A 115,343-nucleotide genomic window follows, 5' to 3' on the forward strand; every position below is an offset into this window, starting at 1 on the left:
AGATGATAGCAATAGACGCCGCGGATTCTTTTCAGTGAACGCCCTGTGGAAAAACAAAATAGCCGTTTTAATTGGAGATTACTTATTATCCAAAGGCTTGTTATTATCTATTGATAATAATGATTTTGATTTACTTAAAATTATTTCTATCGCCGTTCGTGAAATGAGTGAAGGCGAATTGCTTCAAATTGAAAAGGCTCGAAAATTAGATATTACTGAAGACGTTTATTATGAAATTATCCGTCAAAAAACGGCAACACTCATTGCGGCATGTTGTAGTTTGGGCGCGGCTTCTGTAAAACCAGAATCGGTTCACGTAGAATCGATGCGCAAATTTGGTGAACTTATAGGAATGGCATTTCAAATTAAAGATGACTTGTTTGATTATGGCAATACGCAAATAGGAAAGCCGACCGGCATTGATATTAAAGAGCAGAAAATGACCTTGCCTTTAATTCATGTGCTCAACAATGTATCCAAGAGTGATAAAAATTGGCTCATTAATTCGATTAAAAATCATAATAAAGACTCGAAACGTGTTAAGGAAGTGATTAGTTTTGTAAAGGATAATGGTGGACTTGATTATGCCGTTGAAAAAATGAAATACTTTCAAGCGGAAGCCCTTATTATTCTTAAAACCTACCCAGAATCAGCATATAAAAATTCACTTGAACTTATGGTGAATTATGTGATTGATAGGAAAAAATAAGGGATCCTTCTCAAATATACGATTTGTAATTTGTTGCTTTTGCTCATCTTCGTTCCTGAATGATATTCATCCTCTTGTTGTTTTAATCAAAATTCCCACAACCAATTAGACTTTTTTAAAATGTCAATTTGACATATTTGTAATGCTAAATCTGTCAAATTGTTCGTTTTTAAGCGCTAAAATTTATAGTTTTTGTGTGCTTGGATACGATTTCTATTTTCATTCCATTTTGGCATTTTGTTTGTTTATTTAGTGTTGAAATCAACAAGGTTTCAAATTTGAAATAATGTTTAATTTAAAATTTTGTAATTATGAGCAATTTAGTAAATGTTCCTAAAAGCGGAAGTTTAGCAAACACTAATTCGAATGCAAACTCCCCACACTTGTCTACTTGGTTAGATGATATTTTCAATAGAGATCTCCCATCAATATTTACATCCAATTTTAATACAGGGATTACCTTACCAAAGGTTAATATTGAGGAAACTGCGGATGACTTTAAAGTATATGTGGCCGTACCAGGCCTTAAAAAATCAGATTTCCAAATAGATCTTGATAATCAATTACTGTCTGTCTCGACACAAAATCAGGAAGAAAATGAACACAATGAAAGAAACTATACTCGTAGAGAGTTTGGTTACTCCTCGTTTAAAAGAACCTTCAATTTACCTGAAATTGTGAACAGTGATGAGATTGATGCCAAGTATGAAGATGGTATTTTAAGTATTCACTTACCAAAAAAAGAAGAGGCAAAGCAAAAACCTGCTAGAAGCATCAAAATTTCATAATTGGTTTCCTTGGATTTTTAAAAATAATTTGAGATAGGGAAGGGGTTGCATTGCAGCCCCTCTTTATCATCGACTCTTTATTACTTAAAGAAGGTAATGTATAACCAAAATATATTAAACCGATGAAAACACATGTCTTATTATTTTTGATGGTTGCTTTATTGGGTAACAGTTGTAACGGTCAAAAAAATGATTATAAAAAAAATGAAAACAAAAAACAACAAGAAGTTGTTGTTGAAGTACCAAAAGGGACTTGGAGGGTAGATAAGGAATTTGATGAAAGCGGAAATTTAATCAGATATGATAGTATCTATTCGTGGTCATCAGATGATAAATTACAGAATTTTTCATCTTTTGATAGAGATAGTCTATTACAATCCTTCAAATCTAAATTCTTTTCAGAATTTTCAGATTTTGAAAGCCAAGGATTTGAAGATGTTTTTGCTGAAGATTCACTGTTTAGTAAACAGTTCTTTAACGATGATTTTTTTGGAAGCGATTTTGGCAAGGAATTTATGGATCTTGACAAAATAAGACAGCAAATGATGGAAAGACAGAAGCGGTTTTTAGAAAAATATCAAACTGAATTTATTAAGCCAGAAGAATAAGGGAACTACTGCTGTTGTTGTTGTTGTTGTACCAGTTCTAAATTAAGGCGGTAGCTATTGTCAATCGATTTTTCGGTACTTACCGGAAAAACAAGACCATCATTACTGTTTTTCTTTGTACTTACTTTTACCATAACAAAAAGCTCATCATCCACGTCTCCTTTAAAGACACCTTTAACTGGTGCACAATCGGCATAATGTCGTCCTACAGCTAATTTGACATGATGGTCACTGGCAATAGCATTATTTGTAGGGTCAATACCTATCCACCCGTAAAAAGGGATATAAGCTTCAATCCATGCATGGGTTGCACCTTCACCACGTGTATTGGCATCGTTTGGGCAAATATAGCCACTTACATACCGCGCTGGAATACCCAGCATTCTCACCATTTGAAGCAGAATATTAGCAAAATCCTGACAGACGCCCGCTTTTAATTTCCAAACATCATCCAGTTTAGAATCCACCGTGGTGATGCCTTGGCTGTACGTGAATTTTTTATATATGTACTCGCAAAATTCGAGCACTATTTTAAAGGGTGTTAAACGGGTTAAATCATGGTTGGCTATAAATTCAAAAATGGCCTCGGTACCATCAAAAGATTTGTATTTTAAAAAATTAATAAATTCAATATTATTTTTTAAGGTTTTTAAAGCCTCCCACTGCTCATCAACAGCAACGGTGTCTTGAGGGAACAATTTTTCAGTAGTTAAAACTTCAATTTCAGATGTAATGGATAAATGATTATGAGGTTCAATATTCATAAAAGACCCTACAGTATTTCCATAAAAATCTGTGTAAGTTTCGATTTTAGGATTATTGCTAACTGTAATTTTTTGATTAATGACCTTTTGATGATCATCAACTATAGGGTACAACATAATTTGATTAGCGCCATCAATAACGAAGTTACTATAGCTGTATTTTGTTAAGTGCTTTATATAATATGTTGGCATTTTGAATCTTAATTAGCGTGTGAAAAGTAAACCGTATTGATACTTAAAGAAATACTTTTTATGTCTTCTTTAATCTCTTTAATAAAATTGTCAAGACCTTGTTGGTTGATACTGTCAATAGTAGTGTATTTTATAGTGCTTTCTAGCTTTCCAAGTAAAAATTCTAGATTATTTTTTTCAAGTTCATCATTTTCTATTAATAAATTTATGTGCCTATTGAGCTTATTCACACAGTAATAAATGGATCTTGGAAACAACTTATCTTGAAACACCATAGTAATGACATGATCTTCTTGAAAGGTGGATTTATGTTTTTTTAAATATAGTTGATACCCGCCAATTGATAATAAGAGGTTTTTCCAATAGAAACTTTGTTCTAAACTATCTGAAGTCTTTGAGATCTCGGTAAGTTTTAAGGCTGTGAAATCTGTAATTTGTATAACACGTTCTAAGTATTTTCCAACATTCATAAAATAATAAGACGCCCCGCGTTCTTGGGTGATATCCATATTACCATAATACAATAAATGAAACGACTTAAGGCGATCTAAAAAGACAATAGGGTCTTCTTCTTTTAAGTTTTTGGACAACTCTTTATCGGTTAAAAAGAGAAAATAATTATTTATGCATAACCATAATTCTCGCGAAATATGTTCTTGTACACTTCGGGCATTTTCTCTTGCCTTAGTCACAATATTTAATATGGAATTAGAATTATCTGGATTGAATACCATATAGTCAATACATTCGATAGGATCTTCCGTTGTAAATGTACTTTCTTTAGTGGTATAGTTTTTAATAATTGGCGTCCAAGAAAACAGCTCAGGAGAATCTTGGTTGGCAGAGAAATTCACCTTAAGCAAGCTTACTATACCATTTCCGCGTTCCATATATCTATTCAACCAAATAAGATTATTTGCGACTCTACTTAACATATTTTATTTTTTTATTGGATTACCCAAGTGTCTTTACTACCGCCACCTTGAGAACTATTTACAACTAACGATCCCTTTTTAAGTGCAACTCTTGTTAGGCCACCTGGTGTAATATCAATGCCATCACTTCCAGAGAGAGCAAAAGGTCTTAAATCGATACACCTTGGCGATAACTGCCCGTCTATGCAACACGGGGCCGTAGATAATTTTAAAATAGGCTGTGCTATAAAAGAATTCGGGTTTTTATTAACGGTGTTCATGTAGTCCACAATCTCGTCATCTGTGGCTTGATGTCCCATTAACATACCATAGCCGCCACTACCATCAACTTTTTTAAGAACCATGGTTCTAATATTTTTTTCGACATAATTATATTCATCAGGTTGACCCATTTGGTAGGTTTCAATATTTTTCAAGATGGGTTCTTCATTTAAATAATATTTAATCATATCGGGCACATAGATATAAATAGCTTTATCATCAGCAATTCCTGTACCTGGTGCATTTACTATATTTACATTACCTTTTCGGTAGGCTGTCATAATACCAGCAACACCAAGCGTGCTTTCAGCTTTAAATTCCAACGGATCCAAATATTCGTCATCCACACGTCTGTAAATAATATCCACACGTTTTAACCCATTCGTTGTTTTCATATATACTATATGATCCTTAACCACTAAATCCCGTCCTTCAACCAACTCGATACCCATAAGTCTTGCCAATGTGGTATGCTCATAATAAGCCGAATTATAGATGCCTGGAGTGAGCAACACAATGTTGGGATGGCTTACATCCGAAAGTTCTTGAAGCTTTTTATAAAGTAGATTTGGATAATTTGATACCGAACGAATATTATTTTTAGGCAAAATACCTGGAAATATGCGCTTTGAAATTTCTCTATTTTCAAGCATATAACTCACCCCAGATGGCGTTCTTAAATTATCTTCAAGAACATAAAACTCACCATCATTATTCCTAATTAAATCAACGCCAGCAATGTGTACATAAATATCGTGGGGTACTTGTACGCCTTTCATTTCACGTAGAAAATTGGGACATGAATAAATTAAATCGGCAGAAATAATGCCATCTTTAATAATAAATTGGTCATGATAAATATCCTTAATAAACAGATTAAGAACTTTTATACGTTGTTTAATACCGCGGTCGATTTTATCCCATTCCAAAGCCGTAATAATTCTAGGAACGATATCAAAAGGGAATATTTTCTCAATACCCTCATTATCATTGTAGACCGTAAATGTCACGCCCTGACTCATAAACAATTGTTTTGAGAGTTCTTCTTTTTTAAATATTACTTCAGAAGACGTATTTCTTAAGTAGTTGTTGATTAATTCATATTGAGAGCGTAATTTTGTTTGATTGCTATACATTTCATCCCAAGTATCTGGAAGTCTATCGTAGCTAGAAAACAGATAGTCATTATTCATAGAAACGGCTTTCTCTAAATATACCAAGATTTTAAAAATTATTCAATGAAATTGATTTTTATTTAATTATTATTTTAGATTTTAAGGATATATTTAAAAATAATTTCTAATATGAATCGAAATAATAAATTAAATTATTATGTGTTTGAAATTTTTATTAAATAAATTTTTAGTCTCAGGCAACCATTTGTACAAAATTCACGTCTTTATAAATAGAAGCACACCAAGTAATGTTTAATATCATGAAAAGTGATGTTTAATTATTTTTTAATTTGTAAAGGCAGAAAATCAAAGCATAGCCATAGTTATGGTTTTATTTTTAAACGCGTAGAAATTAAAAAAGAAAAAATTGAACTCATAATATTAAATTTTACTTGGTGTTAAAAATGAAGCCACTTTTGAAAGTCATTCAACTCCATAAAAACGAAGCGACGCTAATTAAGCGAGCGATTAGAAATAATCGAGAGGCACAGCATGTATTATTTGAAATACATGCACCCAAAATGTTGAGTGTTTGTAGGTTTTACATTAAGGATTTGCAAAAAGCAGAGGAAGCCATGTTGAATGGGTTTTTTAAAGTTTTTTCAAATTTAAAACAATTCAAGAATGCTGGTAGTTTTGAAGGTTGGATACGGCGTATTATGGTACGGGAATCCATTTCATATTTAAGACAATTAAAGCCTATTGAGTTTATTGAAGATGAAAATATGTCTCAAAATGATTATTCCAATGGTATAGGAGACGATATTGGTGTTGACGACATTCAGCAACTTATAGATAAGCTACCAGAAGGGTATAGAATGGTTTTTATAATGTATGCCGTTGAAGGCTATAAACATCATGAAATTGCGACGATGCTTGAAATATCCGAAGGTACTTCAAAATCACAGTTATATAAGGCCCGTCAAGTATTACAAAAACAAGTAAAAGAACTAAATAAAACAGCAAGTTATGGCACCCATTAAATTTGAAGAACATATTAAAGACCAGCTTGAAAAACGCAGTTTGCAACCAACAACCGACGCTTGGGACAAATTATCTGAACGCTTGGAGCATCAAGAAAAGACCCAAAATAAAAAGCCATATTGGTGGCTGGGTTTAGCGGCGAGTGTAGTAGGCGCTCTGTTCGTGGTGTCACAATTTATTAACCAAAAGGAAGCACAAGAAGATACACCAAAAGTAGTGGTCAGCCCTCAAATTATTTCTTCAGATGTTGTTGCTGAAAATGAGAAAGAAACGGTTGATAAAACTTTAAATGAATCAAAAGCATCTCAACCCAATGATAAAATATTAAAAAATTCGATTTCAGAAAAGACAACACCGCTAGCCAAAGTGGAGGTTGTGAACGAAACAAATAGAAGGGCAGAGACGTCTATTAATAAATCACTGGACTTGTTGCCAAAGCCGTTAAATCTGGAATCACAGAAAATCAAGGGTCTTGTAGCTCAAGTACAAATTTTGGAAACAAATAATATTGCGGTGACAGATGAAGCCATTGAAGCACTACTGCGGGAAGCTGAGGCCGATATAAAACGGAATAGGCTATTAACTAAATCTGAAAGTATTGTGGACGCCAATGCGTTATTGCAGGATGTCGAAGACGATTTGGAACGATCATTTAGAAGTAAAGTTTTTGAAGCCATAAAGGCTAGTTATAAATCGGTAAAAACAGCAGTGGCACAACGGAACGATTAGTTGTTATTCATACAAAAACAGAAATCTCATCATCAATAATCATTAACAAATGCCCATTATGGGACAAAAAACGAACAGTTATGCAAACAATTACTAAGTATGTGGCTCTTGTAGCGCTCTTATTCCATGTGCAGCTCATCAGTGCGCAAGACTCTATTCCAACGGGTAATAACCAGGAAAAAATAGAAAATTTAAAGAAGTTAAAAGATGACATAAAAGCACAAGAGCGTGACTTTTTAAAAATTGAAGTTGAAGCCATTAATCTAAGGTTAGATACCGGAGAAATTACAAATGACCAAGCTGATGCTTTAAAGAAGCAATTGGCAGAAAAGCGCGTGCTTAATATTGAAAACAGACTAACTATTATTGATAACAAAATTTCACTTTTAGAACGTAATGAAGAAGGTTATAGAGCGAATGATGACGAAGATATTTCGCAATTAGGCTTTAGCATTGGTGGGGAAGAAGGCGATAATTTTGCAGGGATACGCATAAAGTCCAAAAATGAACCCAGAAAGTATGACCGAAGAACCTCAAGCGATTTGGTACTCGCTTTTGGTTTGAATAATGCGATAATTGAAGGTGAAAACTTAGATGATTCACCGTATAAGTTTGGCGGATCTCGGTTTTTTGAAATAGGTTGGGCATGGAAAACACGCGTATTTAAAAACTCCAATTTTCTTCGATTTAAATACGGCTACTCGCTCCAAATAAACGGATTAAAGCCTACTGATAATAGTTATTTTGTCCAACAGGGAGACCAAACGGTATTAGAGGAATTCCCAGTAAATCTTAAAAAGTCCAAATTGTCTATAACAAATTTAGTGTTTCCCGTACATTTTGAATTTGGACCTTCTAAAAAAATAGAAAAAGACACGTATTTCAGGTATTCTACCCACAACAAATTTAAATTTGGTATTGGGGGCTATGGCGGTTTTAACATTGGAACACGCCAAAAATTAAAATATGAATTAGATGGTGAGCGTGTTAAGGATAAACAAAAACGTGGTTTTAACACCACAAATTTAGTTTACGGATTAAGTACTTATTTAGCTTTTGGTGACACAGCACTATACGTAAAGTATGATTTATCCCCTATTTTTAAAGATCAGTTAGTAGACCAGAATAATATTTCGGTTGGCGTACGTTTTGATTTAGATTAATTTCCATCAAAATTAAAGCAGACCTCTATATTAGGGGGCTTTTCTTTTTACAAAGAATTTAAATGAGTTCCATTTTTAATATGAATTGTTTATAGTATTTTTACCTAGCATTTTTAGTAAAGGCAGAAACCTGTTTTTGCAAAATTATTCCAATTTAAAAAAGTTCAACGCAGGCTAAAACAATCACCAATTTGATAGCACCATCATCTATAGATCAAGTATTTGAAACCGCCCGTGTAGAGGAGGTTATTGGCGATTTTGTTCAGTTGAAAAAAGCTGGCAGCAATTTTAAGGGGCTGAGTCCGTTTAGCGACGAGCGTTCCCCTAGTTTTATGGTCTCGCCCGTAAAACAAATATGGAAAGATTTTAGTAGTGGTAAAGGCGGTAATGTGGTGGCCTTTTTAATGGAACACGAACATTTTACATATCCGGAAGCCATTAAGTATTTGGCAAAAAAGTACAATATAGAAATTGAAGAAACAGAGCAGTCCAACGAGCAAAAGGAGCAGGCCAATGAACGTGAAAGTTTATATTTGGTTAGCGAATTTGCCAACAGCTATTTTAAGAAGATTTTACATAAAACAGATCAAGGAAAATCTATCGGATTAAGCTATTTTAAAGAACGTGGGTTTACTGAAGAAATCATTAAGCAATTCGATTTAGGCTATTCACTAAACGATTGGCAAGCTTTTACAGATGAAGCCTTAAAAAAGGGATATAATATTGATTACCTCCAAAAAACAGGACTCACCATAGTTAAGGAAGATAAACGTTTTGATCGTTTTAAAGGACGTGTTATGTTCCCTATTAAAAGTATGAGTGGTCGCGTGTTAGGTTTTGGTGGCAGGATTTTAATCAATGATAAAAAAGCCGCTAAATATGTCAATTCTCCTGAAAGCGATATTTATCATAAAAGCAAAGTGTTGTATGGTATTTACCACGCAAAACAAAGTATTGCCAAAGAAGATAATTGCTATTTAGTAGAAGGCTACACCGATGTGATTCAGTTTCACCAAACGGGGATAAAAAATGTGGTATCCTCTTCTGGAACCGCGTTAACTTCTGAACAAATTAGGCTAATAAATAGATTAACAAAAAATATCACCGTACTTTTTGACGGTGATGCCGCAGGGATGCGGGCCTCGTTACGCGGTATCGATTTGATTTTGGAACAAGGCATGAATGTAAAGGTTTGTAGCTTTCCAGAAGGCGAAGACCCAGATAGTTTTGCAAAACAAAACACCCTTGAGGAGTTAGCATTGTATTTAGATGAGAATGCCAAGGATTTTATACAATTTAAGGCCTCTGTTTTGTTTGAAGATTCTAAAAACGATCCTATAAGAAAGGCAGAAACGGTCCGTGATATTGTCAACAGTATCGCCAAGATCCCCGATCAAATAAAGAAGGAAATCTATATTCAGGAATGTTCAAAAATAATGGACATTAGTGAAGAAGTCTTATTTAGTACCTTGGCTCAAATCAATAAAAAAGAGTTTCAAGAAGAGAATAAAACCTATCAAAAGGAAAAAAAGGCCTTTGATGTGATTAGGCACGAACAGCCTGTTGCAAAGGTGGATGTTCAATATGTATTAGAGCGAAAAATTATTGAGATCTTATTACTTTATGGTAATAAAACAGAGGATTTTGAAGATTTAATGATGAAGGAAAATGACAAGGGTGAACTCGTTTTAGAACCAGTTATTCATAGTTCAAAAGTATTCGAAAAGGTCTTCTTGGATTTGCAAGATGACGAAATGCAGTTTTCTAATGATCATTTCAAAACCTTATATTATGCCATTATTGAAGCTTTAAACCAAAATCCAGATTTTGAGTTAAAGACATTCATAAATACAGTAGATTCAGAAATGGGTTCTGAAATAACCACCATATTAATGGAAGATGAACGCTATAATCTTGACGATTGGGAGCGCATGAACATTTTTCCTAAAGCAAAAAACAGTAGTATTGCCCAACTAGTTAGCGAAACCGTTTTGAGTTTGAGATGCTATTTAATAGACCAAAAAGTCAAAGAATTTCAGCAAGAGACATTACAAAACATAAGTGACACGAATAGAAATGTACTTGAAGAAGTAAAAGACTATTCGGGTCTAAAAATGCTTTTATCTAGAAAACTTAACCGCGTGTTATGATGATTCGTTAAGCTTAGCTTGATTGACCAAATCAATCAAATTGCTAACTTTTAGTTTTCGCATCAAACGCGCTTTGTATGTACTAACCGTTTTCTCGTTGATATTTAGTTCTTTAGAGATTTCTTTATTCTTTCTTCCAATAGTTAGAAGTTTTAAAACCTCAGATTCACGAGTCGACAGTTTTTTGTAAAACGATCCAGACTTATTTGTTCTGGTACCAAACGCAACCTGTTGAGTAAGTTCGTTACTCAAATAAATACCACCATCTGCCACTCTTAAGATAGCTTCTGTAATGGTAATAATATTTACAGATTTTGATAAGTATCCTGATGCACCCGCCTTAATGGTATTAATAGCGTAAACCTCTTCGGGTTGTGCGCTAAAAATAAGCGATTTAATGTCTGGGTAATCGGACTTCAAATAACGTAAAACGGTAAGCCCATTAAGTTTGGGAAAATCGGTTTCCATTAGAATGACATCCACAGAATTTTTCTTAATGAATTCTAAGATGGCTTCGCCATCATCTACACTTCCAACTACTTCAATATCAGAAGTTGCTGAAAAAAGAACTTCAAGTCCTTTTCTGACAATCGGATGATTATCTGCTATTAATAATTTTATCATAATCGTTATTAGCCGTTTTATTTATAACCGATTTAGAAGTGGTTATATTAGAGAGATTTAGCTATTGGTGTAAATGTAATAATTAAATCATTATTCTGCAAAACTTATAACAAGTTATTAGGAATATCACAAATGGGGATAGGTAGCATTTTATGCTTATTTGTAGTATTAAAGCGTTTGTATATTTTAAAAACATCAGCATTCCTCCCTGAAAAAGAATCTATTGTTTTTCCATCCTCATCCATTTTCATGGCCCATTCCAACTCTGGATATGAGGCTCCAATTTGGTCTTCATCACTTCTAGTATCTCCAAAAAGCCCATCACTAGGGGCTGCTTCCATAATAGATTCAGGAACCTCCAGGAACTTTCCCAATTCATAAACTTCAGATTTTAGTAAATCGGCAATAGGACTTAAATCTACGCCACCATCACCGTATTTGGTGTAAAAACCAACACCAAAATCTTCAACTTTATTTCCTGTGCCAGCGACTAATAACTTATAAAGTCCAGCATAGTAATATAGTGTTGTCATACGTAAGCGGGCTCGGGTATTAGCCAATGCCATATCTACAGTGGCTTGATCACCATCAAAAAACACCTCATTCTTAAAAGTCTCAAAAACGGGTGTTAAGTCGGTTCTGGTATCACTAACATTAGGGAAACGCAGCAGCAATTGCGCAATATGCTCATGTGCTCTGGTAACATGACTTTCTGCTTGATGTATAGGCATTTCAATACATAAAACATCCAAACCTGTTCTGGCACATAATGTTGAGGTTACTGCAGAATCTATACCTCCTGAGACACCGACCACAAAGCCATTAACTCCCGCATTCAAAGCATAATCTTTTAACCAGTTAACAATATAATCTACCACTTTTTCTGTTTGCATATACGATGAATTTTAAAGTAAGAATAGTACCTTTGCAAACAAAAATAAAGGAAACACCCAATTAATAAAAATTTATGTCGTTTAAGTTTATATGAAAAATTTAATATTGTTTTTGGCTATCATTCTAATGACCATGTCCTGCAAAGATGAAGGGCAATTGGAAGCCGATATTGCCGGCATTAATACAAATATTGAGGTAGAGCGATTCGATGTATTATTCGGAAAAGCAACCCCAAACGATTTACCAAAGTTGAAACAAGCCTATCCGTTTATGTTTTCTGAAAAATATACAGATTCATTTTGGGTTGGTAAAATGAAGGATACTTTACAGGTTCAGCTTCATGAAGCAGTGAGCAAAACGTTTCCTTCTTTTGATACTACCGAGGCTGAAATAGAATCCTTATTTAATCATCTTAAATATTATTTTCCTGAGTTTAGAACGCCACGAGTTATAACGGCAACATCATCTGTTGATTATAGGAATAAGATAATAGTAACAGATACAATTGTGTTGATTTCTATTGATACCTATTTGGGAAGTGAGCACGAATTTTATGAAGGTATTCAGAAATTCATAAGAGCTACTATGAACAAAGAACAGATTGTTGTGGATTTAGCTTCAGAATATGCAAAGAAGTACATTTATCAAAAGCAAAATAAAACCTTACTTGACGAAATGATATATTTCGGAAAAGAGCTTTATTTTAAAGACTTGATGCTTCCTTTTAAAACCGAAGCAGAACGGATAGGTTATACAGCAGACGAGTTAATTTGGGCACTGTCTAACGAAAGTTATATTTGGAGTTATTTTGTTGAACGTGAAATGCTATTCAGTACAGACTCAAAATTACCAGAACGATTTATAAACCCAGCACCGTTTACTAAATTTTATTTAGAAGATATCGATAGTGATTCTCCCGGGCGCCTTGGTCAATATATAGGATGGCAAATAGTTAGGGCGTATATGAATCAGAATGACGTGTTGTTAAAAGAGATGCTCATAAAAAGTCCCAAAGAAATATTTAATAATTCAAAGTTTAAACCACGTAAATAATGTCAAATCCACATACATCAAAAATAGAGCTTACAGTTGAATTGGATGATAACAAGGTGCCAGAAACATTACATTGGACCGCACAAGATGGCGGTATCACAAATGAAGAAGCTAAAGCCATGATGCTTTCTGTTTGGGATGCAAAATCGCAAGAAACCCTGCGCATTGATTTGTGGACAAAAGATATGCCAGTTGATGAAATGAAAGTCTTTTTTCATCAAACTTTGGTGGCTATGAGCGATACATTTAATCGCGCTACACAAGACGAAAAAATGACCGCAACCATGAAAGATTTTTGTGATTATTTCGCAGATAAATTAGAGTTGAAAAAGTAGAAAAGCTACCACTCATTAATTTTGTTCGAATCTAACTTTACAAAAATAAAGAGTAAAATAGTAAATCCCCATAGTCCTGAACCGCCATAACTAAAGAATGGAAGCGGGATGCCTACTGTTGGAATGAGTCCCATGACCATACCAATATTGATTAGGAAATGCAAGAATAAAATGGACGCTACGGAATAGCCGTAAACGCGACTGAATTGTGATTTTTGCGATTCTGCCAGATGCAGTACACGAATTAAAAGCAAAACAAAAACGATGACCACAACTGCGCTACCTAGAAATCCCCATTCTTCTCCAACCGTACTAAATATATAATCGGTGTGCTGCTCAGGTACAAATTTACCTGTAGTACGGGTTCCTTCCATAAAACCTTTGCCAGTGATGCCACCGGAACCGATTGCCTTTTCAGATTCATTTAAATTATAGGCCGTAGTTTTCTTTATAAATTCTAGTTTTTCAGGATCTTTCTCTAATCGTAACCATAAACTAATACGGTCTTTCTGATGGGGTTGTAAAACACTTTCATAAAAGAATTTTATACCAAAGGCAATAGCAATAGCAGCCATAAATACAACTACAGACCGAAGTAAAGGTGCTTTTTTTTTATTAAAAAACCGATAACCAAAAATAAGTAGAAAAGCTACAATTACAGAAATCATAACATCATACTTTAAAGCGCTCACGGCTATAATTATCAGTAAGATGACTGTGTTTAAATAACTTTGCGGAAGCCCTTCCCTGTACAGTACAAAAAAGAAGGATGCATAAACGATAGTGCTCCCGGCATCGTTTTGCAAAAGAATTAAAATTGCAGGTATGATAATTATAATAAATGTTTTTATCTGATCTTTAAAGTTCTTAATGTTGGTATTTAAATCGCTTATGTATTTCGCTACTGCAAGTGCTGTGGCAGCCTTGGCAAACTCACTTGGTTGGAATGTCATACCGCCAATGGCGTACCATGACGTGGCGCCATTTACATTTTTACCAAATATAAATAACCCAACTAAGGACAGCATAGAGATTATATAAATGACGCTTGAAAACCGTTCATAAAACTTAGTGTCAATGGATAGTATAACGACGATTAGCCCAAAGGTTAACAATATAAAAATGAGTTGCTTGCCGTAAGGTTCAGAGAGATTAAAATAGTTGATATCTCCGCCAGAATAGGATGCCGACATGATATTTAGCCAACCAAAGCCAACTAATAATAAAAAAAGAAAAATGGTAATCCAGTCGAATTTAAAATGTTTGTCAGTTTCTCTTAGCATTAATAATTGATTCTAAAAGGTTCTCCAGAATAAGGTTTTGCGTATTCTTCTTCCAAACTTTTCTCCATAACTAACTTTTCCATATACTTTAAGGATACCTCTCCTTTAATGTATTTTTCAATCATCAAACTGGTAATCCTACCTGCCCAACGTGCACCATAATACCCGTTTTCAACAAAAACGGCAATGGCTATCTTAGGATTGTCCTTTGGAGCAAAAGCTATAAATATAGAATGATCTGTAAGTTGCGTTCTCACACTGTCAATTTTAGTAAAATTTTCAGCCGTACCAGTTTTTCCACAAATTTCTATTCCAGGAACTTGTAAAAAATGAGCCGTTCCTTTGTTATAAACATCATAAAGGCCTTGGACTACTGGTTCAAAATGTTGTTTGTCTATGCTGGTATATTTAGGTGTTGTATATTTTAAATCTAGTTTTTGGTTTTCAATAGTTTTAATAATATGGGGTGTATAGTAATGTCCTCGATTTGCGATAGCCGCGGTCATATTTGCCAATTGAATTGGGGTCACAAGAACTTCACCTTGGCCAATAGCATTGGAGATTATGGTGGTTGCCCCCCATCTAAAATCTGGATACCATTTGTTATAATAATCGCCATCTGGGATATTGCCTTTTTTTCCAATAGGCAAATCATAACCTAAAAAATCACCTAGACCGAAACTTTTAATATGATCGCTCCATGTATTCATGGCGGTATAGGCGTCTCCATCTTTATCAATAGTTTTCCTAAAGGCGTTTGCAAAATAGGAGTTACATGATTTTGCAATCCCCAAGTTTAAATTACGCTTTCCGCCACCGCAGTGGCAACCCATCGGTTTTCTTCCTCCATAATGATAGGCTCCTGTACAAAAAACGGTTGTGTTAGGTGTAATGGCATTTTCTTGAAGGGCTGTTAAAGCAATTAAGGCTTTAAAAGGTGACCCAGGTTCATGCATTCTCAAAAGACCTCTATCAATAAGTGGTGTGCTAATGGTGTCAGTATAAAGTTTTGTATAGTTTTTAGATCGCTTTCTGCCCACCAGTAAATTAGGATTGTATGTGGGTGCGGATACTAATGTTAAAATTTCACCCGTAGCTGGTTCTATGGCAACAATTCCACCGCGTTTATTTTGCATTAAAAGTTCACCATAGGCCTGTAATTCTGCATCAATGGTAATAGTAATATCTTTTCCTTGAACTGGAATGGTATCAAACTTTCCGTCTTTATAGGGCCCAATATTTCTATTGAATCTATCTTTTTGTATAAATTTAATGCCTTTAGTGCCTCTCAATTCCTTTTCGTAAGAGAGTTCTACCCCTTGTTTTCCGATAAGATCTCCTCTTTTATAATAGGCATTTTTATCAACCGTGGCTTGATTAACTTCGGCAATAAAACCTAAAACATTTGCACCAATTGAAGTTTGGTATTCCCTTAAAGAACGTTTCTGGATATAAAACCCTTCGAACTTCCGCATTTTTTCCTGAAGCACAGCATAATCTTCCTTAGAAAGATGCGATACAAAAACGGAGGGTAATCGCGGAGAATAATGTCTGGCTTTATTATATTGTTTTAAGAACTGTTCTTTGTCAATATGCAACAGGGAGCAAAACTCTAAAGTGTCTAGGGCTTTGACTTCACGAGGAATGACCATGACATCATAGGAAGGTTGGTTTGCTACTAGAAGCTCACCATTTCTGTCATAAACAAAGCCGCGCTTCGGGTAATCATATACTTTTCTAATAGCATTGTCTTCAAACAAACTCTGGGTGTTTGGAGAATAGACTTGCAAGTAAAATAGTCTTGATAAAAACAAAAGACCAACAAGAATAATAGTTATGAAAAGTAAAAATTGTCTCATCGTTTTTTCTTACTAAAAATAGTAGTTAGTAGTATACAAAGTAAAATAGTGAATATACCTGAAAATAACGTTTTTTGTAACACTAAAATTATCCTAGACATATTAAAAATTTCTAAAGAAAATAGGACAAGATGATGCAATAGGGTTAATATGGTGAAATAGGTCAGTTTAGATCCGAATTCTAAATTATGGAACTTTACGGTCTGGTTTTCATATTGAACTCCAAATGCAAATCTAAGAATAACAGGTCTTGCGTAAGCTATACTAACGGATGCGGCGGCGTGCATCCCTCCAGAATCCTGAAACATATCAATAGCTAATCCTAATAAAAAACTCAAGATCAGAAACGTTGAACGGTCATTCTTGATGGGAAAAAGAATGATAAAAAGGATGTAAATATATGGGTTGATATAACCCAAAAAGTTAATATGGTTGAATATGAGTACTTGAAAAAGCAGTAGAAAAAAAAATCGAATGGTATGTATAGAGATAATGTTATTCATTCAATAAAGTATTTATCTCTGGACTATTTTTGTTTTCAATAATTTGAATGTGCTCCAAATTAGTCATATCATTAAAAAGCTTTAAATTAATGGTGTAGTAATTTTCGGCTTCACCTAAATTAAAATTAGCCACAGTACCTACTGGAATACCTTTAGGAAATATGGAAGATCGGCCAGAAGTAACAATAGTATCTCCAGTTTTTAGGGGTGCTATTTTAGGAATATCTGTTAATTGTGCATATGCCGTACTGTTGCCATCCCATGTGAGCGTACCAAAATGGTTTGTTTTTTGTAACTGTGCACTAATCTTACTGGTTGTATTTAAAACAGAAATTACCGTTGCGTAATTATTACTTACGTTATTGATAATACCAACAATGCCTTTGCTGGTAATAACACCAAAATCTTCATTTATACTATCATGACGCCCTTTGTTTATAAGTAAAATATTGGCTGAGGCACTGTAACTATTCCTAATAATTTTAGCAGTGCTAAACTGATAATTTTCGCCATAGGAAGCTGTATCGATATAAGTAGAATCTTGGTCACGTCCAGAATTATATACGATGGCCTTTAAGCGCTTGTTTTCTTCGGAAAGCATCTCGTTTTGAGATTTTAAACTAAAATATGATGTAAAACCATTTAAGGAATTGTAAATGCCACCACTTAAAAAATTAGCCGAATTGATAAATTTACTTTTATGGTAGGAATGCGACTGAATGGTAAAAAAAACACCCAAAGAAAATAGCAACAAGAACAACAAAAAAGATTTGTTTCTTATTATGAAATTAATAATCTGTTGCATGAGTTATGGGACTGTTTAGTCTTTGTTACTTAATCAATACACTCTTGTATTTAGGTAGGTTTTTAAGTGTAATTCCTGTACCTCTAACAACGGCTCTTAATGGGTCTTCTGCAATATAAACCGGCAAGTCTGTTTTTTGGGATAATCGTTTATCCAGTCCGCGTAACATAGACCCACCACCTGCTAAATAAATACCGGTATTATAGATATCGGCAGCTAATTCTGGAGGCGTTTGTGAAAGCGTTTCCATAACCGCATCTTCAATACGAAGAATCGATTTATCTAATGCCTTTGCTATTTCTCTATATGAGATTTGAACTTGTTTTGGTTTTCCTGTTAGTAAATCACGCCCTTGAACACTCATGTCTTCTGGAGGTAATTCTAAATCTTCAGTAGCAGCACCAATTTGGATTTTTATCTTTTCAGCAGTACGTTCACCAACATATAAATTGTGTTGGGTACGCATGTAATAAACAATATCGTTAGTAAATACGTCTCCCGCAATTTTAACAGATTTATCACAGACAATGCCACCAAGCGCAATGACTGCAATTTCAGTTGTACCACCACCTATATCCACGACCATGTTTCCTTTGGGTTGCATAATATCTACACCAATACCAATGGCCGCAGCCATAGGTTCATGTATTAAGTACACTTCTTTACCATTAACACGTTCTGCACTTTCCTTAACAGCACGCATCTCCACCTCTGTAATCCCTGAAGGAATACAAATGACCATGCGTAAAGCTGGTGTAAAAAACTTCTTTTTTAATGCGGGAATGTTTCTAATGAACATACTTATCATCTGCTCTGAAGCATCGAAATCTGCAATAACACCGTCCTTTAACGGGCGAATGGTTTTGATGTTCTCATGGGTTTTTCCTTGCATTAAACTGGCTTCTTGACCAACGGCAATAATTTTGCCAGAGACCCTATCTCTAGCAACTATAGAAGGCGCATCAACAACGACCTTGTCATTGTGAATAATAAGCGTATTGGCAGTACCTAAATCTATTGCAATATCTTCTGTCAGGAAGTCAAAAAATCCCATATGTAATTTGTGGTTTTATAGGTTCAAAAAAAGTAATCTTGTAAATGTAATAAAAGTTGATAAATATCTATGTCCTTTGGTCGAAATTCGGATAAATTCTGAATTGATCTAAGGTCAATAATCGTTTAATGTTTAAAATGACGTGTTCCAGTCATAACCATGCTCAAGTTATTGGCATTGCAAAAATCAATACTAAGCTGATCTTTAATAGAGCCACCCGGTTGAATGACTGCCGAAATTCCTGCATTTTTTGCAATTTCAACACAGTCTGGGAACGGAAAAAAAGCATCACTTGCCATAACTGCTCCTTCTAAATCAAATGTAAAGGATTGTGCTTTATGGATGGCTTGATTTAAAGCATCAACACGACTGGTTTGTCCTGTTCCGCTAGCGCATAATTGTTTGTTTTTTGCTAAAACGATGGTGTTCGATTTGGTGTGCTTGCAAATTTTTGAAGCAAAGATTAAGTCATCTAACTCATTTTGTGTTGGTTTATTGTTTGTTACATGTTTTAAACCTTTAGCCGTATCTGTAATAGTATTTCTGTCTTGTACTAAAACACCATTTAAACAACTTCTTATATTGGTTTTAGGCATTTCAACGTCATGAATTTCAAGTAAAATTCTGTTCTTTTTGCCTTTTAAAACTTCTAAAGCTTCGGCAGCAAATGAAGGTGCAATAACCACTTCACAGAATAATTTATGAATCTCTTCAGCGGTATCTAAATCAATTTCTTTGTTGCTAATTAAAACCCCGCCAAAAGCTGAAACAGGGTCGCCTGCTAGGGCATCAACATAGGCTTGATGAAGCGAGTCACGTTGTGCTAAACCACAGGCGTTATTATGTTTTAAAATAGCAAAAGTAGGCGCGTCATTTTTAAATTCTAACATGAGGTTTACCGCAGCATCAACATCTAAAAGGTTATTGTAACTTAATTCCTTTCCATGAAGTTTTGTAAAGAGTTTATCGAAATTTCCGAAGAAAAATCCTTTTTGGTGAGGGTTTTCGCCATACCGTAAAACCTTTCCATTAGTCTCGCTAATCTTTAATACAGCTTCATCATGATTTTGATTAAAGTAATTAAAAATAGCTGTGTCATAATGTGAAGATACGTTAAAAGCTTTTCCAGCAAAACGTTTTCTGTCTTCTTCAGAAATACTTCCGTTGTTTTCAGAAATAAGCTCTAAAAATTCAGCGTAATCATCAACTGAGGACACACAAATCACATCAGCATAATTTTTAGCAGCAGCACGAATTAACGATATACCACCAATATCTATTTTTTCAATAATATCTTGTTCACTAGCACCAGAAGCTACCGTTTTTTCAAAGGGGTATAAATCTACAATAACCACGTCAATTTGTGGAATGTCATAAGATTCTAACTCGGCTACATCACCAGCATGATTTTGTCTATTTAAAATGCCACCAAATACTTTAGGGTGCAGTGTTTTTACACGGCCACCTAAAATAGACGGATAGGAGGTCACATCTTCAACAGGGACAACATTGATACCTAAATCATTAATGAATTTTTGAGTTCCGCCTGTAGAATAAATGGTCACTCCTTGTTCATTTAATTTTTGTACAATAGGTTCTAAACCGTTTTTGCTAAAAACCGAAATTAAAGCCGATTTAATTGTTTTTTGGTTGCTCATGTTGTCGTGTTGTTTGTTTAATTTTTAAAAGCCTGAATACTGATTCTAATACAAGGTGGTTTTATGAGTGCAAAAGTAATTATTTAATGCAAAAGGAGTTATAGGGATACTGGAAAAAAAGACTCTTTTTTCAACTAAAAAGGGAAGTTGTTAACAACTATAAAATTTCGGCAACTTTCTGACAAACAAACTCTAAAAACCGTTCGTCTTTTTCTGAGAAAGGGTGAGGCGTATTGGAGTCGATATCTATTTGACCTATGTTTTCTCCGTCAATAAAAATTGGAATTACAATTTCTGCTTTTACGGTAATACTACAGGCAATATAATTATCTTGAGCAGAAACATCTGGCACCACAAAATTCTCATTACTTAGTGCGACTTGCCCACAAATGCCTTTTCCAAAAGGAATGATGGTATGATCTGTAGGTTCCCCAACGTAAGGCCCTAATTTGAGTTCATTTTTATCGCCATTTTTAAAATAAAAACCTACCCAGTTGTAATAGGGGATATTTGATTCGAGTAATTCACAAATTTCTAACAAACGCGCATCTACAGATTTACTATTTTTCATAATGCTGTTTACTTGAGTTCTTAGGGGTTCAAAAGTCATAACTTAAAAAGTTTTGGCAAAAGTATTTAAAAAGGTGTAATTTCGATATTCAGTTTTATAAAATTTAACTTAATAAGTTTAGAGCTTACTGTTGAAAACACTTTTATTAAAATATAAGTCTGTTATAAAGTTTATTCTTACTTTTTTGTTGGTGTATATGGTGTTGACCATTCTATACAATCTGTATTTAGATGCATCAGACGGGTCGATATACTATCCAGACTATTTTACGCATTTGGTGGCTATTCAAACGGAGTCCTTGTTGAATTCCTTTGGATACCATGCCGTACTCATTCCGCATCCAGATGAGCCCTCAATGAAGCTTATTTTAAACGGCACCTATCTGGCGCGAATTATTGAAGGTTGCAATGGCGTGAGCATCATCATTCTATTTCTATCTTTTATAGTGGCATTTTCAGGGGCATTTAAAACAACCTTGTTTTACATCCTTTCCGGAAGTGTGTTAATTTATGCTGTTAATTTGTTGCGAATTGTAATTTTAACCATAGGTTTATATCATTATCCAGAACATGCCAACCTGTTACACAATGTTATTTTTCCTGGGATTATTTATGGAATGGTGTTTTTGTTATGGATATTTTGGGTCAATCGTTTTTCTAAATTGAATAAAAAGAATGCATAAAACCACCACATACATAGGCGTCTTTTTGTTGTTCATTTTGCTGATCCTTATTCGGTTTTTCGAAAATGAGTTATTCTACGATCCGTATTTGATATTCTTCCAAAATGACTATCTATATATAGATAGTCCACGACGGGAAGTTTTTAAGGTCACTGCGTTTACTACGCTTCGGTATGCGATGAACACCATTATTTCATTGGGTATATTATATCTATTCTTTAAGGATAAAAGTGTTATCAAATTTTCAGCAATCATCTATAGTGTTGCTTTTGCTGTGTTAATTTTACTGTATCTGTATTTTGTAAGCAACCCCAAACAAGAACAATATTATTTGTTTTTTAATATGAGGCGTTTTCTCATTCAGCCTATTATTTTAATACTTTTATTACCCGCATTTTATTATCATAAACTTAAAAACTAGGTGTTAATCACTTAATAAAAGAGGAATTGACCAATCAAGTTGATTAACTTAATGTTACTTAAAAAATGGAATTTAGAGTCTTAATCATTATTTATATTGGACTTTTTGTAATGCGCTATAATATTTATGATTGATAACAGCTACTTCAAGAACTTCCCAGAGCTAGAAAGTGAACGACTTCTTCTTAGACAGTTCGTATTGTCTGATGCTTCAGAGGTGCAATTAATTCGTTCTAATGAAAAAGTTATGTCTTATATGGACACGGATAGACATATGACCGTTCAGGATTCTGAAAAATTTATAGGTGACTTTGCATTTTTTAAAATAGATAATAAAAATTCAAGAGCAGAAATAGGTTATACTTTAATGCCAGAATTTTGGGGAAAGGGATTAATGAGAGAAGCCATGAATCTAATATTCAATTTTGGATTTAATCGTTTAAACCTCCATAGTTTAGAAGCTAATATAAACCCTGAAAATGAAAGTTCTAGAAGCATATTGAAGAAATTCGGATTTGTAAAGGAAGCTTATTTTAGAGAAAATTATTTTTATAATGGTGTGTACTTAGACAGTGAAATCTACTCTTTACTTAAAACGGATTTCAATACCAATAATATTAAAGAGTAAAGCATTTTAGTTTGAACTTATTTTTGAACTCATCATGGCTTTTTTCAATTGACTAAAAAATTGCTCTTTTGAACCTGTTTTTGTCTTTTTTTCCTTCCGTAGCTCAGCTATGTAACTCAAAAAAGCCTTCAAACTAATTCAAAATAACTAATTTTCGCTACAATCAAAAAAGTCAAGATGAGTTCTTTATAAAAAAACGCCTCAATGTAAATTGAAGCGTTTTTAAATATTTATCAATGGTGGATTCGACATTACATCATCCCTGGCATACCGCCGCCGCCCATTGGAGGCATGGCAGGGGCATCTTCCTTAATATCAATTAAAGCACATTCCGTAGTTAGAATCATACCAGCTACAGAAGCAGCGTTTTCCAACGCAATACGTGTTACTTTTTTAGGGTCTATAATACCAGCCTTCAACAAATCTACATAAGTTTCAGACTTTGCATCGTAACCAAAAGTGCCTTTGCCTTCCATGATTTTTGATACTACTACACTACCTTCGCCACCTGCGTTTTCAACAATAATTCGCAATGGCGCTTCGATAGCACGTGCTACAATCTGGATACCTGTTACTTCATCAAGATTTTCGGTAGTAATTTTTTCTAACACCGATTTTGCCCGAAGGAAAGCAACACCTCCACCAGCAACAATGCCTTCTTCTACAGCTGCTCTTGTTGCATGTAAGGCATCATCAACACGATCTTTTTTCTCTTTCATCTCCACTTCACTTGCAGCTCCTACATAAAGTACAGCAACACCGCCAGCTAATTTTGCTAAACGCTCTTGAAGTTTCTCTTTGTCGTAATCAGAAGTTGTAGTTTCAATTTGAGATTTTATCTGATTTACTCTTGCTTTAATATCTTTAGCATTTCCAGCACCATTTACAATAGTTGTATTGTCTTTATCTACAGTTACTGTTTCAGCAGTTCCTAGCATAGTTAAGTCTGCATTTTCAAGAGTAAATCCTCTTTCTTCGGAAATTACAGTTCCACCAGTTAAAATAGCAATATCTTCTAACATCGCTTTACGTCTGTCTCCAAAACCAGGTGCTTTTACCGCAGCAATTTTAAGTCCACCACGTAATTTATTAACAACTAAAGTTGCTAATGCTTGACCATCTACATCTTCAGCAATAATTAATAATGGACGTCCAGATTGTGCTACCGGTTCTAATATGGGAAGGATTTCCTGTAAGTTAGAAATCTTTTTATCAAATAATAAAATGTACGGATTTTCTAAATCGGCAATCATTTTATCAGCATCTGTTACAAAGTAAGGTGATAAATACCCTCTGTCAAACTGCATACCTTCAACAACATCTACGTATGTTTCCATACCTTTTGCTTCTTCAACGGTGATGACGCCTTCTTTTCCAACTTTGCCAAAAGCGGTTGCTATTAACTCACCAATAGTATCATCATTATTCGCAGAAATGGAAGCGACTTGTTTTATTTTTTCAGAAGAATTACCAACTTTTTGAGATTGCTTATCTAAATCTTTAACAATAGCTTGAACTGCCTTGTCAATACCACGTTTTAAATCCATAGGATTGGCTCCAGCAGCAACATTTTTTAAGCCCTCTTTAACGATGGCTTGCGCTAAAACCGTAGCAGTAGTCGTACCGTCACCAGCTAAATCATTTGTTTTAGACGCTACTTCTTTTACCATTTGGGCACCCATGTTTTCGAGTGGGTTATCCAATTCAATTTCTTTAGCAACAGTTACACCATCTTTTGTTACTTGTGGTGCACCAAAACTTTTGCTAATTATTACGTTTCTGCCTTTTGGTCCTAAGGTTACTTTTACTGCATTTGCTAATGCATCCACGCCACGTTTTAAACCGTCACGTGCTTCAATATCAAATTTTATATCTTTTGCCATTTTTTGTGTTTTTAAGCTTTTAGCCTTTAGCAGTTTGCTGTTAGCTAAAAGAATCAATTATTATTTAGTTTATATTGTGTTTTTAGCTAAAGGCTGACAGCCAAAAGCATTACCCTATTTATATAATAGCTAGTATGTCGCTTTCACGCATGATTAAATAATCCTTACCTTCTAGTTTAAGCTCTGTACCTGCATATTTTCCGTATAAAACAGAATCACCTACTTTAACAGTAATAGGTTCGTCTTTCGTGCCTTTTCCAGCAGCTACAACTTTTCCTTTTTGTGGTTTTTCTTTAGCGTTGTCTGGAATGATAATTCCTGAAGCTGTCTTGGTTTCGGCAGCAGAAGGTTCAATCACAACTCTATCCGATAATGGTTTAATGTTTAAGCTCATTTTCTATTTTATTTTTAAATTAATTAAGTTAAATGTAACGCCTATGGAGTGTTCTAAAAGTGTGCCAATAGCGATTAACTGACAAACTTACAGAAACAAAAAATGCCGACGGTTAAGTTGGCATTTTTAATATATTTTAAAATGTGTGATTTTAGTTTCCTAAAGAGTCATTTGGTGTAGCAGTCCCTGCATCCTTTGTGGCCGGAGCGGTAGGAACAACTGGTAATGGTTGCGTTGTTGTTGCATCTGGATCTAAAGCTTTAGAATCTGCATTCTCTCCGCCTCTGTTAATGGTTAGATTAGAAGCCAAAATTAACACCAATAATACGGTTGCTAATGTCCACGTGCTTTTATCTAAAAAATCGGTCGTTTTTTTAACGCCACCTAATTGCTGGGTACCACCACCACCGAAAGAAGAAGACAATCCGCCTCCCTTAGGGTTTTGTACCATAACTACTACTATTAATAGAAATGCTACGACAACGATTAGTGCTAAAAATATTGTAAACGTACTCATTATTCTTTATTATTTTGTTCTTGTAATTGTTCTACTGCCTTAATTTGGTTTGCAAAGAAACTACTTTTTTCTGGATATTTCAAACTTAAAACCTTATAAGATTGAATGGCCTTTTTGTAGTTTTTCTGTTCCACATAAATACGCGCCAAAGTTTCTGTCATGAGAGACTCTGGTTGTATCATTTGTGCTTTGGCAAGATTGCCTTTTGTTATTGGTGCTTTTCTTGGTTCTATTTTTGGGTTTTTTGCAATAAAGTCTTCAATCAACTGGAATTTTTTTGCTTTATCTGAACGCTCCGAGATATGTTCTTCTGAAGGTTTAACGATTTTTTCTGTAGGGCGTTCTATCGGTTTAAAGCGTGTTAATTTGAGCCATTCGTTAAAAGAGTGTACTTCTCTTTTGTCAAATTGAAGCGGTTTTCCCAATTGGAGGACATCTGCTTCTGAAGGTTCTTGTGTTTTGGTATCTTTAGTTACCGTCTCAATAATTTCAGATGGGTCTAGACTAAAAGGAGTCAATTTGTTAGGGCGTTCTTCTTTGGGTTGAAATAAAGCAGGATCTAAAATACCGCTAGTGTCATTTATATGTTGCCTTAGCGCATCATCTATAGTCACGCTTTTATTAACAGAAATATCTTCAATAGCAACATCAAAATCTTTCAGATGTTCGGTGTTTTGCTTTATGAATTTTGAAATTTCATTTTGAACGAACGCATCCGACGTGATGAAGTCAAATAAAATACTACGGTCTGAAGTATAGGATGCGGTTATTTTTAATTCGTTGTTATAATTTAGGCTGCCTTGATTTTTAAGACCTTTAAGATATAGCGCCCGTGCCGATTGAAAATATGGAAAGTCATCAATAACCGATTTTATAGCATTCGTTTGCGCATCTGTGATAGTCTGCGGATTTTGAAGAATGTGTATAAAATCAGTTTGGTTCATAGTTACCATTTAGCTAATGTCGCGTTGAAGATGTCTTGTGTGATACGTTCAAAAATCTCTTCGTGTGCGGTGTCTTTTTGTCCGCCAATTAATTGAGCGCTTCCAGGATAGTCATAAAAAAAGGAGAAGGATTGATCTAGATCATCTTCTACATTTGTTCTATTAAAAAACCTCACTTTCACACCAATGGTTAGCCTATTCTGTGCCGCTGTGTTTTGAGACGTTGCGGTGGTTGGTGAAATTCTATATTCGGTAATCTCACCTTCGTAAACCAAGTCGCCATTAGAAGTGACCAGTGTTAAATTGGTTTGATTTTGAAGTAGATCTTCAAGGGCTAATTTAAAATCACGTTCTAAACCAGGTTCTACCAACAGTGCGTTATTTTCAAACCGATTCACTTGAAACGTTTCGGTGCCAGCAGGAATGGAAGCTCCAGTAAAAGAATAGGCCCCACATCCTAATATGGTAATTAGGGTTGATGTTATAATTAGGTATTTATATATCTTCATTTTATGACAATTCGTATTAACAAAACTTAAAATTACAAATCATATTGTTTAATCTTTCTGTACAATGTGCGTTCACTAATACCAAGTTCTGCTGCTGCTAATTTACGTTTTCCGCTATGACGCTCAAGCGATTTTTTTATTAATTCTAATTCTTTGTCGTGTAATGACAAAGTTTCTTCCTCCTCAATTTCTTCAGCAAAATGATATTTATCTTGAATATTATTAGTGCCATTGTCTTTACTATAATCATGATCTGAAAGTGCTAAAAATTCAGCTTCAGAATCTACGGCCTCTTCAAATTCAGTATCATCAGTGTCATTAGTGCCGTATATTTTTTCAATAAGCCCTTCGTGTTCTTTTTCAACCTCTCCCAAATCACCTTTTTTCATGAGTTCCATGGTGAGTTTTTTGAGATCGTTCAAATCACTTTTCATATCAAAAAGTACTTTATACAATATCTCACGCTCACTGCTAAAATCACTTTCAGATTTAGAGTCTTTTATTACCGCAGGCAAATTGGTGCCTGATGTTGGTAAATAGCCTTTTAAAGTTTCTGCCGAAATTATTCGATTTTGCTCTAATACCGATACTTGTTCTGCGATATTTCTTAACTGACGTATATTACCGCTCCAACGATGACGTAATAGAACCTGAATAGCGGGCTCTGTTAATTTTACGGTTGGCATTTTATATTTTAGTGCAAAATCACTGGCAAACTTTCTAAACAATAAATGAATATCTTCTTGCCGTTCTCTTAAGGGTGGCAGATGGATATCTACGGTACTCAACCTGTAATACAAATCTTCTCTAAAGCGTTCTTTCTTTATAGATTCGTACATATTGGCATTGGTAGCCGCTACAATACGCACATCTGTTTTTTGAACTTTACTTGAGCCTACTTTGATGAATTCGCCATTTTCTAATACGCGCAATAAACGTACTTGTGTAGTTAAGGGCAATTCTCCAACTTCATCTAAAAAAATAGTACCACCGTCCGCTACCTCAAAATACCCTTGTCTGGTTTGGGTAGCACCGGTAAATGCTCCTTTTTCATGACCAAAAAGCTCACTGTCTATAGTGCCTTCTGGGATGGCGCCACAGTTTACAGCAATATACTTATTGTGTTTTCTATGTGATAATTGATGGATTATCTTCGGAATGCTTTCCTTCCCCACGCCACTTTCGCCAGTAACCAAAACCGAAATATCTGTTGGTGCCACTTGAATGGCTTTTTCTATGGCTCGGTTTAGTGTTGGCGTGTTACCAATAATTCCAAAGCGTTGTTTTATATGTTGAACGGATTCCATGTTGTGTTATTAATTATTTTCAGATAGACTAATTGCTTCACCTATTAGGGTGGCGCTTGTGCAATTTGTTACACGTACTTGAACAAATTCTCCGATGTTATAATCTTCTTTAGGAAAAACAGCCACAATATTTTGGGCGGTTCTACCAGACCATTGTGCATCAGATTTTTTTGATTCTTTTTCAATCAGCACTTCTACGATGGTGTCTAAATATTCTTTGGTTCTAATTTCGCTGTGTATTCGTTGTAAATCGACTATCTCCTGTAATCTTCTTTTTTTAACTTCTTCAGAAACATCATCGTTCATATTGCGGCCTGCCATGGTTCCTGGGCGTTCTGAATAAGTAAACATATATCCAAAATTATACTTCACATATTCCATCAGGGACATGGTGTCATGGTGATCTGCTTCAGTTTCAGTTGGAAACCCAACAATCATATCTTGACTAATAGCACAATTGGGAATGATACGGCGGATGTTATCTATCAATGCCATGTATTCTTCACGTGTGTGCAATCTATTCATTTCTTTTAGAATTCGATTGCTGCCACTTTGCACGGGTAAATGAATATGATTGCAAATGTTATTAAACTTAGCCATGGTTTCAATAACGTCTAAGGTTAAATCCTGCGGATTAGAGGTTGAAAACCGAATGCGCATTTTGGGCTGTGCTTTGGCGCACATGGCCAGCAAATTAGAAAAATTAACTGATGTGGCTTTTTGTATGTTACTTGCTTTAACAAAGTCTTTTTTAAGACCACCACCGTACCACAAGTAGCTGTCAACATTCTGGCCCAAAAGTGTAATTTCTTTAAACCCGCGATTCCACAAATCATTTACTTCCTCAATAATACTTTGAGGGTCTCTACTGCGTTCGCGCCCTCGTGTAAACGGCACCACGCAAAAGGTGCACATATTATCGCAACCCCGCGTAATGGAAACAAATGCCGTGACGCCATTGGTGTTTAAGCGCACAGGAGCAATGTCACCGTAAGTTTCGTCCTTTGAAAGCATGACATTAATAGCGTCTCTGCCTTCATCAACTTCAGCTAGTAAATTGGGCAAATCTTTATAGGCATCAGGACCAACGACTAGATCTACAATTTTTTCTTCTTCTAGAAATTTTGTTTTTAGGCGCTCTGCCATACAGCCTAAAACACCAACCTTCATTTTTGGGTTGCTATCGCGCTTAACAGCATTGTATTTTTCCAAGCGTTTTCTAACCGTTTGTTCTGCCTTATCCCGAATAGAGCAGGTGTTTACCAAAACCAAATCGGCATCTTCTAAGTTTTTAGTGGTGTTATAACCTTCATTGGCCAATATGGATGCGACTATTTCGCTGTCGCTAAAATTCATAGCACAACCATAGCTTTCTATAAAAAGCTTCCTGTTATTGTCTTTTTTATTTTCGAGAGTAAGTGTTTCTCCTTGCTTGTTTTCGTCTATAATTTTCTCCATATCTACTCATAATTGATGGTAACTAAAAATTCTATCTACCCATCAATAAGCAAGTGCAAAGATACAATTAATTTGTGTTTTTGTGACAAAGTGGCAGTTAAATTTAATGCTTAATATGCGCAACCAAAATGCGTTTTAAGTATCTAATAATAAACTAAGATTTTAAAAGATGAAGCCAATTAAAAAATTTTTCTTCGTAGTTTCTGTATTATTTTGCTTTATGAATATGCAGTGTGAGGATGATGATATAAATATAGATTCAAATAATTTATTAATAGGCAATTGGATAGACCCAATCTATGATGGTGAACAAACTAGCTTTAGGAGAGCAACAACACTTCCTGATGAAGATTACGGAATTTTATTCAAGGAAAACAGAGATTTTGTCGAGCGTTCTTCAGGCTGGTGTGGAACGCCGCCCTTAATTTTTTCTGATTATAATGGAAAATGGCAGTTAGATAATACACTTATAACACTATCTAAAGAGCAATTTCCTAGTAACTATGCTTGGCGTATCGTCTCACTTACCGAAAACGAATTAGTTGTAAAAAGGGAGTTAACGGAACAGGAACAGGATCATCGAGAATTAATGATTTTGTTTAATGAATTTCAAGAGCTTGCAAGTCGTTTTTCTTGCACCAACGCTAGTGACTGGGCTTTTACTGCTTATGGCTCTAAAGCTTGTGGAGGCCCGCAAGGATATATTGCGTATTCAACACATATAGATACAGCAATTTTTTTACAAAAAGTTGATGCGTATACTCAAGCAGAAAATGAATATAATGTTAAATGGGGAATTGTTTCTACGTGTGACATTCAAAATCCACCCAAAAGCATTGCATGTCAAAATGGATTTCCGATTCTAAAGTACTAATTTTAAAGGTGACTTATAAAGTAACTACATATAACCTCTAACTAAAACATTTTTTACATATGAAATTTAAATATCTTTTTTTGTCCTTAGTTTTTATAATGGCTTTGTCTTGTGATAAAAATGACGATTCCAATTATGAATTTGTTCAAGTGGCCGTCCCACAATTGATGAGTAAAACGACTTTTAGGAATTCAGTAGAGGTTACAGTACCCACAAACATTGAAAAAGCCGGCAAAATATACGCTTATAAAAATTATATTTTTGTAAGTGATGTCAATAAGGGTGTGCATATTATTGATAACACGAATCCTAAATTACCAAATGCTATTAAGTTCATTAAGATTCCCGGTAATGAAGACATTTCTATTAAAGACAATTTTTTATATGCAGATAGTGCTACAGATTTGTTGGTTTTTGATATTTCGGATATCAATTCGGTGTCTTTAGTACAGCGGTTAGAAGATGTGTTTAATATTTATAATTTCAATATCCCTATTGAAGCAGAATATGTTGATTATGATAAAATTAATTTTGAAACCGATATTGTTTTAGGTTGGACGCTAACTACAGAAAGACGTGAAAAAATGGATGAACGTTTCATGGATATTGCTTTAAACAATTCAAATGAGTCTGCTATGGGAATTGGGGGCTCTTTGGCGCGTTTTCAAATAGTAGACAACTATTTGTATACCGTAGGAAACTATCAAATGGGGATATTTAATATTCAGAATTTAGCTGAACCCCTACTTGAAAACACGCAATATGCGGGTTGGAATATAGAAACGATGTTTCAGGCAGATGATTATTTATATCTAGGAAGTACCAATGGTATGTATATTTATGATTTGGTCAATCCATCGTTGCCAGAATATGTTTCAGAATTTACCCACTGGGAAGGCTGTGACCCTGTAGTTGTAGATGGAAATTATGCGTATGTCACTTTGCGTGGTGGTAATGCTTGCGGACAATTAGAAAGCGTACTTGAAATTATAGATATTACCGATAAAACAAATCCAACATTAGCAAAAAGATACAATCTTGATAATCCTTATGGATTAGGTGTTAAAGATAATATGCTTTTTATTTGTGATGGTACTTCTGGTTTAAAAATCTTTGATAGAATGACTCCATTTGACTTAAAACTTATGCAACAATTTAAAAACATACAAGCAAAAGATGTGATTCCGTTAGAAAATACTTTGCTCATGATAGGGGAAAACACTTTATATCAATACAGTTATGTGAATAATGGAATAGCTCTTATAAGTACTTATTTATTGAAATAATATAGCAAAACTGTATAACAAAAAATCCTGCATTTATGCAGGATTTTTTGTTTAACCCGTTTTATGTATTAGAACGTCATGATGAATCTTCCAGATACAATAAAATATAACATTTTCTAAGTTTTAGCATAGTACCGCGGCATAAAAAAATAACAAAATATGGGCGAATTTCAGCCATTTTTTAGGAAATAGAAAAAGTTAAGATGAGCTCTTAATTAAAAAAAATTATCTTTAATCTCTTTAATATTACAATTAACAACCAAACCATCGCAAAATGAATACCATAAACAGACTGTTAGAAAAGATTGAAAGTGCCAAAGATTTAGATTTTGGAACCATTTTAAATGAGTGTATAGAGTTATTTAAAAAAACATGGCTACAAGGTTTTCTCTTGCAAGTGTTCACGGTAATAGTGATGTTGCCCTTAATCATTGTGGTTTATATTCCTTTTGTAGGGCTTATTATTGCACAACAAGAGAGTGGTTACGGAAATACAGAGGCGTTTGATAATTTTTTTGCAGGAATGTCCGTGCTTTATATCTTGCTTGTTATTGTAGGCGTTTTTGTATTAGGCTCTATATCATTGGCCTTGCATGCTGGCTTTTATAGAATTATGAAAAAGGTTGATTTTAATGAAGACGTGACGACTAACGATTTTTTCTATTTTATAAAAGGTCAATATTTAAGCAAGGCTTTACTCTTGTTATTGGTTACTATCTTAATTTCCATCCCCGCCGTATTATTATGTTATGTTCCTGTGCTTTATGTCATGGTGCCTTTTTCTTATTTTACAGTGATTTTTGCATTTAACCCAGAATTAAGTGTCGGTGAAATTGTGAAGGCAGGTTTTAAAATAGGAAATAAAAAATGGTTAATTTCATTTGGGTTAATCATTTTAACATCTTTAATGGCACAAATTGTTGGCTTCCTGCTTTGTGGTATAGGCATGTTACTTACTGCTGCCTTTGTTTACCATCCCACCTATTTAATTTATAAACATGTGGTTGGTTTTAAAGAGAATAGTAATGATTACATTGTTGAAGCGCCAATAGAATAAATTGCTTAATTTGATTTATAAGAACCCGCATGTTTTTATTAATATGCGGGTTTTATTAGGCATCAATATAACAGATAATCTGTAAAATTAGGCAGATAAACTTTTTTTCATATACATTTGTAGCTTCAAAAAATCAAGTATGGCAAAGAATTTAGTGATTGTTGAGTCACCTGCAAAAGCGAAAACTATTGAAAAGTTTTTAGGAAAGGATTTTAAAGTAGAATCTAGTTTTGGACATATCTCAGATTTACCTTCAAAGGAATTAGGGGTAGATGTAGAAGGTGATTTTCAGCCAACCTATGAAGTTTCAAAAGATAAAAAAGCAGTTGTAAAAAAGCTTAAGGATCTGGCTAAAAAGGCAGACTGGGTTTGGTTAGCAAGTGATGAAGATAGAGAAGGAGAGGCTATTGCGTGGCATTTGGCTGAGACTTTAAAACTTGATAAGGACAAAACAAAACGTATTGTTTTTCACGAAATCACAAAAACGGCCATTCAAAAAGCGATTGATAATCCAAGAGGGATTGATTACGACCTGGTAGATGCACAACAGGCACGTCGTGTCCTGGATAGAATTGTGGGTTACGAGTTGTCCCCAGTACTTTGGCGAAAAGTGAAAGGTGGTCTATCGGCAGGAAGAGTGCAATCGGTTTCTGTAAGGTTGATTGTTGAAAAGGAAAGAGATATTCAAGAGTTTACCCCTGTGGCGTCCTATAGAATAGATGCTGAGTTTTCCAACGAAGATGGGCAAACATTTAAAGCGAAACTTCCAAAGAATTTTTCAACTAAGGAAGAGGCCAAAAAATTCTTAGAAAAGAATGCTCCAGCAGATTTCAAGGTTTCAGATTTACAAAAGAAACCAGCTAAAAAATCACCTGCAGCGCCCTTTACAACATCCACATTACAACAAGAAGCATCCCGAAAGTTATATTTTTCAGTAAGTAAAACCATGAATATGGCGCAGCGCCTATACGAAGCTGGTTTAATAACTTATATGAGAACAGATAGTGTCAATTTATCTGATGAGGCCAGAAAAGGTGCAGAGGCAGAAATTAAAGATGCTTTCGGATCGAAATATAGTAAACCAAGAAATTACAAAGGGAAATCTAAAGGCGCACAAGAAGCGCATGAGGCCATCCGTCCTACAAATTTTACGACCCATTCTGTAAATATAGATCGAGATCAAGCGCGTTTGTATGATTTAATTTGGAAACGGTCGATTGCCTCCCAAATGAGTGAAGCGGAGTTGGAACGTACCAATGTTAAAATTGAGGCGTCAACACATAAGGAAACATTTACTGCCAACGGGGAAGTCATCACTTTTGATGGGTTTTTAAAAGTGTATTTAGAAGGTACGGATGATGAAGATGTTGAGCAAGAAGGGATGTTGCCAGCAATGAGAACTAACGAAGTTCTTCTTAATAATTACATCACCGCGACTGAGCGTTACACGAGACCGCCAGCGCGCTACACGGAAGCATCTCTCGTTAAAAAGTTGGAAGAATTAGGTATTGGACGTCCTTCTACTTACGCGCCAACTATTTCTACTATACAAAATAGAAATTATGTAGAAAAAGGCACTGTTGATGGGGTTGAGCGTGACTATGCACAACTCACTTTGAAAAACGGGAAGGTGAATGATAAAATGTTATCTGAAAAAGTAGGTTCAGATAAGGGAAAATTGGTGCCCACTGATATTGGGATGATTGTTACAGACTTTTTAGTCAATCATTTTGAAACCATTTTAGATTATAATTTTACAGCGAAAGTAGAGGCTGATTTTGATGAGATAGCAGAAGGAAAGGAAGATTGGAGAAAAATGATGAAATCGTTTTATAAAGACTTTCATCCAATCGTTGAAGACGTAAAGGAAAATGCCGATAGAGAATCTGGAGAGCGCATTTTAGGAAAAGATCCAAAAACGGGAAAACAAGTCAGTGTCCGTTTAGGTAAATTTGGTCCCATGGTGCAAATTGGTACTGTGGATGATGAGGAAAAACCTCAATTTGCTAGCTTGAGTCCAGATCAGCAATTAAATACCATTACGTACGATGAAGCCATGGATCTGTTTCAACTTCCGAAAAATTTAGGAACTTTTGAAGATAAAGACGTAGAGGTGAACAATGGTCGTTTTGGACCTTACGTTAAATTTGGCGATGCTTTTGTATCATTACCAAGAGGCACCGATCCTTTAAGTGTGGAGTTGGACGATGCGATTGTTTTAATTAAAGAGAAACAAAAAGCAGATGCCCCAATATATATGTATCAAGATTTACCAGTCCAAAAAGGTAAGGGCCGTTTTGGGCCATTTATTAAATGGAACAATATGTTCATTAACGTGAACAAAAAATATGACTGGGATAACTTATCTGATGAAGATATTGTTGAATTGATTGAGACCAAGATCCAAAAGGAAATAGACAAGGTGATCCATAACTGGGAAAATGAAGGTATTCGGGTTGAAAAAGCCCGTTGGGGCAGACATAATGTGCTTAAAGGAAAGATAAAAGTAGAATTGCCCAAAACAGTTGATGTTTCCGATATGACTTTAGAAGAGGCCAAAGCTTTAATTGAAGCTAAAGCACCAAAGAAAAAAGCCGCCAAGAAAAAGGTTACCAAAAAGAAAGCGACCACAAAAAAGAAGTAACCTGAATAACAATAAGTTAACGATTTCGTGAAATAGAAATAGTCAAATTATTAATATGATTACGATACGTCATAATTTTTATGTTAACCTTATATAAAATTTCATTTATTCTATTGATATTTGCGTAAAATATAAAACCAAGAAAATAGAAAAATAAGCATTCCCTCAATGAACTTTAATTTTCTTTCACCAGTTTCAGATTTGATATTGGCTCATAATCAATTACTTCCATTGCAAGCACTGGGGAGAAAACTCCGCATTCATTCTGCGCAAAACGGAATTCCAGATTTAGATGATGTTCAGGTGGCCATTCTTGGGGTAATAGAAAACCGAAATGATGTTAATTATATTGGAGAAAAGTTTCAATTAAATGAGATTAGAAAATCATTTTATAGTCTTTATCCAGGAAGTTGGAATACCACTGTAGCAGATTTAGGAGATATAAATAGCGGAGAGAGTGTTGAAGATACTTACTTTGCCTTAAAAACAACCATCTCAATTTTATTAAAAAAGCATATCATTCCTGTAATTTTGGGTGGCAGTCAAGATTTAACCTATGCCAATTATAGAGCGTATGACGATGTTATCCCCATGGTTAATATTGTGAATGTGGATTGCAAGTTCGATTTAGGAGATTCCGCCAAGCCTATAAAGAACAATAGTTTCGTAGGGAAAATCATTTTAGACCAACCTTATAACCTATTCAACTATGCCACTATAGGGTATCAAACGTATTTTAATTCGCAGGAAGAAATCGATTTAATGGACAGTTTGTATTTTGAATCCTATAGACTTGGTCAAGTATCCAAAGACATTACTATTGTTGAGCCCGTAATTAGGGATGCCAATCTTGTGAGTATTGATTTAAGTGCTGTAAGAAGTTCAGAATTAAGTTTAAATCAGAAATATTCACCTAATGGCTTAAATGGAAAAGAAATTTGTGCCGTTTCACGCTATGCAGGTATAAGTAACAAGGTGACCTCTTTTGGAATATATGAATATAAGCCTTCAAAAGATGATGAAATTACATCGATGTTAGTATCGCAAATGCTGTGGTATTTTATAGAAGGTGTTAATTATAGGGTGCAGGATGATGATTTTAGCGATGACAGATACTATCAAAAATTCATCACTTTGGTTGATTCTCAAGAATTAATCTTTTATAAAAGTAATAAAACGGGACGATGGTGGATTGAAATCCCTTTTTTAAAAGAAGTCAATAATAAATTGAAGAGACATACGTTATTACCTTGCATGCATCAAGATTATCTGGATGCTTGTAATAATAAGCTGCCAGAGCGCTGGTATAAAGCGTTTCAAAAGAATAGCATATAGTAGTAATAAACGGACAAATATGTGAATTTCATCGATGAAATGTGAATTTTTCACGATGAAATGTAGATTTTTTGTTCAAATAGTTGTTTTTTTAAAAATATATAAATATGTTTACGCTCTCGAAATTGAAGCTTAAATAATTAACCTCGAGTTTTCTATGGATATGAAGAAGTTTATATTATTAACCGCAGTAGTAGCATTACTGGCAAGTTGTAGCTCAAGTGATAAGGGCGAGCTAGTAGGTGTTAAAGGAAAAAAATGGCATCCAGAAAAGCCATATGGTATGGAACTTATACCAGGAGGGGCTTTTATAATGGGAAAAGCCGATGACGATTTAGCAGGCATCCATGATGCTCCTGCAAAAACGGTGACCGTGAGAGCGTTCTATATGGATGCGACCGAAATTACCAATAGTGAGTATCGTCAATTTATAAATTGGGTAAGAGATTCCATAGTACGAACTAAACTTGCTATACTAGCAGATGAAGTTGGTAAAATACCTGAAGATGGTGGTATTGGTGAATTCGCATTTAAGGATGCCGATACAGCTAATATGAGTGTTTACGAAAAATACATGTTCGAAAACTATACGGGATTAGGTCCAACAGGATATGAAGGCAGAAAATTAAATAAGGATATTGATTTAATTTTTGATATTAATGATTACCCAGATGAATGGTATACCGAGGTTATGGATACCATGTATTTACCTTTAGAAGAGTCATATAATGGTCAACGCACTTGGGATGTTAAAAAATTCCAATTTCAGTATACCTATATGGACATTCAAAAAGCTGCTAAAAACAGAGATTTACAACGAAAGGATGTAATTATAAAAGAGCAGGTAGAAATCTATCCAGATACAACTGCTTGGATCAGGGATTTTGCGTATTCTTATAATGAGCCTATGCACAATGATTATTTTTGGCATGATGCGTATGGAGACTATCCAGTAGTAGGTGTTACTTGGAAGCAAGCTAAAGCATTCTGCCAATGGAGAACGCTATATAAAAATTCACATCAAAAGTCTAGAGGTGCTCAAATGGTAAATTCATTTAGATTACCATCTGAAGCAGAATGGGAGTATGCAGCTCGTGGAGGTTTGCAAGCCGCAACCTATCCATGGGGTGGTCCTTACACTAAAAGTGATAGAGGCTGTTTTATGGCAAACTTTAAACCTGTAAGAGGGGATTATGCAGCAGATCAAGCATTATATACCGTTGAAGCAAAATCGTATGAGCCTAATGATTATAATCTTTATAATATGGCTGGTAATGTTTCAGAATGGGTAAATGCATCGTACGACCCATCGTCTTACGAATATATTTCAACTGTAAATCCAAGTGTAAATGACAACAATAACCAACGTAAAGTAGTTAGAGGTGGTTCTTGGAAAGATGTGGCTTATTATTTACAAGTAAGTTCAAGAGATTATGAGTATGCTGATTCAGCAAGAAGTTATATAGGATTCAGAACAGTGCAAGATTACATGGGGACACAAGGTACTAACGGCGCTGGAAATTAAATAGAACAAATCAAATCGAAATTAAAATTAACACTATTAATTAACCTACTTAAGTATTCGTACTTAACATTAAAAATCGAAAATTATGGCAAAGTCAAAAGCGAGTAAAAAGTTTATGAATATGGCTTACGGATTAGGAGCATCCATTGTAATTATTGGCGCACTATTCAAAATTATTCACTTTGAAATTGGACCTTTAACAGGTAACGTGATGTTAACTATTGGTCTTGTAACCGAAGCAATTATTTTTGCATTATCTGCATTCGAGCCCGTTGATGACGAGTTGGATTGGGCATTAGTTTATCCAGAATTAGCTGATGGAGCATCTGGTAAAAAAGAAAAAGAGAATCCTCAAGGCATATTATCTAAGAAGTTAGACGAAATGTTAAAAGACGCTAAAATTGATGGCGAACTAATGGCAAGTTTAGGCGATAGTATCAAAAACTTTGAAGGTGCCGCAAAAAATATGTCTTCTACAGTAGATTCAATTGAAGCTACTAAGAAGTACGGTGAAGAATTATCATTGGCCGCAGCACAAATGGAATCATTGAACAGCTTGTATAAAGTACAATTAGAAAGTGTAAACAAACAAGCCACCATTAATGAGGAATCTATTGAAAACGCAGCTAAATTAAAAGAGCAAATGCAATCTTTAGCATCTAATTTATCATCATTAAATGGTGTGTATGGCGGTATGCTTTCTGCAATGAACAAAAACTAATTAGGGGTTAATCCCAATTTAATATTAACTAAAAACCTAATTAGAAATGGCAGGAGGAAATTTATCACCACGACAGAAAATGATTAACTTGATGTATTTAATATTTATAGCGATGCTAGCTTTAAATATGTCAAAAGAAGTGCTTTCAGCATTTGGATTAATGAATGAAAAATTAGTTGAATCTAACGAAGCTACTACGTCACGTAATGAAAGTTTTATGGCGGGCCTAGAGCAAAAAGCGGTAGATCAACCAGAAAAATACGTGCCTTTAAAATCTAAAGCAGATCGGATTGACGAATTGGCTACTGATTTTAACGCCTATTTAGAAGGTTTAAAATCTAAAATGACTGCCAAACTTGATGATCCTACGGATTATGAGATTATGGATAAAGGAGATTATTTAGATGAAAATTTCTTTAAAGGCGATAAACTTAAACCAGAAGGTGAGAGGTTTTTAGCTGAAATGGCAAAGTTTAGAAACGGTGTTTCCGAAATTTTGAAAGGAGAGAAAGGTATGGAAACTGTCATTAAGGATGTTAACGATAAGTTTGCAACAGAACCTGTAAAGCGAGACGTTGGTACTCAAGATTGGTTAGATTACCATTATAAAGGGTTTCCTTTAGTGGCCTCATTAACTAAAATGACGCAGCTTCAAGCAGATATCAAAACGACAGAATCTGAAGTATTGTCAAATATGTTACAAGGGACACTCTCAAGTGAGGTTTCTATGACGAATTATACAACAATTCTTAAAACTTCAAAATCGGCTTATTTTAATAGTGAGCAATTTGATGGAGAAATTGTTTTAGGAAGAACAGATGAAAGTACAAAACCAAGTAGAGTTGAATTGACTCTTGATGGTAGAAAACTTACCGAAAACCAATATACTATCGAAGGCGGTAGAGTAAAATTAAAAGTTGGTACTGGTGGAGTAGGCGAACACAAAATTGAAGGGAAATTAATCTTTGCTCAAGATGGAGAAGAGATTGAAGTACCAGTTGTACAATCATTTGCTACCGTGGCAAAACCCAATTCAGCAACCATCTCTGCCGATAAAATGAATGTGGTATATAGAGGTGTGAAAAACCCTATGACTATTTCATTTGCAGGTATTCCAGACAATAAAGTGAACGCAAGTGCACAAGGTTTATCAAGAGCTGGAGGAAGCAAGTATGTCATGGATGCAACAACTATTAAAGGTAGGGAAGTAACCATTAATGTTACAGGTAAAATTGACGGACAAACCGTTAGTGATAGAGCAACTTTTAGAATTAAAGATTTACCAAAACCAACAGGAACTGTAAGAGGTGAAGACGGTGCTATTAAAATGCAACGTAACAGTTTAGAAATCTCTACAGTTGGTGCGAAATTTGATGATTTTGATTTTGAATTACCTTTACGTGTAACAGGATTTAAATTTAAAGTTCCCGGACAACCAACAATTAATGTTAATGGTAGTAAGTTAGACAGTAGAGCTAAAGCGGCATTGCGTAAAGCAAAACGTGGTTCAGATGTCACTATATTCGATATTGAAGCAAAAGCTAGTGGTGTAAGTGTTATACTTAAAAAAGTATCTCCAATTATCATAGAGCTTACAAACTAAAATATTAGGATTAGCGTTATCATAGAGTACCTAGTAATTAAAATGTATAAGAAGATGAATTTTAAAAGTGTTTTATTAACCGTTACAACCGTTTTTACTGTAGCAAGTGTATCTGCTCAAGCAAATATTCTTAATGCTAAAAGCCCTGAGGAAATTGGGGTGAGAACAGAAGCGCAGATTGCAGTAGATAACGATCAGCCATTAGAATATGGTTACGTTGACGATAGAGATATTCTATTTTCTAAAACGGTTTGGGAAAAAGTAGTGCTTGATGAGCGTGCAAATTTCCCATTATATTACCCTATTGATACCAATAATATTGGTAGCGACAGACGGTCATTATATGACGTACTTATGTTGAATATCAAAAATGGTAATATAGATAACATTTATGATGATTCGTATTTTACAACAAAACGTACTTTAAGGGATATTGAAGCTGCATTAGTAAAAGTTGATACTACCGAACTAGGGATAGAGCAATTAAATGCAGGTGAAGAATTATCGGCGGAATATATTGATAGAAGAGATATTACCGCTGCAGATATTAGAGAATATCACATTAGAGGCCTTTGGTACTTTGATAAACGTCAAGCCGAAATGAAATACCGTTTGCTGGGGATTGCTCCAGTAGCGCCAGATGTTAATTTTATTGATGAAGAAGAGCCGGATTTAGTACCACTTTTTTGGGTGTTTTTCCCAGATGCCAGAGCCGTATTACACGAGGCAAAAGCCTTCAATAATGAAAATAGTTCCATGCCATATTCTTTCGATCATATCTTAAATGCTAGACGCTTTCACGGATATATTTATAAAGAAGAAAACGTGCAAGGTGATAGAAAAATTACCGAATACGTTGCAGATAATGCATTGATGCAATTATTGGAATCTGAACGTATTAAAGATAAAATCAGAGATTTTGAATTAGATATGTGGACGTATTAAGTTCTTCTCCTTCTCGTCATAATTATTAAAAAACGCCCACCACATGTGGGTGTTTTTTATTTCATCATTTCAGAAAATATTGAAATATAATTTCTACGTAACTTCGCAAAATTATGACTGTAGATTATATCATTGTAGGCATTGGTTTAGCAGGAATCAGCTTTTGTGAACAATTGAGAAAACACAACAAGACGTTCGTCGTGTTTGACGATCAGTCTCAGCAATCCTCTGTGGTTGCAGGGGGCTTGTATAATCCCATAGTATTAAAGCGTTTTACAGGCGTTTGGAAAAGTAAAGAACAACTGTCAGTAGCTCTAAATATGTATGGACAACTGGAAATTCTATTAGGTGTCAAATTAGATTATAAAATCCCGGTCTATAGAAAATTTGCATCCTTAGAAGAACAGAATGATTGGTTTATGGCAAGCGACAAACCACAACTTTCAAAATATCTTTCTACAGAATTAGTAAAAAACTCAAAAGCATGCATTAGTGCACCTTTGGGTTTTGGAGAAGTTTTTAAAACAGGCAGAATAGACACAAATACTCTCATTGATAATTATAAGTTATTTTTGAAGAAAAACAATCTACTCATTGAATCTCGTTTTGATTACGATCAAATTAATTTGAATAATAAGGTCGTTCAATATAAAACTACTGAATCGCGGTTTATAGTTTTTGCTGAAGGCTTTGGTGTTATAAAAAATCCATACTTCAGCAATTTACCATTAGTGCCTACAAAAGGGGAATTACTCACTATTCACGCGCCACAATTAAAAGTGGATTATGTCTTAAAATCGAGCGTTTTCATCATTCCGCTAGAAGACGATCTGTATCTTATTGGTGCCACCTATGATTGGAAAGACACCTCTAATAGCATCACAGAAACTGCTAGAGAAAGCCTTTTAAGTAAATTGAACACCATTATTAGTTGTCCCTATGAAGTGGTAAATCACGTTGCCGGAGTGCGGCCGACGGTTAAGGACAGACGTCCTCTAGTTGGGCAGCACAAAGCTCATAAAAACATGTATGTTCTTAATGGCTTAGGAACTCGTGGCGTCATGATTGGACCTTACGTGTCCCAAGCACTATACAACTTTATTGAAAACGGAGAACCTATGGATAGGGAGATTGATATTAAACGCTTTGAATAAGTAATTCTAATTATTCTTTTTTGCCAAGGATTTATCGTAATGCATAAAAAAGTTAATCCAAATATTTCTTGAAAGCCTTAATATAATTGGCATAAAAACGATCAGCGTCGCTATTATTGAAATGAAAATCACATGAATACTCGCTTTAAATACAAAATACGATATTACAAAAGCTGCTGTTGCAAAAGCAATACCTACAGGGTAACTCACGTACATAGAGCCATAAAAAAAAGAGGGTTCCATTTTATATTTGGTTCCGCAATTACTACAAGCTTCGTGCATTTGTAACGCTTCGGAAAGCACGTAGGGATTTTTATTTACAAACATGCTTTCTTCATGGCATTTTGGGCAAGTACCCGTTAAAATACTATATAATTTTGTTCCTTTATTAAACATAATAATTATGTATTTTTGCAACCGCAAATATTGAGTAAAAATACTATTTAAATCACGAAAACTCAGTAAAAAAAAGTTACATTTCTATGATGAACATTCACAACTTATCCATTTCATTTCAGGGCGAATACCTGTTTGAAGATATCACCTTCAAACTAGGGAATGGAGATAGAATCGGTCTTATTGGTAAAAATGGCGCAGGTAAATCTACGATGCTTAAAATTTTATCAAAAGAAATGGAACCAGACTCAGGCCAGATAGCTGCAGATAAGGAACTCAAGATCGGATTTCTAAAGCAGGATATCGATTTTGTATTAGGGCGAACTGTTTTAGAGGAAGCCTACGAAGCCTTTGTTGAAATTAAGCAGTTAGAGTCCAAAATGGATACCGTTAATACGCAACTTGCTGAACGTACCGATTATGAAAGTGATGGGTATCATCAGCTTATGGTAGATATTAATGAGCTGCAACATCAATATGAAATATTAGGAGGCTATAATTATCAAGGGGATACTGAGAAAATTTTACAAGGCTTAGGTTTTAAACGTGAGGATTTTGATAAATTGACTGATACATTTTCCGGAGGTTGGCGAATGCGAATAGAATTGGCCAAATTACTACTTCAGAATAACGATATCCTATTATTGGATGAGCCTACAAACCATTTAGATATAGAATCTATTATCTGGTTGGAAGGGTTTCTTAAAAATTATCCTGGTGCTGTGGTTATTGTCTCTCACGATAAAATGTTTTTAGATAACGTGACCAATAGAACCATTGAGATCTCATTAGGGCGTATTTATGACTATCCTAAACCTTACACAAAATACTTGGTGCTTCGGGAGGAGTTAAGAACCCAACAATTGGCATCTCAAAAAAATCAGCAAAAACAAATAGAGCAAACAGAGAAGCTTATTGAAAAGTTTAGAGCAAAGGCTTCAAAGGCCACTATGGCGCAATCGTTGATTAAAAAATTAGATAAAATCGACAGAATCGAGGTTGATGAAGATGATAATAGTGTGATGACACTTAATTTTCCTGTTTCAATAACGCCTGGAAAAGTAGTTATCGAAACTGAAGGTATTTCAAAAAACTATGGTAATAACCAAGTTTTAAAAAATATAGATTTACTAATAGAGCGCGATAGCAAAACAGCTTTTGTTGGTCAAAATGGTCAAGGTAAATCTACTCTAGCTAAAATTGTAGTAGGAGATATTAAGTATGACGGACATTTAAAACTGGGGCATAATGTTCAAATAGGCTATTTTGCTCAAAATCAAGCGGAATATCTTGATGGGAATAAAACGGTTTTAGACACCATGATTGATGCCGCTAATGAAACTAACCGAAGTAAGGTTAGAGATATTTTGGGGTCATTTCTTTTTAGGGGCGATGAAGCCGATAAATACGTTAGAGTACTTTCGGGTGGTGAACGCAACAGATTGGCATTGGCCAAATTAATGTTGCAACCCTTTAATGTTTTAATCATGGATGAGCCTACCAACCACCTCGACATCAAATCTAAACATGTTTTGAAGGAGGCCTTGAATCGTTTTGAAGGCACCCTTATTTTAGTATCGCACGACCGGGATTTTCTGCAAGGATTAACTAACAAGGTGTACGAGTTTAAGGACCATAAGATTAAAGAATATTTGGGTGATATAGATTATTACTTAGACCAACGTAAAGTTGAAAGTTTGCGTGAAGTTGAAAAGCGCACCGTGGTTAAAACAGCACCTAAAGTGAAAAAACAGCAATCTTATGAAGACCAAAAAAAGCTAAAATCCTTAAACAATAAGTTGAGCAATGTCGAGTCTAAAATCAATCAGTTGGAACGCGATATAAAAAAGATAGATTTAGATCTTGAAATAAACTATGAGGAAGTGACTTCTAAATCGAATTTTTTTGAGAGTTATCAAAAAAAGAAATCTGATTTACAGGGATTTATGAGTAAATGGGAAGATATCCAGTTGGAAATTGAAGCGCTAGATAACTAGGTCTTTTAAGTTTTTTTTAACTTTTAAGCACAAGTTAAGACCGTTGCAAGGCATTGCGAGTTTTTAATAAATTTCGTATCTTTTGTTTATGGAATTAGTAACTCACCCAACCTTAGCTGATAGCATTTGCGATATCCGTTCACGAAAAATAAAGCGTACCTTTTTCACTCAAATTAATACACTTTTAGATTGGCAATCCATCATAAAAGTCATAAACAAGCACTATAGCAAAGGAAAAGTGCCACAGGAAAGCCAGTTACAATGGTTTACTGCTTTTTAAGATGAGCTTACTTCAAACTTGGTATGGATTAAGTGATTATGAAGTAGAAGACCGTGTTAAAGTCAAAGCACATCATTTGATACCAAAATACATTTTTGATTTACTCATGAAATTCATACATTAATAAGACTAGTAATCTAGTAAATGAGCAACTGATTTTTTATCAGTTGTTGGAGAATTTTGTCAGCCTTTTACTGACAAGATTTGTAGAGCAAGAGGGTAACACGCTAAAGCGATGTTGCATTTTTAGATTGCTTCGAAAAGCCCATAAACAAAGGGTTTTGGGGGATTTTAGATTTAAGGTGTTTTTAAGTTTTTACTAAAAAATGCTGACAGCCCAGTAAAACTAATAAAATTTTTAGTAAAAAATGGATAAAGGACGTGAAAAAAGAAGCATTTGTGACTGTAAAGATAAAAGCCGCAACCGTTCAGAAATTTAGAATATTCTGCAAGAACAATGCAGCATCTCAATCTATGAGCTTACATCAAATGATCCAGTTCTTTGAAATTAATGGAAAATATTGAAAAGCGATTTGAAATAAAGTTTTTAGAGATAGGTTCAGATGAGAATCACGTTCATTTTTTAGTTCAAAGTGTTCCAATGTATTCTCCAAAACAAATAGTACAAACTATCAAGAGTATATTAGCAAGGAAGATTTTCCGTCTTTATCCAGAAGTAAAAGAGCAATTATGGGGAGGACAATTTTGGTCAGATGGTTATTATGTAAATACGGTAGGGCAATATGCAAATGAAGAAGTGATAAGGAACTATTTGGATAATCCGGAATAGGTGGTTCACTTTTACGGTTCTTCCTCATATTTGGGGAAACATCAACCAGTTTGAGATAATATCACCTTCTTACGCAATAGATCAAAGCTAGCCCTGCCATACATTTGTCTTTTTATACTCTTTATCCGGTTTACATGGCCTTCCACAGCACCATTGCTCCAGGGCATGTTAATTCCGTTTTTAACGGCTTTAATATCCCTCAATAAACCATTGGCAAAAGAGGTTAAGCCCGGCATTTTGTATTTTGAGCGTTTTATAAATTCAATCCATCGGTTTATATTGCCACATCCTCTTTTTAACATCGTTTTGAAAATCTGCACCAATTTTCGAATGACCTGTAGTTCTGATATATTATCTAATAGTGTTTGTGGATACTTTCGCTCATCAGGATCTTTAATAACAGTTAAGCAAGAACCAATATATTTAGCCAGTGTCCTTGAACTTAAGGGTTTTATATAGGGGATTTTTGAATTTGTGCAAAATCCGGCGTGGATATTTCAAATCTTTCCTTTATGATATTTATATTGTGGTAAGCCTGCGTTCTACTTCCTTTGTATCCCAATTCATAAATCTCGTCTATTATATCTTTCATCATATATCCTTGGTCATTTAATCGAGCAACAATGTGCTGGGCAAATAACTCAATATTGGTTGACTTAGAGCTTATTCTGGGAGGTAATGATTCTAGTGGGAGATATGAATGAACAGTATTACGGCTTATGCGCAAATCCCTTGCAATCTTTCGTTTAGATATGCCCTTAGCCTGTAATTCCTTAACCTTATTGAAGGTATCCTGCCTCTGGTCTACTTTTATTTCAACTATTTTTTGGACTTTTGATAATGGTTGCGACTTTTTTCCCTTATCACAGCCTGCATTCTGACCATCGGACATATTTAAAAGCCCATTGCTTTTATCTTTAATAAGCTTTTTAATTTTTGGATTCACACTTTTGAAATACTTGTCCAAAGCATCGGATAGGTTCATTAATAAATGAAATCGGTCCGCGACCTGTTCAGCATTTGGACAAACTTCATTGATAGCAGAAGCATACGAACTGGCCCTGTCTCGAAGGTAAAATATCAATAGGCTTTGAAGTCTCCATATCAATGAGGATGGTTCCGTAACTTATCCCTTTTCGGTATGCAAAATCATCAACGCCAAGCACCTTTGGCTGTATTATTGGTGGTAGTTGTTGTCTGTGGACTATTCGTGTAATGGTTGGGCTGCTAACCGAAATTAGTAGTTGTTTAGACAGTATACTGCCCAGTTTTCCTGTTAATTCAATTGACAAGGCATCCAGTATCTTTGATACCCTTTTTGTCCTTCTTGAATACCTCAGAATATATGGTGTTTGTTCTGAGAATACTTTTCGGTTACATTGTGGGTTTTGGCATTTAAATTTGCGCGTCTTTAGGATAATAGTGGTTTTGTTTTGAAATACTGGAAGATCTGATAGTGTTCGGGTATAATGATCGTGGACTTTATTGCTATATTTTTCACATTTCGGACATTTTGATCGCTTAGCTTTTACTGATGCGTATATTTTAACAATGGAGCAAGAGTAATCAATATTATTTACAATTAGCACAGGCATGCCAATCAGTCGTTTTATGGTCATAAGTAGTTGTCTGATAACTACTTAAAGATAATAAATATGGTCTTACAAAACAAAAGAATATGCTTTTATTTATCTGACTATCAACAATATAAGACGCCAACCAATGTTTGTGGATTTCCCCAAATATGAGGAAGAACCACTTTTACCGGATTATCCATTTTGAGCGCAAAAAACGATTCAGATAATGTGTGTCAAAGTTTATAGACTTTTCAGAAGTAGCCTAAAAGTAAAAAGGGAATCATTTAAAAACGATTCCCTTTCAATATTATATTTTTCTTTCAATAGCTTTTCTAGAAACTCAATTTTATCTTGTTCTGATTTTAAAAGACCGTTAAAAAAGACGTTCAAAAGAAATTCTTCTTTTGGTTAACAAGAAATCAACTGTATTGCCTTGTTTGTCGACTGCTCTATATAAATAGTGCCATTGACCTATAACTTTGATATAAGTTTCATCCATACGCCAGCGTTTACCAACGCTTTCTTTCGTTTATTAAATTCTTTTTCTAACAGTGGTGTAAACTTAAAAACCCAACGTTGTATGGTTGCATGGTCAACATTGACCCCTCTAATGGCCATTAGTTCTTCAATATCTCTATAACTTAATCCGAATCTGAATTTAAAATACACAGCTTGAAGAATAATTGCCTTTGGGAAGCTATGACCTCTGAACATATTTTTTGTTGCTAAAGATAAATGATTAGTTTTTTCTTATTTAGATGAGACAGAACCCTTTAATTTATACATATATATTAATATGGTTTTTCGTTTAAATTCTTAAAAAGCTTCAATATTTGGTTTGAAGTCAGGTCTATATGGCTCGCAACAATAATCCTAATATGTTATTTAATAATGTATTAGGATTTTTTTATTTCCTTTTTTTACAAGGTTTGGTTGTCAATTCCCTTTATAAATCGAACTACTATTTCCTTCCTTTTAGATATCATGACAATTATCATACTTTGTAAGTCATGGTTTTCATATTTTTAATGGTATTCAATAAATAACACCTTAGATATGATACGAAAAGCGCCAGTGTCTATGATTATGACTGAAAATGTCATTACACTTAATAGAGGAGATAGTTTGGAAAAAGCAGAACAACTTTTTAAAAAGAATAAGATTCGACATATTCCAGTTGTAACGAATCAAGTCATAATTGGAATGCTTAGTTATACCGATTTATTGCGTCTAAGTTTTGCTGATGTCACAGATGACTTGGATGATGAAAAAGGGGTGTTGATATATAACATGTTCACGATAGACCAGGTTATGAAGAAAAAAATAGAGTCCGTGTCTTCTTCAAATTCAATAAAGGAAGTGGCTGAAATTTTAGCCGGTAAAGAGTTTCATGCATTGCCCGTAGTAGATAATAATAAGCTTGTTGGAATTGTGACCACAACAGATTTGATACGTTATCTACTAAAACAATTTTAATATCAAGTGTGGTGTGTTATGTTTTTCTGAATATTACAATCGGATAGTTTTTAAAAACCATAAACAAAACCTCTCAGTTATAATTGCACTATAAATTTTAAGATATGAAACATCCGTAACTAAAACTTGATACCCAAGTGAAATGATTAAATGGATGTCGCATGTGACCAATAAAAAGCAATAAACACATGAAACAACGAGAACCCGTATCAACAATAATGAGCACAACCCTTATTGCTTTAACAAGAGCTGATGATTTAGAAAAGGCAGAAACGCTTTTTAAAAGACATCATATTAGGCATATTCCTGTAGTTAATGGTGAAGCTGTTATAGGGATATTGAGTTATTCAGATTTGCTCAAAATTAGTTTTGCAAATGTAACTAATGATGAGCATAATGTAGAATCTGTAGTTTATAATATGTTTACGATAGAGCAGGTGATGGTTAAGAATGTTGAAACTATAGGTAGTGACACCCCAATTAAAGAAGCTGCCGAAATTTTATCTAAACGTGATTATCATGCCCTACCAGTAGTGGATGATGAGACTTTAGTGGGTATGGTGACCACTACAGATTTATTAAACTATTTTGTCAATCAGTTTTAAGAATTTGCAATAGATCGCAAATTTTTTATGGTATCCATTTGGTTTGGGCTTTTAAAAACAAAACTTCCCGCAACCAAAACATCTGCTCCCGTTTTGGCTAAGGCGGTCGCATTTTTGTCGGTAACTCCGCCGTCTATTTCAATTAAAGTATGGGCTCCTTTTCTTTGTATTAATGCTTTAAGCTGTTCAATTTTATTGTACGTATGCTCAATAAAACTCTGACCTCCAAAACCGGGGTTCACGCTCATAAGGCACACTAAATCAATATCGTTAATAGTGTCTTCTAATACATTAATATTGGTATGTGGGTTTAGGGCAACACCAGCCTTCATACCTTCAGCTTTAATGGCTTGGAGCGTTCTGTGTAAATGGGTACAAGCTTCGAAATGCACGGTTAGGATATTGCTCCCTAAATCGGCAAAGGTTTTTATGTACCTATCTGGATCAACAATCATTAAATGTACATCAATCGTTTTTTTTGCATGTTTCGTAATAGCTTTTAAAACAGGCATTCCAAACGAAATGTTTGGTACAAAAACACCATCCATGATGTCAATATGAAACCAATCTGCTTCACTTTCATTTACCATATGTATATCTCTCTCAAGATTGGCGAAATCTGCGGCTAATATAGAGGGTGCTATTAATTTTGAGCTCATAATTTACAATAAGAAAGGTTCTATAATTCTTGAAACAGGTTTAGCATAAGGTGAATTGTTTTGATATAAATACGTTTTTAAATCTGCTAAATTACTTTTTGATTTTATGATGCTAAACCCTGAATTATATTCTTTAAAAATACGAACTTTATTTTTTTTATTGAGTATAATAATGATATTATGATGTCTATCGTCCATCTCAATTTTTTCCATTAAAGATTTTAGTTGTCTTTCTTCACCTTCCAGGATTTGAAGAAAGTTCCCTTCTAGGTACAGTAGGATGCCGGTAATTGAGTTCAAATGGTTAAGTGTTTTGGTAGATTCAAATAATGAATTTAATTCATCTTCTTGAATGGTGTGTGATGCTGAACTCACATAACAAATCGTGTAAATCATAAATTTGGGATTTAAATTAAGTTTAATAGTACTACTATAAGTCGCTGTATATTTCTACTTAAAAAGGGGGGGTGGTATGCGTTCAAAAAGAGCAACAGGTTAATCATGTTATAAATGTAAACTGAACTAAACTGGCAATGGTGCTCTAATGCTAAAAAATGTAGCTGAATTGCTTCATTAGTGGGTAGAAGTAATATGGCAACGTGGAATATAAAAACAAACCCCCGGTAATCAGCCGGGGGTTCTTTCATCAATCAAAAAACGAACAGTTATGTGTAACTGTTTGTCGTCGTAATTTAGTAGTATTTACAATACTATCCTAAATATGTCTTTAATATTTTACTTCTAGACGTATGCTTTAACCTACGAATAGCTTTTTCTTTAATTTGTCTAACACGCTCACGGGTCAAGTCAAAGGTCTCACCAATTTCTTCAAGAGTCATTGGGTGTTGATTGCCCAATCCAAAATAAAGACGAATGACATCAGCTTCACGAGGTGTTAAGGTTTCCAAAGCGCGCTCAATCTCGGTGCGTAAGGATTCGTGTAATAATTCTCTATCTGGATTTGGTGACTCTCCACTATTTAATACGTCATATAAGTTTGAATCTTCACCTTCAACTAAAGGGGCATCCATACTTACGTGGCGTCCAGAGTTTTTCATAGACTCTTTAACATCATTAATAGTCATATCCAACTCTTTTGCAATCTCTTCTGCAGAAGGTGGACGCTCATGACTTTGCTCTAAGAAGGCAAATGTTTTATTGATTTTGTTGATAGAACCAATTTTGTTCAACGGCAAACGTACAATACGAGATTGTTCTGCCAAGGCTTGAAGAATGGATTGACGAATCCACCAAACGGCATAAGATATAAACTTGAAACCACGCGTTTCATCAAAACGTTGCGCAGCTTTAATTAACCCTAAGTTACCTTCATTAATTAAATCGGGTAAAGTAAGACCTTGATTTTGGTATTGTTTAGCCACAGATACTACGAAACGTAAGTTAGCTTTGGTCAACTTTTCTAAAGCTAATTGATCGCCAGCCTTAATGCGTTGTGCTAATTCAACTTCTTCATCTGCGGTAATTAAATCTACCTTTCCAATTTCTTGAAGATATTTGTCTAAAGAAGCGGTCTCTCTATTGGTAACCTGCTTGGTAATTTTAAGTTGTCTCATCTAAAGTTCTCCTGTAAATTTAGGGTGAATAATCCTTTCTGTATAGTTATACGTAGAAATATCAAAAAATGTTACAACAAATTAAATTTTTATTAAACTTTTATTTGTTAGGTTGATATCTTCCAACATGGTATTTGTAAATTGAAAATGCCCTCGTGAGGTAATAATTCTAAACCGATACGATTTTAAAGCGCTTAAAGTGTTTAAAAACAAAAGTTTAGATTTTAGCAATTTAGGTTTTTCTGATTTTAAACTAATATCAAAAATGTGTTTCCTACCTTCCTTATCTGCCGTAATATCTGGAGTAACGGTAATGTCACTTCCTGCCTTATGATAAGATTTTGGGGTAGGGTAGCCTTCTGTATCCGCTTTAATATTTTCAAAACCACGGTTTTCTAAATAGGTAATTGAGTCGTTTAAAATGTCTGAGTATTTCTCTTTGTCTGCATGAATCATAGCTAATAATATAACTAAAAAAATTGAGACTTCCAAATGGCTCGGGTTTTAAACTTTTGTCAAGTAATCAATTTACTCAAAATCAAAGGCATCGTTGTCCATAATAATGCGTTCTCGAAGTCTGTTTATTTTTTGATGCATCCTATTAAAAAACAGGGATCTGTCTTTTTCACCGGCATTTACCAACAACTTTGAAATACTCATTTGTTTTTCGAAAAATTCAAACATCAATTCACATGTGGGTTGATGCTCTATCTTAAAATAACTGATGACAGTAAAGGGTGTGAAAAATATTTTTTGATGAGGGGTTTTAACCATAATGGTGTTACTCATGGTATGAATATCATTAATATATAAATTATAAAAAGCCTTGTTTTTAGAACCAATTAACGATTGTAGTATGGCCTGTTTTTCGACATGGTGAATCACATCTGCAATATCTGTACATATAAGTAAGGCCAATTCTTTAGAGAGGGTGCCTGCTTCGAAATAATACAGCACTTGCTGTAACGTGCCGTTTATAGTCGTATTGTTCCAAATTTCTGAAATGTTAATGTTTTTGTAAACCTCACCAAGCTTAAAGGCATTTTCCAGTAAAGATTCTGGTATGTCTTTTATAAAGTCGTCAAAGGTAAGTTTGTTTCGTGTCATTTCTGAGTCTACATCCTTTAACCAAACATATATTTTATACCGTGATAAAAAGGAGTCTTTAAGCGTATGAAAGAGAGGAATATCTTTTGCAGAATATATAATAGATGCGCTTTTTAGTTTGGTTAAAGGAAACACATTGTTATAAGATTCTTCTAACCATTTGTCTAGACCTTCTTTATTATGTATTGGTGGCGATAAATCGGCAAGAATGGTAGTTTGACTTCCAACTTCAAATAATTTGTTTAATGAAATTTTGTAGTGCTTCGCAAGTTTTACACTTTCTTCTAAAGATAGGCTGGTTTTTAAATTAATTCTTCTGTAGGCAGCATCGTAACCAATATCTAAAACACTTGCTATGCCTTCAACAAACGACGTGCTGTCTTGTGCTTTTGCTTTTAAGTACTGGATGAATTTATCTTGCATTTTTTCAAAAATTACAAGTAGGATGTAGAAAGGTTTTGTGAAAAATAAGAAAAATAAATCAATTTTCAAGACGATTTACTAAACACTTCATTAAAAATCACAAATAGTTTTGGGCAACTAATAGATTGTATATTTGGAATTTAATCCATCAAACATGAAAATCTTTTTCAAAATCCTTCTGTTCATTTTTTTCTAATGATGACGATAGTGAATCCTGTATTGAACGGTATAATGTTTATATAGTATGATTGTGACAAAAGTGATGCAACATGTAAAATATATCATTTAATTAATAAGGAAATCTATAATGCTATATTTTGATTTACTTCCCATAAAGGCCTTCGTCGTTATCTTTTTTTGATGCTTGGTGTGATTCAATATTCAGATTTGATTAGACTTATAAAAAAAAGGATGCTTTGGCGTCCCTGGTTTTATGCAGTCGTTCAAAGCTGAATGTTGTTGTTTTGCTGTCAAAAAATGGTGATGATGGTGGCTCGGGACAGTGAATTAAAAACCTGATATGTGAAATCTTAAATAGCAGAAAGTGGAACTAAATGCATTAATGGAATTCCGAACGAGCGGACTTAATCTCCGATTTTGGCTTTACTTTCAGCTAACTCTCCCCGATACTCTGGGAAGGATAGTCTGCCCTGAGCGAAGTCGAAGGGATCTATTTCAAGCCATAATCGGAGATTTGTGTAACTCACCAGTATCATAAGGTATAGTGGTACTATCTGGCAATATAAAAAATGTGGATGACCGTAATTTATTTTTATTGAATTTAATTATGCATACTTTGTTTCTGTTTTCTATTAAATTCCATTTGCTGCGCACAGCAATTCATTATCACTTAGTACTTATTCTTTCATGCTATCTTTTAATGTTCTGGGTTTGTGACGGCCTGATTGGCCCATTCTGGGAATACTCTTGGGTCAATATCAAAGATTAAAGCCCCCCAAGTTAATGTTAAAATCGTAATTATAATTATTGCAAAAAGATTAATAAATAATCCAGTTTTAATCATTTGTGCCATTTTCAATTTCCCTGTACCAAAAACTATGGCATTTGGTGGTGTTGCAATGGGAAGCATAAACGCCATCGAAGCTGCTAATGTTACTGACAGCATTATTAATAACGGATTAATTTTTATTTCAGTAGCTAAACCTGAGATTATTGGTAACATCATTTCTGTTGTAGCCGTATTTGACGTAAATTCGGTTAATAAGGACATTATTACCGTTAAAGATGCTACGAGCATTGTTGGCGAAAAATTCCCAGCTCCTGCTAATAAGTTTCCAATATAATTGGATAATCCAGAATCCAGAAATCCTTTTGCCAAAGCAAACCCTCCTCCAAATAAAAACACAATATGCCATGGTAACTTTTGAGTAATTTTCCAACTAACTAGTGCTTCCCTCTTTTTACTAGATGGAATAATAAATAATAATACGGCCACAAAAATGGCTACAGTACCATCATTTATAAATTTCGGGTTTTTAAGTAATGTACTCCAGCCTGGAGTAGTCATAAACCCTAAATCAATACGTTTTCTAAACACCCATAATAAAGCTAAAAGTATAAATAACCCAAATACTCTCTTTTGCTCTGGAGTCACCTTCCCTAGCTCTTTATATTTATCTATAAAAAATGACTTCTCTAATGTCTCAATTTTTTCTTTTGGTCTATAAATATAATACAAGAAAAACAAGGTGAAAATAAAAACTATTATAGTAATTGGAAATGCAAAAGTTAACCATTGTCCAAATGAAATTTCTGGGGCTGCTGGGAAAATAATTTCGAAAATTCTTAAAAATGAAAGATTAGGAGGCGTTCCTACCAAAGTTGCAATGCCTCCTATGGAACATGAATATGCTATGGCTAACAATAAACCAGAAGCATAAGTACTTATTTTCCGTTTCCCATGTACTTCTTCTAATGCCGCTGTAACTGAGAACGCTATTGGCAACATCATCATAGCGGTAGCTGTATTAGACATCCACATTGATAAAAATGCCGATGAAAACATAAACCCAAATAAAATCATGAATGGTTTGCCCCCAACAATTGACAACACTTTTAACGCAATTCTTTTGTGAAGATCCCATTTCTCCATGGCTAAGGCCATAATAAATCCGCCAATAAATAAAAAAATGACATAATTTATATAAGCACTAGAAATTGCTTTACCATCTAAAACACCTAAAACAGGAAAGAGTATTATTGGCAATAAAGATGTTACCCCAATTGGTAATGCTTCACTTACCCACCAAAAAGCCATAAGCCCTGCTATAGCTGCGGTATAGGTTATCTCTGGCTTGCCTGGTTGAAGGTCAATAAAGAAAATCATTCCAAAAAAAATAAACAACCCAATAATAATCAATTTCATATTAATGGTACCTTTTATATGTGAAGTAGTCAATATAGTATATGGTTTAAGTGCTAAAGTATCATTCTTTTAAAAGCCTCCATAGCTGAGTATTCTGCCATTCCAAGGGCTTGATAATTTAATGCGGTATTCGTGTTCCTATCCTCTGCACGTACCCAAAACTCTCTAGAATCATCACCTTGAAACATTACTCTATCCTTTTGAGATTGGAGGTAAAAAATAGCATGCCGTTTTTTTATTACCTGATCAGGGCTTAACGGTATTGCCATATCAATTTCATGTATTTTCCACTCATCCCAGGCACCGCTGTAAAGCCAAATCCAACAATCTTTAAAGAAGGGTTGGTTCTTTAATTCTTTTAAAGCCAATTGCAAGGCATCTAAACATGTTCTATGCGTGCCATGTGGGTCAGATAGGTCTCCAGCCTCATAGATTTGATGAGGTTTAATCTCTTTTATTATATTGACCAATAGCTTAACATCTTCCTCACTTAATTTATTTTTTTTCACAGTACCCGTCTCATAAAATGGCATTTTTAAAAAATGCACATTCTTTTCCGGAACACCCAAAAAACGCATCGCCGCTAAAGATTCTTTTTCCCTAATAATTCTTTTTAAGTTACGAACGGCAGGAGGGGCAATTTTGGTTGCTTCATGCCTTTTTGTAACATCTATAATCTGTTGAACCACTTTTTGCACAGATGTTGGCAATATTTCTTTACAAACTTCAACATATTTAAGAGCCTCTTCATCAGTTACTGCTATATTACCCGATGTTTGGTACACCACGTGTACTTCATGACCCTGTTCCACTAGTCGGTCTAATGTTCCTCCCATAGAAATAACATCATCATCCGGATGTGGACTCAAAATAAGGACTCTCTTCTTTTTTGGGTTGGCTCGTTCTGGTCTGTAAGTATCATCAGCATTGGGCTTTCCACCAGGCCACCCAGTAATGGTATGCTGTAAACAATTAAACATCCAGAGGTTTAGATCATAAGCTGAGCCTTCTTGTGAGAGTAAATCGGCCATTCCGTGATTGTTATAATCTTTATCTATAAGTTTAAGTACAGGCTTTTTAACTTTCCCACATAGCCATATTATAGCTTTGCCTTTTAATTCTTCATTCCATACGCAACTGTTAACAATCCAAGGTTTTTTAATTCTGGTGCATTCTGACGATGCTCCTTCATCCAACACAAAGGTAGTATTTGAATGCTCTTGGAGATAGGAAGCAGGCACATCGGATGTAATTTCTCTTTCAATAGTTTTTTTTACAATAATTGCTTTATTGTGTCCCCAGGCCAATAATACAATCCGCTTTGCTTTTTTAACTGTACCAATACCCATTGTAACGGCTTTTTTAGGCACGTTATCCATTCCTAAAAAAGATGGGGCAGCATCAACTCTTGTTAAATGATCTAGGGTAATACTTCTTGTCCCTGAATTGTAATGTGAACCAGGTTCGTTAAATCCAATATGCCCAGTCCTTCCAATTCCTAAAAGCTGAAAATCTAATCCACCATATTCTTTAATTTTTAAATCATAGTTTATACAATATTGGTGTAAATCATCTTGTAAAATTGTTCCGTTCGGAATATTAATATTTTCAGCGCTGATATCTATATGGTTGAATAAATGTTGGTGCATAAAATAATAGTAACTATGTACACTATCTTTATCCATTGGATAATATTCATCTAAATTAAAAGTAACCACATTATAAAAACTCAATTCCTCTTCTTTGTGCATGCGAACCAATTCTTCGTAAACTTTTATTGGAGAAGAACCTGTAGCGAGACCCAAAATACAAAGTTTATTATTTTCTTGTTTACTTTTAATTAATTCAGCCATTTCTGCCGCTACACAAATTGATCCTTCCTCTGAATTTGAAAAAACGACATTATGTATTTTTTCAAATCTTATATCTTCAAAAGTACCAGGTTGAGAAAACTTAATTTTGGCTTGAGTCTCTGTGGTTTTCATCTTAATTATTTAGCTTGGTCTATATAATATAAGAGATAAGGGATGTTATAGGCATGTGTCCAACCAAAAACTCTTAACCCATTATCAATTTTCCATATAGTATGTGCTCCATCTTCGCCAGTTGGTAATTTAGAAATATTTAATAGTGCTTCACTATATTCTTTTTGATTAGTGAAATTATCATTTAAACGATCAACTTTCAACACTTTAGCTCTTTCAAGGGCCTCATCTAAGTAAATTCGATTCCCTGTAAACTCATATCCCAGAATTAAAGAGTAAATGGTAGCTAAGTAAGATTCCATTTCATGATTTAAAGGTGGTAAATCTTTTACCCAACGAGCATGATCTACTAGTGCTTTTTTAACACTGTTATCATTCGTTAATTGCCAATATTTATATAAGCCTTTGGTAGCATAATTCTGACTATATCCATATCTATCCAATATAAGATTTCCCCCTTGCTCTTTTTGCAGAGAAAGTAATACTTGAATTCTATCATCAAGTTCCTTTTTGTATTTCTCCAATTTAGTGGCATCATAAATTTCAATTAAATTTAGGATAGACAAGTAAAGTCGCCTCCCCCTTAGATCGTGATCTCCCCAAATTCTATTTATATAGGTGTCACCAGTCATTTTTGCTACTTCAAGGGCTCTTCCATCTCCGGTTATATAATATGATGCAATCCAGCCTTGAACCCACACATGAGCACTCAGCAGCGCAGACCAATGCTCCCTGCCATGTCTTCTTCCTATGCCAAGATATGGAGTTGATGCTTCTTCATCTTCATAATTCCAATAATCAATGGCATCATTGTTTTCTCCTATATATTTTCGTTTTTTTGGCCAATGAATATTATCAACATCCATGGTATGCTTACTCATATTTTGAGCGGCATAATAATATTCAGCTTTTCCTGTTCGCATAAAATTTGTCCAGAACATAAAGTCTATAGTAGGCTCATTATTATTCCACATATACCATTTTCCATTAAAATAATAAGCTTTACCATCACCATGATCAAACATCCCATACCAAGCTTCCCAATTTTGATTATAAATCCACCAATCATATTTATATTGAAGGGCATTTTCATATTCAGGATGTTTCTTAGAAAACGGCGCCATATTTCCGTACACCTTAGAACCTGTATACCATTCGGCGGATGTATGTGCAACCGGCGATTTTAACGAATAATCCATAATGTTATCTATTTCACTACCTGTTGCTTTATTATGAAAATAATAAATGAATTCTGTTGTTTTAGCAACACCTTGTGCGAAATTGCCCAGCATACCACCATCTTTCTTAGTGTTTTTTCTTTCAAAACTCATCGGATCAGCATCGGTAGGCCATATATACCCGGTAACTGTCCCTGTTTTTGGATCAATTTGTAATTCCTTTGGATATTCTTGAAAGAAATTCTTTATTCCTATAGCAATTCCTTTAGAAGAATCTGAGATGTCAATCCAACCTTTTGCTTTTTGTACACTTTCAATTGAGGTTTTATTTTGATACACTTTTGCCTCAAAACCTTTAATTCTCTCGGTTGGAGTGGAAACGCCAGTTGGATTGTTTTGTTTAGGTCCTGTTTGAAGTAATGTTGTTTTCTCTATAAGAGAAGCATCAAATTGAACAATTCTTTCTTTTGAATTTTTTACTGACCATTCATCATCATAAATAGGGGTAAGTACTTGCTGATCTTTATCTAAATGATAAACCAAACTTAGCCCACATCCAGATATTTGATCATTAGGTTGCGTCCATCCAGGGTCATTAGCAGTATCTTCAGAACATATCTTTTCATTTTGTGTTGCTATGTTATAATGCTCTCCTTCTTGTATTTTGTGTTTATCCGGCACTCCGGTATAAATTAAAGTATGTAGCACCTTGATATATGTCTTACCGGCATAAGCATGGATTCTGATTTCAAATGGAGAGGGATTATTATCTTTTTGATTATAAAAATAAGTTCCTTCAACTCTAAAAATAACATGTAAGGGCCCTGATCCTTTTTCTCTGAATACCTCATGAATCTTTGCATTTGACATATCAATACCAGCATCATCCAAAATATCTAAAAAAGTACCTCTTTTGTTGTTTGGAGCAGATGAAATTAGTTCATTTTTAGAAAATTTACCATCATGATCTGAGTCTAAATGAATTTCATCTAAAAACCCACTTCCCATTTTATTAATACTAAATGACAAAGGCCCCGTATTTACAGTAATACCTCCACGAGGTCTCATATTATTAGATGAGATAATTCGCTCTTTCAGTTTAATTGGTGCAATTTCATTTCCATATTCCAATAAATAATCAGATGATTTTTCTGAAAAGAAAAAGACCCATATCCACTTAATACTGCCATCTGCGGGTTGCCAAGTTGTTACTTCAGTAGTTTGACAGGCTATTTCTTTTCCATTACTACCAAATAAACGTATGTTGTCAACAGAAAATAATTCGCCTTTTGGGAAAGGGATTCCAATTGTAATTGGAGCTCCAATTTTATTATTTTCTATTTTAATAGGTATCTGTTTTGGACTAATTGCATATCCTTTTATTATAAAAAATAACAGTAATAAAAAAATAATTCTAGTTTTCATATTAATTTAGTTAAAGTGGGTAATTTAGTTCTTGCAAGCATAAAGCTGCGGCACCCAAAATGGCCAATCCCGGTTGATTGGATGTCTCTATTTTTAAATTTTCTATTTGTTTTTGATAGGCAAATGACTTTAATGATATTTCTACTGACTGTTTGAAATATGGATATGCTTTACTTATTGAGCCACCCAAAATAATAGCTTCTGGTGCAAACATGTATAAAATATTCTTTATGGCTTCACCAAGATGCAATCCGAATTCTACAAAGGCATTTAAACCTAAGACATCTCCCTTTTTAGCTATCTCACCCAAATCCTTGGCGCTAATGCCATAATTATTAGAGAAGAAAAAGCTACTGGCATATTGCTCAATAATACTATCTTTATAATGTAACATCCCAATTTCTCCAGCACCACAAAGCATTCCATTATATAATCGGTTATTAATGATAATACCCATTCCTAATCCTGTTCCTATAGAAAGACCAATAAAATTTTCATAATTTTTGCCCTTGCCAAATATTTTTTCTCCTAAAGCAAAACAATTAGCATCATTATTTATAAATACCGGTATTTTGTATCGTTGATGTAATATTTTTTTTAATGCAATTTCTTTCCATGCTGGTATATTTTGAACGTCATAAACAATTCCCGTCAAACTATCTACAACACCTGGTACGCCAACTCCGATGCCTTGAGTATCGGTAGTAATTACACTATCTATAATTTTTATAAGCTTATTTATAGTTTCTTCTTCATTCAAACCGATATCAACACCTACACATATTTCCTCTTCAATTGTACTCTTCTTTACTCGTCCTATTTTAAAATTGGTACCTCCAATATCTACACCCAACAATTCTCTGTCCATAATTATTATAGTTCTTTTTATAATTGGATCGTTTTATTATTTACTAAAGGTTTTGCCCAAAACCCAACAGATAGGATGAAAATCAAAGGAATTATCAGAAAAAACATACCAGTTCTTAAATTTGAAATTTCCCCCAGCCATCCCACAATAAACGGAACGACGGCTCCTCCGGCAATACCAGTACATAAAATTCCAGAAAGCGAACCATGATGATTTCTTATAGAATTGAGCCCCAAAGAGAAAATAATTGACCACATTACTGATATAAAAAAGCCGATAAGTGGAAATGCAATTAAAGAGACTTCTGAAGTTCCGGTAAGAGCAAATACCAATGAAATTATAGTAGCAACAGTTGCAAAAATTAAAACTTTTCGACTGTCCATTATCTTTAATAAAAGTAAACCCAACAGACATCCAATAGTAAGCATTGCCCAGAAATAAGCAACCGTATTTGCTCCTACAGTTTGTGCATCTAAACTATGATACTCAAGCAAAAATTGTGAAATCCAATTACCTACGCCCTGTTCAGTACCTACATAACAAAAGATTCCAATAAAATATAGGAGTGTCCATTTATTTTTTAAAAGTTTAATGTATGAACTAGAATCTCCCGCCTTTTCATCTTCCTTCTTTTCAATTTTCGGATATTTAGTAACCAGAACAATTATAAGTAATAAAAATGCTATTATAGAAAACACCACATATAATGACACCCATGGAAGGTTATCTGGTACTAAACTTTTTAAAATAACAGCTACACTATTTTCATCTCTGGTGACATCGTTGACTAGATATTTATATAAATAAGGGCTTAGAAAAGATGCAAGACCAAAAATTAATTGTGCTAAGACTGAATTAAATGCAAAATGTTCTCCTCCTCCTGCAACACGTAACATAGGATTAATGATTACTTGTAAAATAGCCATGCTACAGCCCAAACTAAAAAGGGTAATACTAAAAGCCAGATATCCGGGAAAAATAACGAAAAGTAAAGATGCCAAAATCATGACTAGAAAAGAAAATGCTAAAAGCTTTTTATCACTATATTTTTCGGATAAAAATCCCGCAGGTATAGACATTACACCATAGGCGATAAAGAAAGCAAATGGCAATAAGCCTGTGAGCGTTAGGCTTAAATCAAAACTTTCCCTTACATCAACAATAATTGAATTAAGGATATTTGTAATAAATGATATAACAAAAAATATGAGCATTACTAAGCCTATGATATGGTAATATCTTTTGGAAGTTGTGGTCATTTTTTTACTTTTTTGAAAGGGTTAATAAATTTTTAAAAATTTAGCACATCACTCTAGGGTCAATGCTATTTTTTTCCAATCATTGGAAACAACTGCTTTATTTCTTCTATTGAGGGTTGCTTTCCGTATTCGCAAATTTCAAAAAATTCTACATGATTAATATTTGCGGGATCTAAAGCCGGGTACCATTTTTTTATAGCATCTTTATCATTTTCACTCCAATTTTTTTGAGCCGCATAGCGTTTCTTTAACCATGCTAATTTTTCATCGGCTCCTTTTGGTATTTCACTTTCTTTCATACCATTTGTCCATGGCAACCATTCAAACATTTGTGAATCATGAGCAGCAAGGGCTTTGATTTTTTTATCTACAACATTATCGATAACTACAGCTATATCTTTAGAAAATGGATATGGTTTCTGAAAACGATCTTTCATATAAAGAAAAAGCGGATTTTTTTTAAGCGGTGGAGTATCAGGAGTTACATTCGGAACAATTACCAAATAGGCGGCATCTTGCACAACTACGCCGGCGTTTCTATGATCAGGATGATAATCGTTAGGCCTTAACCCCAATACGATATCAGCATCCCATTCACGTATTTTTCTTATAACTTGATGTCTTACATGTAAGGTTGGAATTAACTCAGCATCATGATTGTCAAGAACATCATAGGTAACACCTAAAATTTTTCCAGCCCTTTGTGCTTCAGCACGTCTTCTTTTTCCTAAAGCACCACCCCCTTCACTTTGGTGACCTGCATCACCATTAGTGAGTGAAACAAATTTTACCTTATGACCCATCTTAGCGAATATTGCTGCAGTTCCTCCAAATTTAGAATCACAATCATCAGGGTGTGCCCCGAAAGCGATTATTTTTAAGGGTTGATTTTGACTATTTTGGGCGTTTGTAAATACGCCTGTAACTAACAGGAGTAATACTATTATTGTTTTTTTCATTATTTTTTATTTAGAATTTAACATGGGGAAAAGTTCCAGAATTTCTTCATCTGTTGGTTGTTTTCCGTATTCGCATATTTCAAAAGCTTCAGCATACTCAACCGAATTACCTACTTTTGTTCCATACCATTTTATAAGAGATTGTCTAATTTCAGACGTAATAGTACCTTTACCACCCCATATTTTTTTGAGATATTCAAATCTCTTGGATTTATCATTTGGAACATTTGCTAAATCACCTTCGGTCCAAGGCAACCATTCGTAAAATTGAGATTCATGGGCGTCTAAACCATTCATTTTTTTATTCAATGTACTTGTAATATCAACAGCAATATCTGGCTGAAAAGTATATGGTTTTTGGAAATGGTCTTGTAAATAAAGAAATACTGGGTTTTTCTCAAGAGGAGGTGTATCAGGAGCAACATTTGGAACAATGACCAAATACGCTGCGTCTTGCACTAATACTCCCGTATACCGATGATCTGGATGGTAATCTACAGGCCTATGCGTAATCACAACATCTGCATTCCAATTTCTTATTTCTCTGATTATTTGGTGTCTTACATCCAATGTTGGGAAGAGTTCAGCATCATGATTATCTAATACAGTATATGCTTCTATGCCTAATCTCTTTGCTGCTTCTTTAGCTTCTGCTCTTCTAATTTTTGCAAGTGCGCCTCCTCCTTTATTAAAATGACCTGCATCTCCATTAGTAACAGAAACAAATTTTACATGATGTCCCATTTCTGCAAAAAGTGCTGCAGTGCCACCAATCTTATTGTCACAATCATCGGGATGCGCTCCAAAAACAATTATATTCAATTCTTTATCAATTTTATTTTGAGCTTCAATCTTCACAATACTACCTAAAAGTATCGTATTTATCCAAGTATATAAAAAGACTTTTTTTATCATAAGTACTACATTTATATGTTATTAAAGTGAGGACAAGCAGTTTCTGAGACTGCTTGTCCATGACTAAGCAAATTCAACTAACTTAATAAAAACATTCAACTTATGACTTAATTACCGTTTTGTACAAAGTTGGGGTTAATATCCATTTCTCTTTGAGGGATAAAAAATAAATTTCTCACCGCTGATTGGGAAATGAAAGGTTCTGCCTCACTGATCTTTTGAGCTGCTACTCCAAATCTTTTCAAATCTGGCCATCTATGATTTTCAAAGGCAAGTTCTACTTGTCTTTCGTGTAATAGTTTTTCCATAAAATTCCCAGGAGTTGATGCATCAATGTCAAGCAACCCTGCTCTGTTTCTTACCTGATTTATCAAGCCGTAGCTTTCAGGTGATTCTCCAATAGCTTCTGCCAACATTAAAAGGACATCGGCATATCTAAACACTATGAAATTAACATCTGAATCATTTTCAGAAGGAGGATTACTTTCATATTTTCTAACATAATTTGCAGTAGTAATAACTCCATCATTAGGATTTACCCAAGTTGTTCCCATAGATGGTTGAAATCTTTGGTCGTTAGCTTTATAGGCATTTTGCATGACTAGTGTAGGACGATTTCTGCCGAATCCTTGTCCGTTCTGTAAAAACCCACTTGGTGAAAAATCATTAGTAAAAGCGCTTCCTTGGTCAATACCGCCACTTATAAATTGTACTTCAAATATAGATTCTGCATTATTTTCATTGGCTGCCCCCCATAAATCTGAATAATTACCTATTAAACTATAATTATAGTCACTGATAATACGTCTTAACACAGTTTCTGCAGAGCTATTATTCCCCATAGTTAATAATACTTTAGCCAGTAATGTAGCTGCTGCCCCTTTTGTTGCTCTTCCTACATCGTTATTCGATACCAAAAGGTTTTGTTCAGCTGTTTGTAAATCAGTTACCAACTGATGATAAACCGTATTTGCGTCTACTTGAATAAGGTCTTCCCCAGGAATAAAAGGTGTGAGTTGCAATGGAATGTTACCATATGCAACAGCGAGATGATAGTAAATCAATGACCTAAGAAATAATGCTTCCCCTATAATTCGATTTTTTAGGGTTGCGTCCATATCTATTGGGTCAATTCTATTCAGTATGACATTACTATTGGCTATAACCCTGTAAGACCCAATCCACGCAGCGTCTATCTGTTCGTTTAAAGCATCTTCAGTAAAAGCATTAATTTCTGTAAATACCCTGGCTAAACCAGTTTGATCAGGACCTTGGTCAGTATTATCACCACGCATTTCGAACATCGTCCAATATGCCCTTCCGTAAACTCCATTATCTTGTAAGCCAGCATAGCTTGCATTAATACCAAAAATAAAATCATTGGCATTATTGTAAAAATCGGCCCCGTTTCGATTTGATGTAGGAGCAATATCTGTAAAATTATCGCTACAAGAAGCAACTATAATTCCGATTATTAAGGTTGTGAATATTTTTTTCATTGTGATTATTTTTTTAGTTAAAAATTGAGGTTAAACCCCAATGCTATTGTCTTAGTTAAAGGAAATGCACCGTAATCTTCTCCTGGAGTTAAGCTCCCAGTAATGTTACTTACTTCAGGGTTGTAACCCAAATAATCTGTATCTGTGAACAAATTTGTACCGGTTAAATATATCCTTAGTTTATCAACAGATCCTCCTAATAATTTTTTAGCAGGAAGTGTATAACCTAATGTTATATTTCTTAAACGAATAAAAGATCCATCTTCAACCTGAAAGGATGATGGTCTGTTATTATTACCATGATTTCCGGTTGCTCTATCGGCCCTTGGTATTTGTCCATTACCCGGCTCTAACGCAGATCTCCATCTCTGGTTAAAAATTGCATAAGAATTAAAATTGGCCTCTCCATTTTTAAGGTGTCTGGAGGTAAGATTTAAGATTTCGTTTCCTTCTACTCCTTGAACTAATATACTAAGATCAAAATCTTTGTATCCAAATCTATTGGTAATACCCCAAGTAAAATCTGGGAAATAACTACCAGTTACAGTTCTATCGTCAGGAGTTATTTGTCCATCTCCATCGACATCCTTGAACCTAAAATCACCAGGTGCTGGATTTGGAGCCTGCGTGTCAAAAGGAGCACTATCTATTTCGGCTTGTGTTTGATAAATACCTTCTACCACATAACCATAATAACTTCCAATAGCATCTCCTACACGGGTAACATGCCTTACACCTGCTCCTCCGGCCGAAAAGATAGGTTCATTTTTCTCATTAAGAGATATTACTTCGTTATCATTAGTAGAAAAATTGATATCAGTATCCCAAGTGAAATCACCTACAAAATTTCGAGAACGCAAGGCTAATTCAAAGCCTCGATTCCTTACTTCACCCAAATTCTGCAATGCAGTATTGAAACCCGAAACCGATGAGATACTTACATTTAACAATAAATCTTCTGTTGTTGTACTATAATAATCAGCCAATAAGAATAAGCGATTATTGAACATTCCTAATTCTATACCGACGTCTGTTTGAGTTGACTTTTCCCAGGTAAGTTCCGGATTTGGAATTGTAGATTGAACAAGACCATTCACTTCATTTCCGTTGAAGTTATAATTATCAGGACTTAACAATCCAATTGCGCCAAAGTTTGGGATCTCAAAATTTCCTGTTTGACCCCAGCTGGCTCTAATTTTTAGTTCAGATATCGACTCTATAGAACTCAAGAAATCTTCTTCACTTACTCTCCATCCCAATGAAAATGATGGAAAGTATCCTGTCTTGTTATTTGTCCCGAAACGAGATGATTTATCAGTTCTTATAGTTCCAGTAAAAAGATATTTGTCTTTAAAACTGTAATTTAACCTGAACAATGCCGAAACCAAAGACCATTCTTCTTTAACCGAAGTTCCAGCAAACACTTGTCCTCCACTAATCGTTGGGACTAAATCGTCCGGGAAGTTATCAGCTTGTACTTGTTTAATATTAACTTCATCCTTTTGAACGGTATAACCCATAATAGCATTAAAATAATGATCACCAATTTCTTTTTCCCAATTCAAAGTGTTTTCCCATAACCAATTGACTTCTGTAGAAGAAGCCGCTTGAGCATATGATTCACCCTCTGCGGCATTCCTATATAGAAGCGAGTTATCTCTAAAAAAATCACGATTGAATACATTAATATAAGTCCCTGCGAATGTTTTAAAAGTTAATTCAGGAAGAATATCATAAGAAAGCCCTAAAGATGCACGGGTTTGGAACTGAAATAATCTGTCATCGACTGATTGTATAATAGCTAGTGGATTACTTGCTGTTGTTGTACCTCCTCCAAGAAAGGATTGATTGTCTGTTTGATTAATTGAACCATCTGCATTATATGGTTTTACAGTTGGTGAATGCACCAATGCGGAATATACAATTCCTGGAGGCCTTGCAAAATATGGGGCATTAACCGGTTTTCTTTGATTATCGGTTACAGCAGGTGCTAACCTAATATCTAGATTGAGTTTTTCAGTTAATTGTGAGTTAAGGTTCAATAACGCATTATATCTCTCATATTGAGATCCGTCTACTATACCTTCTTGATTATAATATCCCCCTGATACAAAAAAACTTGATTTGTTTTTCACTGGTGATGCATAAGAAAGATTATAGCTTTGTACTATCCCAGAATCAAAAATAAGATCTTGCCAGTCTGTGTCTGTACCATCCCAATTCAAAAATGACTCGGGCATTTCATAATTTGTATCACCTCTATCACCAGGCCCAATAGGATCATTAATAGAAGCACTTGGAACCGATGAAAGATAATTGTTATTTCGTGCATCACGGGTATAATCAATCAATTCTTGAGAGTTCATCAAGTTAATTTTATTTGCTAAGGTTTGTACGCCGACAAAAGAGTTGAACGAAAAAGCACCTTCATCAGTTGTGGTTCCTTTTTTGGTTGTAATAATTACGACACCATTTCCACCCCTTGAACCATAAATGGCAGCTGCAGATGCATCTTTTAAGATCTCTATTGATGCAATATCATTAGGATTAATAGTTGCTAAAGGGTTCGCTGCTGGTTCCTGAAATCTACCAGCCCTTCTGGCTAATTCACCTTGTATACCTACAGATGTAACATTTTTAGATATAGGAATTCCATCTACAACGAATAGCGGATCGTTGCCTGCTGATATAGATCCTGTACCGCGAATCCTGATAGTTGGGCTAGCTCCTGGTTCACCAGTGGTTTCCTGTACCTGTACTCCAGCAACTTGACCAATGATAGCATTCTCTAAACTTACTACAGGTATATCAGCAATGTCCTTCGATGAAACAGACGCTACAGAACCAGATACCCTTTTCTTGGCCAAAGTTCCATATCCAACTACCACCACTTCATCGAGAGAAGCAGCATCTGCCAAAAGAATTATAGATACAGTTGTTTTATTTGTAATATCAACTTCTTGAGTTTTAAAACCTATATAAGACACTATTAATGTGTTGGCATCATTCGGCAGACTTAATTCGAAATTTCCATCAAAATCCGTTACGGTTCCTACAGTTGTTCCTTTTACCAAAACACTTGCTCCAAGTAATGGCACATTATTTGCGTCGACTACCGTACCATTGATTTTTTGTTGAACTTGTTGTTTAGAATCATTAATTACGGTCTTTTCCTCAACTACAATTTCATTTTTTTTCGTTAACACGAAAACGAAGTAATTGTCTGATAAACTTTGCTTTAACAGTTTAGTTATTTTTATCTCTCCTTTTTTTAACTGCACCTTTGAGGTATTCTTAAATAGATCTTTAGGATAAATAAAACGATAATCTGTTTGTTGTTTGATAATTCTAAAGACTTGATCAACTGTAACTAATTGATCTTTGTCTATGATTACCTTTTCTTGAGAAAACGATTTTTCTGTTGTAAAACTATAAACAGTTGTACACAGTAATAAGACAAACGTTTTCATAATCATCAAAAGCAGCCGTTTTCGAATAAAATAACGGACATTAATTAATTTAATTTCCATAAATTTGTTGGTGTTAGTTATACATTCAATTAATACTTAATAGAGGGATGAAGTTGGATACAGTAAAATGTTTTTACCTCACTCCCTTTTTTTATTCTAATAATACCTTTTTATTTTTGACTTGAAAATCCTTAATTATTCCAAAATTTTTAATGCTAGATAGTATTTCTTCCAAATTTTGATCTTTACCTAACACGCCCATAAATTCTTCATTTTCAATAGTCTTATTTTTAAAAACTATATCCACATCGTACCAACGGGATAACACCTTCATTATCTCTTTAAGCGATTTTTCTTCAAAACTGAATATCCCGTCCTTCCAAGAGGTTTCGTTATAAACGTCTACATTCTTAACCGATATGGTGTTGGTGTTAATATTAAGGTTTGATTGTTGATTAGGCACTAAATTTTGTTTTTTTCCTTCAAAATTCACAATGACATTTCCCTCCACCAAAGTCGTGGATATATTGGTTTCGTCTTTATAAGCTTTGATATTGAATTCGGTACCTAATACTTCAACTTCCTGTACTAAGGTATTTACCTTGAAGTTTGCACCATCGTGATCCGTACTTGATGACACATCGAAATAGGCTTCTCCGTAAACTAACTCTACTTGTCTTGTCTCTCCATTATTGAATGCTACTGGATATTTTAACTGTGATTCGGAGTTTAACCAGACTTCTGTACCATCTGAAAGTATTACATGAAATTGACCGCCTCTAGGGATCGTTAGATAGTTATATTTGATTTCTGCTTTAGAATTGCTTACAACATTATAAATTAATTCTTCTCCATTGCTGTTTAAGTTACCTGCTATGTAATCTTGACCTTTTCCTAACATTATATCAGATCCGTCTTCTAAAGTAAGTATCGCTTTATCCGTACCGATCTCAATAGTGTTATTTACAATAATGGGCTCATTAACTTGTGCATTGTCTTTGTTGAAAACATAAGAGATTGATATTAAAATCACAACAGAAGCTGCAATCGCATACTTCCAGTAATTATTCTTTTGCTTTGATGCTTCTATTTTACTTTCAATAGCTTTCCAACCATTTTCAATATTAATATTGTGAATATCATTTTGATAATTCGCTTTTACATTATCAAAATAATTTTTGTGAGCTTTTCTCTCATTATACCATTTAGAAAAAATAATTCTCTCTTCCGCAGTAAGCGTTTTCTTAAGATTTTTTATAATTAATTTAAATTCCATTTAATCCGATTTATAGGCCTTATAATATAAAGACAACTAAAAACCAAAAAAGGGTGACAAAAGACGAAGAAATCTTTAAAAATTTTCATAAAAAGATAACAATGTGTTAATAAACGTATTTGGTCATTAACACATTTGTAGCAAAACAATAATAGAGGTTACGAGCGCTGTAATTTTTGATTTTGCTCTTTTTAATTGCGTTTTAACGGTGTTAACAGAAATACCAAGTTCGTCGGCAATTTCTGAATACTTATAATTATGTAAGAATTTTAATTTTACAACTTGTTGCATTTTGTCAGGAAGCGCATCAACAATCTTTAAGATTTGGTGATATACGATTTTTTTGTCTTCTTCTGAAGTGGAATCGAAAACATGCTCGGTAATGAGGTTGAGATTAAACTCCAGAAACTCAAAGTTGTCTGTAACTTTTATGGATTTTAAAAAGTTTAAACACCTATTACGCACCATGGCATAGAGATAGCCTTTTAATGATGTTTTAATTTTCAATTTATCTGCATTCTCCCATATATAGATGAACGTTTCCTGTACTATATCCTCGCTCGAATCCTTATCGAAAAGGTAGCCATTTGCATAAACAACCAAATCTTTATAGTTCTTGTTAAAAAAATTCTTAAAGACTTTTCGGTTACGTTTGCTTATTTCCTCAAGAATAAGGTTCATCTGTTTTTAAGGAAGTATTAGTGTTAAACAAATCTATGGAAAAACTAGGTCACTCCCCGTTTTTATTATTTATTTAATATTTAGGCAACTAATTGCAAAAACCGTTTTATAATGCAATATCGCATCACTAAATAAGCTCTTAACTGGCAAATAGTCCCATTGAACACCTATTTTTAGTTTGTATAGTAGTGGTATTAATGGTCTCATAAAGAGGTGCTTTGGGCTTAAAGTCTCGTTTTGTCTCTGGTAAATATGGAACTATTTCCATTTCTATCATATCTTTGCTCAGTACTTGGTACATAATGGGTTGCTTTTGCATATTTTATGCGTGATAACGTAAATATCGGCACCCCGTTCTTTTTTATTAACAAAATACAACTTATTAACAAAGAAAAAAGGAGGCAAAAAAAGAAACTTCATCATCATTATCTTTGTTCTTTTAAAGTGATATTTTATAAAAACAAATCTAAAGGAGGCAGAGCCATCGAGGTATCAAAACAAACATAATTGATTTCTATGTATCTCTTTATAGTTCGATTTTCCTTGATTTTGGAGATATTTCTTGATCACCTCCTCATCAGCATACTGTCCTACCGTGTTCACATAGTATCTGCTTATCCAAAATTTTCCACCACAGAACAACCTTTTTCACCTCGGGATGAAGCCTGAAAATCTCTTTTGCCGTAATACTTTTAACAGCACCGATTATCTTTTTAGGGGCATTTGAAGAAACGCTCTGAATCAAAAAATGGACGTGGTCTCTATCAAGTCCAATCTCCAAAAAATGAATTTCATATCGCTCTTCTATCTTCAGGCAGATCTCCTTAAACGTTACAGAAATCTCATCGCTCAATACATCCCTCCTATATTTGATGGGGCAAACAAAATGATAAAGAAGCAAACCCTTGTTATGTCTTTTATGGATATGTTCACTCATAATCACAAATATAAATTTCTTGATAGGTTCCAAAAGACGCTGGTCTCAACTCTACATTATAATTAACAGCAGTTGCATTTGCTGGAACATCATTGATATCTAAACCACTTTCCAATGCCACTATTTGCTATAGCATCAATTTGAGCTTGTGTTAATTTTACTGTATAATTACCGTTAGGGTTGCCGCCACCAAACAATTTGTGGTCGCTTCTTATATAATTTAAACCAGCTTTGATAGTGTGGTTTTCTAAATAATATTTGAATTTTTGTTGTACTTGAACCGTGTTTTCAATGGCATTGAAGAAATAACCGAGATGCCCTAAAATAGCCAAGGTTTCATCAGTGGTTCCCAAAACCACAACTTGTGGCGAATTTTTACGCAACGGATTGGCATAATTCCAGTTAAAACGACTGTATTGGATATGGGTTTCGCCACTTATTTTTCCAAAATTATATACATTTTTTAAAGCCAGTAACAGACTGTTTCTTTTTTTTGTGTTTGCTGACGATGGAAAAGCAACATCACCTTATGAAATATTTTCTTTAGATGCCCTTGCAGGCGTTTGCCCCTAAAATCATTTATGGTATTGTGGTCGGGCTTACTTTGCCCACTGAGTCACATAAAATGAATGTTCTCATGTAAGGCCTGTTCTATTTTTCGCGAAGAATAAAGGTTACGTAAATACGCATAAATAATAACCTTGAGCAGCATGCGTGGATTATAACTTGAGGTGCCACCACCTTTGTGACTTTTTTCTAAAGCACTAATATCTACACTATCAATAATCATGTTTACAATGCGAACTGGATGATTCTTTGGAACTAAATCATCATAACTTGGCGGTAAAAGACTTAACTGGTCTTGGTCATAGGTCTTAAAAACTACTTTTCTGATCATTCTTAAAGTTAAGAATTTACTAGAAAAATTGCAAAAAAAAGACTGCCTTTTCTGACCTTTTTTTATTTCACATAGTACAGAATAAGTACAGAATTGAGTTATTTTCAGTTCCAAAATGTAAATGATATCATTTGATGAGTTTTACATTTAATTTTATGAAACTACTTATGTTCTTTTATAGCAGAATTTGTTTGACCTTGTACACTTTCCAGTTCCTCTATTTTTGAAATTTATTTCCTTTTTAATATAATTGATTATTAAATTATTAATAAGAGCATAAATTAGTTCTTATGCTGAAAATTTTACGTATCTTTATTGTATGAAAACAAAGGTGAAGAAGCGTAAGAACCAAGATGCCCAAGAGGAAACACGGTTGCGTGTGGCCGATTATCTCCGCAAGAAATTGGGCACCCAGAGACAGGCCGCCGAGATTTTCGGTATCACCGAGCGTTCGGTAAACAAGATATGGGCGCGGTACAGGGCCGGCGGCAAGCGCGCGCTGTGCAGCAGGAAACGTGGTGTGCAGGGCGGCATGAAACTCAAGAAGGACCAGGCCCATAAGGTGCGGGAACTTATCAGGGAAAAACTTCCCGAGCAGTTGAAGCTCCCCTTCGGACTTTGGACAAGGGAAGCCGTACAGCAGCTGATATCGCAGAAGTTCGGCGTCGAGCTGTCGCGCTGGCAGGTAGGGCGCTACCTGAAAAAATGGGGGTACACTCCCCAAAAGCCCATAAGAAAGGCGTTCGAGCAAAAGCCGGAAAACGTACGGAAATGGCTGGAGGAAGAATATCCGGCGATAGAAAAAAGGGCAAAGGCAGAAAGAGCGATAATATACTTTGGGGACGAGACGGGCTGCAGGAGCGACCACCAGGCAGGCAAGAGCTATGCCCCTAAAGGAAAAACGCCTATAATAAAGGCAACGGGGAAAAGATACACGGTCAATATGATCTCCGCAATAAGCAACAGGGGGCATCTGCAGTTCATGTTGATGGAGAAGGGCTTCAACAGCGAGGTCTTTAAGATGTTCTTGCTACTGATGATAAAGTATAGCAATAAAAAGATATTTTTCATTACCGATAACCATCCCGCCCACAAGACCATCAAACTTGACCAATGGCTAGAGGAGAACAATGATAAGATCGAAGTATTGTTCATCCCGCCCTATTCCCCGGAACTGAATCCCCAGGAATACGTCAACCAAGATCTGAAGACCAATATTATCGGCAAGAAAAGGGCGATCAACAAGGAACAGCTAAAGGAAAATATCAATGATTTTATGAACAAAAGAAAAAAGGACAAACCACAAGTGAAAAAATATTTTCATCACAGACACGCCAGATATGCTGCCTGACAATCTTATAAGAACTAAATAACCTAACGATTAATAACTATAAATCCGTAGTGAGATTTAAAAAGCCGAATCGTTGTACTCCTAAAGCTTTGATTTTATATTCTAAATTAGGTTCTTAAATACTCAAAAAAACCATGTACAAACTTTTATCTGCAAGCCGAATTTTTTTTTCGTAATTTACACTTATCGCTATACAAAATAATTTAGTTGATTTATCAAATAGTTTGGAGGTTTAACCAAGGATGGTATATCACTAATTTCTGAACACACAGTTGTTAGAGTTTTTAAACGAGGCATAGTAGAGTTTGACAAACATTAGGATAGCGAACAGATTAGAAAGGCATTGGAAAAAAAACAAATAGCAAAAATGCAAAATAGTTTGTAGTCCCACTATTTCAATTTTAATATCTTTACATAAAATTTTTTAACAAAAGAAGATTTGGCCTCACCTACAGATAACCCGGTATTATTAGTTTCCCCTATTTTTTTTGTATGTATTTTCTTGGAATATGCTTATAGTAAAGTTAATAAGCATAAACATGTTTACAGCATTAAAGATTCATTGATGAATGGTTTTTTTACTGCCGGTATTATGTTTATTGAAGTTACATTAAGTTTTATGTCTGCGGCTGCAATTTTTTATTTTGTATACTTTACATTTAATACTGTGGATGATGGTTTGCATTATAACATTTTAGGCTATTCTTCTTTTGGATACCAATGGTATATTTGGATAATTTGTCTAATTCTGTGTGAGTTCAGTCAATATTGGGTGCATAGACTAAATCATACGGTACGTTTTTTGTGGGCCGCACATGTGGTACATCACACCTCAGAACATTTTAATCTAAGTACCTCCTTTAGGCTGAGTTGGTTGTCAAAAATTTATAAACCATTTTTCTATATGTGGATCCCTGTTTTAGGATTTCATCCAGAAATGATTTTGTTTTGTTTTGCACTTCAGATTATTTGGCAATTCTTTTTGCATACACCTTATTGCCCAAAACTAAAATGGGCGAGTTTTTTATTCGTAACTCCAAAACATCATCAAGTGCACCATGCAAGTAATACGCCTTATCTAGATAAGAACCATGGGGCTATTCTCTCTATATTTGATAGACTTTTTGGAAGCTATAAAGAATATGATACCGATGTGACAATTAAGTATGGTACACTTATGCCAACAAATCTTTCCAATCCTGCTGATATCATCCTCCATGAATATCGTTATTTATGGAAGGACGTAATAAATTCCAAATCGGTTTTTGAGGCATTAAGCTATATTTTCCGCCCACCTGGTTGGAACCCAAATGGCTTAACAAAAACTACAAAACAGCTTCAACAAGAATATAATCTTTCCTTAAAAAATTAGAATAAAAAAGCCCATCAAAATTTGATGGGCTTTCAATATATAAAGTAAATCAGAATTACTCTTCTTTCTTATCTTCTCTAGGTTTTCTATCTTCTCTAGGTTTTCTATCGTCTCTGCGGTTATCGCGTCCACGATTATCTCTACCTCTGTTATCACGTCCACCACGACTATCCCTAGAGTTGTCTCTAGGTGGTCTTGCTACATAACCTTCTGGTTTTGGTAAAATAGCTTTACGAGATACTTTTTCTTTACGAGTTCTTGGATCTTGTCCAAAATACTTCACATCAAAAACATCACCCATATTTACTACATCAGATACATTTTCAGTACGTTCCCAAGCCAATTCACTTACGTGCAATAACACCTCGTTTCCTGGAGCATCCATATATTCTACAACAGCACCAAAGTCAAGCATTTTAATCACTTTTACTTGGTAAACATTACCAACTGTAGGCTTAAACATTAACGAGTCTATTTTTGTCATAACAGCATCAATACCTGTACGGCCAACACCTAAAATCTCTACAACACCTTCTTCGGTCACGGGATCTTCGTTAATAACAATAGTGGTCTCAGTTTCTTTTTGTAATTCTTGAATTACTTTTCCGCCTGGTCCAATTAACGCACCAATAAATTCATTAGGAATTCTTCTGGTAACCATTGTAGGAGCGTGATCCTTAACTTCTGCATTTGGAGCAGCAATAGTTTCTGTTAATTTTTCTAAGATATGTAAACGGCCATTACGAGCTTGTTTTAAAGCATCCACAAGGATTTCATAAGACAATCCTTTTACTTTAATATCCATTTGGCAAGCCGTAATACCATCGGCAGTACCAGTCACTTTAAAATCCATATCACCTAAGTGATCTTCATCACCTAAAATATCAGATAATACCGCATATTTTCCAGAATCGGCATCAGAAATTAATCCCATAGCAATACCAGAAACTGGTTTTTTCATTTGCACACCAGCATCCATAAGTGCTATGGTACCAGAACAAACTGTTGCCATTGAAGAAGAACCGTTAGATTCTAATACTTCAGAAACGATACGCACTGTATATGGGCATTCCTCGGGAATCATGCCTTTTAAAGCACGTTGTGCTAAATTACCATGTCCAACTTCTCTACGAGATGTTCCCCGAATTGGTCTTGCTTCTCCAGTACAAAAAGGAGGGAAGTTATAATGTAAGTAGAAACGCTCTTCACCTTCAAAAGATGGCATGTCTAATTGGTTTGCATCTCTAGATGTTCCTAAAGTTACTGTAGCTAAAGCTTGAGTTTCTCCACGTGTAAAAATTGCTGAACCATGTGTTGATGGTAAATAATCAATTTCACACCAAATAGGTCTAATCTCATCTGTTTGACGACCATCTAATCGTAAACCTTCATTTAAAGTTAAATCACGAATAGCTGCTTTTTCAGCTTTACGATAATAATCAGAAACTAAACCACCATAATCTTCTAGTTCTTCTTCAGAAAACGTCGCTTTAATGTCTTCTTTTATTTCTTGAAATGCAGCACTTCTTTCATGTTTGGCAGATCCGGCTTTTGCAATAGCATACACTTTATCATAAGCCATATCATGAACTTTCTTCGCTAAATCTTCATCTTCTCTTTCACCTTCATATTCACGAATGGCTTTCTTTCCAAAGGCTTCAGCTAGTCTAACTTGAGCAGCACATTGTACTTTAATAGCTTCGTGAGCAAACTTAATGGCATCTGCCATTTCTTCTTCAGAAATCTCATCCATTTCACCTTCTACCATCATTACTGAATCGGCAGAAGCACCAATCATCATATCTAAATCAGATTCTTCTAATTGAGCACGTGTTGGGTTGATTACAAATTCACCATTAACACGACCAACTCTTGCTTCAGAGATTGGGCATTCAAAAGGAAAATCTGATAATTGAATGGCAGCCGAAGCAGCTAATCCTGCCATAGCATCTGGCATAACGTCTTCATCATGAGACATTAATTGGATCATCACCTGAGTTTCAGAATGATAATCTTTTGGGAATAATGGACGTAATACTCTGTCCACTAAACGCATCGTTAAAACTTCACCATCACTCGGTCTTGCTTCTCTTTTAAAGAAACCTCCAGGGTAACGTCCTGCCGCAGCAAATTTTTCTCTATAATCTACCGTTAAAGGTAGAAAATTAAGGTCTTTCTGTTCGTAATTGGAAACAACTGTACATAATAACATACATTTTCCTGACTGAACAACAACAGAACCGTGTGCCTGTTTTGCTAATTTTCCAGTTTCAATAGAAATTTCTCTACCGTCACCTAGGTCAATGACCTCTCTAAACACTTTTGGAATCATAAATTTTTTAATTCTAATTAAACAATGGTCGTTGTGTTGTGTGTAGTTGTTGTGTGACCAATGAAAAACTGTAATTAGCTTCTTCAAAATTTGTCATTGCGAATCACACGTTTTTGTGTGATGTGGCAATCTGCTTATTTATTGTGAGATTACCATGCTTCTACTGCGCTCAGCACAGGCTAGTTACTTTACTCGTAATGACATGTAACTTTTAATATTAAAACAAAAAAGAGGCTATATAGCCTCTTTTTCTTATTTTCTTAATCCTAATTCTTTTACTATGGCACGATATCTTAAGACATCTTTTTTAGTTAAGTAATCTAGTAAGCTTCTTCTTTTACCTACTAACATTACTAAAGAACGTTCTGTATTATAATCTTTACGATTGTTTTTTAAGTGTGCTGTTAAGTGTTCAATTCTTTGGGTAAACAAAGCGATTTGTCCTTCTGCAGAACCAGTATCGTTTTTATCTTTACCGTGTTTTGCAAACATGTCTTGTTTTGCTTCTTTTGATAAATACATTCTAATATTATTGTAAATGATTGTTATGTACACGAAAGCCCTTCTTTCGAGCGGCAAATATAATGAATAATTTAAATTTTAAGGAATAGAAGCAAAAATTCTTTTTTTAAAATGAAGTAAAATTCTTTTTTTTAAAACGAAGTTAGTCCTATGGTAATCAGTGGTTTTTGAAAAAAAAAGTCATATTTTTAGTTATGTACTGTTAGTTCATTCAAATATGCCTAAATATATAGACCAAATTAAAGATAAGCTGTTTGAGAATATTTTTTCCTATGTAAAGGGCGGAATAGCTATTTTAAGTCTTGAAGGTAAATGGGTAAAGGTTAATCAAAGTGTAGTTGATTATTTAGGATATTCTGAAGAGGAATTTCATAACATGCTATTTCAAGATATTACCCATAAGGACGATCTGGACATGAAGTTAGATTGTTTAAAGGCACTCCTTAATGATGATAACGATAACTATTAAATTGAAAAACGATATTTTCATAAAAGTGGCCGTATTATTTGGGCCATGGTATCTGCTTCAATTGTAATAAACCGAGAAGGGGAACCTATATATATAGTTTCGAAAATATATGATATTTCAAAACAAAAAACTGATAGAGATCGATTGGAAATTATGCTCGATGTGACCAAAGAGTAGAATAATCGATTATCCAGTTTTTGGTGAAATCATAACGCATAATTTAAGAACTCATGCTTCAAATTTGAGTACTTTAGTGTCTTTTTTAGAAGGAATCGCATGGACTAACTCAAGATGAAAAATTTTGAACTTTTAAAAGGATCCGTCATCAATCTGAGCCAGACGGTGTCTCACCTCACAGAAGTTGCAAAAATAAAGTCTATTGATGAGAATAAAATAGAACCACTTAATTTAAAAATTTACGTTACCCATGCCATTTATAACATAAGTGCTTTAGCAAAAAATAAAAAATGTATTATCGAAAATCATGTTAATAAAGACCATCTGGTAAATGCTGTGCCTGCTTATTTAGACAATATTATTTTGAATTTTTTAACCAATGCCATTAAATACCGCGCCGAAAACAGAGCTACCACAATAAAATTATAAAGTGAAATTGAAAATGACTATGTGGTATTTCATATCGAAGGTAATGGAATGGGTATCGATTTGGAAAACATGGCGACAAGTTGTTTCAGATGTATAAAACATTCCACAGAAATAAAGATGCTTTAGGCATAGGGCTTTTTATTACCCGAAATCATATTGAACCGTTTGGAGGTAAAATCAAAGTAAAAAGCGAATTTGATGTCGGAACTACATTTTCTGTTTATTTTAGAAAGCCAACCACATTTATTTTAGAAGAAACGTTTTAGTGCTTCTATGGTCTTAGGTCTACATGAAATCAAGTACGGCATTTATTGGATAGTGTCACATATGAGTTGATTTTATAATTTGGGTTTATATCGTTGTGTAGGACATTTTTTTTCGAATGAGTACTTATTTTGTGTTTATGAGCAAGTCTAAAGTGCATTTCGTCGATACTTTTGCTTACATGAATACGCTATACTCTCAAGTAGAAGATGCTACTACATACGATTTTCTAGACACTATTTTTAACAATACGCACAGCGGAATTGCTATAATTAATCTAGACGGGCAATGGTTAAAAGTAAACGATACCGTTTGCGATTTATTAGGTTATACCCGGAACGAACTCTTTAATATGAATTTTCAGGATATTGTTTATCGTGAAGATTTGGGTGTTTCACATAAGCAATTAGATCAACTGATTGCTGGTAAAATAAAAAAGTACCAGGTCGAGAAACGATATTTCCATAAAGATGGTTCTATTATTTGGGTCCTTCTGTCTGTATCGCTAGTTCGAGACCGATATGGAGAACCATCACATGTTATTTGGCAACTAAGTGATATTACCGAACGCAAAAATCAAGAGGAAAAATTAAAGGTCATGCTCAATGTTGCCAGAGAGCAAAATGAAAGATTAACAGCCTTTGCCGATATTATTACCCATAATCTTCGGTCACATTCTGGAAATTTAATAACACTAACGGGTTTTTTAGAAGAAGATTATTCTTGGTTGAAAGAGAATGAAAGTTTTGGCTTGTTGCAAAAAGCTATCGAAAATTTAGAAGACACAATAAGTCACCTGACCGAAGTAGCGAAAATTAAGCAAATCGAGCATACTAAAATTGAAGCTTTAAATTTAAGTGAATTTGTAGAAAAGGCCATTTATAATATTACTGCCGTAGCTAGAAATGCTAATGCGACTATTATAAATAATGTTGATCCTAAGATGTTCGTGAAAGGGATTCCCGCATATTTAGATAGTATTGTGCTAAATTTTTTAACCAACGCTATAAAATATAGATCGGATAAACGACGCCCTCAAATTAAATTGTCAAGCAATATTCAAAATGATTATGTTATTTTTAATGTGGCTGATAACGGTTTAGGTATTGATATGCACAAATACGGTGATAAACTGTTCCAAATGTATAAGACCTTTCACTGTAATGAAGATGCCAGGGGCATTGGTTTATTTATAACGAAAAATCACATTGAGTCCTTAGGCGGAAAAGTGATTGTGACCAGTGAAGTGGATCAAGGTACCGAGTTTTCAATTTATTTAAAAAGAACATAATAAATAAAAGAGCGGCTGTAAGGGAGTCGCTTTTTTACGCCCTTAATGGCTGATTCAATATTAAATCTATATATTGATTGACCTTATTCTTTAGCTCTTGGCGTTGGGTTATAAAATCCAGAAATCCGTGTTCTAATAGAAATTCAGAAGTTTGAAAACCTTCAGGCAATTCTTTTCCTGTGGTATCTCTTACTATTCGTGGACCAGCAAAACCAATTAGAGCACCAGGTTCACTAATATTAATATCACCAAGCATGGCAAAGGATGCCGTCGTACCACCAGTAGTAGGGTCAGTACATAAAGAGATATAAGGAATTCCAGCTTCTGCTAACTGTGCTAACTTTACTGATGTTTTTGCTAACTGCATTAATGATAATGCTGCCTCCATCATACGCGCACCGCCAGATTTCGAAATAATCATTAAAGGCATATTATTTTTTAATGAGTAATCTGCTGCTCGTGCAATTTTTTCGCCAACAACACTACCCATAGAGCCACCGATAAAAGCAAAATCCATACAGGCAACCACTAAGTCATTACCTTTAGATTTTCCAACAGCACAACGCACGGCATCTTTCAATTTGGTTTTGTTTTGAGCTGCCTTTAAACGTTCTGGATACTTTTTAGTATCCTCAAACTTTAGTGGATCCTTGGATTCTAGATTGGCATCCAGTTCTTTGAACTTATTGTCATCAAAAAGAATTTCAAAATATTCTTTGCTACCTATACGAACGTGATATCCATCTTCTGGACTAACATAAAAATTCTTCTCCAATTCACTAGTGTCAACAATTTTACCTGTTGGAGACTTGTACCAAAGTCCTTTTGGAGTGTCTTTTTTTTCTTCAGTAGAAGTATGTATTCCTTTATCTTTTCTTTTAAACCAAGACATATTATTTTCAATTTTTGTTTATCAAACATTATACATTAAATACAATGTCGTCTGTTTTAACTTAAGAGTTACTTCTAATATTATCAAGGATAAATAGGAAATGGTGAGTACTTCATATTTAATCTATTCATTAGAGCTATACCTTTAAATTTGTACCAAGTTTTTAGAATAGTAGTTCTAAAAGTGTTACTACAAAATTAAACCTTTATTTTAATTTTGTAGTAACGGTCATCAAATTTTATTAATGTAATTACTTTTTTAAGACTATAATGTTGACAATGAGTCTTTAATTAATCTAAATTAATTCCCCGACGGCTCTGCCTCTGGGTTTCCGCTTTACCTCTCCGAAGGAGAGGTCGGAACTGCCAAAAAGCAGTTCCGGGTGAGGTAAAATAAAAAAGATTCTACGCTATGCAGAATCTTTCTTACAACTAAATTATCAATACTTTTATATTACAACGTATTTACGTTATTTAGATCTTCAAATGCTTTTTTCAAGCGTTCTACAAAGGTCTTCTCACCTTCGCGCAACCAAACTCTAGGGTCGTAATACTTCTTATTAGGAGAATCGTCACCATCAGGACTACCAATTTGCGATTTTAAGTAGGCTTCTTTTGCACCCATATAATCACGAATACCACTCATAAATGCATATTGCAGGTCTGTGTCAATATTCATTTTTATAACTCCGTAACTAATACCTTCTCTTATTTCTTCGACTGTAGAGCCTGAGCCACCGTGAAAAACAAAATCAATATGGTTGTGCTCTACATTGTATTTTTTAGAAATATAGTCTTGAGAATTTTTTAAGATTTTTGGCGTCAATTTTACATTTCCAGGCTTGTAAACCCCATGCACATTTCCGAAGGCAGCCGCAATAGTAAATTGATCACTTACTTTACTTAGTTCTTCATAAGCATAAGCCACTTCTTCTGGTTGGGTATATAATTTAGAATCGTCTACATCTGTATTATCAACACCATCTTCTTCACCGCCAGTAATCCCTAATTCAATTTCCAGAGTCATACCCATTTTGCTCATGCGCTCTAAATAGGTTTTGCAAATGGCAATATTTTCTTCAAGAGGTTCTTCAGACAAATCTATCATGTGTGAACTAAATAAAGATTTTCCAGTGTCTTTATAATGCGTTTCACTGGCATCTAATAAACCATCAATCCAAGGTAATAACTTTTTAGCACAGTGGTCTGTATGTAAAATTACGGGAACACCATAAGCTTCAGCTAAGGTATGCACATGCTTGGCGCCAGCAATAGCACCTGCAATAGCTGCCTTCTGTCCATCATTACTTAAACCTTTACCGGCATTAAATTGCGCGCCACCATTAGAAAATTGAATAATAACGGGTGCATTTAAAGCTGCAGCGGTTTCTAAAACACCATTAATAGTGTCTGAACCTATAACATTAACTGCGGGTAATGCAAATCCTTTTTCTTTAGCATAATTAAAAATAGCTTGAACCTCTTTGCCTGTGGCTACTCCTGGTTTTATATTGTGTCCCATATTGTATTGAATTGATTAAATTATATTGTGAATCAAAAGTAATCATTTTTTGAGTAAATTATTTAAGATTTCACTTTGGAAATGTTTAAATCGCACTAAAACGTTATAGTAATTACCAGAAACATAGGGTCTTAAAAAGGGTAGTTGATACCAATATTATAAACAGCATTGCCGAAATTATAATCATTAAACCATCTGTTTTCATCCTGATAAGAGGGATCGTAGGTTTTAAAGCCAACATCAAATCGGAAAACAAAGAAGCCAAAATCGTAACGAAGTCCAAACCCAGAACCAATAGCAATATCTTTTAGTGATCCGAAATCGGAAAATCTGGCATTGTCATTTTCAACATCGTCTAAAACATTCCAAATGTTACCGGCATCAATAAAAAGCGCCCCATTTAAATCTGCAAAAATATTGAAACGTTGTTCTACACTTAAAGCTAACTTCAAATTGGCCTCATTAAATTCATTTAGGGTTTCTGAGCTTCCAGGACCTAAATTGTAGGCGCTCCACGCACGATTGTCATTGGGGCCACCAGCAAAAAAACTTTTAGAAAAAGGAATGTTTGTTGAATTTTCATAAGGAATCGCAATGCCTAGAAAGCTTCGCATGGCGAGGATGTTTTTTTTGCCTAAATCAAAATGTTTTATATAATCCAGCTCTGTTTTTACATACTGCGAATAGGCCACATTGAATAATTCATACCTGCCATCTTGGTCTTTTTCAAGACCTAAAAGGCTGGATGTTGTGGCTAATAAATTACCAGCTAATTCTAATTTTACACGAAAAATTGAAAAATCATCATCAAAAAGATTGGTGCGTTCATCATTTATTAAACTGAAACTAGAAGAGAGAATTAAGTTGTTCTCCGTTAATCGCTGTTTGCGCTCATCAATGGTATTTACAACAATTAGTTGATCATCGTTAACTTCAGCAGGCCTAGGATTGTTCAAAACATATTGTAAAAACTCACTGGTTTCATTTGGAATTAATAAATCTGTATCCTCATTAATGTAATTTACATCTTTGGCTACCTGATTAAGAATATTATATGAGCTTTCATATATTCTGAAATAATTTTCAATATTAAGATTTCGAACATATTGAATATTAAACAAATCCAATCGGTTAGTGATTTTTTTATTTGGGAACCAATTGTAATTAAAGGTACCCGTGAAGGTTTGTTTGTCCAATCCAATATTGGTCTGACTGGTGGCTGCAAGACCAATTCTAGTACTTGGAGACATATATTTTGGGATGATCTTTTCCGTATTTACAGGCGAAAATAATCTTGGGATAGTTAATTTTAAATCTAAACCAACTTCATTAATATCAAAAAACGGGTCATTCTCATTGTTTTTGTCTTTTGAAGACCCTATAGAGCCAATGGCGGAAATCTGAAACGTTTCAGCACCCCTAAAAACATTTCTAATTTGTAAACTCGGATTTAATGCAAATCCAACCCGCTGAATATTACTTTGAGACGCTTCGGCACTAAAGCCTAAACTAAATTTCTTTAAAGGCGTAAGCCTGATCGTATCTGTAAGCGTATAATCTGAATTTTCATAATAATCGATATTTGGGTATTTAAAGGTGCGTAAGTCGTTAATATACCTGTATGTCCGTGTTCTATCAATGTCCCTAAATATACGCCCGGGTGTTATGAAAACGGCATCAGTAAGTGCCTTTGGGCGATACCGCATTTTGTTGTAGCTCAATAACTTATAATTGTCATAAATTATAGAATCTTGAAATGGCTTACCTCTATTTTCAAAGGTGTAATCTGTAATAATATTAACATCTTTAATCGTGTAAATTTGGAATGGCTCACGACGAATAGAATCGGGAGTTCGTATGGCTCTATCTTGAATTTGTAACGCAACATCTACTTTTTTATCATTTCCAATAGTGTCCATCTCAAAACTGACATATTCCTGATTAAAATGAAATAGACCAGAATTACGTAATTCTGTAGAAATACGGTCGCGTTCATTATTAAAAATGGCTGTTCTGTATTGGTCACCTGACTGGATAAGGGATGATTTTTTTATTTTCCCATACAAGGAATCTATAACAGGTGATGTAATACGCTCAGAAATAGAATCTATTTTAAAAGGCACGCCAGTTTCAACCTTATAGGTGATAGTCGCTCTTTTATTGTCTTTTTTGTTTATTTCATAGTTTGTATCAACATCAAACCAACCATTGTTAATGTGATATGCGTTTAGCCTGCTCACCGATCTTTTGGTTTTTTCTTCACTAACAATAACAGGGGCTTCACCTGTGTTTTTAAGCCACTGATTAAAACCAACGCGTGATGCTATGTATTTATCAAGTTGTTTTTTAGAAAGAAAATTTTCCAGCCAATTGTTTTTCTTCTCCTCACTATATAAATTTGCTTTTAATAAAGAATCTAGATTGGGTCGTGCCAAGTTGTAAATATGCAATCTTAAAGGCGTGCCTAAAAGTGGGATTTTGCTATTGGGTTTCTGATAAAGAAGATTGTTTATGAATTCAGATTTATCTTTATCACCATTTATTATAACCGTGTTTTCGATAAGTAAGTGTTCATCATCAGCAATTCTTTTAACTGAATTACACGCCGTAAAAAAGCTTATAAGTGAAATGAAAAATATTATTTTTAAGGGCTCTTTTTTCAAATGGACTTGCAATTAATTCAGATTATTGTTCATAATATAAACTTCCTAAAATATTGATTTTTTAAGTGTTGATAGTGGTTTCAAAAATACATTATTTACTTCGAAAAAAAGATATAAATAATTTATGTGTGACGCAACCTTACCATATTTTTTTATTTTCTTTATAAAATAAAATGGGACTTCAATAAAAACGATATGTTATCTAAAAGCCAGATCAAATTAATAACGAGTTTAAAGCAAAAAAAATATAGATTGCAACATGGGTTGTTTGTGGCTGAAGGCTTTAAAACTATCAAAGAATTATTACAGTCACACTTTATTTTACATGGCTTATATACCACCGAAACCTTCAATATTGATGCCAAAGAAGCATTTTTAATTTCTGAAGCAGATTTAAAGCGCATAAGTTTTTTAAGCACACCCAATATGGCATTGGCGGTTTTTAAGATTCCGGAACCAAAACCTATTGACGAAAGCAAGCTTATTGTTGCCTTAGATGCTGTAAGGGACCCGGGAAATTTAGGAACGATAATTAGGCTTTGCGACTGGTTTGGGATATCCGACTTGGTATGCAGTAGAGAGACGGTGGATTGTTTTAACCCAAAGGTTATTCAGGCAACCATGGGGTCTATAACACGTGTGAATATTAATTATGTGGATTTAGAAATATTTTTAAAGGAAACAGATATGCCATCTTACGGTGCTTTTATGGAAGGCGAAGTGGTCTACAATAAAGTGTTAGGAGATCGAGGGGTTTTGGTTATGGGGAATGAGGCCAACGGTATTTCCAAAGCAATTGAAACTCTTATTCAAGAAAAAATTTCGATTCCAAGATTTGGCAAAACAAAGGCTACGGAGAGCTTGAATGTGGCCACTGCAACCGCAATTTTGTTAAGTGAGTTTAAAAGAAGATGAAAAAGTTTACAGTATTCAGTCTCACTTAGCAGTTATTCTAAATGGGTTATTATAAAAAATCGTTTCAGATAACATTTTGTAACGAAAGGATTGATGATACTGTACACTGTACACTGTAGACTGAGCACTGAGCACTGAACTACTGAAACGTAAAATTAAGAAAAACACCTCTGCTTTTCATACTATTAATATTACTGGTCCAGGGACTATTAGGGTCTTTGTCCCTCACAAGCTCGTCATTAATTGCAAAAAGTCCACGAATAGATGGTGTAAATTTAAAGTTATATAAATAAAAATCGATACCAAAACCTAGTTCGTAGAACAACATATTGGACTTCGTTCTAAATTGACCATTACTATTATCGTTAGGATTGTCTTCATTACTGGATAAATTCAACGCTGTTGAAATACCAACAACAATAAAAGGCTTGAAGTTGTTAATCCGTTTAGCAGAGAACTTAACTAGTAAGGGGATGTGAATATATGTGGATTTTACTTCTCGAGTTAGGTCGCTATCATCAAAAGCCATTCCCTGAAAATAAGTATTGCTAAAATTTAGTTCTCTAGTGGTTATAAACAAACCAGGTTCCAGCCTTAAATCAAGAAAATTGTTAATGCGTAAATTTCCAATTAATCCTACATTAAAACCAGGACTACGTTTTACGTATACATCGCGTAAGGTATTGTTATAATCAAAATTAAAATCATAGCTGTTTACGCCTAAAAAATAACCCCATCGCAGCAAATTATTGTCTGTCGAGCCTCTGCCTTGATTGGCGTCATAGATTACTTTTTCTCTTTTAAATAATTGAGCATCGCAGGTTTGAGAGATGAAAATAGCTAGTATTAGGGCAATAACGTACTTCATGTTATGGTTTAGATGATGTATAAATAGTCGCAACCCCGAAAGTTTGCGGGAAATCTTTAACATTTATAAACCCATTTTCCCTTAAAATATTGTTCAATGCTTCACCATAAGGAAAAACGGAAGCAGATTCACTTAAATAACTGTAAGCACTTCTGTCTTTTGAAAATAATCTTCCTATGACCGGTAAAATATGTTTAGTGTAAAATGTGTAGCCTTGCTTGTAGAGCGGCTTGTTGGGAACAGAGGTTTCTAAAATCACGAAAATGCCATTGGGTTTTAAAACGCGTAGTATCTCTTTTAAGCCATTGTTTAAAGTTTCAAAATTACGAACCCCGAAGGCTACTGTAATGGCATCAAAACTATTATCTTTAAAAGGCATATTCTCAGAATCCCCTAAAATCATTTCAATTTTAGATTCTAATCCCTTCTTGTTAATTTTTTCTTTTCCAATAGCCAACATCCCACTACTAATATCTAAACCAACAATTTTTTTAGCATTGGTTTCGGCTAAATTAATGGCCAAATCACCTGTTCCAGTGGCAATATCTAAAATAGTCTCTGGGTTTTTAGCTTTAACAAGTTTGACTACTTTTTTTCGCCACTTAATATCAATGCCAAAAGAGATCACCCGGTTCAATCCGTCATAGTCTCCAGAAATGGCATCAAACATTTTAGTAACCTGCGCTTTCTTTCCTAAAGTACTGTCTTTGTAAGGCTTTATTTTTGACAAATCTGTAATTTTTTGACAAATATAAACTTTTAAAAAAGCATGGCGCCATAGGATAACAAATTATTATATTGGATTAATGTCTTATTATATTGGATTAATGTCATGTGTCAAAATTTATTTTATAGTATATTTGTGCTACTTTTTATGCTGAATATCAATTATGCCGCGCATTAATATATTTTATTTAAAGATTTATTTAAATGAGTCTTAAATCAATTAAAACAAAAATAAAGTGGTTACAGATATTCTCAAATATTAAATTAATTTCAATGGGAAATTATAAAAATTTACACGAGTGAAAATAATTATTGCTGGAGCTGGTGAAGTTGGATTTCATTTAGCAAAATTATTGTCTTACGAGTCTCAAGAGATTACCTTAATAGACACCAATAAAGAAAGTCTTGTTTACGCAGATACCCACCTTGATATTAAAGTAATTAAAGGTGACGCGACCTCTATTGCTATCTTAAAAGAAGCTCGTGTGGAGAGCAGCGAATTATTTATAGCGGTAACGGCAAGTGAAACAACCAATATAACCATCTGCGTTTTAGCCAAACAACTGGGTTCTAAAAAAACCATAGCAAGAATTTCCAATACCGAATTTATTCATCATAAGGATGAGGTAGGCTTTACCAAATTTGGTATAGATGAACTTATTTCTCCAGAATCTTTGGCTGCTGCCGAAATTGAATTATCGCTTAAGCAATCGTCTTTTAATGAGACCTACGAATTTGAAGATGGCGCTCTTACCATGGTAGGTTTAACATTATCTCGTGCGGCATCATTTGTAGGTAAAACAGTGAAGCAAGCAGCACAAATTTTTCCAGAACTTCATTTCGTGCCAATTGCCATACAGCGATTTGGAACGCAATTCACAATAATCCCTAGAGGGGATACCAAGTTTAAACGTGGTGATAATGTGGTGTTTATTACTTCAGAAGGAGGTGGCGACGAGCTTTGTAAGCTTACCGGAAAATCTAATAGAGAAATAAAGAACGTCATGATCTTGGGCGGTAGCCAAATTGGTTATAAAACAGCTAGAGACTTGTGTGAAAAGAAGTTTAATGTAAAACTTTTAGAAGAAAACCGTGAAAAGGCTTTTGACATTGCCGATGATTTGCCAAATGTTTTAGTGATCCATAGTGACGGTAGAAATGTCGATTTACTTGAAGAAGAAAATATCAGCGATATGGATGCTTTTATTGCCGTGACAGGGAACTCAGAAACAAACATCATGTCCTGTTTGGTAGCAAAATCTAAAGGGGTTAAAAAAACGATAGCTTTGGTTGAAAATATGGACTATTTTGAACTATCACATTCTGTAGGTATCGAAACACTTATTAATAAAAAGCTATTGGCTGCTAACAATATTTTTAGATATATTAGAAAAGGAGAGGTTGTGGCCATGACCAAACTCAGCAATATGAATGCAGAGCTATTAGAGTTTGAGGTAAAGGCAACATCTGCTATCTGTAATAAATTTATTAAGGATTTAGATTTTCCAAGATCGGCCATAATAGGCGGTGTGATTAGAGCTGGTGTGGGGATTATTGCTTTAGGAAGTTTCCAAGTTCGTGAAGGAGACCGTGTAGTAGTTTGTAGCTCATTGCAGTCTATCAAAGGTGTAGAAAAACTATTTCGATAGCATTTGGGCTTTAATTTAGATACGTTTATTCAAGTGGCTTCAATACAAGTTATAATACGATAAATGAAGTTAAACTATAAAATCATTTTTCATTTTTTAGGATTACTACTGTTGTTCAACGGTGGTTTTATGCTATTGTCTTCATTGGTAAGTTTAATTTATGATGATGGCGTAACGGTACAAATATTTTCCGCTGGTATTGTGACTTTGGTACTGGGTATTATTGCTATGGTTTTTACCAAAGACCATAATAAGGAAATGAACAAACGCGAAGGTTATATTGTTGTAACTTTTGGTTGGGTTATTATGTCCTTATCTGGGACTTTACCATATTTATTCACAGAAAGCATTCCTACATTTACTAATGCTTTTTTTGAAACCATGTCAGGTTACACAACTACTGGAGCTTCCATTTTAAATGATATTGAAGCTGTTCCTAAAGGCGTATTGTTTTGGCGAAGTCTTACCCATTGGATTGGTGGGATGGGGATTATTGTTCTTGCAATTGCCATTTTACCCTTATTGGGTATTGGAGGGATGCAGCTATTTGCAGCCGAAGCTCCTGGTCCAAGTGCAGATAAATTGCATCCTAGAATTACAGATACTGCTAAACGCTTATGGCTTATTTATTTTGGCTATACCGCTGCTGAAACCTTGTTGCTTAGTGTGGCTGGTATGTCGTTTTTTGATGCGATCAATCATGCTCTATGTACATTGTCCACGGGCGGGTTTTCAACAAAAAATGCGAGTGTGGCCTATTGGAATGGTCAGCCCATTATTCAATATATCATCATCCTCTTTATGTTTTTAGCGGGTACCAATTTTGTTTTGAGTTATTTTGCTTTTAAAGGGAAAGTGCAAAAAATCATTGGTGATGAGGAGTTTAAATTATACTTTAAGTTCATCGTGATTTTTACCATTATTGCGGCATTGATTATATACTTTAGAGCAGATATAGCTGCATCTACCATTGTACACCCTATGGTTTGGGGTGAAGCCGAAAGTGCTTTTAGGCACGCTTTATTTCAGGTACTTGCCATTGTGACTACGACAGGATTTGTTACCGCAGATTATACCATGTGGACACCATTTTTAGCGGTTTTCTTTTTCGGACTCATGTTTTTAGGTGGTTCTGCGGGGAGTACCTCAGGAGGGGTGAAAGTGGTTAGGCATCTTATTCTAATAAAAAACGGTTTTTTAGAGTTTAAAAGAACGCTACATCCTAATGCTATTTTACCTGTTCGTTATAATACCAAAGCTATTTCAGGGGATATTGTTTTTAATATTCTAGGGTTCTTCACCCTATACATGTTATCCTTTATAGTGGGCGCTTTAGGGTTTTCTATGATGCAAATCGAATTCAAATCCGCTATCGGTTTAGCAGCATCAAGTCTTGGGAATGTGGGTCCTGCATTGGGTGAGTTTGGCCCAGTAAATAATTATGCTAATTTACCCTCTATCGGTAAATGGTGGTGTAGTTTTTTAATGCTTATTGGTCGTTTAGAACTCTTTACGGTTCTCATATTATTTACCCCATTTTTCTGGCGGAATAGATAAATATTATTAAATTTTATTTGGTTTGGGACTATTAGTGTTCACTGATGGTTTGAATGTTTTATCTTGATTTTTAATGGTTTACGTTACGATTGGTTGTAACATTTCAATGAGTTAGACGTCTTCTTTGTATAACCAATTAAAACTAAAATCATGGAATTACTATTAACTACTGAAGATTTAGAACCATTACCTGAACCCTGTGTTTTTGTAGATCACGTTAAGCCAGAAGGCATATTAAATTCTAGCTACAAAACTATTGTTAAAGCGAATTTTAAAAACACCTCTTCAGAATCTATATTTGGAATAAGACAACGCTTAAAAAGCGCCCAATATCAATTCACTTCAAGTATTGAAACGGTGCTAAAAGTATCACTCTTCGCGACTATCATTATGATTATATTCTCATAATGTATTTTTCAAAACTATAAAAAAGCCGCTATGACTATAACCATAGCGGCTTTTTATCTATAAGAAGTTAATTTAGCTTACTGCATCCTTAATTCGCTTTATAGCCTCAATAATTTGATCTTGTGAAGCGGCATAAGAAATTCGTATACAATCTGGATTTCCAAAAGCTTCTCCTGTTACGGTGGCTACCAGAGCCTCTTCTAATAAATATAAAGAAAAATCAGTGGCATTGTTTATGGTTTTTCCACGCAACGTTTTTCCAAAGAAATGCGTCACATTGGGAAACACATAAAATGCACCTTCTGGCGTATTGGTTTTAAAACCTTCAATATCATTTAGCAAATCTAAAATGAGATCACGACGTACTTTAAATTCGTCAATCATGTACTTCACACGACTGGGTGATGCTTTCAATGCTGTTATTACAGCGCGCTGTGCAATACAGTTGGCGCCACTTGTTATTTGACCTTGCATCTTATTGCAGGCACGAGCAATTTTCTCTGGACCGCCAATATAACCAATTCTCCAACCCGTCATTGCAAAGGCTTTTGAGACGCCATTTACAGTAATGGTTCTATCATACATGTCATCAAACTGCGCCATACTAGCATGACCACCTACGTAATTTATATGTTCATAAATTTCATCAGAAACCACATAAATATTCGGGTGTTTTACTAAAACATCTGCAAGAGCTCTTAATTCCTTTTCACTATAAATAGAGCCGCTTGGATTACATGGCGAACTAAACCAAATCATTTTCGTGTTTGGGGTAATAGCGCCTTCAAGTTGTGCCGCAGTCATTTTAAAATCGGTATCAATCGATGTTTTGACTTCTACGGGAACACCATCATTTAATTGAACAATATCTGAATAGCTCACCCAATATGGGCATGGTAAAATAACCTCATCGCCTTTGTTCAACATTACTGCAGCAATGTTCGCTAAAGCTTGTTTTGCACCGGTTGAAACTACGATTTGAGGCAAAGTATAGCTCAAATTATTGTCACGCTTAAATTTGGTAATAATGGCTTCTTTTAACTCTACATAACCATCAACAGGCGTGTATGAATTATAGTCCTCATTAATCGCTTGAATGGCGGCGTCTTTAATAAAATCTGGTGTGTTAAAATCGGGTTCGCCAAGGCTCAATCCAATGATGTCTTTGCCTTCAGTTCTTAATTCTCTTGCTTTTGCAGCCATAGCTAAGGTGGCCGAAGTAGACATGTTTAAAATTCTATCGGATAGTAAATTCATTAAAATTAAATAAGGGTTAGACTTGCAAAGCAGGTTTCATGCCCATTTCTTTTAAATGCTTGAAATGTGCAATAATAGCTTTACGTGTGGTTTTATATTCGTGGTATGGTAAGTTGAATTCCTGAGCCGTTTCCTTTACTATTTTGGATATTTTATTATAATGGACATGACTAATATGCGGAAAAATATGATGCTCTACTTGGTGATTCAAACCACCCGTAAACCAATTAACAATTTTGTTTTTAGTACCAAAGTTAACCGTAGTTTTTAGTTGATGAACCGCCCATGTATTTTTCATGGTACCGTCTTGCTCTGGTAAAGGCATTTCAGCTTCCTCCATAACATGTGCTAATTGAAACACCACACTTAAAATCAAGCCTGCCGTGTAATGCATTAAAAAGAACCCTATTAAAATTTTCCACCAAGCAATATCTAAGAAGAGCATGGGAATTAAAATCCATACGGCTAAATAAATAACTTTTGAAATTACCAATTTACTCCAATTCCAAACGGGATTTGGGAATTTTCCATAAGACAATTTACGTTTCATATAACGTTTCATTTGCTGAAAATCTGTGGTAATGGCCCAATTGATGGTCAGTAAACCATATAGTATAACAGAATAATAGTGTTGAAACCTATGGTGCCATTGCCATTCAGAATGCTCTGAGAATCGTAAAACACGTCCCGCTTCTAGATCTTCATCGTGACCATGGATATTGGTGTACGTATGATGCAGAACATTGTGTTGCACTTTCCAGTTATAAACGTTTCCTGCCAAAATATAAATGCTGCTTCCCATTAAACGGTTAATCCATTCTTTGTTGGAAAAAGACCCATGATTACCATCGTGCATCACATTCATGCCAACACCAGCCATACCAATTCCCATAACAATAGTGAGCAGTAGTTGTGCCCAACCAGGAATGTCTAAAGTTAAAATTAGGAAGTATGGCGCTAGAAATATCGAAAACATAACCACTGTTTTAACCCAAAGTTTCCAATTGCCAGTTCGTTTAATATTGTTATCCTTAAAGTAATCGTTAACACGCTTGTTTAAGGTTCTAAAAAACTTTGCAGAATCTTTTCTTGAGAATGAAAGTGTTTGTTTTGACATGCTATTAATATTAATATGATTAATAATTAAAATTTATGATCATACCTGCGGCAAAGATAGGTATAAACCATTTCAAGTAATAACGTTTTTTTGTAAAAAAATGTATTTTAAAACTATATTTTTGCACAAATTTAGAGGGTATGGAACTTATTTTAAAATATTTTAAAAATCTAACAGAGGATCAAATCTTAAAATTTGAAAATTTAGAAGCGCTCTATCAGGATTGGAACTTAAAAATTAACGTCGTTTCCAGAAAAGATATAGACGAACTTTATTTGCGTCATGTTCTTCATTCCTTGGGGATTGCTAAGGTTATTCATTTTAAATCAGGTTCCAAAATTTTGGATGTTGGTACGGGCGGCGGATTTCCGGGTATTCCATTAGCTATTCTCTTTCCTGAGTGCACATTTCATTTGGTGGATAGCATAGCGAAAAAATTAAAAGTCGTTGATGAAGTTGTTGAAGGTTTAGGTTTGACCAATGTTAAAACCACTCACAGTAGAGTTGAAGCTATTGACGGTACCTATGATTTTATTGTAAGTCGTGCCGTAGCTGCCATGCCCACATTTGTGCACTGGACGAAAGGAAAAATTGCCAAGCAACAGAAGCATGATTTAAAAAACGGCATACTGTATTTAAAAGGCGGTGATTTAACAGAAGAACTAAAAGATTATAAAACCACAAGTATTTTTAATTTAAGCGATTATTTTGAGGAAGCGTTTTATGATACCAAAAAAGTGGTGCACTTGCCGATAAAATATAGAGGGTGAAAAATTAACAACAAGTTACAGCTTGCTTAAAACTTTAAAACTTTCGTTAAAAACGTAAAATTCATTTTTATACCAATAGGTGTTGGAGTAGGGTGCAATACCATCTTTAGTAATGGCATTCGTAAGTATAATGCTTTGCGCTTTTTCAAAATTAAGCTTAGCCTTTTCAAGATCATTAACTTTTTGGAAGGTCATGGCTAACCCCAAAAGGGCATCAAAGTCTTTAGAATCAAATTTTAGAGCAGTGTTAAAATCAGAAATAGCATCATTAAATTTCCCTAAAAGTAGGTGTGAGGCGCCTCTGTAAAAGTAAGCAAACCCATTGTTTTTATTGATTCTTAAGGATTTCGTAAAATCTGATTTTGCTTTTTTGTAATATTTAATATCCATAAAAAACACACCACGATTATAATAGGCATCATCAGTGGGATCTATTAAAATCACCATCGTATAGTCTGCTAGCGCCAATTTATACTTTTTGAGCGCCCAATGTGTAAAGGCTCTCATTTTGTATGCCTCTGAGGAGTAAGGTTCAATACTAATAACGGTATTAAAATCAGAAATGGCATCGTCATAATGGCCCAAATCGTACTTGGAACAGCCTAAACTATAAATGGCATCGATAAAGTAGGGATCTAGTTCAATAGCGCTTTTATAATCTTCTTTGGCACCTTCATAATTTAGAAGGCTATATCTTGAATTTCCTCTATTAAAATACGTGTCCGGATCTGGTTTTGTAAGTATGATTTTAGAATAATCTACAATGGCTCCAGAATAATCTCCCAAGTCATTTTTTGCAAGCCCTCTGTAAAAATAAGCATCTAATTTATCTGGCTCTTGCTCAATAACTTGATCTAAAAGGCTTATTCTTTCAGATAAATCCGCAGTTTTTAAAGCCTGTCTGTATAATTTCCCTGCTTGTGCAATCCCAAGCAAAGGCATGATTATAAATAAGATAATTGTAATTCTTTTCATAAGCAGGTTATACAACAAATAATATGCCGTTTTTTATAAACTAAAGTTAGCATAAATTTTACAAAGCTAACGGTTGAAAAAGAAATTAATTTTGTTTAGTTGAAATAATACCTGCTCTTTTTTTTAGCAAGTATTCCTTTTCAAGAAGATTTACCACGGTGTTCAGAGCCAAATCAATATAATAAAGAGCTTTATCAAGATTATTTTTATTGAAGTAATAATCTGCCTTGGTTCCATAAAAGAGATAGGCACGTTGTTCAAAATCATCAGCATTAATAGCATTTAAATACGTCTTAGCCATAGCAAAATCTTGCATTTGCATACAGACCACAGCCATGGTCAATACGTGAATGGGCATAGGCTGTAATCTATTAAGGCATTGGTACCAATAGTGGATTTTATCCCAATCGGTATCCTCAAAACAGTTTGCCCGTAGGTGTTCTGCAGCAATAGCAGCCTCATAATGATAACAAGAAAAATTATTGCATTCAACGGCTTTGTGCATCATCGTATTCCCTAATTTTATCAATGGAACATACCATTGGCTTCTGTCTTGATGGCGCAAATCCAATAGTTCGTTTTCAGCATTGGTTTTAGTTTCTAAACGTGCCGCATGAAAACACATTAAGGCACACAGCGCATACACTTCTGATGTGCGCGTATGTGTGTTCTTTAAAAGCATTTGTGTTAAGCGAATGGCTTCTCCGCATAATTCTTTACGAATTAATTTTTCTTTTTTATTGGAATGAAAGCCTTCATTAAAAATAAGATATAGCACTTCCATAACACTTTCTAAACGCTCTGGAAGTGCTTTGCCTTGTGGAATCTGGAATTTTAATTTTGAACGCTGAATCGTTTTTCTTGCACGAGCCAATCGCTTTTTTATGGTGCCTTCCTTAGTAAGTAATGCCGATGAAATTTCTTTGATACTAAACCCAGAAACCGTTTTTAGAGCAAATGATATGCGGTCTCTGGGATCTAGCCTGGGATGGCACGCCGTAAAAATCATTCGCAGTTGTGCGTCTTCAATTTCGGTATCTAAAAAAAGCTCGTTTATGGCAATGGCGTCCGTTCCTTGATTGATGTTTGGTAGGTGTTTTTGCTCTGTTTTTAGTTTTCTAAAAATGTCTAAAACCCTGTTTTTTGCAGCTTGGGTCAACCACGCTTCTGGATGGTCAGGCTGTTGTTGTCGCCAACTGATGCTGGCTTTAATAAAGGTGTCCTGAACCGCATCCTCAATAATATCAAGATGTTTGAATCCGAAAATGCGAGTTAAAACCGAGACCATCTTCCCGCTATGGTAGCGAAACAGATGATCTATGGGTTTTGGTTCCATTAACGGTCGAATACCATAATTTCACGAATCTCAACGGTGCCTCCCAAATCATAGTCAGGAAAATCTTCTGCAATGGTTTGTACGGCATCAAAATCTTTGGCTTCAACTAAATAGTAACCACCTACAATTTCTTTTACTTCGGCAGATGTTAAATCGGTCACAGTTCGGTTTTTACCAACAACCCGACGTATTTGAGGAGTTAAGGCATTGCCCCCACGAAGCACTCCTGCTTTTTCCATTTTGTCTCCCCAGGCGAACCATTTGCCCATCCGGTTTTGAAGTTCTTCAGGAGAAAGTCCCAAATCGGCGTAATCTGCGCCAATAAAAATCATCATAAATTCTTTCATAAGTATATATTTTATGGTTTATATCTTTAAGACGTTTGCCGAATTATAAAAGGGGACAAGATTTTCAAATTTAATTATTTCTATTTTTATTAAAATCAATAATTTAAATTAATTTTGATAAATTTGAATAAAATGAATGAGCGATTTTGAACTCACCTTAAAAAATCCAGTTTGGTATGCTTTAGGTGAAACTCATAAAAAGTTTTCAATATCATATCATGGAGTCAAATTTTATGATCCTCAAATTTGCACTTTTGGAGCTTTTGAAGATGCCGGTAATACGGTTGAAGCATTGAATGAATACTCACAACGTGTGGATCGCTTTTTTCTGGTTTCTCAAAACAAGATTCCAAAATATGATACTAATTTTGTGGTTCTTGACCAAAAAATTGAAGGTGTTCAGATGGTTTTAGATACATTAGAAACATGCAAAATTATTGAGACTATAGTGCCTTTAACTCACGAACATATCGATGAAATTTATGATTTAGTTTGGCTAGTAATGCCGGGGTATTATCAAAAAAGAACCTTTGAAATGGGTGACTATTTTGGTGTTTTTAAAAATGGCAAACTAGTTTCTATTTCTGGGCAACGCATGCAAACTAATAGTTTTATTGAAGTTAGTGCCGTAGTGACACATCCAGATTATACTAGACTCGGACTAGCAAAACAATTGGTTGTGCACACCACAAATGAGATTTTGAAAACTGGTAAAAAAGCCATTTTGCATACTACAAAAGGGAATGCAGCAATTAAACTTTACCAGAATCTAGGGTATAAAATTACTCGGGATATGGATTGGTGGTATTTTTGTAGGAAGTGATATCTTCATTATATATTTTATTGAAAAAAATTTAGATTCATATTAATCATTTCAGTCCGTTCGATTTTAAGTTCAATCCTCGATAATTCTTTTATCTAATATTACTAACAGATAAAATCTGTATTGATATTGTTTATATCCGAAATTAAACAAAATAACGGAAAATTATTACAAAGTCAAGAGACCCAACTATAAAAAAACAAGAAAAAAGAGGCTGTTTAAAATTTTAAACAGCCTCTTTTTGTATTGGATTTCTTTGCTCGATTAAGAGATTCCTGCCTTCGCAGGAATTTGCGACTAGCCTAAAAATGGATAACGATAATCCGTAGGCGTAACAAAGGTTTCTTTAATCATTCTAGGGGACACCCAACGTAATAAGTTTTGGGCGCTTCCTGCTTTGTCGTTTGTTCCAGAAGCTCTGGCACCACCAAATGGTTGTTGACCTACTACGGCACCAGTTGGTTTGTCGTTTATATAGAAGTTTCCAGCACTGTTTTGTAAGGCTTCAGTGGCTTGGGTAATAGCATATCTATCGGTTGAAAGAATAGCTCCAGTTAAGGCATACTCACTGGTTTCATCAAGAAGTTTTAAAGTTTCCGCGTAAGCGTCATCCTCATAAACATAAATAGTCATTACAGGGCCAAATAGCTCTGTACACATGGTGGTGTATTTCGGGTTACTGGTCAAAATAACAGTAGGTTCAATAAAATATCCTTTGCTTTTATCGTAACCACCACCAGCAATTATTTCAGCATCAGCATCGGCTTTTGCGCCATCTATATATTTTGCTAACTTGTCAAAAGAACCTTCGTGTATCACTGCAGTAACGTAGTTACTCATATCATCCGGTGCACCCATTTTAAAGGATTTCACGTCTTCAATAACAAATTTTTTCACATCGTCCCATAAGCTTTTTGGAATATATGCTCGAGATGCGGCACTACATTTCTGACCTTGAAACTCAAAAGCGCCACGAACTATAGCCGTAGCCACTTGCTTTGCATTTGCCGATTTGTGAGCAATAATAAAATCTTTTCCGCCTGTTTCTCCAACTATTCTCGGGTAGGTTTTATAGTTGTGAATGTTATTTCCTATTTGTTTCCAAAGTTCTTTAAAAATATGTGTAGACCCCGTAAAATGCAATCCAGAAAAATCGGGACTTGCAAGCACCGTATTGGTAATCATAACAGGATCTCCAAAAACGACGTTAATAACGCCAGCAGGAACGCCTGCCTCTTTAAACACGTCCATAATCACTTTTGCAGAATAGATTTGACTATCACTAGGTTTCCAAACCACCACATTACCCATAAGTGCCATACATGCCGGTAAATTTCCTGCGATGGCCGTAAAGTTAAAAGGGGTCACCGCATAGGTAAAACCTTCAAGCGGCCGGTATTCAACACGGTTCCATGCATCGCTCGTACTTTCTGGCTGCTCATGATAGATATCAGTCATGAATTGCACATTAAATCTTAAAAAATCTATAAGCTCACAAGCCGCATCAATTTCAGCTTGATGAATCGTTTTGGACTGTGCAATCATGGTGGCTGCATTAATCTTATCTCTGTAAGGGCCAGCAATCAATTCAGCTGCTTTTAAAAAGATACCAGCACGTTGTTCCCATGGCATTTGCGACCAAGTTTTTCTAGCTTCTAAAGCCGTAGCAATAGCATCATCAACATGGGATTTCTCTGCTACGTGATAGGTGCCCACGATATGTTTATGATCGTGTGGTGGGGATATCGTTCTAGTGTTGCCAGTAAAAACATCTTGTCCATTGATGTACATGGGTACATCTACTTTACTTTTAAACATGCTTTTATAAGCTTTTGCTACCGCTTCACGTTCTGGTGATTTTGGTGCATAACTTTTAACAGGTTCGTTTATTGCTATTGGTACATTGAAAAATCCTTTTCCCATGGGTGTGTGTTTTTTATTAAATTATCAGAAATTGAGTTGCAAATTTACGAATTATTAAATGAATTTTCGGTTTGAACTATCTTCAAATATTTAATAGAATTTGTTTATTTTTTGTAAGTTGCTCTACCATTTTCAGACCATAAGTTTATGTGTACAGTAACCATTATGCCTTTAGGGAAAAGTGATTTTGTTTTGACCTCTAATAGAGACGAAGCACCAGACCGGGTATCACTAGTTCCAGAATTTTATACGGTTGATACTAGTAAATTATTGTTTCCAAAAGATGTCCTTTCTGATGGCACATGGATAGGTGTCAGCGATAAGAACAGAGTTATTTGTGTGTTGAATGGTGCTTTTGAATTCCATCAAAGGAAATTAAATTATAGAAAGAGTCGGGGTGTAGTAGCTAAAGATTTTATGGTTGCTGAAGACCTTGAATCTACAATGAGTACCTACAACTTAGGCGATATTGAACCCTTTACGATGGTTGTAGTTGATTGGAATACTACACTTAGATTATATGAGTTGGTTTGGGATGGTTTAGAAAAACATGTGTCGCCATTGCCCTTAGAGCCCAGAATCTGGTCATCTTCAACTTTGTATTCCGGGGCTATGAAAGCCGAACGCTTACGGTGGTTTCAGGATTTTAAGAAGGAAGGTAGACTCGCTGCAAAGACATTATTGGAATTTCATAAAACGGCAGGTAACGGAAATGATGATTATGGTGTGGTGATGAATCGCGGTTTTGTAAAAACAACAAGCATCACACAAGTAGAAAAAACGAATGATGTTGTAAATATGCGTTATAAGAACCTTCAAAGTAATGTGTGTACAGAAAACGTATATAACCTGCCGCAAGTCGTAAATGAATAATTCAGGACTCATCTTGACCTTGGCCTATCCGGAGACCGTTGTTCGGCTTTCTGACGAATGGTTTGCGCCGTTATTAAGATATGTTGGCATTGGTAAAAAAGATTATGTGCGGGCGGGTCATGCGGCATTAGTACTTATTAGTAAGGAAACTGGCATATTAGAGTACCATGATTTCGGTCGGTATATTACCCCGCAGGGGACAGGGCGTGTGAGAGGGAGAGATACTGATAATGAGTTGCATATGTCTTTAGTGGCTGAAATTGAAAAGGATACCATCACCAATTTAGATGCCATTTTAAATTTTTTTGCTACACATCCAAAAATAACCCATGGGACAGGGACATTAATGGTTTCCGTTTGTGATACCATCGATTATGAAAAAGCACGGACATACATTGTTATGACTCTGAATAGGCAGTTTATTCCTTATGCGGTTTTTGGAAAAAATGCATCGAATTGTGCACGGTTTGTAACGGATGTATTGATCGAGTCAACTACAAATGACACCATCAAAAAACGCTTGATAAAATCAAAATGGTTTACACCGAGTACCGTGGGAAATGTACTTTTAGCAAATACAGAACATGTGGTTTATAAAGTTTCAGAAACTGGGGCTATTGAAGAATATAAAGGGTCGCAGACAAATGAAAACATACGTTGTTTTTTAGATAGATTAAAACAATTTGAACCCAATTCTAAGGGTAATTTGGAGCCTATGTCGGTTGAGAAATTGCAAGCACAAGCCCAGTGGTTATCGGGCATTGGCTCTGGTGCATGGTTTGAATTGCATAAAACTGAACATAGCAGATGCTATAATTATAAACGGATTTCACCATATGGCAATATTGATGTCGATGCCATTTTTATGGTTGAGGATGATAGCTTCGATTATGATTCAGAATTTGAATTTATGTATAATTCCAATTGTAAATTCTTTCATGTGAATCAAAGTGAGCGGGTTTATAGATTTGACCGAAAAGTTTAATCCATTTATCATTCAGAGTAGCACTAAAGTGCGACGTAAGAATCTGATTATTGAATAATTTTAATTTAACAGATTGTGATGTCGTCCATCTTCACAATGACCGTGTGATTGGTTTTTTAAATTGTAATAAAACTTTATATAAGAATTAAAAGAAAGCTGTGTCGCCCTAAAAAGGCATAATTCACAATATCAAATTAGTTTATTGCAAATGGTGCACTCAACTTAAAAGTAGGAATGGTAACCTGAAACTTTTTAGTAGTGGTAAAGTTTACCATACTGTAATACCCTTGCATAGCACCAAAAGGAGAAGTTAATAAACAGCCCGACGTGTAGGTGTGGGATTCCCCGGGTTTTAATACGGGTTTTTTACCAATAACACCTTCGCCAGAAACAATTTCAACATTATTTAAAGCATCTAGAATTTCCCAGTGACGTGCGTTGAGTTGTACAGAATCTTTGCTTTGATTTTCAATAGTCACCGTGTAGCCAAAGGCATACTGGATTTTATAATTTTTATAAAACGAACCTTCAAAGGTGGTTTCCACCGAGATTTTAATACCGCTTGTAACTTGTTGAACCATGTTAAATACTGATATACAATGTGTTTGGTGGGCTAAAATAATAAATAAAAATGGGTTAGTATCTTTTTTTAACCTCTTCTGTTAAAATATTAGCTAAACTACCCTTAATTGGAGATGTTCATCGAGTTTCCTTCCCCTAAACCGATAATGCGGTCGTAACGGGCGCCCAAATCTCTATAGTATAAAAGGACTTTGTAATTGTTTTCGGTTTGATAAAAATTACCACTTATGGCACCTTCATCTATAGTCTGATCTGCATTAACTACAACGTATTTATAATTGTAAAAACCTTGTTTTAATAATAACTCGTTAGTATATAGATTGTTATGTTCATCATAAGTCATCTTCGTGCTTTCATCAATAACATAGTTATTAAAATTCCCATATATATGAATATCCTTATCCTTTAATACTTCGTTGGGAGCCAAATAGAAGTGCATCCATACATAATCGGCTTCAATACTTACATCGTCGGCATCAATGGCGGTGATAAGGTAATTGCCGTTAATATCTGGGTTGTATGTGTAGGGTCGCGTTGCTCTTTCGGTATTTACAAACAGAAAATTATGGTATAAATCCCTTAAATCTATAGACTGAATACCGGTATTGGCAGCACGAACATCTTTATTTTCGAAAAACAAATACTCATTGCCGCCGTAAAAACTAGACTCCGAGTCGTATTTGTAAATAAGCTGATTGCCAATGGTGTACATGGGCTTTAAATTGTGTATTGCCGTGTTTAAGTTATTGTTTTGAACAATCAAGGCTTTCACGGTTTGCAACGGATTATTTAACTGCATATTATTGGATGATACCACAATCTCAACACGTTGCATCTCATTTATAGAGTGCACGTCACGCGCCCGTTTTATGATAACCCCGATATTTGTCTTTTCTTCGTAAATCATGAATTTTCTAGAAAACACAAGTTCGTCATAGCTGTTATAAATTTGTAACATATAATTGCCCGAAACGCGTAAACCCCGGGTTTGCTTATTGGGAATTGTAAGTTTATAATGCGAGTAAATTTGATAGGTGTTTAGTGAGTTTTCATAGTTTCGAATGCGTTGATTATCAAAGCCCTGCATAAACTCAGATTTCACTAAAACCGACGGTGTCCAATCGTAATTATAATGTTCGATTTTGTAATAGTAATCATCCTCATTCCCATTAAGGGCATCAAACTCTAAAACCACATATTCTCCTAGCTTTATAACAGGTAATTGAGTTTCGGGGGTATTCCCTTTAAAATTTATGGTTTTTATATAGTCTGGCGGATGAACTTCCTCAACTTGACCAAATGAGGCCACAGTTATGAGCAGGCAACATAGTAATGAGATTAATTTATTCGGCATAAAGAGCGCTGTTTTTTGTAAATATAATCAAATTTAATGCCTAAATTTTATCTTCTATAATAGTGCTCAAATTTCTACTTAAAATATTATGATAACTGTTTATTAAATTCGTATTTTTGCACCGGTTTTTAGACAACTAATTTCAATAAATAAAATATGTCAAACGACATTCGTATTAAAAAAGGTCTAGATATTAATCTTAAAGGTGAGGCCGAAAAAACTACCGAAAAGGCAGTTTTGAGCAACTTTTATGTATTAAGACCTGAAGACTTCCATAGCGTTACCCCAAAATTAATTTCTAAAGTTGGATCTAAAGTAAAAGCAGGTGAGCCTGTGTTTTATGACAAATCTAATGAGAACATCAAGTTTGTTTCCCCGGTTTCGGGTGAGGTTTTAGAGATTGCTCGTGGCGAAAAACGTAAAATACTTTCTGTAAAAATTCAAGCAGATAAAGAACAATCATTTATTGAGCACGGTACATTTAGTGTAGATGGTGCTTCAGCTGATAGTTTAAAAGCACACTTGCAGGCTGCAGGTTGCTGGCCATTTATTAAGCAACGCCCTTATGATGTTATTGCCAACCCAAATAATACGCCTAAAGCTATTTTTGTTTCGGCTTATGCAAGTGCACCCTTAGCGGCAGATTTAGATTATACTTTAAAAGGTAAAGAGGCTGAATTACAAGCGGCATTATCGGCCTTAGTAAAATTAACAGAAGGTCAGGTTCATGTGTCCGTTGGTAAAAATTCCAATTCACCGTTCTCTGGTTTATCAGGAATTACTTTACATCAAGTTTCTGGTCCACATCCTTCTGGAAATGTAGGCACTCAAATAAATAAAATTGACCCTATTAATAAAGGTGAAAATGTTTGGACGCTTAGCGCGCAGGATTTAGTTATTATTGGGGAGTTACTATTGACAGGAAAGTTTAATGCTAATAGAATTGTGGCATTGGTTGGGTCTTCGGTTGAAAAACCAAGATATTTTGAGACAAAGATAGGAAGTGAAATTGCGACCATGATTTATGATCATGGAGTATCTAAAGACAGCAACGATCGCGTTATTTCTGGTAATGTTTTAAGTGGCAAAGAAATACAGCCTGATGGAAATTTGGACTATTACAGTAATGTTGTTACCGTGATTCCAGAAGGGGATGATTATGAATTCTTTGGATGGACTACACCTGTTTTTAATAAAGTTTCAGTGTCAAGAGCCTTAACCTTTTCGTGGTTATCACCAAATAAAAAGTTTGAATTGGATACCAATACAAATGGTGAACATCGTGCGTTTGTTACAACGGGTACTTATGAAGAGGTCTTTCCTTTAGATATTTATCCTATGCAAATTTTGAAAGCCTGCATGTATCAAGATTTAGATGAAATGGAAGCTTTAGGCATGTATGAAGTAGCTCCAGAAGATTTTGCGCTTACAGAATTCGTGTGTGTTTCGAAACAACCGCACCAAAAAATTATAAGAGAAGGTTTAGACTTAATGCTAAAAGAGATAGGATAATGGGTTTAAAAGAGAATTTACATAAATTTAAGGAAAAGAATAAGGACAAAAAGTGGTTGCCTGCCTTTTCTGCACTTCATACGTTTTTATATTTGCCAAATGAGACGACTCATAATGGGACACATATAAAGGCTGCAGATGATTTAAAGCGTACCATGAATACCGTTATCATGGCGCTTATTCCATGTTTAATATATGGTATGTTTAATGCGGGATATCAGCATTACTTTGCTTTAGGGGAAATTGAATCTGCAAACGGATTTTTAGGTGCCTCTTTTTGGACCTGGGATAATTTGGTTGTTGGTCTGTGGCAAGTTTTACCATTGGTAGTTGTGTCTTATGGCGTTGGTTTAGCGGTTGAATTTATATTCGCCATAATCAAAGGTCACGAAGTAGAAGAAGGTTATTTGGTAACCGGTATGTTGGTACCATTAATTGTTCCTATAGACATTCCACTTTGGATGTTGGCCGTAGCTGTCATATTTGGTGTCGTTATAGGTAAAGAAGTTTTTGGAGGTACAGGAATGAATATTTTAAACCCTGCCTTAACCATAAGAGCCTTTTTGTTTTTTGCATATCCAACTTGGATGTCTGGTGATAAGGTTTGGGTGCACGGTGCGGTAGAACGCGATCAAATGATTGCTGCCGGACAAAATTTAGATGCCATTTCTGGAGAAACCATTTTAGGAAGTTATGCACAAAGTAATCCAGTAATTTATGATTATTGGGATATGTTCTGGGGACTCATTCCCGGTTCGGTAGGTGAAACCTCAAAATTCTTAATTATTATAGGCGCTCTATTTTTGATATTTACAAAAGTAGGTAGCTGGAGAATTATTATAAGCACGCTTATTGGAGCCTTAGTAATGGGTTTAATTTTTAATGGTGTAGTAGATGCTGGATGGATTGGAGAATCAAGTAAATTCTACGGACTAATGAGTGTTCCATTCTGGCAACACTTAATTATAGGTAGTATTTTATTCGGTGCCGTGTATATGGCAACTGATCCAGTGACCGCTTCACAAACAAATAAAGGAAAATGGATCTACGGGTTTTTAATAGGATTTATATCCATAATGATTCGCGTATTCAATCCGGCATATCCAGAAGGTGTATTCTTAGCAATCTTACTAATGAATGTGTTTGCACCAACTATTGATCACTACGTGGTTCAAGGCAATGTAAAACGAAGAATGAAACGAGTAAAAACAAGTTTAATCAGTTAATTTTTATATTGATGAAATTTTTTTTAAGAGTTACTGAATGTATTTCAAATTTTTTGAAGCATTCAAAAACAAAAAATTTAAAACAGATGAAACGTCTAAAGGTTAAAACCGCTTAATGATGGAAAAGAGAACAGATAAAAATTCATATACCATATTATTTGCTATCGGAATGGTCTTGGTAGTAGGTGCCTTATTAGCATTTGCAGCCTCGTCATTAGAGCCAAAGATTACTGAAAATAGGCGTTTAGAAAAACAACAGAATATTCTCTATGCCATGGGTGTTAATGATAATGATGAAAACAGCGCAACATTTGTTTCAACAGAGGATGCGCCAAAACTTTTTGAGCAATACATCAAACAACAATTGGTTATTGTGGATGGTGAAGTAAAGGAAGATAATAAGGCTTATTTAATTGATGTTAAAAAAGAAAAATCGGCAGCTAAAGACCCTGATTACTCTAGAAGATTACCATTATTTGTTGGTGAAAAAGATGGTAAAACATTTTATGTAGCACCTATTTACGGAAAAGGTTTATGGGATGCCATTTGGGGATATGTAGCTTTAGATAAAGACATGGTTGTACAAGGGGCATATTTTGACCACAAAGGAGAAACCCCTGGTCTTGGTGCCAATATAAAGCAACGCTATTTTATGGATGATTTTTACGGAGAGCATTTATTAACAGAATCAGGAGTCTTTAAAGGGATCACTGTTGCTAAAGGAAATGCCGATCCAAAAAATAACGACAAAAAGGATAATGAAGTAGATGCACTTGCTGGAGCAACCATTACTGGTGACGGAGTTACGGCTATGATCAAAAGTGATTTAAAGTTGTACTTACCTTATTTTCAAAATTTAAAAAATTAATTTATGGGACTTTTATCAAAAAAAGACACAAAGTTAATCACAGATCCATTAGCAGATAACAATCCTATTACTATTCAAGTATTGGGCATTTGTTCGGCGCTGGCCATTACTGCAGAATTGGAAGCATCTATTGTGATGTCTATATCGGTATTATTTGTATTAGGCGTAGGTAACGTGGTTATTTCATTAATGCGAAATATCATTCCATCAAAAATTAGAATCATCGTGCAACTTATCGTGGTTGCTACATTGGTTATTATAGTAGATTTAGTATTGAAAGCCTTTGCATACGAATTAAGTAAAACACTTTCAGTATTTGTTGGACTTATTATTACAAACTGCATTATTATGGGGCGTTTTGAAGCCTTTGCATTAGGTAACGGGCCTTGGCGTTCATTTTTAGATGGTATTGGTAATGCCGCTGGTTATGGTGTTATTTTAATTATAGTTGGCTTTTTTAGAGAGTTGCTAGGTTCAGGAACACTACTTGGTATTCCAATGCTGGGAGACCCTATTGAGAAGACAGGTTTATACGCTATAGGCTACGAGAATAACGGATTTATGTTATTATCACCAATGGCATTGATTGTTGTGGGTATTATTATCTGGGTACAACGTAGTAGAAATAAAGCATTAGTAGAAGACTAAAATTAGTAAACGGTTAACAGTCGCAGTATGTATTTACTAACACTGAACACTGAGTACTGAATACTAGAAAAAAATGGAACATATAGAATTATTTTTCAAATCGATATTTATAGATAACATGGTATTTGCAACCTTCTTAGGAATGTGTTCATATCTCGCCGTGTCTAAAAAAGTAAGTACAGCTGTTGGTTTAGGAGCAGCAGTAATTTTTGTATTAGCAATTACGGTGCCTTTGAACTGGTTGTTAGATCAGTATCTATTACAACCAGGGGCTTTATCTTGGTTGGGTGAAGAATATGCGGCTTACGATTTAAGTTTTTTATCCTTTATCATGTTTATCGCCACCATTGCAACCATGGTACAACTAGTAGAAATTGTGGTCGAAAAATTTTCGCCATCATTATATAATTCATTGGGGATCTTCTTGCCACTTATCGCAGTAAACTGTGCGATTTTAGGAGGGTCATTATTTATGCAATCTCGTGAAATCCCTACATTAGGATTAGCGACTGTTTACGGTGTGGGTTCAGGAATTGGATGGTTTTTAGCTATTTTGGCAATTGCAGCTATTCGCGAAAAAATTAGATATTCAAATGTGCCACCAGCCTTAAGAGGTTTGGGAATCACCTTTATTATCACGGGATTAATGGCGATAGGATTTATGAGTTTTGGAGGTATGTTAACTGGTGGGGATGAAGACACTCCAGTAGAAGAAAAAACAGCAACTATTGAGTCTGCTGATGATCATACAGAAGACGAAAAAGTGGTAGTGAACAACTTAAAAGATAATGAGTAACATGATATTAGCCGCAGGAACATTAGGAACAGTAATAGCAACAGTAACGGCATTTTTAATTATAACCTTGTTATTGGTAGCCTTACTATTGGTTGTAAAACAAAAATTGTCACCATCTGGTCCAGTAAAAATCACTATTAATGGGGAACGTGAAATCGAAGTGTCTTCAGGAGATAGTTTATTATCTACTTTAGGTTCAGAGAAAATTTTCTTGCCATCTGCCTGTGGTGGTGGTGGAACCTGCATTCAATGTGAATGTCACGTTTTAGAAGGTGGTGGTGAAGCCTTACCTACCGAAACCCCACATTTTACAAGAAAAGAATTGAAACAGGGCGCACGTTTAGCATGTCAGGTTAAAGTGAAACAAGACATGAACATTACGATTCCAGAAGAAGTGTTCGGAATTAAAAAATGGGATGCAACGGTAGTGCGTAATTATAACGTGGCGTCATTTATAAAGGAATTTGTTGTTGAAATTCCAGAAGATATGGGCTATAAAGCTGGTGGATATATCCAGATTGAAATACCGCCTTGCGAAGTAAAGTTCCAGGATATGGATATTACAGCGCACCCTGAAGAGCACGAGACACCAGATAAATTTCAAGCTGAATGGGACAAATTTAATTTGTGGCCTTTGGTAATGAAGAATAATGAAACCGTTGAGCGTGCTTATTCTATGGCATCGTATCCTGCTGAAGGACGTGAGATCATGTTGAATGTACGTATTGCTACACCACCTTGGGATCGTGCCAAAAACGGCTGGATGAATGTGAATCCTGGTATTGCTTCGTCATATATATTCAACCAGAAAGCTGGCGATAAAGTTGTTATTTCAGGACCTTATGGTGAATTCTTTATCAACGAATCGGACAGTGAAATGCTTTATGTTGGTGGTGGTGCAGGTATGGCACCCATGCGCTCACATTTGTATCATTTATTCAAAACCTTAAAAACAGGTAGAAAAGTAACCTATTGGTATGGTGGCCGTTCTAAACGTGAATTGTTTTATTTAGATCATTTCCATCAGTTAGAAAATGATTTCCCAAATTTTAAATTTTACTTGGCGTTATCGGAACCTTTACCAGAGGATAACTGGAAGGTAAAAGAAAACATAGATGCACCTGGTGATGGGTTTGTAGGCTTTATTCATAATTGTGTTATTGATAACTACTTAAATCATCATGAGTCACCAGAAGATATCGAGTTATATTTCTGTGGCCCACCTTTAATGAATCAAGCCGTTCAAAAAATGGGTGAGGATTTCGGAATTCCAGATGAACATATTCGATTTGATGACTTTGGAGGATAAAAATCAATTCTCATACTGAACTTATTTCAGTAACTCACATAAACAAAAAACCAACTGATTTCAGTTGATTTTTTGTTTATATAAAAATCTCCTTTTGAAAAAAATTACGCCAAATGATATTTGGGCTTATCCTTTTCAACCTCCAAAAGTTTGGTGTAATCCATGATGTTTTTGACGCCATCTAATTCGCATAATAAGGTAATTACATTTGTTAACCCATTAAATAGTACATCCTTATCTGTCGGATTTTTTGGCTTGTTATTTTTATGATGAATTGGTAGGGTGTAACCACATCCTTTTAGAAAAGCAGCCTCAATAGTCAATAATTCTAAAGGCGAGTACCCATTAAATTTCCGTCCCATGAGTTGGTGCACCCGACCTATATAATTGAGTTGAATAGTCCCATGATGGTCAGATAAATGTTTCCAACTATCCGTGTTATTTAGAATATTTCCAACAGCACATTGCTTGCAACATTCGGGATGAAGTTGATTCGAGTGAAACGCCACATATAATTTTTTAATGGCCTGTTCTAAGCGGATTGAAGTTTTCATATTTTTTATTCTAAGATACAAAAAAATGAAAAATGATGTTTTCAATATTATCGGTACTAGAACTTTATAGTTTTTTGCCTACTCTCAACTTCACCATTACATGTCTTAGAAAATTCAAAATTCAATTTCTAATTACCTGTGGCTGGTGTTAAAAATTTAGGTGCTGTGATTGTTTTTTTCGTTCCTAACAAATTCATAAGCTCTTTAACTGCACGTTCTAACTGGGGGTCTTCTCCTTTCTCAAGTGATTTTGCATCTTGTCTCACTTTAATATCTGGAGCAATTCCAACATTTTCTCCAATCCATTTGTTATTAACAGGATCGAATACAGCATTGTCTGGTGAGGTTAATGCACCACCATCAATTAATGAATAATGGACAGAAGATTTTACCAAGCCGCCCCAAGTAGTCATGCCAATAAGCTTCCCAGCATTTTGTTGTCTAAATACCCATGGGAAAAAATCGCCACCTGAGCCTGCCATTTCGTTTATGAGCAGTACTTTTGGCCCTAATATACCGGCTGGTAAGCGCATGGGTTGTCCGTTAGGGACTTCATTGGTAATGGCAGCTCTCAGGCTTCGTGTCATTAAATCGACCATATAATCATCTAACAAGCCTCCGCCGTTAAAGCGTTCATCAATCACAGCGCCTTCCTTATCCTGTTGTGCAAAATAATAGCGATTGAACGACACAAACCCAGGGCCACCAGTATTGGGCACCCAAATGTACCCTAAGCGACCATTCGATAATTTTTCTACTAATCGGCGATTGTCTTCAACCCAGGTGCGCTGTCTTAAAGAGTTTTCACTTCGTATAGGTTCTACTATTTCTTTCCAGGCATCTTTAAATTGGGGTTTATCATTAATATGTAAAACGGTCTGTCTGTTAATGGTTCCATCTAACAACTCATAAATATCTATATCCGTTTTTACTTCAGTTCCATTTATTCCAACGATATAATACCCTTGTTTAATATTCAAACCTGGGGCATCCAAAGGACCTGTTAGTCCTGGATTCCAACTCTCAGTTGTATAAATACGATCAATTTTCCAATGACCTTTGTCTACCACTAAATCGGCACCGAGTAATCCAATCCTGTTTTCTTCAACATCAGGGAAATCACCACCAAAAACAAAACTATGGCCAACAGATAATTCACCATTAACTTGATCTAAAATATAGCTTAAATCTGCTCGATGTTTAATGTATGGGACTAACGGCGCATACCTTTTGTATACCACATTCCAATCACGTCCGTGGATATTGGAATCATAAAAATAATCGCGTTCGTAACGCCAAGCTTCTTCAAACATTTGCTCCCATTCTGCTACGTAATCAAGTTTCATGGAAAGCTTGATTTTAATGGGTTTTCCGTCTTTTCCATTGCTGCCAGAGGTACTTATAACGTTCCATCCGTCGGAAACACTAGCCAGCATATGTTTGCCGTTGGTGGTTACTGAAACTTGATTGGCACCTGATAAAAACTCTTTTAATTTTTCATCTTTTAATTTGAACTTATGTATAATATTTCCGCTGCCGTTAGGAATACGTTCCCCTATAAATGCAGAGCCACTAGGTCCAGCAATAATATAACGATAACTTCTAACAGGTATTGGTAATGCTATGGTTCGCCTATTTAGACCTTCAAAGTCTATTATCACTTTTTTGTTTTTATTCGTTTTCTTTTTGTCTTTAGAGTCTTTGTCCTCATCCTCTTTATCGTCGTCGTCGTCGTCGTCGTCTTTCTCGTCTTTTTTGTCTTCACCATCATTATTTTCGTCTTCATCCTTAACCTCTTCTTCATCACTCTTTGGTTTGAAAGGCGAATCATCTTTCGCATCTAGATTAATGACATAAGCAGCATACTCAGGGGAAGCAGTCATGGCACTCGTATTAGCCCAACCAGAACCCAAAGCGACATCTGTACTCGCGAGAAAGTAGAATTGTTTCATATTTAAATCCCAAGCGGGGGAGAAGGAATCTGCAAAACTATCTGTGATGGGTTTGGTCACCTTGCTTTCTACAGACCACAAGTACAATTGTCTGAAATTATTAGTACCAGATTTGGCATAGGCAATCCAATTGGAATCTGGAGACCATGTCATGTCAATGGAACGACGTTCCAAATTATTTCCACCTACATCAATCGTAATTATTTTTTTAGTGTCTAGGGTTAAAACACGTAATCTCACATCATCATCAACAAAAGCAATGTGTTTACCGTCTGGCGACCATGATGGCGACCATGCCATTTTAGATTCACCAATAGAAATACGATTTGGTTTTGATAATCCATCTTGAGAAGAAATCATCAGCGCATAGCCTTTACGATCTTCATCAGAAAACCAAGCGAGTTTATCTCCTTTTGGAGACCAAACAGGTGCTCTATCTGCAATACCAGAACTCTGAGTGATATTTCTAGCATCACCAAACTCTACAGGGACGGTGAAAATTTCACCTCTCGACTCCATGATGGCGCGTTTTCCGTTTGGTGATAATGACGCAGAACGGGAGGATTTGGTTACATCCTCCCATTTGGTCTGTGCCCAGGGGAAATCGCTAACAATATTAATCTCTAATTGGGAAGACTGCTTTGTTGACAAATCATAAATGTGTAAGTAACCATCACGCTCGTAGGTTAATGTATTGCCATTACCAGATAGCCATTTAATATCAGATCCCTTAAAGGAAGTGATTTGGCTTAAGGCTTTGGTTTCGGTGTGGTATCCCCAAATATTTGATATTAAATCTCTATCGGATAAGAAATATATGATGTTACCTAACCAAATAGGCTGAATATCTGTAGTATTGGTATGCGGAATCAGCTCTTCATTTTGGGTTTTCAAATCTAAAATAATTAAAGGTGTATTTTGACCGCCTCTATAGGCGCGCCATTCGGCATCCCATCTGCTAATTTTATCAATAACTATTTTGTTTTCACCTGGTGAAAAACCTCCATTAAACCCCCATTGTTTGGTTATCAACTTTGAAGCACCCCCATTGGTTGGCACTGTCCATAGTCGATTATAAGGTCTGGGAGCTGTTTCTCTTGAGCTCGCATATAAAATATGTGAGCCAT

At 34.9% G+C, this 115,343-nt stretch carries 108 protein-coding genes and 4 pseudogenes (2 of these 112 cut by a window edge); 49 read left to right on the forward strand and 63 right to left on the reverse strand.

Annotated elements, in window-relative coordinates:
* From FAF07_RS11860 to FAF07_RS11870, 3 genes are all read left to right on the forward strand, one after another.
* A protein-coding gene (locus FAF07_RS11860) for a polyprenyl synthetase family protein (RefSeq protein ID WP_142785304.1) crosses the window boundary here: on the forward strand, positions 1–709 show its 3' portion. 269 nt of this gene lie to the left of the window's left edge; the window shows 709 of its 978 coding nt (coding positions 270–978); the start codon falls outside the window, past its left edge; it ends in the stop codon at positions 707–709.
* Positions 710–1,020: 311 nt separating this feature from the next.
* The gene (locus FAF07_RS11865; RefSeq protein WP_142785305.1) at positions 1,021–1,497 is read left to right on the forward strand and encodes an Hsp20/alpha crystallin family protein; all 477 of its coding nucleotides are present in this window, start codon (positions 1,021–1,023) and stop codon (positions 1,495–1,497) included.
* A 122-nt stretch (positions 1,498–1,619) separates the two neighbouring features.
* The gene (locus FAF07_RS11870) at positions 1,620–2,105 is read left to right on the forward strand and encodes a hypothetical protein (RefSeq protein WP_142785306.1); all 486 of its coding nucleotides are present in this window, start codon (positions 1,620–1,622) and stop codon (positions 2,103–2,105) included.
* Positions 2,106–2,110: 5 nt separating this feature from the next.
* On the opposite strand, the gene FAF07_RS11875 is transcribed toward FAF07_RS11870, so the two are convergent.
* From FAF07_RS11875 to FAF07_RS11885, 3 genes are read right to left on the reverse strand one after another with little or no spacing between them, the layout of a single operon-like run.
* On the reverse strand, positions 2,111–3,061 hold the full coding sequence (locus tag FAF07_RS11875; RefSeq protein ID WP_142785307.1) for a transglutaminase family protein: 951 nt from the start codon (positions 3,059–3,061) through the stop codon (positions 2,111–2,113).
* A gap of 8 nt (positions 3,062–3,069) precedes the next feature.
* Positions 3,070–3,996, reverse strand: coding sequence for an alpha-E domain-containing protein (locus tag FAF07_RS11880; RefSeq protein ID WP_142785308.1), 927 nt, complete (start codon positions 3,994–3,996; stop codon positions 3,070–3,072).
* Between the two features lie 11 nt (positions 3,997–4,007).
* Complete coding sequence (locus FAF07_RS11885) at positions 4,008–5,477, reverse strand: circularly permuted type 2 ATP-grasp protein (protein ID WP_317130294.1); 1,470 nt, start codon at positions 5,475–5,477, stop codon at positions 4,008–4,010.
* A 359-nt stretch (positions 5,478–5,836) separates the two neighbouring features.
* Here FAF07_RS11885 and FAF07_RS11890 point away from each other — a divergent pair, with 359 nt between their 5' ends.
* The 4 genes from FAF07_RS11890 (at position 5,837) to dnaG (ending at position 10,458) form a co-directional block, all read left to right on the forward strand.
* A complete protein-coding gene (locus tag FAF07_RS11890) occupies positions 5,837–6,415 on the forward strand; it encodes an RNA polymerase sigma factor (RefSeq protein WP_246067693.1) in 579 nt (192 codons plus the stop codon).
* Complete coding sequence (locus FAF07_RS11895; RefSeq protein ID WP_142785309.1) at positions 6,402–7,145, forward strand: hypothetical protein; 744 nt, start codon at positions 6,402–6,404, stop codon at positions 7,143–7,145. Before FAF07_RS11890 ends, FAF07_RS11895 begins: the two co-directional genes overlap by 14 nt.
* Before the next feature lie 80 nt (positions 7,146–7,225).
* Positions 7,226–8,308 (forward strand): hypothetical protein, encoded by a 1,083-nt coding sequence (locus FAF07_RS11900; protein ID WP_142785310.1) that lies wholly within the window; start codon positions 7,226–7,228, stop codon positions 8,306–8,308.
* A gap of 191 nt (positions 8,309–8,499) precedes the next feature.
* Entirely contained in the window at positions 8,500–10,458 is a 1,959-nt protein-coding gene (dnaG, locus tag FAF07_RS11905) for a DNA primase (protein WP_142785311.1), read from the forward strand.
* On the opposite strand, the gene FAF07_RS11910 is transcribed toward dnaG, so the two are convergent.
* Positions 10,453–11,082 (reverse strand): response regulator, encoded by a 630-nt coding sequence (locus FAF07_RS11910; protein ID WP_142785312.1) that lies wholly within the window; start codon positions 11,080–11,082, stop codon positions 10,453–10,455. The two genes, dnaG and FAF07_RS11910, sit on opposite strands and share 6 nt — an antisense overlap.
* 104 nt (positions 11,083–11,186) lie before the next feature.
* On the reverse strand, positions 11,187–11,975 hold the full coding sequence (gene nadE / locus FAF07_RS11915) for an NAD(+) synthase (RefSeq protein ID WP_142785313.1): 789 nt from the start codon (positions 11,973–11,975) through the stop codon (positions 11,187–11,189).
* Positions 11,976–12,066: 91 nt separating this feature from the next.
* Here nadE and gldB point away from each other — a divergent pair, with 91 nt between their 5' ends.
* A complete protein-coding gene (gldB, locus tag FAF07_RS11920; protein WP_142785314.1) occupies positions 12,067–13,029 on the forward strand; it encodes a gliding motility lipoprotein GldB in 963 nt (320 codons plus the stop codon).
* A complete protein-coding gene (gldC, locus tag FAF07_RS11925; RefSeq protein ID WP_142785315.1) occupies positions 13,029–13,364 on the forward strand; it encodes a gliding motility protein GldC in 336 nt (111 codons plus the stop codon). The genes gldB and gldC overlap by 1 nt, the downstream gene beginning before the upstream one ends.
* A gap of 5 nt (positions 13,365–13,369) precedes the next feature.
* On the opposite strand, the gene rodA is transcribed toward gldC, so the two are convergent.
* The 7 genes from rodA to FAF07_RS11960 all read right to left on the reverse strand — a co-directional run bounded on the left by rodA (position 13,370) and on the right by FAF07_RS11960 (position 21,136).
* Entirely contained in the window at positions 13,370–14,647 is a 1,278-nt protein-coding gene (gene rodA / locus FAF07_RS11930; protein ID WP_142785316.1) for a rod shape-determining protein RodA, read from the reverse strand.
* Positions 14,647–16,506: a penicillin-binding protein 2 gene (gene mrdA / locus FAF07_RS11935; protein ID WP_142785317.1), complete on the reverse strand. Its 1,860-nt coding sequence runs from the start codon at positions 16,504–16,506 to the stop codon at positions 14,647–14,649. The genes rodA and mrdA overlap by 1 nt, the downstream gene beginning before the upstream one ends.
* Positions 16,503–17,009, reverse strand: coding sequence for a rod shape-determining protein MreD (locus tag FAF07_RS11940; RefSeq protein WP_142785318.1), 507 nt, complete (start codon positions 17,007–17,009; stop codon positions 16,503–16,505). The genes mrdA and FAF07_RS11940 overlap by 4 nt, the downstream gene beginning before the upstream one ends.
* Positions 17,002–17,814, reverse strand: a complete 813-nt coding sequence (gene mreC, locus FAF07_RS11945; protein WP_142785319.1) for a rod shape-determining protein MreC — start codon at positions 17,812–17,814, stop codon at positions 17,002–17,004. Before mreC ends, FAF07_RS11940 begins: the two co-directional genes overlap by 8 nt.
* A 25-nt stretch (positions 17,815–17,839) precedes the next feature.
* Positions 17,840–18,868, reverse strand: a complete 1,029-nt coding sequence (locus FAF07_RS11950) for a rod shape-determining protein (protein WP_142785320.1) — start codon at positions 18,866–18,868, stop codon at positions 17,840–17,842.
* A gap of 125 nt (positions 18,869–18,993) precedes the next feature.
* On the reverse strand, positions 18,994–20,526 hold the full coding sequence (gene purH / locus FAF07_RS11955) for a bifunctional phosphoribosylaminoimidazolecarboxamide formyltransferase/IMP cyclohydrolase (RefSeq protein WP_142785321.1): 1,533 nt from the start codon (positions 20,524–20,526) through the stop codon (positions 18,994–18,996).
* Between the two features lie 157 nt (positions 20,527–20,683).
* Complete coding sequence (locus FAF07_RS11960) at positions 20,684–21,136, reverse strand: GAF domain-containing protein (protein WP_142785322.1); 453 nt, start codon at positions 21,134–21,136, stop codon at positions 20,684–20,686.
* A gap of 91 nt (positions 21,137–21,227) precedes the next feature.
* On the opposite strand from FAF07_RS11960, the gene xrtF reads away from it, so the two are divergent.
* The 3 genes from xrtF to FAF07_RS11975 all read left to right on the forward strand — a co-directional run bounded on the left by xrtF (position 21,228) and on the right by FAF07_RS11975 (position 22,827).
* Positions 21,228–21,779 carry an exosortase family protein XrtF gene (gene xrtF / locus FAF07_RS11965; RefSeq protein WP_142785323.1) on the forward strand — a complete coding sequence of 184 codons (552 nt, stop codon included), beginning with the start codon at positions 21,228–21,230 and terminating at the stop codon, positions 21,777–21,779.
* A complete protein-coding gene (locus FAF07_RS11970) occupies positions 21,772–22,200 on the forward strand; it encodes an exosortase F system-associated membrane protein (RefSeq protein ID WP_142785324.1) in 429 nt (142 codons plus the stop codon). The genes xrtF and FAF07_RS11970 overlap by 8 nt, the downstream gene beginning before the upstream one ends.
* 126 nt (positions 22,201–22,326) lie before the next feature.
* A complete protein-coding gene (locus tag FAF07_RS11975) occupies positions 22,327–22,827 on the forward strand; it encodes a GNAT family N-acetyltransferase (RefSeq protein WP_142785325.1) in 501 nt (166 codons plus the stop codon).
* Positions 22,828–23,078: 251 nt separating this feature from the next.
* Here the strand turns inward: FAF07_RS11975 and groL are convergent, their stop codons facing one another.
* From groL to miaB, 7 genes are all read right to left on the reverse strand, one after another.
* Positions 23,079–24,710: a chaperonin GroEL gene (gene groL / locus FAF07_RS11980; protein ID WP_142785326.1), complete on the reverse strand. Its 1,632-nt coding sequence runs from the start codon at positions 24,708–24,710 to the stop codon at positions 23,079–23,081.
* A 118-nt stretch (positions 24,711–24,828) separates the two neighbouring features.
* The gene (locus FAF07_RS11985) at positions 24,829–25,104 is read right to left on the reverse strand and encodes a co-chaperone GroES (RefSeq protein WP_142785327.1); all 276 of its coding nucleotides are present in this window, start codon (positions 25,102–25,104) and stop codon (positions 24,829–24,831) included.
* Between the two features lie 151 nt (positions 25,105–25,255).
* Entirely contained in the window at positions 25,256–25,621 is a 366-nt protein-coding gene (gene secG / locus FAF07_RS11990; protein ID WP_142785328.1) for a preprotein translocase subunit SecG, read from the reverse strand.
* Positions 25,621–26,565, reverse strand: coding sequence for a hypothetical protein (locus FAF07_RS11995; protein WP_142785329.1), 945 nt, complete (start codon positions 26,563–26,565; stop codon positions 25,621–25,623). Before FAF07_RS11995 ends, secG begins: the two co-directional genes overlap by 1 nt.
* 2 nt (positions 26,566–26,567) lie before the next feature.
* Positions 26,568–27,074 (reverse strand): LptE family protein, encoded by a 507-nt coding sequence (locus FAF07_RS12000; protein WP_142785330.1) that lies wholly within the window; start codon positions 27,072–27,074, stop codon positions 26,568–26,570.
* Between the two features lie 32 nt (positions 27,075–27,106).
* Positions 27,107–28,381, reverse strand: coding sequence for a sigma-54 interaction domain-containing protein (locus tag FAF07_RS12005; RefSeq protein WP_142785331.1), 1,275 nt, complete (start codon positions 28,379–28,381; stop codon positions 27,107–27,109).
* Positions 28,382–28,390: 9 nt separating this feature from the next.
* Positions 28,391–29,839, reverse strand: a complete 1,449-nt coding sequence (gene miaB, locus FAF07_RS12010) for a tRNA (N6-isopentenyl adenosine(37)-C2)-methylthiotransferase MiaB (RefSeq protein ID WP_142785332.1) — start codon at positions 29,837–29,839, stop codon at positions 28,391–28,393.
* Positions 29,840–30,008: 169 nt separating this feature from the next.
* Here miaB and FAF07_RS12015 point away from each other — a divergent pair, with 169 nt between their 5' ends.
* From FAF07_RS12015 to FAF07_RS12060, 10 genes are all read left to right on the forward strand, one after another.
* On the forward strand, positions 30,009–30,713 hold the full coding sequence (locus tag FAF07_RS12015; protein WP_142785333.1) for a lipocalin family protein: 705 nt from the start codon (positions 30,009–30,011) through the stop codon (positions 30,711–30,713).
* A 59-nt stretch (positions 30,714–30,772) separates the two neighbouring features.
* Positions 30,773–31,999, forward strand: coding sequence for an LVIVD repeat-containing protein (locus FAF07_RS12020; RefSeq protein WP_142785334.1), 1,227 nt, complete (start codon positions 30,773–30,775; stop codon positions 31,997–31,999).
* Between the two features lie 274 nt (positions 32,000–32,273).
* Entirely contained in the window at positions 32,274–33,056 is a 783-nt protein-coding gene (locus FAF07_RS12025; protein ID WP_142785335.1) for a hypothetical protein, read from the forward strand.
* Between the two features lie 139 nt (positions 33,057–33,195).
* Complete coding sequence (gene topA / locus FAF07_RS12030) at positions 33,196–35,700, forward strand: type I DNA topoisomerase (protein ID WP_142785336.1); 2,505 nt, start codon at positions 33,196–33,198, stop codon at positions 35,698–35,700.
* A 168-nt stretch (positions 35,701–35,868) separates the two neighbouring features.
* Entirely contained in the window at positions 35,869–37,035 is a 1,167-nt protein-coding gene (locus tag FAF07_RS12035; RefSeq protein WP_142785337.1) for a formimidoylglutamase, read from the forward strand.
* Positions 37,036–37,198: 163 nt separating this feature from the next.
* Positions 37,199–38,560: a T9SS ring complex lipoprotein PorK/GldK gene (gene porK / locus FAF07_RS12040; RefSeq protein ID WP_185956558.1), complete on the forward strand. Its 1,362-nt coding sequence runs from the start codon at positions 37,199–37,201 to the stop codon at positions 38,558–38,560.
* An 85-nt stretch (positions 38,561–38,645) separates the two neighbouring features.
* A complete protein-coding gene (gene porL, locus FAF07_RS12045) occupies positions 38,646–39,281 on the forward strand; it encodes a type IX secretion system motor protein PorL/GldL (RefSeq protein ID WP_142785339.1) in 636 nt (211 codons plus the stop codon).
* A gap of 46 nt (positions 39,282–39,327) precedes the next feature.
* Positions 39,328–40,884, forward strand: a complete 1,557-nt coding sequence (gene porM, locus FAF07_RS12050) for a type IX secretion system motor protein PorM/GldM (protein WP_142785340.1) — start codon at positions 39,328–39,330, stop codon at positions 40,882–40,884.
* Positions 40,885–40,938: 54 nt separating this feature from the next.
* Complete coding sequence (porN, locus tag FAF07_RS12055) at positions 40,939–41,829, forward strand: type IX secretion system ring subunit PorN/GldN (protein WP_142785341.1); 891 nt, start codon at positions 40,939–40,941, stop codon at positions 41,827–41,829.
* 113 nt (positions 41,830–41,942) lie between these two features.
* Positions 41,943–42,983, forward strand: coding sequence for an NAD(P)/FAD-dependent oxidoreductase (locus FAF07_RS12060; protein WP_142785342.1), 1,041 nt, complete (start codon positions 41,943–41,945; stop codon positions 42,981–42,983).
* A 6-nt stretch (positions 42,984–42,989) separates the two neighbouring features.
* On the opposite strand, the gene FAF07_RS12065 is transcribed toward FAF07_RS12060, so the two are convergent.
* The gene (locus tag FAF07_RS12065) at positions 42,990–43,379 is read right to left on the reverse strand and encodes a DUF983 domain-containing protein (protein ID WP_142785343.1); all 390 of its coding nucleotides are present in this window, start codon (positions 43,377–43,379) and stop codon (positions 42,990–42,992) included.
* Between the two features lie 86 nt (positions 43,380–43,465).
* Between FAF07_RS12065 and FAF07_RS12070 the strand changes: the two genes are divergently transcribed.
* The 5 genes and pseudogenes from FAF07_RS12070 to tnpA (FAF07_RS12080) form a co-directional block, all read left to right on the forward strand.
* A complete protein-coding gene (locus FAF07_RS12070; RefSeq protein ID WP_142785344.1) occupies positions 43,466–45,376 on the forward strand; it encodes an ABC-F family ATP-binding cassette domain-containing protein in 1,911 nt (636 codons plus the stop codon).
* A gap of 88 nt (positions 45,377–45,464) precedes the next feature.
* Positions 45,465–45,656, forward strand: coding sequence for a hypothetical protein (locus FAF07_RS12075; protein WP_142785345.1), 192 nt, complete (start codon positions 45,465–45,467; stop codon positions 45,654–45,656).
* A 1-nt stretch (position 45,657) separates the two neighbouring features.
* Positions 45,658–45,780 (forward strand): hypothetical protein, encoded by a 123-nt coding sequence (locus tag FAF07_RS18995; RefSeq protein ID WP_262710931.1) that lies wholly within the window; start codon positions 45,658–45,660, stop codon positions 45,778–45,780.
* A 275-nt stretch (positions 45,781–46,055) separates the two neighbouring features.
* Positions 46,056–46,181 carry a BfmA/BtgA family mobilization protein gene (locus tag FAF07_RS18690; protein ID WP_394344976.1) on the forward strand — a complete coding sequence of 42 codons (126 nt, stop codon included), beginning with the start codon at positions 46,056–46,058 and terminating at the stop codon, positions 46,179–46,181.
* Positions 46,177–46,437: pseudogene (gene tnpA / locus FAF07_RS12080) on the forward strand (IS200/IS605 family transposase); the annotation flags it as partial. The gene FAF07_RS18690 and the pseudogene tnpA (FAF07_RS12080), both read left to right, overlap by 5 nt.
* Before the next feature lie 50 nt (positions 46,438–46,487).
* On the opposite strand, the gene FAF07_RS18695 reads toward tnpA (FAF07_RS12080), so the two are convergent.
* The 6 genes and pseudogenes from FAF07_RS18695 to FAF07_RS12100 form a co-directional block, all read right to left on the reverse strand.
* The gene (locus tag FAF07_RS18695) at positions 46,488–46,748 is read right to left on the reverse strand and encodes a transposase (RefSeq protein ID WP_221930751.1); all 261 of its coding nucleotides are present in this window, start codon (positions 46,746–46,748) and stop codon (positions 46,488–46,490) included.
* Between the two features lie 149 nt (positions 46,749–46,897).
* Complete coding sequence (locus FAF07_RS12090; protein ID WP_246067694.1) at positions 46,898–47,431, reverse strand: hypothetical protein; 534 nt, start codon at positions 47,429–47,431, stop codon at positions 46,898–46,900.
* Positions 47,432–47,485: pseudogene (locus tag FAF07_RS19100) on the reverse strand (hypothetical protein); the annotation flags it as partial. It abuts the gene before it with no gap.
* Entirely contained in the window at positions 47,478–48,065 is a 588-nt protein-coding gene (locus tag FAF07_RS12095; protein WP_142785348.1) for a transposase family protein, read from the reverse strand. The gene FAF07_RS12095 and the pseudogene FAF07_RS19100, both read right to left, overlap by 8 nt.
* Positions 48,066–48,396: 331 nt before the next feature.
* Entirely contained in the window at positions 48,397–48,522 is a 126-nt protein-coding gene (locus FAF07_RS19105; protein WP_221930754.1) for a DDE-type integrase/transposase/recombinase, read from the reverse strand.
* Positions 48,495–48,737 carry a hypothetical protein gene (locus FAF07_RS12100; protein ID WP_221930755.1) on the reverse strand — a complete coding sequence of 81 codons (243 nt, stop codon included), beginning with the start codon at positions 48,735–48,737 and terminating at the stop codon, positions 48,495–48,497. Before FAF07_RS12100 ends, FAF07_RS19105 begins: the two co-directional genes overlap by 28 nt.
* A gap of 342 nt (positions 48,738–49,079) precedes the next feature.
* Here FAF07_RS12100 and FAF07_RS12105 point away from each other — a divergent pair, with 342 nt between their 5' ends.
* Both FAF07_RS12105 and FAF07_RS12110 read left to right on the forward strand, forming a co-directional pair.
* Positions 49,080–49,499: a CBS domain-containing protein gene (locus FAF07_RS12105; protein ID WP_142785349.1), complete on the forward strand. Its 420-nt coding sequence runs from the start codon at positions 49,080–49,082 to the stop codon at positions 49,497–49,499.
* Between the two features lie 188 nt (positions 49,500–49,687).
* On the forward strand, positions 49,688–50,104 hold the full coding sequence (locus tag FAF07_RS12110) for a CBS domain-containing protein (RefSeq protein WP_142785350.1): 417 nt from the start codon (positions 49,688–49,690) through the stop codon (positions 50,102–50,104).
* Here FAF07_RS12110 and rpe read toward each other — a convergent pair.
* The 20 genes and pseudogenes from rpe to FAF07_RS12210 all read right to left on the reverse strand — a co-directional run bounded on the left by rpe (position 50,101) and on the right by FAF07_RS12210 (position 73,603).
* Positions 50,101–50,763 (reverse strand): ribulose-phosphate 3-epimerase, encoded by a 663-nt coding sequence (gene rpe, locus FAF07_RS12115; protein WP_142785351.1) that lies wholly within the window; start codon positions 50,761–50,763, stop codon positions 50,101–50,103. The genes FAF07_RS12110 and rpe overlap by 4 nt on opposite strands.
* Positions 50,764–50,766: 3 nt before the next feature.
* Complete coding sequence (locus tag FAF07_RS12120) at positions 50,767–51,159, reverse strand: BLUF domain-containing protein (RefSeq protein WP_142785352.1); 393 nt, start codon at positions 51,157–51,159, stop codon at positions 50,767–50,769.
* A gap of 314 nt (positions 51,160–51,473) precedes the next feature.
* Positions 51,474–52,337: a sigma-70 family RNA polymerase sigma factor gene (locus FAF07_RS12125; RefSeq protein ID WP_072402889.1), complete on the reverse strand. Its 864-nt coding sequence runs from the start codon at positions 52,335–52,337 to the stop codon at positions 51,474–51,476.
* 81 nt (positions 52,338–52,418) lie between these two features.
* Complete coding sequence (locus FAF07_RS12130; protein ID WP_142785353.1) at positions 52,419–52,793, reverse strand: hypothetical protein; 375 nt, start codon at positions 52,791–52,793, stop codon at positions 52,419–52,421.
* 72 nt (positions 52,794–52,865) lie between these two features.
* The gene (locus FAF07_RS12135; protein ID WP_142785354.1) at positions 52,866–53,867 is read right to left on the reverse strand and encodes a hypothetical protein; all 1,002 of its coding nucleotides are present in this window, start codon (positions 53,865–53,867) and stop codon (positions 52,866–52,868) included.
* Between the two features lie 877 nt (positions 53,868–54,744).
* Entirely contained in the window at positions 54,745–56,253 is a 1,509-nt protein-coding gene (locus FAF07_RS12140; RefSeq protein WP_142785355.1) for an SLC13 family permease, read from the reverse strand.
* Positions 56,254–56,306: 53 nt separating this feature from the next.
* Entirely contained in the window at positions 56,307–58,238 is a 1,932-nt protein-coding gene (gene nagB / locus FAF07_RS12145) for a glucosamine-6-phosphate deaminase (protein WP_142785356.1), read from the reverse strand.
* A gap of 5 nt (positions 58,239–58,243) precedes the next feature.
* Positions 58,244–60,841 (reverse strand): exo-rhamnogalacturonan lyase family protein, encoded by a 2,598-nt coding sequence (locus FAF07_RS12150; protein ID WP_142785357.1) that lies wholly within the window; start codon positions 60,839–60,841, stop codon positions 58,244–58,246.
* Between the two features lie 10 nt (positions 60,842–60,851).
* Positions 60,852–61,709 (reverse strand): ROK family protein, encoded by an 858-nt coding sequence (locus FAF07_RS12155; RefSeq protein WP_142785358.1) that lies wholly within the window; start codon positions 61,707–61,709, stop codon positions 60,852–60,854.
* Positions 61,710–61,726: 17 nt separating this feature from the next.
* The gene (locus tag FAF07_RS12160; protein WP_142785359.1) at positions 61,727–62,968 is read right to left on the reverse strand and encodes an MFS transporter; all 1,242 of its coding nucleotides are present in this window, start codon (positions 62,966–62,968) and stop codon (positions 61,727–61,729) included.
* A 65-nt stretch (positions 62,969–63,033) separates the two neighbouring features.
* Complete coding sequence (locus FAF07_RS12165; RefSeq protein WP_142785360.1) at positions 63,034–63,927, reverse strand: PIG-L deacetylase family protein; 894 nt, start codon at positions 63,925–63,927, stop codon at positions 63,034–63,036.
* 6 nt (positions 63,928–63,933) lie between these two features.
* Complete coding sequence (locus FAF07_RS12170) at positions 63,934–64,842, reverse strand: PIG-L deacetylase family protein (protein WP_142785361.1); 909 nt, start codon at positions 64,840–64,842, stop codon at positions 63,934–63,936.
* A 107-nt stretch (positions 64,843–64,949) separates the two neighbouring features.
* The gene (locus FAF07_RS12175) at positions 64,950–66,341 is read right to left on the reverse strand and encodes a RagB/SusD family nutrient uptake outer membrane protein (RefSeq protein WP_142785362.1); all 1,392 of its coding nucleotides are present in this window, start codon (positions 66,339–66,341) and stop codon (positions 64,950–64,952) included.
* A gap of 17 nt (positions 66,342–66,358) precedes the next feature.
* Positions 66,359–69,871 (reverse strand): SusC/RagA family TonB-linked outer membrane protein, encoded by a 3,513-nt coding sequence (locus tag FAF07_RS12180; RefSeq protein WP_246067695.1) that lies wholly within the window; start codon positions 69,869–69,871, stop codon positions 66,359–66,361.
* 91 nt (positions 69,872–69,962) lie between these two features.
* Positions 69,963–71,087 carry a FecR family protein gene (locus FAF07_RS12185; protein ID WP_142785363.1) on the reverse strand — a complete coding sequence of 375 codons (1,125 nt, stop codon included), beginning with the start codon at positions 71,085–71,087 and terminating at the stop codon, positions 69,963–69,965.
* 126 nt (positions 71,088–71,213) lie between these two features.
* Entirely contained in the window at positions 71,214–71,768 is a 555-nt protein-coding gene (locus FAF07_RS12190) for an RNA polymerase sigma factor (protein WP_142785364.1), read from the reverse strand.
* 139 nt (positions 71,769–71,907) lie between these two features.
* The gene (locus FAF07_RS12195; RefSeq protein ID WP_142785365.1) at positions 71,908–72,087 is read right to left on the reverse strand and encodes a hypothetical protein; all 180 of its coding nucleotides are present in this window, start codon (positions 72,085–72,087) and stop codon (positions 71,908–71,910) included.
* 173 nt (positions 72,088–72,260) lie between these two features.
* Positions 72,261–72,705: pseudogene (gene tnpA / locus FAF07_RS12200) on the reverse strand (IS200/IS605 family transposase).
* 89 nt (positions 72,706–72,794) lie between these two features.
* On the reverse strand, positions 72,795–73,088 hold the full coding sequence (locus tag FAF07_RS12205) for a hypothetical protein (RefSeq protein WP_142785366.1): 294 nt from the start codon (positions 73,086–73,088) through the stop codon (positions 72,795–72,797).
* Positions 73,089–73,321: 233 nt separating this feature from the next.
* On the reverse strand, positions 73,322–73,603 hold the full coding sequence (locus tag FAF07_RS12210) for a transposase (protein WP_142785367.1): 282 nt from the start codon (positions 73,601–73,603) through the stop codon (positions 73,322–73,324).
* Between the two features lie 319 nt (positions 73,604–73,922).
* Between FAF07_RS12210 and FAF07_RS12215 the strand changes: the two genes are divergently transcribed.
* Both FAF07_RS12215 and FAF07_RS12220 read left to right on the forward strand, forming a co-directional pair.
* Positions 73,923–74,954, forward strand: a complete 1,032-nt coding sequence (locus FAF07_RS12215; RefSeq protein ID WP_142784028.1) for an IS630 family transposase — start codon at positions 73,923–73,925, stop codon at positions 74,952–74,954.
* 439 nt (positions 74,955–75,393) lie between these two features.
* Positions 75,394–76,326, forward strand: a complete 933-nt coding sequence (locus FAF07_RS12220; protein WP_221930756.1) for a sterol desaturase family protein — start codon at positions 75,394–75,396, stop codon at positions 76,324–76,326.
* A 55-nt stretch (positions 76,327–76,381) separates the two neighbouring features.
* Here the strand turns inward: FAF07_RS12220 and FAF07_RS12225 are convergent, their stop codons facing one another.
* Both FAF07_RS12225 and rpsO read right to left on the reverse strand, forming a co-directional pair.
* Positions 76,382–78,658, reverse strand: coding sequence for a polyribonucleotide nucleotidyltransferase (locus tag FAF07_RS12225; RefSeq protein ID WP_142785369.1), 2,277 nt, complete (start codon positions 78,656–78,658; stop codon positions 76,382–76,384).
* Between the two features lie 252 nt (positions 78,659–78,910).
* Positions 78,911–79,180, reverse strand: a complete 270-nt coding sequence (gene rpsO, locus FAF07_RS12230; protein ID WP_142785370.1) for a 30S ribosomal protein S15 — start codon at positions 79,178–79,180, stop codon at positions 78,911–78,913.
* Positions 79,181–79,397: 217 nt separating this feature from the next.
* Between rpsO and FAF07_RS18885 the strand changes: the two are divergent.
* The 4 genes and pseudogenes from FAF07_RS18885 (at position 79,398) to FAF07_RS12255 (ending at position 81,810) form a co-directional block, all read left to right on the forward strand.
* Positions 79,398–79,826: pseudogene (locus FAF07_RS18885) on the forward strand (PAS domain S-box protein).
* A 114-nt stretch (positions 79,827–79,940) separates the two neighbouring features.
* Positions 79,941–80,255, forward strand: coding sequence for an ATP-binding protein (locus FAF07_RS12245; RefSeq protein ID WP_142785373.1), 315 nt, complete (start codon positions 79,941–79,943; stop codon positions 80,253–80,255).
* 89 nt (positions 80,256–80,344) lie between these two features.
* Positions 80,345–80,521 (forward strand): HAMP domain-containing histidine kinase, encoded by a 177-nt coding sequence (locus FAF07_RS12250; protein WP_142785374.1) that lies wholly within the window; start codon positions 80,345–80,347, stop codon positions 80,519–80,521.
* A gap of 116 nt (positions 80,522–80,637) precedes the next feature.
* Entirely contained in the window at positions 80,638–81,810 is a 1,173-nt protein-coding gene (locus FAF07_RS12255) for a sensor histidine kinase (protein WP_246067696.1), read from the forward strand.
* 34 nt (positions 81,811–81,844) lie between these two features.
* Here the strand turns inward: FAF07_RS12255 and accD are convergent, their stop codons facing one another.
* The 3 genes from accD to tamL all read right to left on the reverse strand — a co-directional run bounded on the left by accD (position 81,845) and on the right by tamL (position 86,886).
* Complete coding sequence (gene accD / locus FAF07_RS12260) at positions 81,845–82,702, reverse strand: acetyl-CoA carboxylase, carboxyltransferase subunit beta (RefSeq protein WP_142785375.1); 858 nt, start codon at positions 82,700–82,702, stop codon at positions 81,845–81,847.
* Positions 82,703–83,155: 453 nt separating this feature from the next.
* Entirely contained in the window at positions 83,156–84,223 is a 1,068-nt protein-coding gene (gene fbaA / locus FAF07_RS12265) for a class II fructose-bisphosphate aldolase (RefSeq protein WP_142785376.1), read from the reverse strand.
* A 131-nt stretch (positions 84,224–84,354) separates the two neighbouring features.
* Positions 84,355–86,886 (reverse strand): translocation and assembly module lipoprotein TamL, encoded by a 2,532-nt coding sequence (tamL, locus tag FAF07_RS12270; RefSeq protein WP_142785377.1) that lies wholly within the window; start codon positions 86,884–86,886, stop codon positions 84,355–84,357.
* Positions 86,887–87,081: 195 nt separating this feature from the next.
* Here tamL and FAF07_RS12275 point away from each other — a divergent pair, with 195 nt between their 5' ends.
* Positions 87,082–87,801: a TrmH family RNA methyltransferase gene (locus FAF07_RS12275; RefSeq protein WP_142785378.1), complete on the forward strand. Its 720-nt coding sequence runs from the start codon at positions 87,082–87,084 to the stop codon at positions 87,799–87,801.
* A gap of 139 nt (positions 87,802–87,940) precedes the next feature.
* Here FAF07_RS12275 and porT read toward each other — a convergent pair whose 3' ends face one another.
* The gene (gene porT / locus FAF07_RS12280) at positions 87,941–88,669 is read right to left on the reverse strand and encodes a type IX secretion/gliding motility protein PorT/SprT (RefSeq protein ID WP_142785379.1); all 729 of its coding nucleotides are present in this window, start codon (positions 88,667–88,669) and stop codon (positions 87,941–87,943) included.
* Between the two features lies 1 nt (position 88,670).
* Entirely contained in the window at positions 88,671–89,399 is a 729-nt protein-coding gene (gene ubiE, locus FAF07_RS12285) for a bifunctional demethylmenaquinone methyltransferase/2-methoxy-6-polyprenyl-1,4-benzoquinol methylase UbiE (protein WP_142785380.1), read from the reverse strand.
* A 295-nt stretch (positions 89,400–89,694) separates the two neighbouring features.
* Here ubiE and trkA point away from each other — a divergent pair, with 295 nt between their 5' ends.
* The 3 genes from trkA (at position 89,695) to FAF07_RS12300 (ending at position 93,009) form a co-directional block, all read left to right on the forward strand.
* Positions 89,695–91,044: a Trk system potassium transporter TrkA gene (gene trkA, locus FAF07_RS12290; protein WP_142785381.1), complete on the forward strand. Its 1,350-nt coding sequence runs from the start codon at positions 89,695–89,697 to the stop codon at positions 91,042–91,044.
* Between the two features lie 63 nt (positions 91,045–91,107).
* Positions 91,108–92,601, forward strand: coding sequence for a TrkH family potassium uptake protein (locus tag FAF07_RS12295; protein ID WP_142785382.1), 1,494 nt, complete (start codon positions 91,108–91,110; stop codon positions 92,599–92,601).
* Between the two features lie 150 nt (positions 92,602–92,751).
* On the forward strand, positions 92,752–93,009 hold the full coding sequence (locus FAF07_RS12300) for a hypothetical protein (RefSeq protein ID WP_142785383.1): 258 nt from the start codon (positions 92,752–92,754) through the stop codon (positions 93,007–93,009).
* 72 nt (positions 93,010–93,081) lie between these two features.
* Here FAF07_RS12300 and FAF07_RS12305 read toward each other — a convergent pair whose 3' ends face one another.
* Positions 93,082–94,266 (reverse strand): pyridoxal phosphate-dependent aminotransferase, encoded by a 1,185-nt coding sequence (locus tag FAF07_RS12305; protein ID WP_142785384.1) that lies wholly within the window; start codon positions 94,264–94,266, stop codon positions 93,082–93,084.
* Positions 94,267–94,282: 16 nt separating this feature from the next.
* Positions 94,283–95,383, reverse strand: coding sequence for a fatty acid desaturase family protein (locus FAF07_RS12310; protein WP_142785385.1), 1,101 nt, complete (start codon positions 95,381–95,383; stop codon positions 94,283–94,285).
* 140 nt (positions 95,384–95,523) lie between these two features.
* On the opposite strand from FAF07_RS12310, the gene rsmG reads away from it, so the two are divergent.
* Positions 95,524–96,153, forward strand: coding sequence for a 16S rRNA (guanine(527)-N(7))-methyltransferase RsmG (gene rsmG / locus FAF07_RS12315; protein WP_142785386.1), 630 nt, complete (start codon positions 95,524–95,526; stop codon positions 96,151–96,153).
* Between the two features lie 15 nt (positions 96,154–96,168).
* Here the strand turns inward: rsmG and FAF07_RS12320 are convergent, their stop codons facing one another.
* The 3 genes from FAF07_RS12320 to FAF07_RS12330 form a co-directional block, all read right to left on the reverse strand.
* A complete protein-coding gene (locus tag FAF07_RS12320; RefSeq protein WP_142785387.1) occupies positions 96,169–97,128 on the reverse strand; it encodes a tetratricopeptide repeat protein in 960 nt (319 codons plus the stop codon).
* A gap of 85 nt (positions 97,129–97,213) precedes the next feature.
* Positions 97,214–98,464, reverse strand: a complete 1,251-nt coding sequence (locus tag FAF07_RS12325; protein ID WP_142785388.1) for an RNA polymerase sigma factor — start codon at positions 98,462–98,464, stop codon at positions 97,214–97,216.
* Positions 98,464–98,811, reverse strand: a complete 348-nt coding sequence (locus tag FAF07_RS12330; RefSeq protein ID WP_142785389.1) for a YciI family protein — start codon at positions 98,809–98,811, stop codon at positions 98,464–98,466. Before FAF07_RS12330 ends, FAF07_RS12325 begins: the two co-directional genes overlap by 1 nt.
* A 136-nt stretch (positions 98,812–98,947) precedes the next feature.
* Here FAF07_RS12330 and FAF07_RS12335 point away from each other — a divergent pair, with 136 nt between their 5' ends.
* Entirely contained in the window at positions 98,948–99,634 is a 687-nt protein-coding gene (locus FAF07_RS12335; RefSeq protein ID WP_142785390.1) for a GNAT family N-acetyltransferase, read from the forward strand.
* 297 nt (positions 99,635–99,931) lie between these two features.
* Here FAF07_RS12335 and pruA read toward each other — a convergent pair whose 3' ends face one another.
* Positions 99,932–101,557, reverse strand: a complete 1,626-nt coding sequence (gene pruA, locus FAF07_RS12340) for an L-glutamate gamma-semialdehyde dehydrogenase (protein ID WP_142785391.1) — start codon at positions 101,555–101,557, stop codon at positions 99,932–99,934.
* Positions 101,558–101,704: 147 nt separating this feature from the next.
* Between pruA and FAF07_RS12345 the strand changes: the two genes are divergently transcribed.
* Together FAF07_RS12345 and FAF07_RS12350 are read left to right on the forward strand one after the other, a co-directional pair.
* Positions 101,705–102,430, forward strand: a complete 726-nt coding sequence (locus FAF07_RS12345) for an NRDE family protein (RefSeq protein WP_142785392.1) — start codon at positions 101,705–101,707, stop codon at positions 102,428–102,430.
* Positions 102,423–103,415, forward strand: a complete 993-nt coding sequence (locus FAF07_RS12350) for a DUF6695 family protein (protein ID WP_142785393.1) — start codon at positions 102,423–102,425, stop codon at positions 103,413–103,415. Before FAF07_RS12345 ends, FAF07_RS12350 begins: the two co-directional genes overlap by 8 nt.
* A 194-nt stretch (positions 103,416–103,609) precedes the next feature.
* Here FAF07_RS12350 and apaG read toward each other — a convergent pair whose 3' ends face one another.
* Positions 103,610–103,996, reverse strand: a complete 387-nt coding sequence (apaG, locus tag FAF07_RS12355; RefSeq protein ID WP_142785394.1) for a Co2+/Mg2+ efflux protein ApaG — start codon at positions 103,994–103,996, stop codon at positions 103,610–103,612.
* Between the two features lie 104 nt (positions 103,997–104,100).
* Positions 104,101–105,351 carry a type IX secretion system plug protein gene (locus FAF07_RS12360; RefSeq protein WP_142785395.1) on the reverse strand — a complete coding sequence of 417 codons (1,251 nt, stop codon included), beginning with the start codon at positions 105,349–105,351 and terminating at the stop codon, positions 104,101–104,103.
* 156 nt (positions 105,352–105,507) lie between these two features.
* Here FAF07_RS12360 and FAF07_RS12365 point away from each other — a divergent pair, with 156 nt between their 5' ends.
* The 6 genes from FAF07_RS12365 (at position 105,508) to nqrF (ending at position 111,710) form a co-directional block, all read left to right on the forward strand.
* Positions 105,508–106,863, forward strand: a complete 1,356-nt coding sequence (locus tag FAF07_RS12365) for a Na(+)-translocating NADH-quinone reductase subunit A (RefSeq protein ID WP_142785396.1) — start codon at positions 105,508–105,510, stop codon at positions 106,861–106,863.
* Positions 106,863–108,089 (forward strand): NADH:ubiquinone reductase (Na(+)-transporting) subunit B, encoded by a 1,227-nt coding sequence (locus tag FAF07_RS12370; RefSeq protein ID WP_142785397.1) that lies wholly within the window; start codon positions 106,863–106,865, stop codon positions 108,087–108,089. The genes FAF07_RS12365 and FAF07_RS12370 overlap by 1 nt, the downstream gene beginning before the upstream one ends.
* A gap of 118 nt (positions 108,090–108,207) precedes the next feature.
* Positions 108,208–108,957 carry a Na(+)-translocating NADH-quinone reductase subunit C gene (locus FAF07_RS12375; protein WP_142786615.1) on the forward strand — a complete coding sequence of 250 codons (750 nt, stop codon included), beginning with the start codon at positions 108,208–108,210 and terminating at the stop codon, positions 108,955–108,957.
* A 3-nt stretch (positions 108,958–108,960) separates the two neighbouring features.
* Positions 108,961–109,605 (forward strand): NADH:ubiquinone reductase (Na(+)-transporting) subunit D, encoded by a 645-nt coding sequence (locus FAF07_RS12380; RefSeq protein ID WP_142785398.1) that lies wholly within the window; start codon positions 108,961–108,963, stop codon positions 109,603–109,605.
* A 73-nt stretch (positions 109,606–109,678) separates the two neighbouring features.
* Positions 109,679–110,401, forward strand: coding sequence for an NADH:ubiquinone reductase (Na(+)-transporting) subunit E (gene nqrE, locus FAF07_RS12385; protein ID WP_142785399.1), 723 nt, complete (start codon positions 109,679–109,681; stop codon positions 110,399–110,401).
* 1 nt (position 110,402) lies between these two features.
* Positions 110,403–111,710 (forward strand): NADH:ubiquinone reductase (Na(+)-transporting) subunit F, encoded by a 1,308-nt coding sequence (nqrF, locus tag FAF07_RS12390; protein ID WP_142786616.1) that lies wholly within the window; start codon positions 110,403–110,405, stop codon positions 111,708–111,710.
* Between the two features lie 104 nt (positions 111,711–111,814).
* Here nqrF and FAF07_RS12395 read toward each other — a convergent pair whose 3' ends face one another.
* Positions 111,815–112,264, reverse strand: a complete 450-nt coding sequence (locus FAF07_RS12395) for a Na(+)-translocating NADH-quinone reductase subunit F (protein WP_142785400.1) — start codon at positions 112,262–112,264, stop codon at positions 111,815–111,817.
* 128 nt (positions 112,265–112,392) lie between these two features.
* Positions 112,393–115,343, reverse strand: the 3' portion of a protein-coding gene (locus FAF07_RS12400; protein WP_142785401.1) for a S41 family peptidase. 346 nt of this gene lie beyond the right edge of the window; only the last 2,951 of its 3,297 coding nucleotides appear in the window; the start codon falls outside the window, past its right edge; its stop codon occupies positions 112,393–112,395.

The organism is Changchengzhania lutea (genome assembly GCF_006974145.1).
Lineage (GTDB): Bacteria > Bacteroidota > Bacteroidia > Flavobacteriales > Flavobacteriaceae > Changchengzhania > Changchengzhania lutea.

Coding starts and splice junctions, on each gene's coding strand:
- FAF07_RS12035 (WP_142785337.1), top strand. CDS start 35,869: ATGAACTTTAATTTTCTTTCACCAGTTTCAGATTTGATATTGGCTCAT.
- FAF07_RS12255 (WP_246067696.1), top strand. CDS start 80,638: ATGAGTACTTATTTTGTGTTTATGAGCAAGTCTAAAGTGCATTTCGTC.
- accD (WP_142785375.1), bottom strand. CDS start 82,702: ATGTCTTGGTTTAAAAGAAAAGATAAAGGAATACATACTTCTACTGAA.
- mreC (WP_142785319.1), bottom strand. CDS start 17,814: ATGCAACAGATTATTAATTTCATAATAAGAAACAAATCTTTTTTGTTG.
- FAF07_RS12120 (WP_142785352.1), bottom strand. CDS start 51,159: ATGATTTACACGATTTGTTATGTGAGTTCAGCATCACACACCATTCAA.
- FAF07_RS12100 (WP_221930755.1), bottom strand. CDS start 48,737: ATGTTCAGAGGTCATAGCTTCCCAAAGGCAATTATTCTTCAAGCTGTG.
- rpsO (WP_142785370.1), bottom strand. CDS start 79,180: ATGTATTTATCAAAAGAAGCAAAACAAGACATGTTTGCAAAACACGGT.
- FAF07_RS12000 (WP_142785330.1), bottom strand. CDS start 27,074: ATGAAGATATATAAATACCTAATTATAACATCAACCCTAATTACCATA.
- FAF07_RS12150 (WP_142785357.1), bottom strand. CDS start 60,841: ATGAAAACTAGAATTATTTTTTTATTACTGTTATTTTTTATAATAAAA.
- FAF07_RS12110 (WP_142785350.1), top strand. CDS start 49,688: ATGAAACAACGAGAACCCGTATCAACAATAATGAGCACAACCCTTATT.
- FAF07_RS12210 (WP_142785367.1), bottom strand. CDS start 73,603: ATGATCAGAAAAGTAGTTTTTAAGACCTATGACCAAGACCAGTTAAGT.
- FAF07_RS12170 (WP_142785361.1), bottom strand. CDS start 64,842: ATGATAAAAAAAGTCTTTTTATATACTTGGATAAATACGATACTTTTA.
- FAF07_RS11910 (WP_142785312.1), bottom strand. CDS start 11,082: ATGATAAAATTATTAATAGCAGATAATCATCCGATTGTCAGAAAAGGA.
- FAF07_RS12325 (WP_142785388.1), bottom strand. CDS start 98,464: ATGGAACCAAAACCCATAGATCATCTGTTTCGCTACCATAGCGGGAAG.
- miaB (WP_142785332.1), bottom strand. CDS start 29,839: ATGGAGAAAATTATAGACGAAAACAAGCAAGGAGAAACACTTACTCTC.
- FAF07_RS12070 (WP_142785344.1), top strand. CDS start 43,466: ATGATGAACATTCACAACTTATCCATTTCATTTCAGGGCGAATACCTG.
- FAF07_RS12275 (WP_142785378.1), top strand. CDS start 87,082: ATGTTATCTAAAAGCCAGATCAAATTAATAACGAGTTTAAAGCAAAAA.
- FAF07_RS12020 (WP_142785334.1), top strand. CDS start 30,773: ATGAAATTTAAATATCTTTTTTTGTCCTTAGTTTTTATAATGGCTTTG.
- porN (WP_142785341.1), top strand. CDS start 40,939: ATGAATTTTAAAAGTGTTTTATTAACCGTTACAACCGTTTTTACTGTA.
- FAF07_RS11870 (WP_142785306.1), top strand. CDS start 1,620: ATGAAAACACATGTCTTATTATTTTTGATGGTTGCTTTATTGGGTAAC.
- FAF07_RS12025 (WP_142785335.1), top strand. CDS start 32,274: ATGAATACCATAAACAGACTGTTAGAAAAGATTGAAAGTGCCAAAGAT.
- gldB (WP_142785314.1), top strand. CDS start 12,067: ATGAAAAATTTAATATTGTTTTTGGCTATCATTCTAATGACCATGTCC.
- rodA (WP_142785316.1), bottom strand. CDS start 14,647: ATGCTAAGAGAAACTGACAAACATTTTAAATTCGACTGGATTACCATT.
- FAF07_RS11985 (WP_142785327.1), bottom strand. CDS start 25,104: ATGAGCTTAAACATTAAACCATTATCGGATAGAGTTGTGATTGAACCT.
- FAF07_RS18695 (WP_221930751.1), bottom strand. CDS start 46,748: ATGTTAAAAAGAGGATGTGGCAATATAAACCGATGGATTGAATTTATA.
- porK (WP_185956558.1), top strand. CDS start 37,199: ATGAAGAAGTTTATATTATTAACCGCAGTAGTAGCATTACTGGCAAGT.
- FAF07_RS12300 (WP_142785383.1), top strand. CDS start 92,752: ATGGAATTACTATTAACTACTGAAGATTTAGAACCATTACCTGAACCC.
- FAF07_RS12155 (WP_142785358.1), bottom strand. CDS start 61,709: ATGGACAGAGAATTGTTGGGTGTAGATATTGGAGGTACCAATTTTAAA.
- FAF07_RS11940 (WP_142785318.1), bottom strand. CDS start 17,009: ATGAATAACATTATCTCTATACATACCATTCGATTTTTTTTTCTACTG.
- FAF07_RS12005 (WP_142785331.1), bottom strand. CDS start 28,381: ATGGAATCCGTTCAACATATAAAACAACGCTTTGGAATTATTGGTAAC.
- FAF07_RS12195 (WP_142785365.1), bottom strand. CDS start 72,087: ATGCAAAAGCAACCCATTATGTACCAAGTACTGAGCAAAGATATGATA.
- FAF07_RS12075 (WP_142785345.1), top strand. CDS start 45,465: ATGGAATTAGTAACTCACCCAACCTTAGCTGATAGCATTTGCGATATC.
- mrdA (WP_142785317.1), bottom strand. CDS start 16,506: ATGAGACAATTTTTACTTTTCATAACTATTATTCTTGTTGGTCTTTTG.
- FAF07_RS12060 (WP_142785342.1), top strand. CDS start 41,943: ATGACTGTAGATTATATCATTGTAGGCATTGGTTTAGCAGGAATCAGC.
- nqrF (WP_142786616.1), top strand. CDS start 110,403: ATGATATTAGCCGCAGGAACATTAGGAACAGTAATAGCAACAGTAACG.
- porT (WP_142785379.1), bottom strand. CDS start 88,669: ATGAAGTACGTTATTGCCCTAATACTAGCTATTTTCATCTCTCAAACC.
- FAF07_RS12215 (WP_142784028.1), top strand. CDS start 73,923: ATGAAAACAAAGGTGAAGAAGCGTAAGAACCAAGATGCCCAAGAGGAA.
- FAF07_RS12380 (WP_142785398.1), top strand. CDS start 108,961: ATGGGACTTTTATCAAAAAAAGACACAAAGTTAATCACAGATCCATTA.
- nqrE (WP_142785399.1), top strand. CDS start 109,679: ATGGAACATATAGAATTATTTTTCAAATCGATATTTATAGATAACATG.
- nagB (WP_142785356.1), bottom strand. CDS start 58,238: ATGAAAACCACAGAGACTCAAGCCAAAATTAAGTTTTCTCAACCTGGT.
- FAF07_RS11900 (WP_142785310.1), top strand. CDS start 7,226: ATGCAAACAATTACTAAGTATGTGGCTCTTGTAGCGCTCTTATTCCAT.
- FAF07_RS12105 (WP_142785349.1), top strand. CDS start 49,080: ATGATACGAAAAGCGCCAGTGTCTATGATTATGACTGAAAATGTCATT.
- FAF07_RS11895 (WP_142785309.1), top strand. CDS start 6,402: ATGGCACCCATTAAATTTGAAGAACATATTAAAGACCAGCTTGAAAAA.
- FAF07_RS12320 (WP_142785387.1), bottom strand. CDS start 97,128: ATGAAAAGAATTACAATTATCTTATTTATAATCATGCCTTTGCTTGGG.
- FAF07_RS11970 (WP_142785324.1), top strand. CDS start 21,772: ATGCATAAAACCACCACATACATAGGCGTCTTTTTGTTGTTCATTTTG.
- FAF07_RS12180 (WP_246067695.1), bottom strand. CDS start 69,871: ATGGAAATTAAATTAATTAATGTCCGTTATTTTATTCGAAAACGGCTG.
- FAF07_RS11975 (WP_142785325.1), top strand. CDS start 22,327: ATGATTGATAACAGCTACTTCAAGAACTTCCCAGAGCTAGAAAGTGAA.
- secG (WP_142785328.1), bottom strand. CDS start 25,621: ATGAGTACGTTTACAATATTTTTAGCACTAATCGTTGTCGTAGCATTT.
- FAF07_RS11865 (WP_142785305.1), top strand. CDS start 1,021: ATGAGCAATTTAGTAAATGTTCCTAAAAGCGGAAGTTTAGCAAACACT.
- FAF07_RS12250 (WP_142785374.1), top strand. CDS start 80,345: ATGTATAAAACATTCCACAGAAATAAAGATGCTTTAGGCATAGGGCTT.
- FAF07_RS12065 (WP_142785343.1), bottom strand. CDS start 43,379: ATGTTTAATAAAGGAACAAAATTATATAGTATTTTAACGGGTACTTGC.
- FAF07_RS12135 (WP_142785354.1), bottom strand. CDS start 53,867: ATGCAAGATAAATTCATCCAGTACTTAAAAGCAAAAGCACAAGACAGC.
- FAF07_RS12305 (WP_142785384.1), bottom strand. CDS start 94,266: ATGAATTTACTATCCGATAGAATTTTAAACATGTCTACTTCGGCCACC.
- rsmG (WP_142785386.1), top strand. CDS start 95,524: ATGGAACTTATTTTAAAATATTTTAAAAATCTAACAGAGGATCAAATC.
- FAF07_RS12345 (WP_142785392.1), top strand. CDS start 101,705: ATGTGTACAGTAACCATTATGCCTTTAGGGAAAAGTGATTTTGTTTTG.
- FAF07_RS11875 (WP_142785307.1), bottom strand. CDS start 3,061: ATGCCAACATATTATATAAAGCACTTAACAAAATACAGCTATAGTAAC.
- FAF07_RS12015 (WP_142785333.1), top strand. CDS start 30,009: ATGAAGCCAATTAAAAAATTTTTCTTCGTAGTTTCTGTATTATTTTGC.
- FAF07_RS11880 (WP_142785308.1), bottom strand. CDS start 3,996: ATGTTAAGTAGAGTCGCAAATAATCTTATTTGGTTGAATAGATATATG.
- FAF07_RS12310 (WP_142785385.1), bottom strand. CDS start 95,383: ATGTCAAAACAAACACTTTCATTCTCAAGAAAAGATTCTGCAAAGTTT.
- FAF07_RS12330 (WP_142785389.1), bottom strand. CDS start 98,811: ATGAAAGAATTTATGATGATTTTTATTGGCGCAGATTACGCCGATTTG.
- FAF07_RS12245 (WP_142785373.1), top strand. CDS start 79,941: ATGAAAAATTTTGAACTTTTAAAAGGATCCGTCATCAATCTGAGCCAG.
- rpe (WP_142785351.1), bottom strand. CDS start 50,763: ATGAGCTCAAAATTAATAGCACCCTCTATATTAGCCGCAGATTTCGCC.
- porM (WP_142785340.1), top strand. CDS start 39,328: ATGGCAGGAGGAAATTTATCACCACGACAGAAAATGATTAACTTGATG.
- FAF07_RS11960 (WP_142785322.1), bottom strand. CDS start 21,136: ATGACTTTTGAACCCCTAAGAACTCAAGTAAACAGCATTATGAAAAAT.
- gldC (WP_142785315.1), top strand. CDS start 13,029: ATGTCAAATCCACATACATCAAAAATAGAGCTTACAGTTGAATTGGAT.
- FAF07_RS12125 (WP_072402889.1), bottom strand. CDS start 52,337: ATGAGACAACTTAAAATTACCAAGCAGGTTACCAATAGAGAGACCGCT.
- FAF07_RS12095 (WP_142785348.1), bottom strand. CDS start 48,065: ATGACCATAAAACGACTGATTGGCATGCCTGTGCTAATTGTAAATAAT.
- nadE (WP_142785313.1), bottom strand. CDS start 11,975: ATGCAAACAGAAAAAGTGGTAGATTATATTGTTAACTGGTTAAAAGAT.
- apaG (WP_142785394.1), bottom strand. CDS start 103,996: ATGGTTCAACAAGTTACAAGCGGTATTAAAATCTCGGTGGAAACCACC.
- purH (WP_142785321.1), bottom strand. CDS start 20,526: ATGAGCAACCAAAAAACAATTAAATCGGCTTTAATTTCGGTTTTTAGC.
- FAF07_RS12190 (WP_142785364.1), bottom strand. CDS start 71,768: ATGAACCTTATTCTTGAGGAAATAAGCAAACGTAACCGAAAAGTCTTT.
- FAF07_RS12365 (WP_142785396.1), top strand. CDS start 105,508: ATGTCAAACGACATTCGTATTAAAAAAGGTCTAGATATTAATCTTAAA.
- FAF07_RS12185 (WP_142785363.1), bottom strand. CDS start 71,087: ATGGAATTTAAATTAATTATAAAAAATCTTAAGAAAACGCTTACTGCG.
- FAF07_RS19105 (WP_221930754.1), bottom strand. CDS start 48,522: ATGGATGAAACTTATATCAAAGTTATAGGTCAATGGCACTATTTATAT.
- FAF07_RS12375 (WP_142786615.1), top strand. CDS start 108,208: ATGGAAAAGAGAACAGATAAAAATTCATATACCATATTATTTGCTATC.
- FAF07_RS12335 (WP_142785390.1), top strand. CDS start 98,948: ATGAGCGATTTTGAACTCACCTTAAAAAATCCAGTTTGGTATGCTTTA.
- FAF07_RS12130 (WP_142785353.1), bottom strand. CDS start 52,793: ATGATTCATGCAGACAAAGAGAAATACTCAGACATTTTAAACGACTCA.
- porL (WP_142785339.1), top strand. CDS start 38,646: ATGGCAAAGTCAAAAGCGAGTAAAAAGTTTATGAATATGGCTTACGGA.
- FAF07_RS12370 (WP_142785397.1), top strand. CDS start 106,863: ATGGGTTTAAAAGAGAATTTACATAAATTTAAGGAAAAGAATAAGGAC.
- FAF07_RS12160 (WP_142785359.1), bottom strand. CDS start 62,968: ATGACCACAACTTCCAAAAGATATTACCATATCATAGGCTTAGTAATG.
- FAF07_RS12350 (WP_142785393.1), top strand. CDS start 102,423: ATGAATAATTCAGGACTCATCTTGACCTTGGCCTATCCGGAGACCGTT.
- FAF07_RS11950 (WP_142785320.1), bottom strand. CDS start 18,868: ATGGGATTTTTTGACTTCCTGACAGAAGATATTGCAATAGATTTAGGT.
- pruA (WP_142785391.1), bottom strand. CDS start 101,557: ATGGGAAAAGGATTTTTCAATGTACCAATAGCAATAAACGAACCTGTT.
- FAF07_RS18995 (WP_262710931.1), top strand. CDS start 45,658: ATGAGCTTACTTCAAACTTGGTATGGATTAAGTGATTATGAAGTAGAA.
- FAF07_RS11995 (WP_142785329.1), bottom strand. CDS start 26,565: ATGAACCAAACTGATTTTATACACATTCTTCAAAATCCGCAGACTATC.
- FAF07_RS12395 (WP_142785400.1), bottom strand. CDS start 112,264: ATGAAAACTTCAATCCGCTTAGAACAGGCCATTAAAAAATTATATGTG.
- FAF07_RS12225 (WP_142785369.1), bottom strand. CDS start 78,658: ATGATTCCAAAAGTGTTTAGAGAGGTCATTGACCTAGGTGACGGTAGA.
- FAF07_RS11890 (WP_246067693.1), top strand. CDS start 5,837: ATGAAGCCACTTTTGAAAGTCATTCAACTCCATAAAAACGAAGCGACG.
- FAF07_RS12175 (WP_142785362.1), bottom strand. CDS start 66,341: ATGAAAAAAATATTCACAACCTTAATAATCGGAATTATAGTTGCTTCT.
- FAF07_RS12090 (WP_246067694.1), bottom strand. CDS start 47,431: ATGAACCTATCCGATGCTTTGGACAAGTATTTCAAAAGTGTGAATCCA.
- fbaA (WP_142785376.1), bottom strand. CDS start 84,223: ATGGGACACAATATAAAACCAGGAGTAGCCACAGGCAAAGAGGTTCAA.
- FAF07_RS12165 (WP_142785360.1), bottom strand. CDS start 63,927: ATGAAAAAAACAATAATAGTATTACTCCTGTTAGTTACAGGCGTATTT.
- FAF07_RS12295 (WP_142785382.1), top strand. CDS start 91,108: ATGAAGTTAAACTATAAAATCATTTTTCATTTTTTAGGATTACTACTG.
- FAF07_RS12140 (WP_142785355.1), bottom strand. CDS start 56,253: ATGAAATTGATTATTATTGGGTTGTTTATTTTTTTTGGAATGATTTTC.
- FAF07_RS12360 (WP_142785395.1), bottom strand. CDS start 105,351: ATGCCGAATAAATTAATCTCATTACTATGTTGCCTGCTCATAACTGTG.
- topA (WP_142785336.1), top strand. CDS start 33,196: ATGGCAAAGAATTTAGTGATTGTTGAGTCACCTGCAAAAGCGAAAACT.
- groL (WP_142785326.1), bottom strand. CDS start 24,710: ATGGCAAAAGATATAAAATTTGATATTGAAGCACGTGACGGTTTAAAA.